We start from the raw sequence: 115343 nt of genomic DNA on the forward strand, positions 1-115343 counted from the left end.
CCCCGGGCGGGGGGGCCCCCCCCCCCCCCCGGCTGCGATCCCCCCCGCGCCCCCCCCCGGACCCCCCCCCGGCGGCCGGGGCGCCCCCCGCGTGCGGGCCCCCCCCCCGGCCCGTCGGGCACGGTGGGGTTCAGCCGCGGATGACGCGCCCGCCGCCGGCGGAGCGCTTCAGTCGCGGGCCGCCTCGGCGACGACCTCGGCGGCGTCCTGGCCGCCGGCCTCCTCGTAGCGCCCGTCGATCTTCGAGACCAGGCCGGTGACCTGGCGGGCGATGTCCGGGGCGGTCAGCCCGATCTCGGCCATGACCTCCTTGCGGGACGCGTGGTCCAGGAACCGCGGGGGGATGCCGAAGTCCCGCAGCGGCAGGTCCACGCCCGCGTCGCGCAGCGCCTGGGCGACGGCCGAGCCGACACCGCCCACGCGGCTGTTGTCCTCGACGGTGACGACGACGCGGTGGCGCGCGGCCAGGGCGGGCAGGGCCTCATCGACCGGCTTGACCCAGCGCGGGTCGACGACGGTCGTCGAGATGCCCTGCTTGTCGAGCAGGCCGGCGATCTCCAGGCACATCGGGGCCAGCGCGCCGACGGAGACCAGGAGGACGTCGGGGCGGGCACCGGCTTCGACGGCCGGCTCACGGAGCACGTCCATGCCGCCGACGCGGCCGACGGCCTCGACCGCGGGGCCGACCGCGCCCTTGGAGTAGCGCACGACGGTCGGGGCGTCCTTGACCTCGACGGCCTCGCGCAGCTGGGCGCGGACCTGGTCGGCGTCGCGGGGGGCGGCGATCCGCAGGGTCGGCACGACCTGGAGGATCGACATGTCCCACATGCCGTTGTGCGAGGCACCGTCGGTGCCGGTGACACCCGCCCGGTCCAGGACGAACGTCACCCCGCACTTGTGCAGCGCCACGTCCATCAGCACCTGGTCGAAGGCCCGGTTCAGGAACGTCGCGTACACCGCGAACACCGGGTGCAGACCACCCGTCGCCAGGCCGGCCGCCGACGTCGCCGCGTGCTGCTCGGCGATCCCGACGTCGTAGACGCGGTCGGGGAACGCCTCGGCGAACTTCTCCAGGCCGACGGGCTGGAGCATGGCGGCGGTGATCGCGACGACGTCCTCGCGCTCGTGGCCGATCTTGAGCATCTCGTCGCCGAAGACGGACGTCCAGTCGGCACCGCCCTCGGAGACCGGCAGCCCGGTGTCGGGGTGGATCACGCCGATGCCGTGGAAGCGGTCGCCCTCGTGCTGCTCGGCGGGCTTGTAGCCGCGGCCCTTCTGGGTGAGGCAGTGCACGATGACGGGGCCGTTGAAGCGCTTGGCGCGCTGGAGCGCGGACTCCAGCGCCTCGATGTCGTGGCCGTCGATGGGACCGATGTACTTCAGGCCCAGGTCCTCGAACATGCCCTGGGGGGCGATGAAGTCCTTGAGGCCCTTCTTCGCGCCGTGCAGCGTCTCGTACAGCGGCTTGCCGAGGACGGGGGTGCGCTCCAGCAGGTCCTTGCCGCGGGCCAGGAACCGCTCGTAGCCGTCGGTGGTGCGCAGGGTGGCCAGGTGGTCGGCGAGGCCGCCGATCGTGGGCGCGTAGCTGCGCTCGTTGTCGTTGACGACGATGACCAGCGGGCGGTCCTTGGCGCCGGCGATGTTGTTCAGCGCCTCCCAGGCCATGCCGCCGGTCAGGGCGCCGTCACCGATGACGGCGGCGACGTGGTCCCCGGCGCCGCGGACCTGATTGGCCTTGGCGAGGCCGTCGGCCCAGCCCAGGACGGTGGAGGCGTGGCTGTTCTCGATGACGTCGTGCTCGGACTCGGCGCGGGAGGGGTAGCCGGAGAGGCCGCCCTTCGACCGCAGGCCGGAGAAGTCCTGGCGCCCGGTGAGCAGCTTGTGCACGTAGCTCTGGTGCCCGGTGTCGAAGAGGATCTTGTCCTTCGGCGACTCGAAGACCCGGTGCAGGGCGATGGTGAGCTCGACCACCCCGAGGTTGGGCCCGAGGTGTCCGCCGGTCTTGGACACGGCGTCGACGAGGAAGGACCGGATCTCCGCGGCCAGCCGGTCGAGCTGCTCCGGGCTCAGCCGGTCCAGATCGCGCGGTCCCTTGATGCGGGATAGCAGCGCCACCCGTGCCTCCTTAGCGGTCGAGCTGTCGAGATTGCCGGTCTGTCGAGTCTAATGTTCCGTCTGCAATGGCGGTGAACGGGTGATGCGATGTATGTCACGCGATCGGCGTAGCACGATCTCACACCTGGCGCGGCCGCGAGGGCCCGGGGCGGGGGGTGCCGCACCGGGCCGGGACCGGCCGTCATTGCCGCCTGCGGCGGTGAGCGCCCTGCGGGCGCGTCCTCAAACGCCGGACGGGCTGACATCGGCTGAGCCCAGCCAAATCCAGCCCGTCCGGGGGCACCTCCCAGCGGTAGCTGGGGGAGTTTGAGGACACGGCCAAGCCGCCCCAAAGGGGCGCGGGGAACTGCGCGACCAGCCACAACGAACCCGCAGGTGGACCCACTACCGCCCCACCCGCACCGGACCAAGCAGACCCGGCCGAGCCACCCCCAAGGGGCGCGAGGAACTGCGCGACCAGCCACACCCCACCCGCAGACGACACACCCGGCTCAGCCCAACGCAACGCAACCCAACGCAGCCCAGCCCAGCGCAGCGCTCAGGCTCGCCCCGCCGTCTTCTGCGTCCTCCGGGACACCGAGTCGATCACCACCGCCGCCAGCAGCACCGCGCCCGTGATCATGTACTGGACGGCGGAGGCGATGCCCAGCAGTGCCATGCCGGAGGCGATCGACTGGATCACCAGCACGCCCAGCAGCGCGGACCACGTCTTGCCCCGGCCACCGAAGAGGCTCGTGCCGCCGATGACCGCCGCGGCGATCGCGTTCATCAGCAGGCTGCCGGCGCCGGAGGACTGGTTCGCGGCGTTGATCTGCGAGGCCAGGAACATGCCGCCGAGCGCCGCCATCGTCCCGGAGAGCGCGAAGACCGAGATCCGGACCGCGGAGACGTTGATGCCCGCCCGCCGGGCCGCCTCGACGCTGCCGCCGAGGGCGAAGACCCGGCGCCCGTACGCGGTGCGCCGCAGCACGAAGTCCAGCGCGACGACGATCCCGAGGAAGATCACCACGGCCAGTGGCAGCCCCTTGTACTGGTTGAACAGCCAGGCCACCACGTAGGCCGGGACCGCCAGCACCGCGGTGCGCAGCACGATCTCGCTCAGCGGGCGGCTGGGGACGCCCGCGGCCGCGCGCCGCCGGCTGTCGAGGAAGGACAGCAGGAAGAACGCCGCCACGCTCAGCGTCGCCAGCCCGTAGGCCGCGGCGACATCGCTGAAGTAGTGGTTCGTCAGGCCGGCGACGAGCCCCTCGTCATCCAGGTTGATGGTGCCGTTGGAGCCCAGCACCTGGAGCATCAGGCCGTTCCAGCCGAGCAGACCGGCCAGGGTCACCACGAACGCCGGTACGCCGATCCGGGCGAAGAAGAAGCCGTGCAGCGCACCGATCACCGCGCCCGACAGGAGCGCGAGGACCAGCGCGAGCCATTCCGGCATGCCCTGGTTGACGTTGAGGACGGCGAAGACGGCAGCCGCGAGGCCGCTCACCGAGCCCACCGACAGATCGATCTCGCCCAGGATGAGGACGAACACGATGCCGACGGCGATCAGGCCCGTGCCGGCGGCGGTGACGAAGAGGTTGGAGAGGTTCTCCGCGCCCAGGAAGGCCGAGTCCCGCAGCTGGAAGACGAGCGCGATGACGATCAGCCCGACCACCACGGGCAGCGAGCCCAGCTCACCGCTGCGCAGCTTGCGCCCGAACTCGCTCCAGTAGCCGGCGAAGCCCTCCTGGCGGACGAGCAGGCGGGGGTCCACGGCCGTGACGGCGCCCTCGGCGGGCGCCTGGCCGTTGCCGTTGCCCGGGGCGGAATCGGCGGGCCCCGGGGTCTTGGACAGGTTCGTGCTCACTTCGGGGCCTCCGCGGTGCGGGCCTTGCGGCGGGTGACAGCGTTGTCGGTCGCACCGGTGATGGCGGAGATGATCTCTTCCTGGGAGGTGGTGCGCACCTCGAAGGTGCCGTTGTTCCGGCCGAGGCGGAGCACCGCTACCCGGTCGGCGACGGCCTTCACATCGGCCATGTTGTGGCTGATGAGGATGACCCCGAGGCCGCGTTCCCGCAGCCGCTCGACGAGGTCGAGGACCTGCGCGGTCTGCTCGACGCCGAGCGCCGCCGTGGGCTCGTCGAGGATGACGACCTTGGGCTCGCCGAGCAGCGAACGGGCGATGGCGACGGTCTGCCGCTGCCCGCCGGAGAGCGAGGCGATGGGGATCCGGACACTGGGGATGCGGATGGAGAGGGTCGAGAGCAGCTCCCGGGCCCGTCGCTCCATCTCGACCTCGTCCAGCACCCCGGCCCGGACGATCTCCCGGCCGAGGAAGAGGTTGCCCACGACGTCGAGGTTGTCGCAGAGCGCGAGGTCCTGGTAGACGGTCGCGATGCCCAGCTCCTGGGCGGTGTGCGGCCGGTCGACGGTGACCGGCCTGCCTTCCCACTCGATGACCCCGTCGTCAGCGGGGCCGACCCCGGCGATGGTCTTGACGAGGGTGGACTTGCCGGCGCCGTTGTCGCCGACCAGGGCGACCACCTCGCCGGGATGGATCTCCAGCTCCACGTCGGTGAGCGCCTGGACGGCACCGAACCGCTTGGAGATCCCGCGCAACGCCAGCACGGGCGTAGCGGACACGTTCATCATCTCCTTCGCCGCCTTTTACGGCAGCACTCGGCTTACTTCAGTCCGGCCTTCTCGCACTGCGACGTGTATTTCGCGGTGCAGATCTCGTCCCGGTTGAAGAAACCCTCCTTGCCGACGTATTGCGCGATGTCGGCCTTGGTGAGGGCGAAGGGGGTGACGATGATGGCGGGGATCTTCTTCTCGGAGCCGCTGTCGACGGTGGACCGGGAGATCCCGTCGAGCTTCTTGCCCTGGGCGAGGGCGACGGCCATCTCGGCCGCGGCGTCCGCCTCGGGCTTGTAGGGCTTGTAGACGCTCATGAACTGCTCGTCCGCGAGAATCCGCTGGACGGCGGAGAGCTCGGCGTCCTGGCCGGTGACCGGGGGGAGCTTGTCAAAGCCGGCGCTCTTGAGGGCGGTGATGATGCCGCCGGCCATGCCGTCGTTGGCCGAGTACACGCCGACGATCTTGTCCTTGCCGAGCGAGGAGATCGCGCCCTTCATGTTCTCGTTGGCGTTCTCCGGCTTCCACTCCTTGGTGTCGTACTCCTTGCCGACCTTGACCTTGCCGTCGAGGACGGAGTGGGCGCCGTCCTTGTACATCTTGGCGTTCGGGTCGGTGACGGAGCCGTTCATCATGACGATCTCGCCCTTGGCGGCGTCGTCGCCCAGCTCCTTCAGCAGCGACTCGCCCTGGATCTTGCCGACGCGCTCGTTGTCGACGGAGGTGTACGCCTTGACCGGGCCCTCGGCGAGGCGGTCGTAGGCGACCACGGGAATGCCCTTGCCGTCGGCCTTCTTCACCGAACTGGCTATCGACTTCGCGTCGACCGCGTCGATGATCAGTGCGTCGACCTTCTTGGTGATCATCGTGTCGACCTGCTGCTGCTGGACCGAGGCGTCCTGCTTGGCGTTGTCATAGAGGATCTTGGTTTCCGGGCCGGCCAATTCCTTGATCTTCTTTTCGATCAGGGGCTTGTCGAAGCGCTCGTAGCGCGCGGTCTGGTTCTCCGGCAGCAGGAGCCCGATGGTCAGCGGGCCCTTCTTGTCCTTTTTCCGGTCCGCGGGCTCGCCCGCTTCCTTGGCGCTGCCACAGGCGGCGAGCCCGGCGGCCATGGAAACGGCCGCCACGGCCACGGCTGCACGACGCAGATGCGTGTTCACTTGCAGATACCTCCCTGACGAGGCCGCGTCGTTGCGGCCGAGGTGGCTGGAAGTCAACTCGGCCCCCAGGGGGTCGTCAAGAAGTAAATCCTTAACGAGATGGCAACGATGCCATTCGTTATCTGCGTGAACTCAAGACGGAATCCTGTGCGAGGGTGACGGCCGTCAGGCGGGCACGGGGGCGTGCGCCGGCCGGGCGTCGTCCAGCAGCGTCGCGTCGCCCATCTCGCTGAGGACGAGGGCGAGCGCGCCCAGCACCTCGGCCCGGCCGCCGAGCGCCCCGGGCACGATCTCCAACTGCCGTGCGGCGCTGGGGATCGCGTACCGCGAGACGGATTCCCGGATGGGGCCGAGCACCAGCTCGCCCGACTCCGCGAGGTCGCCGCCGAGGACGACGCGGCGCGGATTGAGGACGTTGCAGAGGTTGGCGACGCCGCTGCCGATGTGCCGTCCGACGTCCGCGATCACGCGCCGGCAGCCCGGGTCCCCGTCCCGCGCGAGCCGCACCATGCGCGCGACGGTCAGATCGGTTCCATGGGCCGAATGGAGCAACGGCAGCACGTAGCGGGCGGCGGTGAACGTCTCCAGGCAACCGCGGTTCCCGCACCGGCAGACCGGCCCGGACTCGTCCAGCGTGATGTGCCCGATCTCGCCCGCGGTGCCGCCCGGCCCCCGGTAGATCTTCCCGTTGATCACCAGACCGGCGCCCACCCCGCTGGCGACCTTGATGTACGCGAGGTCGGCCGCGCCCCGGCCGGCGCCCCAGACGAGCTCGCCGAGGGCTCCGAGGTTGGCGTCGTTGTCCACGTAGACGGGCACGCTGAGCCGGGCGGCGAGGGCGTCGCGGGGGTTGGTGCCGGCCCAGCCCGGCAGGATCGCGGTCGACCCCAGGGCCCCGGTCTCCACGTCGATGGGCCCCGGTACGCCCAGACCCACCCCGACGATCTTGTCCGGGCTGATCCCCGCCTCCGCGATCAGCCGCTTGACCAGCTGCTCGGCCCGGTCCAGCCCCTGGGCGGCCGAGGCGTCCACGTCCAGGGGCTCGGCCTCCTCGGCGAGCACCCGGTGCGCGAGGTTCCCGACGGCCACCCGCAGGTGGGTGTGGCCGAAGTCGACGCCGACGACGATCCCGGCGTCCCCCGACAGCGAGACGCTGCGGGCCCGCCGCCCACCGGAGGAGGTGGGGGTGACCTCGACGGTCCCGCCGTCCTTCAGCTCCCGCACGATATTGGAGACGGTGGCGGCCGAGAGCCCCGTGGTCCGGGCGATCTCCGCCTGGGTGAGCGACCCCGCCATGCGCACCGCGCGCACGACCCGCTCCAGGTTGGCCCGGTGCAGCGATGACTGCGACCCCGGAGTCTCCACGCCCATCCACTCCCGCCTCGCGGGGCGGCACGACCGCCACCCCTCGACCGGACCACAGCTCTGGAGCCCGGCCATCCGTACAACATGTGAACTCTAAGCTGAGCCGCCGGGGGGAGACGACGTCAAGGGCTTGAACCACATCGGGGGCTCATCGTAGGCCGGGGACCGCAGAGCGGAGGAGGCGGGCAGCGGGGGCGACTCCACGCCCGGCGACCTGGCGGGTGGGTCCGGACTCCGGCGACAAACGCGCGTCCCCGGCCGAAACGGAACCCGGCCGGGGACGACGTGACAGGGGTCACGATGCGACAGCTCGCTCGGGCTTCAGCCCTGCGTCTGCTTGTCCTTTACTTCAACGCCCCCGCAGTCAACCCCGCCTGAACCTGCCGCTGGAAGACGATGTACGCCGCCAGTACCGGAAGCATGGCGATGACCAGGCCCGCGAAGAGGCCCGACCAGTCGCCCTTGTAGCCCTGGCTGACCGCGAGGGCGACCAGCCCCTGGGGGAGCAGTTTCTTGTCGTCGTCGCCGACATTGAGCACGGCCGGCAGCAGGTACTGGTTCCACTGGCCGAGGAAGTTGAAGATGCCGACGCTGATCAGGCCGGGCTTGGCCATGGGAAGCATGACCTGGAAGAAGGTCCGGGTATGCGAAGCCCCGTCGATGACCGCGGCTTCGGCCACCGACGTCGGCAGGGTCCGGAAGAATCCGCTGAGGAAGAAGATCGTGAACGGCAGCGAGTAGGCGATGTAGACCAGGATCAGCCCGTGGTAGGTGTCCAGCAGCTGCATGTTCTTCATGACGAAGAACAGCGGCACCAGCGCGAGGATCACCGGGAAGCTCATCCCGCCCACGAAGAGGTAATAGACGAATCGGTTGCCGGGGAATTCGAAGCGGGCGAGCACATAGGCCGCCATGGAGCCCAGCAGCATCGTCCCGAAGAGTGAGCCGGCGACCACGATGACGGAGTTGAGGAAGTAGTCGCCCATGTGCGCCTGGGACCAGGCGCGGGACCAGTTGTCGAAGTGGATGCTGGTGGGGAGCGACCAGGGCGAGGTGAAGATGGCCTTGTCGTCCTTGAGGGAGCTCATCACCGCCCACAGCAGGGGCAGGGTGACCATCAGCCCCCACAGCACCAGCACGCCATGCGAGAAGACGTTCAGGACCTTGCCTTCGCTGCCCATCCGCTGGGGCGGCCGGCCGGCCGGTGCCGCGGTCGGCGGGTCGGACGGTAGGTCGGCTTGCGCGGCCACGGTGCCACCCCCAGGTCGAACGGACGACATCAGTACTCCAGCCGTTCGCGCCGGCCGAGCTTCATGACGATCCCCGCGAAGATCATGGTGACGATGAGCAGCGCGACCCCCAGTGCGGTCGCGTATCCGGCCTGCCCGTCGCGGAATGCCTTGGTGTAGAGGAAGTAGGCCAGGACCTCGGTGGAGTAGTCCGGCCCGCCCGGGCCCACGGTCATGATCTGGACCACGGCGAAGGCGTCGAGGGCCATGATGCCCATATAGACCCAGCCGGTCTGGACGGTGTCCCAGAGCAGCGGCAGGGTGATCCGGAAGAAGGTCTGGACGCGGCTGGCGCCGTCCAGGAGCGCCGCCTCGTAGAAGTCCCTCGGGATGGAGCTCATGCCGGCGGAGAAGAGCACGACGTAGAAGCCGACGTTGCTCCAGACCATCACCGCCATCACGCACCACAGGGCGAGGCCGGGGTCGCCCAGCCAGTCGGGCTGTACGGAATCCAGGCCGACCGCGTCCAGAAAGGAGTTGAGCGCGCCGCTGTTGGGGTTGTAGGCGAACTGGAACAGCAGGGCGACGATGGCGATGGAGAGGACCTGGGGAAAGAAGTAGATGATTTTGTAGAGGCCGGAGCCGCGGACGCCGGCGACCGCCGCGTTCTTACGGCGGCGGCCCCCGACGTTGAGCATGAAGGCGAAGAACAACCCCAGCCCGAGCGTCACCAGCGGCAGGACGAGAAGCAGCAGGAGGTTGTGCCCCAGGGACGTCCAGAACACGTCGTCATCGAGCATCTTGCGGTAATTGTCGAACCCGACCAGCGTGAAGTCGGAGCTCAGGCCCGTCCAGTCGGTGAACGAGTAGTAGATGGCCTGGACGAACGGCGAGATCACGAAGATGCCGTAGATCGCCAGGGGCAGGGCCAGGAACCCCACGATGAACCGGTACTTACCGTGCTGCATGTCCACCGACCCCGATCTGCCGCCGCGGGTGCCTCCCTTGGTGACGCCGGCTCACGTGTGCTTGTACTTCTTGATGGAGCCGTCCGCGCGGGTCTGGTCCGCGAATTTCTGAATCTTGTCGATCGCCTCGGCGGGGGTCATCCGGCCGGCCATCATCTCGCCGATCGCGGCGACGCCGATCTTCTCCTTCTGCAGGGCGACGTACCAGTCCTGAATGCGGGGGCTGACGACGTTGGGGCCGGCCTTGGTGAAGGCTTCCTGGGCGGAGGTGAGGCCGGGCGGCAGGGTCAGCCCTTCGGTCCCGCCGTTGAGGGCCGTGAGCGAGGCAGCCTGTTTGATGAAGTTCTGCGAGGACTTCTTCCCCAGCATGATGCGCAGCAACTCCATGCCGCCCTCGGGGTTTTTGGCGGCCTTGGGCACGATGAACGGCTCGCCGCCGGAGGCCCAGATGGTGCCGAAGGGCAGCTTGTCCGTCTTCGCGTCGAGGCTGGAGGGGGCTCCGACGGCCATCTTGAAGTCGTCGGGGGTGGTCTTCTTCGTCTCGTTCTCCACCCAGGAGCCGTTGGGGACGAAGAGCGCCTTGCCCTGGTTCCACGCGGTCTGGGACTCGATGTGGGTGAGGCCCGGGCTGCCCTTGAGGATGTACCCCTTGCGGTAGAGCTCGTAGTACGCCTCGAAGGCGGCCTTGACCGCCGGGTCCTTCCACGCGTTGGGCTCGAGGTTGTCGATCCTGTCGAGGACCTGCTTGCCGCCGATCTTCGCGATGAAGGGGTAGAGGCTGAACGGCACGTAGTAGGGGTACTTGCCGGCGTACGTCCAGCCGGCGATGCCCTTCTTCTTCGCCTTCTCGCAGAGCGCGAGCATCTCGTCCCAGGTCTCGGGATACGTGGCGTCGAGCTTTTCCAGATTGGTCCGGGAGTACCAGACGCCGTAGATGGTGTAGGCGTAATAGAGGATCCAGGTTTCCTCACCGTCGAACCGGCCCATCTCCACGACGCCCGGGCGCAGGGTGTCGCGCACTTTCTTGGCCGGGTCGTCGATGGACGGCGCGTCGAGCAGGGCGTTGAGGTCGGTCAGCTGCTTCTTGCCGACCAACGTGCCCATGTCCATTTGCTTCGCACCGGAGTTGTCGATGAGGTCCGGCGGGGTGCCGCCGTTGAAGCGGGGCTGGAGCTGGGTCTGGATCTCCTGGGTGGCCCCGTGCTTGATCTGCGCCTTGGGGTACGCCGCCCGGTATTCGGCCTCGGCGTCCTTGGCGTACTGCTGGCCGAAGCCGCCGTCGAAGATGACGACGTCGAGGGCCGCGGTCTCATTGACGGCCAGGGGGTTTCTGTCGGTCTTCTTTCCCTTGTCGACCTTGCTGTCGCTGCCGCTGTCGCTGCTCGCGCACGCGCTCAGCACGCTCATCGACGGCACCGCGATCAGACCGAGGGCGGCTGCCCGCTTGATCAGGTCGCGCCGGCTGAACTCTGAGGTGGATCCCATGCTCAAGTCCTCGCCTTCTCCAGGACTCAGGCGGTGTACCGGTCTCCCCTTGTGAACTGGCCGTCGATCAAGGGCAGGGCACCGCGGGTCAGTTGAAGCTGGATGTGCTGGGCGTGCGCCGGGCTCGGCGATCTTTCCACGGCGTTCCTGTCCGCCGCTCTCCCCCGGATCCACCGCGGCGGCGCACGGCCGCCCCGGGTGCCGACAGGTATAGTCCACCGCCCATCAACTGGGCAAGATCGAAGCTGCTTTGACCCCCAGTCTTTCCCGAGTTGAGACCTCCCCGGCGCCCGGCGGCCCCGGCGCGACACCAACATCGGGACCCTTGACACCACTGGCGTCTCAGGACCTACTTATCTCTGCGCGACTCACGGTGACAACGTTGTCAGATTCGTTGAGAGGCATGAGATGCGGCAGAGACAGCGGCATAGACCCCGGCCCCGATGGCGTAACCTCACCAGCCCCCTGGCACTCCTGACGGCCGGTCTCATGATGACGGTCACTCAGGCGGCGCAGGGGGCTGCCGCGCTGTCCGCGCCCGCCGCCCCGGCCGGGGCCCCCGCCGAGCGCTTCACCTCCTCCTTCGAGCCGGGCGAACCGCAGCCCGATTGGCGCAATACCGTGGAGCAGGGGCCGGACGGGAGGAAGCGGGCCGCCGGGGTCGACGGCAGCGACACCAGCGGCATCCCCGGCGGCGTCTCCGACAAGGTCACGGCCGTCCGGGCGAGCGGGGAGAACGCCGGCCCGGGAGAGGGCAAGGAGAATCTGGTCGACGGGGAGCACACCACCAAGTGGCTCACCTTCGCCCAGAGCGCCTGGGTGGAGTTCGAGCTGTCCGAGCCGGTCAAGGCCGTGCGGTACGCGCTGACCTCCGCCAATGACGCTCCCGGCCGCGACCCCCGGGACTGGACGCTGCAAGGCTCCCCCGACGGACGGGACTGGACCACGCTGGACGCCCGGAAGGGGGAGGTCTTCGAAAAGCGCTTCCAGACGCGCGAGTTCTCCTTCGCCAACACCACCTCCTTCCGGCACTACCGGCTGGACATAGCCCGCAACGGTGGCGAGGCCATCACCCAGCTGGCCGAGGCGCAGCTCGCGACCGCGGACACCGGCCCGCCCCCGCCCTCCGACATGCGCACCCACATCGACCGCGGCCCCGCCGGGCCCCCGGCGGCCAAGGCCCGCGCGGGCTTCACCGGCGTCCACGCGCTGCGCTACGCGGGGACACACCGGCCCGAGGGCCGCGCCTATTCGTACAACAAGGTTTTCGATGTCAAGATCAAGGTGACCGCCAGGACGCAGCTCGACTACAAGGTCTTCCCCTCGATGCCGGAGGTGGATTCCCGCTATCCCGCCACCCATGTCTCCGTCGATCTCGCCTTCACCGACGGCACCTATCTGAGCGACCTCGGCGCGGTCGACCAGCACGGCGCCCGGCTCACCCCCGGCGGGCAGGCCGCTTCCAAGACGCTCTACGTCAACCAGTGGAACCACAAGGAAGCGCGGATCGGCGCGGTGGCCGAGGGCAGGACCGTGGCCCGGGTGCTCGTCGCCTATGACGCCCCGGCCGGCCCCGCCGCCTTCCGCGGCTGGGTGGACGACATCTCCCTCGCGCCCGCAAGCGCGCAGGACCCGCCGGCTCATCCGGCGGACCACGCCGTCACCACCCGGGGCACGCAGTCCAGCTCGAAGTTCTCGCGGGGCAATACCTTCCCCGCCACCGCCGTTCCCCATGGCTTCAATTTCTGGACCCCCGTGACCAACGCCGGCTCGACGGACTGGCTCTACCAGTACGCGGCCACCAACAACGCCGCCAATCTCCCCACCGTCCAGGCGTTCAGCGCGAGCCACGAGCCGAGCCCCTGGATGGGCGACCGCCAGACCTTCCAGGTGATGCCCACGGCCGCCCCGGGCACCCCGAACGCCGGCCGCACGGCCAGGGGCCTGCCCTTCCACCACTCCGCCGAGACCGCCAGGCCGCACTACTACGGCGTCACCTTCGACAACGGCCTCAAGGCCGAGATCGTGCCCACCGACCATGCCGCGATGATGCGTTTCACCTTTCCGGGTGAGGATGCTGCCGTCATTCTTGACAACGTCCGCAATCAGGGCGGGCTGAGGATCGACGCCCAGCACGGAGTGATCACCGGTTGGTCCGACGTGAAGAGCGGGCTGTCCACGGGTGCCGGGCGCCTCTACGTGCACGGTGTCTTCGACGCCCCCGTCACCGGGAGCGGCAAGCTCACGGGGGACGCCGGCGGCTCGGGCGACGGTGACGAGAACGTCACCGGCTATCTCCGCTTCAAGCCGGGGCAGGGCCGTACGGTCACGCTGCGCCTGGCGACGTCCCTCATCGGCGCCGATCAGGCGAAGGCCAACCTCGACCAGGAGATCCCCGCCGGCACCGTCTTCGATCAGGTGCGGGACCGGGCCCGGGCCGCCTGGGACGCCCTGCTGGGCCGGATCGAGGTCAAGGGCGCGAGCCGGGACCAGCTCACCACGCTCTACTCCAACCTCTACCGCCTCTACCTCTATCCGAACTCCGGCTTCGAGAACACCGGCACGGCCGCGCAGCCGCGCCTGCGCTATGCCAGCCCCTTCTCCCCCGCCGCGGGCGAGACCACCCCGGAGCGCACCGGCGCGAAGATCGTCGACGGTGAGGTCTACGTCAACAACGGCTTCTGGGACACCTACCGCACCACCTGGCCCGCGTACTCCCTCCTGACCCCTGAACACGCGGGGAAACTCGTCGACGGCTTCGTCCAGCAGTACAAGGACGGCGGCTGGATCTCCCGCTGGTCCTCGCCCGGCTACGCCGACCTGATGACCGGCACCAGCTCGGACGTCGCCTTCGCCGACGCCTACGCCAAGGGGGTCGGCTTCGACGCCGAGGCGGCGTACGAGGCCGCGCTCAAGAACGCGACCGTGGCCCCGACCGACCCGGGCGTCGGCCGCAAGGGCATGGAGACCTCCGTCTTCCTGGGCTACACGAGCCTCAAGACGCGCGAGGGGCTGTCCTGGGCACTGGAGGGTTACCTCAACGACTACGGGCTGGCGCGGATGGGCCAGGCGCTCCACGCGAAGACGCACAAGGCCCGCTATCAGGAGGAGTCCCGCTACTTCCTGAACCGGGCCCGCAACTACGTCAAACTCTTCGACCAGCGCGTCGGCTTCTTCCAGGGCAAGGACGCGGACGGCAACTGGCGGCTGCCGCCCCAGCAGTACGATCCGCGCGTCTGGGGCCACGACTACACCGAGTCCAACGGCTGGAACTTCGCCTTCCACGCCCCGCAGGACACCCGCGGCCTGGCCAACGTGTACGGCGGCCGGGCCGGCCTGGCGAAGAAGCTGGACACGTTCTTCGCCACTCCGGAGACCGGGGCCCCGGAGTTCGCCGGGTCCTACGGCGGCGTCATCCACGAGATGACCGAGGCCCGGGACGTCCGGATGGGCATGTACGGCCACAGCAACCAGGTCTCGCACCACATCGCCTACCTCTATGACGCGGCCGGGACACCCTGGAAGACCCAGCAGAAGGTCCGGGAGGTGCTCTCGCGCCTCTACCTCGGCAGCGAGATCGGCCAGGGGTACCCGGGCGACGAGGACAACGGTGAGATGTCGGCCTGGTACCTCTTCAGCGCCCTGGGCTTCTACCCCCTGGTGATGGGCAGCGGGGAGTACGCGATCGGGTCGCCGCTGTTCACCGAGGCGACCGTCCATCTGGAGAACGGCCGGGACCTGGTGGTGAAGGCCCCGGCCAACAGCGCGCGCAACGTGTACGTGCAGGGGCTGAAGGTCAACGGCAAGGCGTGGACGTCCACGGCCCTCCCGCACTCCGTGGTCGCGGAGGGCGGCACCCTGGAGTTCGCCATGGGGCCGCGTCCGTCGGCCTGGGGCAGCGGCAGGGATGCCGGACCCGCCTCCGTCACCCAGGACGACAAGGTGCCCGCCCCCGAGGAGGACCTGGGCGCACCCGCGCCGGGGGCCCCGTCCCTGACCGACAACACCTCGGCGACGGACGCCGCCTTCACCTCGGTCGCCGTGGACGTGCCGTCCGCCGACCGCGTGACCTCCTACACCCTCACCTCCGCCGACCACGGAAAGGCCCCCGGCGGCTGGGTCCTCCAGGCCTCGGTCGACGGCGGGACGTGGACGGAGGTCGACCGGCGCGCGGACGAGTCCTTCGCCTGGGACCGGCAGACCCGGGTCTTCTCGGTCCGCGACCCCGGCCCGTACCGGCACTACCGGCTGGAGGCGGCGGGCGCCGGGGGAACGCTGGCCGAGATCGAGCTCTTGGGCTCCAAATCCGCACGAACGTAGGCCCCCGGTAAAGGAGTTGTGAAACGATCGGCCCGATCCAGTGGCGCGCTCCGGCTGGGCGCGCCACTCTTCACTCCTGACTCACTGGAGACCCACGTGGCTCACCTTCCCGGCCGTTCGCGCGGACGCGCTCTGCGCCGTGCCGCCACAGCTGCGATAACCGCCGTCCTGCTCGGCGCCACCGCCGGCACCGCCCTGGCCGACGGCTCCCCGGCCGCCGCGTCCGCCGCGCAGCGCGCCGCCCGGAAGGCCACCGCCCCGGCGGCCGAGCACCGGGCGCGGGTCCTGCGCGGCGAGGCGGGGCCCGGTGCTCACCTCCAATCCGACGCGCAGGCCGCCCCGCGTCCGAAGGACACCGGCAAGGCGAAGGCCGAGGGGCCGACCGCGGAGGCGCCCTTCCTGTCGCTGGGTGCCGTCGACAACTCCGGTGATCTCTATTACTACTGGCCCGACGGCCAGGGTGGTCTGTCGCCGCGCGAGTACGTGACCGGCGGCTGGGAGAACATCAACGCCGCGACGCAGGTCGACCACGACCGCAACGGCTTCGCCGACGGTCTCTACGTCCGCGATCTCGCCCACAACGTCCTGTTCTCCAGCGGCGCCGACACCCGGCGCGTCGCGGACGACTGGGGTCAGTACGACAATTTCTTCAGCCCCGGCAACCTCGGTGGCGCGGGCGAGTCCGACATCCTGGTCCGTGACCGTGAGGGTGTCCTGTGGCTCTACCTGGCCTATCCCGACGGTACGTTGACGGGCCGCAAAAAGGTGGGCCCGGGCTGGGGCCGGTTCACCGAGATCGCCGGACGCGGCGACCTGACCGGTGACGGCAAGGCCGACGTCGTCGCCCGGGACAAGGACGGCGTGCTGTGGCTCTACAAGGGCACCGGGGACTACACCAAGCCGTTCTTGACGAAGCAGCGGATCGGCGGCGGCTGGAACCAGTTCAACAAACTGGTGTCCTTCGGTGACGTGGACTTCGACGGCCGCACCGACCTGGTCGCCCGTGACCACGGCGGCGCACTGTGGCTCTACAAGGGGACCGGCAAGGCGGCCGCGCCGTACGAGACCCGGGTGAAGATCGGCAACTCCGGCTGGAACCAGTTCCGGATGCTCTACTGACGCGACGTCACGCTTCGGGGGTCCGAGCCGGCACCGCTCCGCGTGAGGTCTCCCGGCCCGGCGCGGGGCGGCGGTGGAAGGCGCGGCGGAGGAGTGCCCGCAAGGGCAGGGCCAGAGCGAGCGTCAGCCCGACGATCGGCAGCGTGAGCAGCACGATCTGCAGGCTTGCCGCGACCGTGCCGAGGACCGGGTAGCCGGAGGTCCCCGCGTTCCGCAGCAACAGCTCGATCGCCTGCCAGTCCGCGCGGATCAGCCGCGGCATGTTGACGAGCACCCAGCCGAGCTGGAGGACCAGCGCCGGCACCAGGAACAGGACCCACACCGCAACGACGATCTGCGGCCGGCGCTTGAGCGCCCTGAGCCGTTCGTCCTCCGGACGCCTCAGCACGACCCGCTTGAGGATGGGGCCGATGTACTTGAACAGATCGGGGATGCCGACCAGGTCCGCGATGATGTAGTAGCCGTCGAACCGCAGGGTGGGCAACAGCTGCTGGATCATTTCCAGGTGGACGGAGAGGATCGCCACCAGGAGCAGCGGGGAGCCGGTCGCCGTGTACAGCGCGAGCAGACCGAGGACGAAGAGCGCGTTGAAGTAGACGCCGCCCAGGTCGGCCCGGACGCGTCCCGCGCGGCCCAGCCGGTAGGAACTGGTGATGTCGGTGTAGAAGGCGGGCCACACCAGGTAGATGCCGCAGCCCATCTCGCCGGGCCGCACACCCCCGTAGCGGCACGCCGCGCCGTGGCCCATTTCGTGGAACACGCAGGAGGCGATGGCCAGCAGGACGATGAGCAGCACGCTGGCCGGGGAGGAGAGCACGTGCTGGAGCGCGGCACCGGTGTCCTGTGTCGTCCACAGCCATACCTCACCGCCGGCGAACGCGCCCAGAGCGGCGATCACCAGCACGGGCCGGAACAGCCAGGCGAACAGGCCGGAGAGCACCCACGTGGCCCGTTCCGGCAGTACCGCCAGCCGGAACCGGAAGGAAAGGAAGGGGTCTTTCCGCTCGGTGGGGGGCGGCGGTGAACCGTCGCTGTAGGTGGTGAGGCCGAGGGGGGCGAGCTTCTTGTCGATGAGGAAGGCGACGTGCTCCGAGGTGAACTGCCGCCCGGTCTCCCGGCTGAGCCGCTCGGCAACCTCCGCCACCACCCCCTCCCGCGCCGGCGGGGCGTTCAGCGCCCGGACGACCTGGTAGAGCAGGGCGGGGAGCCGGACGATCTGCCCGTCGGGGCGGCAGACGAGGTGGGGCGGCTCGCGGTAGCCGGAGTCCTCGTATTCGCCGACCAGTTCCATGCCGGCCGCCAGGGCGGGTTCCGACAGTGCCATGGGTGCTCTCCGTGATGGTGGCTGGCGGCGGACGGCCCGCGAAGGGACGGGGAAGAGCCGGATCGATCCGGCCCTTCCCCGAAGGAGTGCGCGAGCGGCTGTCCGATCAGTGGCTGGAGATCGCCGCGGGGGTGCAGGTCATGCTGGTCGTCGGGTTCGTGGACGGCAGGCCGAGCGAGCCGAGCAGACCCGGGGTGCCCTGGCGGTCCACGGCCTGGCAGGAGGAGAGGGCCGTGGTGCCGTGGTCGCTCGGGGCGTGGGAGACCACGCCGCCGCCCGAGGACGTCGCGGAGCTGCTGCTGGAGGCGCCGGCACCGGCGCCTCCGTCGCCCGGGTCGGCGAAGTTGAGCGGCGTGGCCATGATGCCCATCACGGTCCGCTCGGGCAGCACCTCGCCCGTGACGGCGTCGAGCTCTTCAAAGCTGATGGCGTTTTCCATTTCCGTACCCCTTTTCGTCAAGCGGCGGTCAGCGGCTGGTGATGGCCGCAGGAATACACGTGGTGCTGTAACCGGGGTCGCTGGAAGCCAAGCCCAGCGCGACAAGCAAGGGAGGGCTGCCCGCGTTCTGCCGGAACTGGCAGGCGTAGGCGACCGTCGTGCCGTGGTCCGTCTCCACCCGCGTCTGGTACACGGGCGCTTCCGTGCCGGTCTGACCGGTGCCCGCCGACGGCAGCACGCTCGAAAGCGCGATCCGCCGGGGTAGCTCCTCACCGGTAAGCCGGCCGAGCTCCCCGAAGGTCACGGCGGATCCCATCGTTGCTTAACCCCTTCCCCATCGTCCCGGGCCGGAGCCTAACCAGGACAGGAGACCCCAACACCCCTCCAACCCCCTTATCACCCGGTCGAGTTGGAGGAACACCCCGGAGGGTGCAAAGGGGAACGCACGGCCGAAATCAGCCTGTATCCGACGGGGCGTCAGCTTCAGTGGCCGACCGCCTCCGCGGCTCGATGGTCGGGCGGGAACGCGGAAGGGCCGCACCCCCGCGAAGGGGGTGCGGCCCTGTGAACGCTGAACCGATACCGCTTAGTTGCGGATCAGGGAGCGCAGCACGTACTGCATGATGCCGCCGTTGCGGTAGTAGTCCGCCTCGCCGGGGGTGTCGATGCGGACGACCGCGTCGAACTCGACACCGGTGTCGGTGGTGACCTTGACCGTGCGCGGCGTGGTGCCGTTGTTCAGCTCGGTGACACCGGTGAAGGTGAAGGTCTCCTCGCCGGTCAGGCCCAGGGTCTCCGCCGAGGCGCCCTCGGGGAACTGGAGCGGCAGGACGCCCATGCCGATGAGGTTGGAGCGGTGGATGCGCTCGTAGGACTCGGCGATGACGGCCTTGACGCCGAGGAGCGCGGTGCCCTTGGCGGCCCAGTCGCGGGACGAGCCGGAGCCGTACTCCTTGCCGGCCAGGACGACCAGCGGGATGCCCTGGTCGATGTAGTTGCGCGAGGCGTCGTAGATGAACGACACCGGCGCGTCGGCCTGGGTGAAGTCGCGAGTGAAGCCGCCCTCGGTGCCCGGCGCGATCTGGTTGCGCAGGCGGATGTTGGCGAACGTACCGCGGATCATGACCTCGTGGTTGCCGCGGCGGGAGCCGTAGCTGTTGAAGTCGCGGCGCTCGACACCGTGCTCGGTGAGGTACTTGCCGGCCGGGGTGTCGGCCTTGATGGCGCCGGCCGGGGAGATGTGGTCGGTGGTGACCGAGTCGCCCAGCTTCGCCAGGACGCGGGCGCCGGCGATGTCGGAGACCGGGGTGGTCTCCATCGTCATGCCCTCGAAGTAAGGGGGCTTGCGGACGTAGGTGGACTCGGTGTCCCACTCGAAGGTGTTGCCGGTCGGGATCGGCAGCGCCTGCCACTGGGCGTCGCCCGCGAAGACGTCCTGGTAGGACTTGTTGAACATGTCCTCGCCGATGGCGTTGGCCACGACGTCGTTGACCTCGGCCTCGGACGGCCAGATGTCCTTGAGGAAGACCGGGTTGCCGTCCTGGTCCGTGCCCAGGGCGTCCTTGGTGATGTCCACCTTCATGGAACCCGCGAGGGCGTACGCGACGACCAGCGGCGGGGAGGCCAGGTAGTTCATCTTGACGTCGGGGTTGATCCGGCCCTCGAAGTTGCGGTTGCCGGAGAGCACCGAGGTGACGGCCAGGTCGTGCTCGTTGACGGCCTTGGAGACCTCCTCCGGCAGCGGGCCGGAGTTGCCGATGCACGTGGTGCAGCCGTAGCCGACGAGGTTGAAGCCGACCTTGTCGAGGTAGGGGGTCAGGCCCGCCTTGTCGAAGTAGTCGGTGACGACCTTGGAGCCCGGGGCGAGGGTGGTCTTGACCCACGGCTTGCGGGTCAGGCCCTTCTCGACCGCCTTCTTGGCCACGAGCGCCGCGGCGACCATGACGTAGGGGTTCGAGGTGTTGGTGCAGGAGGTGATCGCGGCGACGGTGACGGCGCCGTGGTCGATCTCGTAGGTCGAGCCGTCGGGGGCGGTCACGGTGACCGGCTTCGACGGGGCGCCCGCGGAGACGGCCGGGGCGTCGGAGGCCGGGAAGGACTCCTTGCCCGCCTCGTCGACGGTGTCGACGTAGTTGCGGACGTCCTGCGCGAACTGCGCGGCGGCGTTCGCCAGGACGATGCGGTCCTGCGGGCGCTTCGGGCCGGCGATGGAGGGGACGACGGTGGAGAGGTCCAGCTCCAGCTTCTCGGAGAAGTCCGGCTCGGCGGCCGGGTCCAGCCAGAGGCCCTGCTCCTTGGCGTACGCCTCGACCAGCGCGACCTGCTGCTCGGAGCGGCCGGTGAGCTTGAGGTACTTCAGCGTCTCGCCGTCGATCGGGAACATCGCGGCGGTGGAGCCGAACTCCGGCGACATGTTGCCGATGGTGGCGCGGTTGGCGAGGCTCGTCGCCGCCACACCCTCGCCGTAGAACTCGACGAACTTGCCGACGACGCCGTGCTTGCGCAGCATCTCGGTGATCGTGAGCACGAGGTCGGTGGCGGTGGTGCCGGCGGGCAGCTCACCGGTCAGCTTGAAGCCGACGACGCGCGGGATGAGCATGGAGACCGGCTGGCCCAGCATCGCGGCCTCGGCCTCGATGCCGCCGACGCCCCAGCCCAGCACGCCGAGGCCGTTGACCATGGTGGTGTGCGAGTCGGTGCCGACGAGGGTGTCGGGGTACGCCTGACCGTTGCGGACCATGACGGTACGGGCCAGGTGCTCGATGTTCACCTGGTGGACGATGCCGGTGCCCGGGGGGACGACCTTGAAGTCGTCGAACGCGGTCTGGCCCCAGCGCAGGAACTGGTAGCGCTCCTTGTTGCGGCCGTACTCCAGCTCGACGTTCTGGCCGAAGGCGTCCTTCGTGCCGAACTTGTCGGCGATGACCGAGTGGTCGATGACCAGCTCGGCCGGGGAGAGCGGGTTGACCTTCGCCGGGTCGCCGCCGAGCTCCTTGACGGCCTCACGCATGGTGGCGAGGTCGACGACACAGGGCACACCGGTGAAGTCCTGCATGATCACGCGGGCCGGCGTGAACTGGATCTCCTGGCTGGGCTGGGCCTGCGAGTCCCAGTTGCCCAGCGCCCGGATGTGGTCGGCGGTGATGTTCGCGCCGTCCTCCGTGCGGAGCAGGTTCTCCAGCAGGACCTTCAGGCTGTAGGGCAGACGGGCGGAGCCCTCGACCTTGTCCAGCTTGAAGATCTCGTACGACTCGTCGCCCACCTGCAGCGTGCTGCGGGCGTCGAAGCTGTTCGCCGACACGACAGTCTCCTTCATGCATGAATTCGCGCGTACCACGGCCATCCTGCCGTCACAGCTCCACGCCGATCCGTTAAGGTGAACCTAAGTTAGGTATGCCTTACTGGCGCGGCAGCGGTACGCCTCTCGGCAGATATCTCGATGTCGAGATAACTCTAGTACATCGCTGTGGCGCGGTCATGCCCTGATAGGCCGTGCGTGGCTGCCCCGGGCAGTGATCTCGCGAACATCAGAGATCGTTCCCCTGTTCGAGTGAATGGTGTGTGAGCAGGTCCCGAGTGGGCGTTGATTGCGATAGTCATGCCGCAGTCACGAGGCCTGCGGGAGGACCGATGAACACGCACCCCCATGTCTACGCGGTCGACGACCCCGAAACCGCGCTGAAGTACGCGATCCAGCACCACCGGGGGGACCGGGTGCACATCGTGGAGGGGCGCATCGAATCGATGCGCCCGAGCTGGGGCCACGAAACCGCGGCCGATCAGATCCGCAACCAGATCGCTCCGAGGGTCGCGGAACTGGGCTGCGTCTCAGGTTCAGGCAATCTGGATCTCCCCGGCAGCAGCAACTGGTACATCCCCGATGTGGCGGTTGTCCCCAAAGCCCTGGCGAAGGACGCCTTGGCCCTGCTCCCCGACCAGACACTGCTCATCATCGAAGTCACGCCGGAGTCCAACGGTGACACCGACCGCATCACGAAGCGCCGCCGCTACGCCGAGTACGGCGCCCCCCTTTACCTCCTGGTCGACCGACAAGAAGAAACCTGCACCCTCTACTCGCACCCCGGCAGGCTCGGCTACACGCAGGTGAACGGGCCTCACCCCTTCGGTACGCCTGTACGGCTCCCCGAACCCTTCGGCCTGGAGCTGGACACCTCGGAGCTCTGAGCACGGCCACCGCCCCGGATCGCCCGTCCCACCGCCCGCGGCCGTGCCGGGGAAGAGACCCCCGCCACGCGCGGAAGCACGCTCCGGCTCGCGGGGGCGCCGACGCATCCGAAACCGGAGAGGTGCGCGGCGTGCAGGCGATAGGTCCGTCTCGCAGGGGAATGAATAGCGTCAGGAAGGCAACACAGCAGGCCAGGCCGCGTGGGACGCCCGGCGGCCCGGTGGCCCCGGCGCACCGGGCAGCGCACCGGCGGCTTCCTCCTGCCGGGACCGGACCGCTCCCCCTTCCGCACCGCACACGAGAACCCCACCCCTATGGGGAGAGGATCTCATATCTGAGATACCGTCTGACTCATGACAGACGCCTACCTCGCCCGTATCGGCAAGCTCATCCGCGACGCCAGGCAGCACCGTGGCTGGACCCAGTCGCAGCTCGCGGACGCACTCGGCACCAGCCAGAGCGCCGTCAACCGCATCGAGCGGGGAAATCAGAACATCAGCCTTGATATGATCGCCCGTATCGGCGAGGCGCTGGACAGCGAGATCGTCTCGCTCGGTTACGCGGGGCCCATGCATCTGAGGGTGGTCGGCGGACGCCGTCTCTCCGGTTCCATCGATGTCAAGACCAGCAAGAACGCCTGTGTGGCCCTGCTCTGCGCCACCCTGCTCAACGCCGGCCGGACGACCCTGCGCCGCGTCGCGCGCATCGAAGAGGTCTACCGGATCCTGGAGGTCCTCGGCAGCATCGGCGTCAAGGCGCGCTGGATCAACGACGGCAACGACCTGGAGATCGTGCCGCCGGCCGAGCTGGACCTGGCCTCGATGAACACCGAGGCCGCCCGCCGCACCCGTAGCGTGATCATGTTCCTCGGTCCCCTGCTGCACCGCATGGACCACTTCAAGATCCCCTACGCCGGCGGCTGCGACCTCGGCACCCGCACCGTCCAGCCGCACATGACCGCCCTGCGCCACTTCGGCCTGGAAGTCACGGCGACCGACGGCACGTACCACGCGCAGGTCGACCGTTCGGTCGCACCCACCCGGGCGATCGTGCTGACCGAGCGCGGTGACACCGTCACCGAGAACGCCCTCCTGGCGGCCGCCCGCCACAACGGCGTGACGGTCATCCGCAACGCCAGCTCCAATTACATGGTCCAGGACCTCTGCTTCTTCCTGGAGGAGCTCGGCGTGCGGGTCGAGGGCATCGGTACCACGACCCTGACCGTCCACGGCGTCGCCACCATCGACCGCGACGTCGACTACGCGCCGTCCGAGGACCCGGTGGAGGCCATGAGCCTGCTCGCCGCCGCGGTGGTCACGGAGTCGGAGCTGACGATCCGCCGGGTGCCGGTGGAGTTCCTGGAGATCGAGCTCGCCGTCCTGGAGGAGATGGGCCTCGACCACGAGCGCAGCCCCGAGTACCCGGCGGACAACGGCCGTACCCGGCTGCTGGATCTGACCGTGCGCCCCTCCAAGCTGCGCGCGCCGATCGACAAGATCCACCCGATGCCGTTCCCCGGTCTCAACATCGACAACGTGCCCTTCTTCGCGGCCATCGCGGCAGCCGCGCAGGGCCAGACCCTGATCCACGACTGGGTCTACGACAACCGCGCCATCTACCTGACCGACCTCAACCGCCTCGGCGCGGACGTCAAGCTCCTCGACCCCCACCGCGTCCTGGTGGAGGGCCCGACCCGCTGGCGCTCGGCGGAGATGATGTGCCCGCCGGCGCTGCGCCCCGCGGTGGTCGTCCTCCTGGCGATGATGGCGGCGGAGGGCACGTCGGTCCTGCGCAACGTGTATGTCATCAACCGGGGTTACGAGGACCTGGCGGAACGCCTCAACTCGATCGGCGCGCAGATCGAGATCTTCCGGGACATCTGAGCCCGCCGGCCGGGCGGCCTCCGGGCCGTCCGGCGGGGCGCCGCCCGGGGCGCCGGCTCAGCGAATGTCGAGCCCCCCGGCGCCGTCCGAGACGCCGCCGACGGTGCCGACGACCCCGGCGAGCGTCGCCGGAATGCCCAGGAAGAGCGTCCGGTGGTTACCGAACAGCACCTACGCGACCGGCACCCGGCCGCGCCCTGACGTGTTTCCCTGCCGCGACGTGTTTCCCTGCCGCATCTCGCCGCGTCTCATTTCCCGTGCACTCGCCCGGGGTCCCTCGGAGCCATGATCTTCGCATCGGGCCGCTCGGAAGCGTGCTGGGCGGGCGTGTAGGAGGAGTCCAGTCCGGTGGCGAGCACACCCGCGGGGAAGCCGAAGACCTTTCCGCCGAGCTTCCCCGCTTGGTTCATCAGCGTGGGCTTGCGGTGCCGTCCGTGCGCGTTCTGCGGCTTCGACGGAATGCCCGGCGGACGGCCTCTGCTGGGACCTCAGGCCGGCAGCCCCCCGGTGGCGGAGCGGCACATCGCCTGGCACACCCGGCAGGTGTTCCGCGGCGAGGCCCGCTCCACCGGTCGGCCGTCGTCCCCGGCCGCTATTACGCTCGTCCCATGAGCGCTCTGTGGGAACCCACCGCCGCCGGTGTGCTGCGGCTGCCGTCCGGGCGGCTCGTGCGCGGGCGGGGGCTGCGGCGGGCTCTGCCGGGCGGGGAGGTGCCTGCCTTCGGCCTGTACCTGCTGGGCAAGGAGCCGCCTGGCGTTTCCTGGGAGGCGCGGTGGCTGCGCTGGCCCGACTTCCGCTTGCCGGCCGACCGGGCGGCGGCCGTCGAGGCGCTGCGTGAGGCATGGGAGCGTGCCGGGGCCGAACGGGTCGAGGTCGCGTGCGGCGGTGGCCGCGGGCGTACCGGGACGGCGCTGGCCTGCCTCGCCGTGCTGGACGGGGTGCCGCGCGGCGAGGCCGTCGGCTTCGTCCGCGAGCACTACGACCGGCGCGCCGTCGAGACGCCCTGGCAGCGCCGCTACGTCGCCCGTTTCCCGGGGCCGTCCGCAGCAGGCTGAAAGAGAGGCACCCCCATGTCCCACCGCGCCGATCTGGTCGTCGCCCTCAAAGAAGGGCGGCTCGCCTTCGAGTTGGGGGAAGGGGTGGCCGACTGCCCCTATCCCGCCGGGGATCCGCGGCGGGCCGCCTGGTTGCGGGGGTTCGCCGCCGCCCGGGACCGGCGTGCCGCCGGGGAGTGAGCCCTCACGGCAGCACCGCGATGCCGTCCAGTTCCACCAGGGCCTCCTCGTCCCACAGGCGCGTCGCACCGATGACCGCCATGGCCGGGTAGTCGCGGCCCGCCAGGCGGCGCCAGACCGCCCCCAGCGCACGGGCGTGCTCGCGGTACGCCGCGACGTCCGTGGTGTAGACCGTGACGCGGGTCAGGTGGTGCGGTGCGCCGCCGGTGGCGCCGAGGGCGGTGAGGAGGTTGGCGAGGGCGCGCTCGAACTGGTCGGAGATGCCGCCCGGCACCAGCCGCCCGTCGGCGTCCAGGGCGGTCTGGCCGGCGAGGAAAACCAGTCGGGTGCCGGTGGTGGTGACCGCGTGGCTGAAGCCCCTGGGGGGCGCGAGTGCGGCGGGGTTGACCCGCTCCGGGCTCACCGGTACAGCTCCCTCGCGATGACCGTGCGCTGCACCTCGGTGGCGCCCTCGTAGATCCGGGGGGCGCGGACTTCCCGGTAGAGGTGTTCCAGCAGGTGGCCGTGGCGGAGGGCGCAGGCGCCGTGGATCTGCACGGCGGCGTCCACGACGAACTGGGCCGTCTCGGTGGCGAAGAGCTTGGCCATCGCCGAGCGGCCCGCGGTGCCGGGTTCTCCCGCGTCGTACGCGGCGGCCGCCGCGTACACCAGGAGGGCCGCGGCCTCGGTGCGGGTGACCATCTCGGCGAGCTGGTGGGAGACGGCCTGGAGGTCCTTCAACGGGCCGCCGAACGCCCGGCGTTCGCCCGCGTGGGCCACGGCCGCGGCCAGGGCCGCCCGCGCCATGCCGACGGCGAAGGCGCCGACGCTCGGCCGGAAGAGGTCGAGGGTGCGCATGGCCACGCCGAAGCCGCCGCCCACCTCGCCGACGACGTCGCCGGGGCCGACGGGGACGGCGTCGAAGGTGAGGGTGCCGACGGGGTGCGGGCCGAGCATGTCGAGCCGGCTGCCGCCGAGGCCCGGGCGGTCGCCGGGGACGAGGAAGGCGGTGACGCCCCGGGCGCCGGGTGCCGGGCCCGTGCGGGCGAAGACCGTGCAGAGGTCCGCTTCGGGGGCGTTGGAGATCCAGCACTTCTCGCCGGTCAGCCGCCAGCCGTGGGCGTCGGGCTCGGCGCGCAGGGCCAGTGCGGCCGCGTCGGAGCCGGCGCCCGGCTCGGTGAGCGCGAACGCGGTCACCGCCCGCCCGGCGACGACCTCGGGGAGCCATCGGGAGCGCTGCTCGGGGGTGCCGTACCGGGCGACCGGCCAGGCGCCCAGGCCCTGGAGGGCGAGGGCCGTCTCGGCGTCCGTGCACTCCCTGGCGAGGGACTCCCGCAGGAGGCACAGGTCCATGGCCCGGACGGTGCCGGTGGCGGGGAGCAGGACGGAGAGCAGGCCCAGTTCGCCGAGGACGCGGACCAGGGGGCGGTTGAGGCGGCCGGGTTCGCCCCTGGCGGCGAGGGGGCGCAAGTGCCGGGCGGTGAGGGTGCGCAGTTCGGTGCACCAGGCGTGCTGGGCCCCATCGAGTGCGAACGGGGTGGTCACCGGCGTCCTCCCTCTGGATCACCTATCGCGCTCAGTTGACTGCCGTCACCGACTCGCTACGCTGACAGTGGATCCGTATCGCTGGCAAGACCCCAGCCCACCCCCGTTTTCCCGGCACGACCGGCACGACCGGCATGAGGGGGCGCATCCGCGATGGAGCTCAAGCCGTCGGCCCACGTCGACACCTTCCCGCGCGACCACCTCCCGCCCGCCGGGCTCTGGCCGGGCCTGCGCTTCGACCTGGCGGGGCCGTCCGCGCTGCGCTACCCCGACCGGCTCAACTGCGGTGCGGAGCTGCTGGACCGGACCGTGCGGCGGCGGGGAGCGGACCGGCCGGCCGTGCGGGACGCCGAGGGCGGCGTGTGGTCGTACGGCGAGCTGAAGGGCCGGGTCGACCGGATCGCGCACACGCTCACCGGCGATCTGGGCGTGGTCCCCGGCAACCGCGTGCTGCTGCGCGGGCCCACCAGCCCGTGGCTGGCGGCCTGTTGGCTGGCCGTGATGAAGGCGGGGGCGGTGGCCGTGACCGTCCTGGCCGCCCAGCGGCCGCACGAGCTCGCGCAGATCTGCGCACTCGCCCGCGTCCGGCACGCCTTGTGCGACGCCCGGGCGCTCGACGACCTCGCGAGGACACCGGCCGGTCCGTTGCGGATCACCGTCTACGGTGGAGACGCCCCGGACGACCTGCTGCGGCTCAGCGCGGACAAACCCTCATCGTACGCACCCGTGGAGACCTCCGCCGACGACGTCGCGCTGATCGCCTTCACCTCCGGCACCACCGGACGGCCCAAGGGCTGCGCGCACTTCCACCGGGACGTGCTCGCCGTGGCCGACACCTTCTCGGAGCGGGTGCTGCGCCCGCGCCCCGACGACGTCTTCGCCGGCAGTCCGCCGCTCGGCTTCACCTTCGGGCTCGGCGGACTGGTGATCTTCCCGTTCCGCGCGGGCGCCTCGACGCTGCTGACGGACTGGGGCGGCCCCGGCCGGCTGCTCGCCGACATCGAACGGCACCGCGTCTCCGTGCTGTTCACCGCGCCCACCGCCTACCGCTCGATGCTTCCCCGGCTCGGCCCGTTCGACCTCTCGTCCCTGCGCCGGTGCGTCTCCGCCGGGGAGCACCTGCCCGCCGCCCTGTGGCACCAGTGGCGGCGGGCCACGGGGCTGCGGGTCATCAACGGCATAGGCGCCACCGAGATGCTGCACATCTTCATCTCCGCCGCCGACGACGCGATCCGGCCGGGCACCACCGGTCTGCCCGTGCCCGGTTACGAGGCGCGGGTCGTGGGCGAGGACGGGCGGCCGGTGCCGGACGGCGAGGCCGGGCTGCTGGCCGTGCGCGGCCCCACCGGGTGCCGCTACCTCGCCGACGAGCGGCAGCGCGCGTACGTGCGGGACGGCTGGAACCTCACCGGCGACACCTATGTCCGCGAGTCCGACGGCTACTTCCGGTTCGTGGCCCGCGCGGACGACATGATCGTCTCGGCCGGGTACAACATCGCCGGCCCCGAGGTCGAGGAGGCCCTGCTGCGCCACCCCGACGTGCTGGAGGCGGCCGTGGTGGGGCGTCCGGACGAGCGGCGGGGCGCGGTCGTCGTCGCGCACGTGGTGCTGCGGGCGGGCGTGCCGCGCACTCGGGAGACCGCCGCGGCGCTGCGGGAGTTCATCACAACGGAGATCGCCCCGTACAAGTGCCCTCGCGAGATCGAGTTCCCGCAGGCCCTGCCGCGCACGCCCACCGGCAAGCTGCAGCGATTCCGGCTACGTCACGGAGCTTTACAGTTTCCCCGTGACTGACCAGCAACCACTTCATACTCCTCGGTCCCTCATCGTCACGTTCTACGGCGCGTACGGGCGCGGGAGAGCCGACCACCCGGCCGGCCGGCCGGTACCGATCGCCGCCCTGATCCGGTTGCTGGGCGCCGTCGGCGTGGACTCGCCGTCGGTGCGGTCGGCCGTCTCCCGGCTCAAACGGCGCGGGCTGCTCGTCGCCGACCGCACCCAGGACGGCGCGGCGGGGTACGGACTCTCCGAAGCCGCCCGGCAGTTGCTGGACGACGGCGACCGGCGGATCTACGGCCGCACGGCCGGGCGGTCGGCCGGCGGCTGGCTGCTGGCGGTCTTCTCGGTGCCCGAGGAGGAGCGGCACAAGCGGCACCTGCTGCGCTCCCGGCTCTCCCGGCTGGGGTTCGGCACGGCGGCACCGGGGGTGTGGATCGCCCCGGCCCATGTGCACGAGGAGACCCGGCACACCCTGGAGCGCCTCGACCTGGCCTCCTACGTCGACCTGTTCCGGGGGTGCCACCTCGGTTTCGAGCCGACTGCCGAGGCGGTGAGCCGGTGGTGGGACCTGGCGGCCCTGGCCCGCCAGCACCGGGCCTTCCTGGCGGCCCACGAGCCCGTCCTGCAGCGCTGGACGCGGCGGCGCGCCGTGCCGCCCGAGGACGCCTACCGGGACTACCTCCTCGCGCTGGACTCCTGGCGGCGGCTGCCCTACGCCGACCCCGGGCTGCCGGCGTCGCTGCTGCCCGCGGACTGGCCGGGCGGCCGGGCGGCGCGGGTGTTCATGGCCCTGCACACCCGGCTGCGGGACGGCGGGGCGCGGTTCGTGGCCTCGGCGCTGCGCTGAGCCGCGGCCGCCGGGCGGGTCAGCCCCGCCCGGTCGGCGGCCGGCGGCTGCCCGCCCGGTACGGGGCCGGCCAGGGCGCGCCCGGCCCGGCGTACCCCTGCTCGGCCGCCGCGTGCAGCGTCCAGTGGGGGTCGTAGAGGTGGGGCCGCGCCAGGGCGCACAGGTCGGCGCGGCCGGCCAGGATCAGGGAATTGACGTCGTCCCAGGAGGAGATGGCGCCGACGGCGATGACGGGCACGTGGGCCTCGTTGCGGATGCGGTCGGCGAAGGGCGTCTGGTACGAGCGGCCGTACGCGGGCGCTTCGCCGGGGACGACCTGGCCGGTGGAGACGTCGAGGGCGTCGGCGCCGTGGGCGGCGAAGGCGCGGGCGATCGCGACGGCGTCGTCGTCGGTGGTGCCGCCGTCGGCCCAGTCGGTGGCGGAGATCCGGACGGTCATGGGCCGGTCGGCGGGCCAGACGGCCCGTACGGCGTCGAAGACCTCCAGGGGGTAGCGCAGCCGGGCGGTGAGGTCGCCGCCGTAGGCGTCGTCGCGCCGGTTGGTGAGCGGGGAGAGGAAGCCGGAGAGCAGGTAGCCGTGCGCGCAGTGCAGTTCGAGGAGGTCGAAGCCGGCCCGGGCGGCTGCCCGGGCCGCGCGCACGAACTCCTGGCGCACGGTGGTCATTCCGGCGGTGGTCAGGGCGCGGGGCGTCTGGTTGACGCCGGGCCGGTAGGGCAGGGGGGAGGCGGCGACGAGGGGCCAGTTGCCGCGGGGCAGCGGCTGGTCGATGCCCTCCCACTGGCGCCGGGTGGAGCCCTTGCGGCCGGAGTGCCCCAGCTGGGCGCCGATGGCCGTGCCGGGGGCCTGTCCGTGGACGAAGTCGGTGATCCGGCGCCAGGCGCTCTCGTGTTCCGTCCGGTAGAGCCCGGCGCAGCCGGGGGTGATGCGGCCGTGGGGGCTGACGCAGATCATCTCGGTCATGACGAGTCCGGGGCCGCCGAGGGCGCGGGCGCCGAGGTGGACGAGGTGGAAGTCGCCGGGGGTGCCGTCGACGGCGGAGTACATGTCCATCGGGGAGACGACGATCCGGTTGCGCAGGGTCAGGCCGCGCAGGGAGAAGGGGGTGAACATCGGGGGTGTGCCGGGGGGTACGCCGGCCTCGGCCTCGACGGAGGCGACGAAGGCGGGGTCGCGCAGGCGGAGGTTGTGGTGGGTGACGCGGCGGCTGCGGGTGAGGAGGTCGAAGGCGAACCGGCGGGGTGGCCGGCGGGCGTGGACGGCGAGGTCCTCGAACCATTCGAGGCTGGCGCGGGCGGCGCGCTGGGTGGACTCCACCTTCGGGCGCCGCTCGCTCTCGTACGCGGCGAGGGCCTCGGGGAGGGTGGGCCGGTCCCGCAGGTGGCCGGCGAGGGCGAGGGCGTCCTCGACGGCGAGCTTGGTGCCGGAGCCGATGGAGAAGTGGGCGGTGTGGGCGGCGTCGCCGAGCAGGACGGTGTTCCGGTGGGACCAGCGGGCGTTGACGACGGTGCGGAAGGCCGTCCAGGCGGAGCGGTTCGAGCGCAGCGGCCGTCCGCCGAGGAAGTCGGCGAAGTACGCGGCGCACTGGGCCAGGGAGGCTTCCGTGTCCCGGCGGTCGAGGCCGGCGCGGCGCCACACGTCTTCGCGCATCTCGACGATGACAGTGCTGGCGCCGGGTGCGAAGGGGTAGCCGTGGAGCTGCATCGGGCCGTGCTCGGTCTCGGCTGTCTCGAAGCGGAAGGCGTCGAGGGCGAAGTCGGTGGCGAGCCAGATATAGCGGCAGCGGTGTGTGGTGAGGGTGGGGCGGAAGTGGTCCCGGAGGGCGTCGCGGGTGCGGCTGTGCAGTCCGTCCGCGGCGACGACCAGGTCGTGAGTGCGGGCCAGGTCGGCGGCGGGGGGCGCCTCGGTGCGGAAGCGGAGGGTGACGCCGAGGTCGCGGCAGCGGGCGTGGAGGAGCTGGAGGAGCCGGCGGCGGCCGAGGGCGGCGAAGCCGTGGCCCCCCGAGCGCAGCACGGTCCCGCGGTGGACGACGTCGATGTCGTCCCAGCGGACGAACTCGCGCCGCAGGGCGCTGTGGACGACGGGGTCGGCGCTCTCGATGCCGCCGAGGGTCTCGTCGGAGAGGACGACGCCGAAGCCGAAGGTGTCGTCGGGGGCGTTGCGTTCCCAGAGGGTGACCTCGCGCTCGGGGGCGTAACGTTTCAGCAGGGCGGCGGCGTAGAGGCCGCCCGGTCCGCCGCCGATGACCGCGACCCGCCGCATCTCACCGGCCCTGCCACGCGGGGGGCCGCTTCTGGGTGAAGGCCGCGTGGAACTCGGCGTAGTCGTCGCTGTTCATCAGGAGGGCCTGGGTGGCGGCGTCGAGTTCGACGGCGGCGGCCAGGGGCATGTCGAGTTCGGCGGTGAGCAGGGCCTTGGTCTGGGCCTGGGCGAGGGCGGGGCCGGCGGCGAGGCGGCGGGCGAGGCCCCGGGCGGCGGTAGCGGCCTCGCCCTCGGCGGCGAGCAGGCTGATCAGGCCCAGGCGTTCGGCCTCGTCGGCGCGGACGGGGTCGCCGAGCATCAGCAGCCGGGTGGCGTGGCCGAGGCCGACGACGCGGGGCAGGAGGTAGGCGGCGCCCATGTCGCCGCCGGAGAGGCCGACCTTGGTGAAGAGGAAGGCGAAGCGGGCGGTGGGGTCGGCGACGCGGAAGTCGGCGGCGAGCGCGAGGACGGCGCCGGCGCCCGCGGCGACGCCGTGGACGGCGGCGATCACGGGGAAGGGGCACTCGCGTAACGCCCGGACGACCTGTCCGGTCATCCGGTTGAAGTCGAGGAGCCGGCGGGTGTCCATGGCCAGGGTGGCGCCGATGATCTCGTCGACGTCGCCGCCCGAGCAGAAGCCGCGCCCTTCGCCGCCGAGCACGAGGGCCCGTACCCCGCCGCCGCGGGCGAGTTCGGGCAGCAGGTCGCGGAGGTCTGCGTAGGCGCCGAAGGTGAGGGCGTTGAGCCGGTCCGGGCGGGCCAGGGTGACGGTGGCGATGCCGGAGTCGAGGGCCAGGCGCAGGTGCCGCCATTCCTCGGTGCGGGGCGCGGAGCCGGTGAACGGGCTCATGGGCACGGCCTCCTTCAGCCGGGGGCTGGTGTCTGCCTGCCCTGTGAAGCTATCACCGGTGTGTGACTGTCGTCACGAGTGCGCGATAAGGGCGGCGGCCGTGCGGCCGCCGCCCCGAGGGCGGAGTCCCTCAGCGGGCCAGCGTCGCCACCAGGACGGCCTTGATCGTGTGCATCCGGTTCTCGGCCTGGTCGAAGACGATGGAGTGCTGCGACTCGAAGACCTCGTCGGTCACCTCCAGGGAGGTGAGGCCGTGGCGCTCGAAGAGCTCCCGGCCGACCGTGGTGCCGAGGTCGTGGAAGGCGGGCAGGCAGTGCAGGAACTTCACCGCGGGGTTGCCCGTCGCCCGCAGCACGTCCATGGTCACGGCGTAGGGGGCCAGCAGTCCGATGCGCGCGTCCCACACCTCCTTGGGTTCGCCCATCGACACCCACACGTCGGTGGCGAGGAAATCCGCGCCGAGCACCCCCTCGGCGACGTCGGCCGTGAGCATGATCCGCGCACCGCTGGCCTGGGCGAGGCGGCGGGCCTCGGTGACGATCTCGGGGGCCGGCCACAGCTCCTCGGGGGCCACGATGCGCACGTCCATGCCGAGCAGGGCGCCGGTGATCAGGTAGGAGTTGCCCATGTTGTAGCGGGCGTCGCCGAGGTAGGCGTAGGCGACGTGCTCGGGGGCCTTGGCGGTGTGCTCGGACATCGTGAGGACGTCGGCGAGCATCTGCGTGGGGTGCCATTCGTCGGTGAGGCCGTTGAAGACGGGCACTCCGGCGAACGCGGCCAGCTCCTCCAGGACGTCCTGGCCGTGCCCCCGGTACTCGATCGCGTCGAACATCCGCCCGAGCACGCGCGCGGTGTCCTTCACCGACTCCTTGTGGCCGATCTGGGAGCCCACGGGGTCGAGGTAGGTCGTCCGGGCGCCCTGGTCGGCGGCGGCGACCTCGAAGGCGCAGCGGGTGCGGGTCGAGGTCTTCTCGAAGACCAGGGCGATGTTCCTGCCGCGGAGCCGCTGCACCTCGACGCCGGTCCGCTTGGCGGCCTTGAGCTCGGCGGCGAGCTCGACGAGACTGTGGAACTCCTCGGCGGTGAAGTCCGTCTCTTTGAGGAAGTGGCGGCCTTTGAGGTCTGTCGCCATGGGGTGGGCTCCTAGCTCACGACTGCGGGAAAACCGGAATTCTATACGATCCTCCGCATTGATATGCAGGAGGGTCGGCTCTCAGCCGTCCGCGACGGCGTCCCGCTCGATCGGACAGCTCATGCAGCGCGGCCCGCCCCGGCCCCGCCCCAGCTCGCTGCCCGGGATGGTGATGACCTCGATGCCGGCCTTGCGCAGGAAAGTGTTGGTCGTGGCGTTGCGCTCGTAGGCCACCACCACGCCCGGCTCGATGGCCAGGACGTTGCAGCCGTCGTCCCACTGCTCCCGCTCCGCCGCGTGCACGTCCTGCGTCGCGGTCAGGACGCGGACGGAGTCGAGGCCCAGGGCCGCGGCGACGGCGCGGTGCATGTGCTCGGGCGGATGGTCGGTGACCTTCAGCTCGCGCTCGCTCACCCCGGGCTCGATGGTGTACGAGCGCAGCATCCCCAGGCCGGCGTACTGCGTGAACGTGTCGCCGTCCACCATCGTCATGACCGTGTCCAGGTGCATGAACGCCCGCCGCTTAGGCATGTCCAGCGCCACGATCGTCCGGGCCGAACCGGCGGCGAAGAGCCGGTGGGCCAGCATCTCCACCGCCTGCGGAGTGGTCCGCTCGCTCATCCCGATCAGCACGGCGCCCTCGCCGATGACGAGCACGTCCCCGCCCTCGATCGTGGACGGGTAGGCGGCCTGCCCCTCGGACCAGACGTGGAAGCCGCCCGGGGAGAACAGGGGGTGGTAGCGGTAGACGGCCTCGTAGTGCACGGTCTCGTGCCAACGCGCCGGCCAGCGCATCGCGTTGACGCACACGCCGTCGTAGATCCAGGCGGAGGTGTCCCGGGTGAAGAGGTGGTTGGGCAGCGGGTTGATCAGGAAGTCGTCCGGTTCCATGACGTGGAAGCGGACGGAGACCGGCTCCGCGTACCGCTCCAGGAACTCCCGCTTCGTCATCCCGCCGACCAGCCAGGTGCCGAGCTCCGGCGCGGCCATGGAATCGAAGGCGGCGCGCAGGTGGCCGGTGGCGAGCGGGCCGTACTCCTTCTCGTCGAAGACCCGGTCCAGGACGAGCGAGCGCGCCTCCGGAATCGCCAGGCTCTCCTCCAGCAGGTCCTGGAAGAAGTGCACCTCGACCCCCCGCTCGCGCAGCACGTCCGCGAACCCGTCGTGCTCGGCCCGCGCGCGGCGCACCCAGAGCACGTCGTCGAAGAGCAGGGCGTCCTTGTTGGACGGGGTGAGCCTCTTCAGCTCCAGGCCGGGGCGGTGCAGTATGACGCGGCGCAGCCGCCCGGCCTCGGAATCGACATGGAATCCCATCCCCCCATCCTGACCTGTGGGGGCCGAGATCACTCGGTACCCGGGCGCGGAGATCGCCGCCGTGGCGCAGCGGCACCGGCCCGGTGGCGCGTTTCGCGCCACCGGGCCGGCCCGCCCTACAGCCGGGGGTCCACCGGCTCGGACTCCAGGGCGAGGACCGCGAAGACCGCCTCGTGGACCCGCCAGAGCGGCTCGCCGGCCGCCAGCCTCTCCAGCGCCTCCAGGCCGAGGGCGTACTCGCGCAGGGCCAGGGAGCGCTTGTGGCCGAGGTGGCGTACGCGCAGCCGGGCGAGGTTGTCCGGACGGGTGTACTCCGGCCCGTAGACGATCCGCAGGTACTCCCGGCCGCGGCACTTGACGCCCGGCTGCACGAGTCGGCCGTCGGGGCGCGCGGTCAGCCCCTGGAGCGGCTTGACGACCATGCCCTCGCCGCCGGCGGCGGTGAGGTCCAGCCACCACCGGGTGCCCTCGGCGACGGACGCCTCGTCGCCGGTGTCGACGACGAGCCGGCGGGTGGAGGCGAGGATCCGGGGCTCGCCCGCCGCCCCGGCGCTCTCCTCCTCGTGCGCGATGAGCCGGTCGACGAGGGCCAGGTGTTCATCGTGCGGCAGGGTGACGAGGGTGCGCCCCCGGGCGGCCAGGATCTGGAAGGGCGCGAGGCGGACGCCGTCGAGCCCGTCCACCGGCCAGCAGTAGCGGCGGTACGCCTCCGTGAACGCCTGCGCGTCCCCGGCCCGGGCGCGCTGCCCGGCGAGCAGCCCGGCGACGTCCACGCCGCGCGCGGCGGCGGACTCCAGGGCGGCGAGGGCGGCGGGGAGGACCGTGCGGGAGGCGGCGCCCACGGCGGCGTACTGGTGGCGCAGCAGGCCCGTGGCCTTCAGCGACCAGGGCATCAGCTCGGCGTCCAGCAGCAGCCAGTCGGTGTCCAGCTCCTCCCACAGCCCGGCGCCGCCCACCACCCGGGCCAGCCGGCCCAGGACGCCTTCGGTCAGGGCCGGGTCGTCGAAGAACGGCCGCCCGGTGCGCGTGTACAGGGCACCGGTCACCCCGCCGGCCGCGCCGAACCGCTCCCGTGCCACGTCCGCGTCCCGGCAGACCAGGACCACCGCGCGCGAGCCCATGTGCTTCTCCTCGCACACCACCCGGCGCACTCCGTCGGCGCGGTAGGAGGCGAACGCCTCCGCCGGGTGCTCCAGGTAGCCATCCTCCTGCGAGGTGGCGCAGGGGGCCATGGTCGGCGGGAGGTAGGGCAGCAGCCGGGGGTCGACGGCGAAGCGGCTCATGACCTCCAGCGCGGCCGCGGCGTTCTCCTCCTTCACCGCGACGCGGCCCAGGTGCCGGGTCTCGACGGCCCGGCGGCCGGTGACGTCGGCGAGGTCGAGGGGGCGGCCGTCCGCTCCCCCGGGGGCCTCGCTCGTCAGCGGCTTCACCGGCGCGTACCAGACGCGTTCGGCCGGGACGTCCACGAGCTCGCGCTCGGGCCAGCGCAGGGCCGTCATCCGGCCGCCGAAGACGGCGCCGGTGTCGAGGCAGATGGTGTTGTTGAGCCAGCCGGCCTTGGGGGTGGGGGTGTGTCCGTAGACGACGGCGGCGCGGCCGCGGTAGTCCTCGGCCCACGGGTAGCGCACGGGCAGGCCGAACTCGTCGGTCTCCCCCGTCGTGTCGCCGTACAGGGCGTGGCTGCGCACCCGGCCGGAGGTGCGGCCGTGGTACTTCTCGGGCAGGCCGGCGTGGCAGACGACGAGGTCGCCGCCGTCGAGCACGTAGTGGCTGACCAGCGACCGGATGAAGTCGCGCACCCGGTCGCGGAAGGCCGGGTCCCGGGCGTCCTCCCGCTCCAGCTGCTCGACGGTCTCCGCGAGCCCGTGGACGAGCTTGACGTCGGCGCCCTTGAGATAGCGGCCGAGCTTGTTCTCGTGGTTGCCCGGGACGCACAGCGCGTGCCCGGCGGCCACCATGCCCATGACCAGGCGCAGCACGCCGGGGCTGTCGGGCCCGCGGTCGACGAGGTCGCCGACGAAGACGGCCGTGCGCCCCTCGGGGTGCGCGGCGTCCACCGGCCGGCCGGTCTCGTCGTGGACCAGCGCGTAGCCCAGCTTCGTCAGCAGGGTCTCCAGCTCGGAGCGGCAGCCGTGGATGTCGCCGACGATGTCGAAGGGGCCGGTGACGTGCCGCAGGTCGTTGAAGCGGCGCTCCAGGACGACCTCGGCCGACTCGGCCTCCGCGACGCCGCGCAGGACGTGCACCTTGCGGAAGCCCTCGCGCTCCAGGTGGCGCAGGGAGCGGCGCAGCTCGCGCTGGTGGCGCTGGATGACGTGGCGGGGCAGGGCGGCCCGGTCGGGGCGGGCGGCGTTGCGCTCGGCGCAGACGCTTTCGGGGATGTCGAGGACGACGGCGACGGGCAGCACGTCGTGCTCCCGAGCCAGGGCGACGAGCTGCTTGCGGCTCTCGGGCTGGACGCTGGTGGCGTCGACGACGGTGAGCCGCCCGGCCGCGAGCCGTTTGCCCGCGATGTGGTGCAGCACGTCGAAGGCGTCGCGGCTGGCGCTCTGGTCGTTCTCGTCGTCGCTGACCAGACCGCGGCAGAAGTCCGAGGAGAGGACCTCGGTGGGCTTGAAGTGCCGGGCGGCGAAGGTGGACTTGCCGGACCCGGTGGCGCCGATGAGCACCACGAGGGACAGGTCGGGGACGGCGAGGGTGCGGGCGGTGCCGGTGGTGCCGGTGGCGTCGGTGGTCATGCCGCGTTCGCCTCCTTCGTGGTGGGGCCGTGCTGCGTGGTGGGGTCGTGCTTCGTGGTGAGGTCGTGCCGGTGGAACGTGGCCATCTGGGTGGGCGGGCCCACCTCGGGGTCGTCGGGCCCCACGGGGGTGAACTCCACGGCGTAGCGGTGCCGTTCGGCGATTTCGGCGGCCCATGCGCGGAACTCTTCGCGGTTCCACTCGAAGCGGTGGTCGGCGTGGCGCACGTGCCCGGCCGGGAGGGTCTCCCAGCGGACGTTGTACTCGGCGTTCGGGGTGGTGACGATGACGGTGGCGGGCCGCGCCGCGCCGAAGACCGCGTACTCCAGGGCGGGCAGCCGCGGCGGGTCGAGGTGCTCGACGACCTCGCTGAGGACGGCCGCGTCGTAGCCGGCCAGCCGGGCGTCGGTGTAGGCGAGCGAGCCCTGGAGCAGCTTCACCCGGGCGGCCTGCCGCTCGGTCATCCGCTCCAGGCCCAGCCGCCGGGCGGCCTCCCGCAGCGCGCGCACCGAGACGTCGACGCCGACGACCTCGGTGAACCGGGGGTCCTTGAGCAGCTCTCCCACCAACTGGCCCTGCCCGCAGCCCAGGTCGAGGACGCGGGCGGCACCGGAGGCGCGGAGCGCGGCGAGGACGGCCGCACGCCGCCGGACGGCCAGCGGGACCGGCTTGTCCGGGGTGTCGCTCTCCTCGTCCACCGCGTTGTCGAGCGCCTCGGGTTCGGTGTCGTCCGCCTCGGCGAGCCGGGCGAGCGCGTCTCGGGTCAGGGACGGGCGGTGCGCGAGGTAGCGGCGGGTGATGAGCCGCTGCTCGGGGTGGTTCTCCAGCCAGCCCTCGCCGGACCGGAGCAGCTTCTCCACTTCGTCGGGGGCCACCCAGTAGTGCTTGGAGTCGTCGAGCACCGGGAGGAGGACGTAGAGGTGGCGCAGGGCCTCGGCGAGGGTCGTCTCGCCCTCCAGCACCAGGCGGACGTACCGGGAGTCGCCCCACTGCGGGAACGTCTCGTCCAGCGGTACGGGTTCGGCGGTCACGGACCAGCCCAGCGGCTCGAAGAGCCGCGCCACCAGCGCCGCGCCGCCGCGGGCGGGCAGGACGGGCACCTCGATGCGCAGCGGCCTCGGCCGGCCGGTGAGCTCGGGCCGGGCGGCGCACTGTCCCTTGACCGCGCTGGAGAAGACGCTGCCGAGCGCGACGGCGAGCAGCGAGGACGCCGCGTAGGGGCGGTCGTTGACGTACTGCGCCAGGGCGGAGTCGGGCGCGCCGCCGCGGCCCTTGCCCTTGGCCCGCCGCACCAGCGCCACCGGATCGACCTCCAGCAGCAGGGCCGCCGTGCAGCGGTCCGCGGTCGCCTCGGGGTAGAGGACGTGCGCGGTGCCGTGGGAGGTCGAGAACCGCTGGGCCTTCTCCGGGTGTTTGTGCAGCAGGAAGCCGAGGTCGGTCGCGGGGGCGTCAGGGGTGCCGGTCGTGCTGATCGTCAGGAACACGCGACCGATTATCGGCGGGACGGATCGGTATGCCCTAATGCTTTTCCGTTCGGCCGGAATCCTTTTCCGGGCGGCTGTCGCGCTTTTCGCGGCCGCCGCCGAACAGTCCGGCCAGCCGGGCACGGGTGAGGACGGCGACGGTGAACGCGCAGGTGATGATCCCAGACGCGACCATCTCCTCGGCCGCCGCCCAGTGCACGGTGAGCGTCCGCCGGATGCCCTCGGCGGTGTCCAGGGCACCGGTACGGCGGATGCGGGCCGCGTACAGCTCGACGTGGTCGCCGATCAGCCCGGTGTCGGGGTGCAGGCTGCCCAGCGGCAGCAGTTCGGTGGCCTCGGTGCCGAGCTCTTCCGCCAGCTCGCGGGCGGCGCTCTCAGCTCCCGTGGCCCCGGCCGCGCCCATGCCCCGGGGGGCCTCCCAGTGCCAGGCCCGGGTGGCGTGCCGGTAGTGCTCGACGAGGACGACGCTGTCGTCCTCCAGGAGGGGGAGGATCACCGCCCCCGGGCTCGCCGCGGTGGACATCATGCGTACGTACAGCCCCAGCGCGCCGCCGGGGAAGCGGACCGCGTCGCGGAGGAGGGTGACGAACCGGTCGGCGTACACGACGCCGACCCGGTCGTCCGCGTCCTCCGTGGTGCCGCGCCGCGCCTGCCGGACGCTGTCCGGGTCGAGGAGGATGTCGATGCCGCCCGGGGTGTTGGCGAACAGCTCGGGGCGGGCGGTGCGCAGTCGGTCGTACAGGGCCGCGGCTTCGTCTCGCACTGCGTCAGTACTCCGGGATCTCCTGGATGGTGGCGGAGCTGGTGGCGGCCGTCGAACCGCCGTCCTCCCGGTATCCGGGCAGCTTGCGCACCATGCTGTGGAACCGTTCCCACTCGCGGGCGCTGTCGAACCGGATCGCGGCCATCTCCCGGGCGAACTTCTGCTCCCGGCGGCCCTCCACCCGGTTGCGCAGGACCAGCTGCACGGACCCGCCGTAGGTGGCGGTCGCGGCTCCCAGGGTTCCGGCGACGCTCCACGCCTCGTCGCCGGTGACCGCCGTGAAGGTGGCCCCGCCGACGGTGACGAGCACCTCGATGACCGGTGACCACCTGCTGGCCCGCGCGTGCTGGTCGGCACGGGCCTCCGCGAGGCGGACGATCTCGGAGTTCAGACCGACGTAGCGGCGGAAGACCTGCTCCACGCTGTCGTGGAAGGTGCTCGGGTCGGCGGTCAGCGCGTCGAAGGCCCGCATGTAGCTCTCCCACGCGCTGCTCTGCCGCAGGCTCCAGATGTCCTCCAGGGCCAGGGTGTCGACGGTGGAGGGGGTGAGGGCGAGCCGGTCCTGAACGGTGGAGAACGCCTGCCGCCGCAGGAAGCGCAGCAGCTCGTCCGGGTCGGTGACCGTGCCGCTCGGGGTCGTCCGCACGTCCCGCCACTCCTGGAGCGCGATCCGCCGGAGGCTGCCGGAGGGGGTCAGCGGGTACATTCCGAGGGCGTCGGCGAGGTTGACGTTGTAGATGAGATCGAGCAATTGCTTGATCTCTCCGGCGAACGGCTTTCTCCTGTCGTACCGCCCGTCGGAAACCGGCACGCCGGGCACGGAGACGAATTCCTCGTACAGCACGCCGCGGGTGACGAGCTGACCGCGAATGCGCCGCTCATTGCTGAACTGCACGACGTCGCCGATCCTTTCGGCGAACCGCGGGATGTTCCGGCTGCTGACCCCCACCTGGGCGGCGAGCAGGGGGATGTCCTTGGCGGTGAGCCCCTGCACCCGGGCGGCGAAGGGGTTGAACAGGGCGCTGCGGGTGGTGTCGCGGTTCTCCTCGTCGTCCCAGGACATCCGCAGGCAGCGGATGCGGTCCCCGGCCGGCATCTGCTCCACGGTGTCCTGCCAGGCGGCGAACCCCTCCTCGTCGACGTCCACGCCCTGCGGGTGGTCCGTCGGCTCCCGTTCGTTGAGGAGGTAGGGCACCAGCGCCCCGGCCGCGAGCAGCTTCTGGTGGGCGCGGCGGGCCGGGCCGCCCTCCAGGAGATCGCGGCTCACCGCGCGGTTGTTGTAGAAGAACACGCGGTTGGCCACGACCTGGCGGGTGTTGATGAGGCTGCGGAAGTACTCCGCGCGCACCTCCTTGCCGCGCACCCCTTCGACCTCACGGAGCGATTTACCCTTCCTGACCATGTTCCGGGTCAGCTCCGCGTTGACCCACTGGTTGTCCAGGGACTGGGCGATCACCGCCCCCGGCTCCAGCTCCAGGGGCTGCACCCTGGTCACCGCGTCTCCCGCGTCACACGTCATGTTTCCCCCGATCGTGCCGACAGCCCGGCCGAGCGCGGCTCAGCTGCCACGAGAAGCGCCCGGAATCCCCGTCGGGCGCACTGCTCACGTCCCTTTCCACGCTAGCGGTGAACTTCTGGCCCGGGGTCGCGGTTGCGCCAACCACCCGGAAATGCAGGGGCGTTGTGCGAGCTGAGCTGAAAGGGGTGTGACGCCGGTGAGTGCGGTGGCGCGTCTGGTCAGAGGGACCGGAGGGTCCGGGCCAGTGCGGTGACGCTGTCCGGGCCCACACGGCAGCAGCCGCCGATGAGACGGGCACCCGCGGACCGCCAGGCCGCGACGCGGGTGGCGTCGAAGGTAGGCAGCCCCCGCCAGCTCCGCGCTTCGGCGTCCCACTCCTCTCCGCTGTTCGGGTAGACCACGACCGGCTTGCCGGTGGCCTCCGAGGCGAGCTCCACGGCCCGGCCGGCGTCGCGCGGATCGCAGCAGTTCACCCCCACGGCGATCACCTGTTCCCGCCCGGCGGCGAGCGCGAACGCCTCCCGCAGGGGCTGCCCCGCCCGGGTGCGTTCCCCCTCGACGCTGTAGCTCAGCCAGACGGGCACCCCGCAGCCCTCCACCGCCTTCAGCAGCGCCTCCGCCTCGTCGATGTCGGGCACCGTCTCCAGGGCCAGCACATCCGGCCCGGCCGCCACCAGCGCCTCGACGCGCGGCCGGTGGAACCGCTCCAGCTCCGCCACGCTCAGGCCGTACCGGCCGCGGTACTCGCTGCCGTCGGCGAGCATCGCCCCGTACGGCCCCACGGAGGCGGCCACCCAGACCTCCTCCGCGCCCGCCCCGGCGGCCCGCCGGGCCACGTCCACGCTGCGCCGCAGCAGCCCGGCGGCTTCCTCGCGCCCGATGCCGCGCCGGGCGAACCCCTCGAACGTGGCCTGATAGCTGGAGGTGATCAGCACCCGGGCGCCCGCCCGCACATAGGCGGTGTGTGCCGCCTCGATCTGCCCCGGGTCGTCGGCGAGCAGCCGGGCCGACCACAGGGCGTCGGACAGATCGCAGCCCTGCGCCGCCAGTTGGTTGGACAGACCGCCGTCCAGGACGAGCGGTCCGCGCGCCAGCGCGGCGGCGAGGGGCGTGGTGGGGGCGGACGTCACGGGGTGCTCCTCCGGGGTGGCCCTGGTGTCCTCAGCCGAGCTGGGACCGGACCTCCGAGGAAATCAGCTCCAGGTGATCGAGGTCGTCGAGGTCCAGGATCTGGAAGTAGATCCGGGACGAGCCGGTCTCCGCGTACTGCCCGATCTTGTCGACCACCTCGGCCGGCGAGCCCGCCAGGCCGTTGGCCTTGAGCTCGGCGACCTCCCGGCCGATGACGGCGGCCCGCCGCGCGACCTCGGCGTCGTCCTTGCCGACGCAGGCGACCAGGGCGTTGGAGTACACCAGCTCATCGCTCTTGCGGCCGATGACCTCGGCGGCCGCCCGGACCCGGCCGAACTGCCGCCGGCTGTCCTCGACGGAGGCGAAGGGGATGTTGAACTCGTCGGCGAACCGCGCGGCGAGCCTGGGCGTGCGGCTCGCGCCGTGCCCGCCGATCAGCACCGGCACCTTCGCCTGGGCGGGCTTGGGCAGCCCCGGGGAGTCGGTGAGCTGGTAGTGGGTGCCGTTGAAGTCGAAGGTCTTGCCGACCTCCGTCGCCCACAGCCCCGTGATGATTTCGAGCTGCTCCTCCAGTCGTCCGAACTTCTCCTTGGGGAAGGGGATGCCGTACGCCTTGTGCTCCTCCTCGAACCAGCCGGCGCCCAGGCCCAGCTCGACGCGGCCACCGGACATCTGGTCGACCTGGGCCACCTGGATGGCGAGGACGCCGGGCAGCCGGAAGGTGCCGGCGGTCATCAGGGTGCCGAGGCGGATGCGCCGGGTCTCCCGGGCGAGGCCCGCCAGGGTGATCCAGGCGTCGGTCGGGCCGGGCAGACCGTCCGCGGAGCCCATGGCCAGGTAGTGGTCGGACCGGAAGAAGGCGTCGAAGCCGAGGTCCTCGGTGGCCTTGGCGACGGTGAGCAAGGTGTCATAGCTCGCCCCCTGCTGGGGCTCGGTGAAGATACGCAGATCCATGCCTCCATCCTGCCTTGCCGCACCGGCGTCAACCGCCCGTGCCCTCCTCCGCCCCGCCCACCCCGGTCGGGTGAAATTCTCCGGTCCGCCCCGGGCGGGAGGGGGCGGGCCAGTGTCCGCCGAGGCTGGTGATCGTTGGCTCGGGCGGAGCCGGACCGCCCGGCCCGCGCACCGGTGTCCGCTGCCGGAGGCGTCGACCGCAACGCCGCCCGCCCGCACCGGGAGGGCCAGGGCCGAGGAGGCCGCGATGACCCAGGAAGCCGCGCCCGAAGAACCCGGAGAAGCAGTGCTCTCCCCTGCCGCTCCCCAGGAGCAGGGCGCACCCAAGGGCCTGTTGCAGCAGATGGAGGAGCTGATGGCAGCGCTGAACGCCGATCTGTCGCAGCTCGACGCCGATCTGCAGTCGCCCGGCGGACGCCCCGCGCCCGGCGGCGGAGGCGGCACCGGCTGACGGCCGGCCGTATCCCGCGCCTCCCGCGCGACCTTCCCGCCCGGCCCGGCCGTACCTCATGCGGCACCGCCTTCCCGCTCGCGCAGCGCCAGGCGTCTTTGTAACCACCGCACCCGGTCAGTCATCTCGTCGGCGGCGTCGATCGCCTCGATGCACTGCCAGTACGAGGCGTCCTCCTCGGAGGAGCAGGCGACGCCCACCAGGGCTATGCCCACCTCTCCGAGCAGCCCGCAGAGACCGGCCAGCGCACTCCAGGGATCCCGGACTTCGGTGAGCTGCGCGGCCCGTATCGCCCCGGCGCGCAGCGTCTGGCGCAGCGCGCCGGAGGCACGGGAGCCCGCCTCGCCCAGATTGCACGCGGCGGCCCGGGCCTCGTAGGGCCCGTGGACCGCCAAGTGGCTGCCGATCGCTCCCGCGAGCGCCTGCGCCTGCCACGCCTCGACGACGATGTCCGCGGCGGCACTGGCCTGCGCCAGGGCCGCCCGGGTGGCTCCGATCAGCCGCATTGCGTCCATGCCCGGTCCCCCACTTCCCGACTGCACCGCTCTCACTACCCAGAGTGATGACTAACCGCCGGAAAAGCCAGGGGAATTCAGAAATCTGTGGATACCAGATGCGCTGTGGATAACTCAATCACTCCATAGAGTGACGATCCGTCGAATCCGAGATGCCCCGCTCCGCTTCTGCTCCCCGAGGCGGGACCGGCCCCGGCGGCACCGGGAACCGCCGCTCGTTCCGGTCGATCTTCGCGGCGAGCGCCGACGCCGCGTCGACCCCGAGCACCTCGCAGAACTGCAGCAGGTACGCCAGGACATCGGCGACCTCGTCCTCCACCCGCCCCGCCGTCTCCTCGTGGTCCATCACCCGTTCGGATTGCTCCGGTGTCAGCCACTGGAAGATCTCGACCAGTTCCGACGCCTCGACGCTGAGCGCCACGGCCAGGTTCTTGGGGGTGTGGAAGGGCTGCCAGTCGCGAGCCGCGGCGAACGCGGCCAGCCGGCGCTGCAGCGCCTTGAGCTCACCGTCGGCCGCGACGCGCTCCGCGTGCTCCTCAGGCGGCGTGGACTCCAGGGGCTCAAGAGGCTCCAGGGGCTCCGTGCGTGCCGCGCTCCCTGTGCGGCCCGTGCGCGCTGCGCTGCCTGTGCGATCTGAGCGGTCTGGGCGGTCCGTGCGGTCTGAGCAGTCCGTGTGTTCTTCGGTCACGTCCCCAGGTCTACCATCGACGCCCGGACGCCTTCCGAGCCCGGCCCCGCGACCCTCGCCGGCCCCTCCGACCCCTCCGGCTCCACCGGCCCCGCCGCTCCGTCGGCCGCCATGCCGCCGCTCACCGTCCCCACCAGCCGCACATGCCCCCGCTCACACATCCGCGCCGCCAGCGTGAGCAGTTCGCGGGACTGGCGCGGGTCCAGGCACCGGTCCAGGCCGTCCACCAGGACCGTGAGCGTCTGCCGCGCGGGCAGCACCTCGGCGGCCGGGTCCATGTCCAGCACGCCGGGGCCCGTCATCAGCACCAGGCACAGGGCGAGGTAGCGCAGTTCCCCGTCGCCGAGCCGGTCCAGCGGTGTCACCGCCCCCGCGCCCCCTGTCAGGACGGCGCGGACGAAACCGCCGTCCAGCCCCTGGGCCGACAGCTCGGTCACCGGGCCGCGGCAGCCCGCGCCCACGGCCGCCACCAGCGCCGCGTGGCGGGTGGCGCACTCGTGCCGGGTGCGGCCGAGCACCGCGGCCAGGTTGTCGCAGGCACTGCGCAGCAGCCCGTCGCGCGCGGCGGCGGGCGCGCGCATCAGCTCCGGCCTCGGGTCACAGGCGAAGACGGAGCGCAGGGCGACCACGGCCTGTTCGGCCGCGCCGAGGACCAGGCGCTGACCGGCGGTCTTGCCCGCGACCCGCAGGGGCAGCAGCGCGGTGCCCAGCAGGTCGTCCGGCAGGGGCGCGCGGGTGACCGGCACGGCTCCGGCGGTGTGCCAGGCCGCCTCGACCGTCCGCAGGCCGGGGTCGCGTAAGGCCGTGGACAGCAGCGTCCGCCCGGAGCCGGTGAGCCGTTCGCCGACGACGCGGAGCTCGGGTTCGGCCTGCACGGCCACGTCGAGCTCGACCCGCCCCGCCGGGCCCTCGACGGTGCAGCCGATCCGGAAGCCGCGCCGCCCCTGGGCGTCCGGTCTGGCCCGGTGCGGCACGCATGCGGCGGGGCCGCCCGCGACCGGGGCGAGGGCTTCGTCGAGCGTGCTGCCGCCCGCCAGCCGGGCGAGGGCCTCGTACGCCTGCAGGGCACTGGACTTCCCGCTGCCGCTCGATCCCCGGAAGAGGGTCAGCGGGCCGAGGGGGAAGACGGCGTTGCGGTGCGACTTGAAGGCGGAGAGCCGGAGTTCGGTCACCACGGGGCGCTGGGGGAGGGCGGCGGCGGCCGGTCGGGCACAGCGTGTGTCCATGCCCGGACCGTATGCGTGGCCCCCTCAGCCAAACCGTTTCAGCTGATCACTCTTCCTACGATCGGGGTATCCCGACGCCACCTCGGTGCCCTCGGGGGCCAGCAGGAAGACGTTGGTGTCGACCCGGTGCATGCCGCTGCCCAGGCCGAAGACGACACCGCTGGAGAAGTCGAGGATGCGCTTGGCGACGTCGGTGTCGGCGCTGGTGAGGTCGAGCAGCACCGGAACACGGGCGATCAGGTGCTCGGCGACCTCACGGGCGTCGGCGAAGATCTGGACGCGGAGGACGACGAGCTGACGCCGGTTCGGCTCGGGCTCCTCCTCGGGCAGGGCCCGGTGGTTGGGCCAGGACGGCCATGCGTGGTGGCCGCGCAGGGGGACGACCTGGGCCAGGCCCTCCCATTGCTCGTCGGTGGCCTCGGACCGGTTCACCGGATCACCCCTCCGGGGAACGTAGTGGCTATGTACATCCCACAATCCTAGGGACAAACGTCACCCGCCAGGCCCAATGACACGCTTCCCGTGGCGCGGCGGGCGTCCTTCACAGCCCTTTCACCCCTTGTCCGGCCGCTGTACGAGACAGGTGGCACGAGCAGGTAGTTTGGCGGTCAACCGAACCACCAGGAGCGTCATGCCGTCCGCCCAGCCCCGCCTTCTGTACGTCACCGACCTGTCCTACCAGGCCCGGGGTCGCCGGTACTGCGACGAGGACATCTTCCTGTCCTCCCGGCTGCGCGAGGACTTCGACACCGCGCTGTGCCACCCGCTGGACGCGGCCGCGCTGATGGACGGCTTCGACCTGGTCCTGGTCCGCAACAGCGGGCCCGTGCTCCACTACGCCGAGCGGTACGCGGCCTTCCGCGAGGCGGCGCTCGCGCGGGGCGTGCGGGTCCACAACCAGCTGTCGGGCAAGGCCGACATGGCCGGCAAGCAGTACCTCGTGGACCTGAGCGCCGCGGGGTACCCGGTCATCCCGACCGTCGACCGCGCGCAGGACGCCGGGCGGCTGCCCGAGGCGGCCGAGTACGTGGTGAAGCCCAAGCTCGGCGCGGACTCCATCGGCCTGCAGTTCGTGCCACGCGACAAGCTGGCGGAGGTGGCCTACGACGGGGTCCTGGTGCAGCCGCGCGTCGACTTCCGGTACGAGGTGTCGTTCGTCTTCGTCGACCGGACCTTCCAGTACGCGCTGTACGCGCCCCGGCCCGATCAGCGGTGGGTCCTGGAGCCGTACGAGCCCACCGCCGCGGACCTGGCGTTCGCCCAGCGCTTCGTCGACTGGAACGACATCGACCGCGGCGTCCAGCGCGTGGACGCCTGCCGGGCCCCCGGGGGCGAGCTCCTCCTCGTCGAGCTGGAGGACCTCAACCCGTACCTGTCCCTGGACCTGCTGACGCCACAGGCCCGCGACGCCTTCGCCGCGAGCCTCACCGCGTCCCTGCGGGGGCTGCTGGCCGACTCCCCCGCCGCCCGGTCCGCCGCCTGACCCTCGCGGGGACCGGGCCGGGGCGGCCGCTACACCGGCGGGTTGCCGTGCTTGCGGGCCGGCAGGGCCGCGTGCTTGGCGCGGAGCATGGCCAGCGACCGGATGAGGACGGCCCGGGTCTCCCCGGGGTCGATGACGTCGTCGACGAGGCCACGCTCGGCGGCGTAGTACGGGTGCATCAGCTCGGCCTTGTACTCCTTGACCATCCGCTCCCGCGTCGCCTCCGGGTCGTCCGACTCCGCGATCTGCTTGCGGAAGATGACGTTGGCCGCGCCCTCGGCCCCCATCACCGCGATCTCGTTGCCGGGCCACGCGTACGTCAGGTCGGCGCCCACGGACTGCGAGTCCATGACGATGTACGCGCCGCCGTACGCCTTGCGCAGGACGACGGAGATGCGCGGCACGGTGGCGTTGCAGTACGCGTACAGCAGCTTCGCGCCGTGGCGGATGATCCCGCCGTGTTCCTGGTCCACCCCGGGCAGGAAGCCGGGGACGTCGATCAGGGTGACGATCGGGATGCTGAACGCATCGCAGAACTGGACGAAACGGGCGGCCTTCTCACTCGCGTGGATGTCCAGGACGCCCGCCAGGGAGATGGGCTGGTTGGCGACGACGCCGGTCACGTGCCCGTCCAGCCGCACCAGGGCGCACACCACGTTGGGCGCCCAGGCGGCGTGGATCTCGAAGAGCTCACCGTCGTCGGCGACCTCCTCGATCACCCGGCGGATGTCGTAGGGGCGGTTGGGGTCGGCGGGCACCAGATCGGCGAGGACGTCGGTGCGCCGGTCGGCGGGGTCCGAGGCGGGTGCCACCGGCGGCAGTTCCCGGTTGTTGGCCGGGAGGAGGGAGAGGAGGTAGCGGACCTCCTCCAGGCACGACTCCTCGTCGTCGTACACGAAGTGGGCCACGCCGGACGTCCCCGCGTGCACGTCCGCGCCGCCGAGGCCGTTCTGGGAGATCTCCTCGCCGGTGACGGCCTTGACGACGTCCGGGCCGGTGATGAACATCTGCGACGTCTCGCGCACCATGAAGACGAAGTCGGTGAGCGCCGGGCTGTAGGCCGCGCCGCCCGCGCACGGGCCGAGCATCACGCTGATCTGCGGGATCACCCCCGAGGCGCGGGTGTTGCGCTGGAAGATGCCGCCGTAGCCGGCCAGCGCCGTGACGCCTTCCTGGATGCGGGCCCCGGCGCCGTCGTTGAGGGACACCAGGGGCGCCCCGGCCTGTTCGGCCAGGTCCATCACCTTGTGGATCTTCTGGGCGTGGGCCTCGCCGAGCGCGCCTCCGAAGATCCGGAAGTCGTGGGCGTAGACGAACACGGTCCGCCCGTACACCGTGCCCCAGCCCGTGACGACGCCGTCGGTGTAGGGCTTGCGGTGCTCCAGGCCGAAGCCGGTCGCCCGGTGCCGGCGCAGTGGCTCGATCTCCTGGAAGGAGTCGGTGTCGAGCAGCAGGGCGATGCGTTCGCGCGCGGTCAGCTTGCCCTTGGCGTGCTGGCGTTCGGTCGCCGCCGGGTCGGGGCCGCGCCGGGCCTCCTCGCGAAGGCGGGCGAGCCGGGCCGCTCCGTCGGCGGGGGCCGCGGCGGGGCGGTGGTGGTCCATCGTGGTCACGGCGCCGTCACCTCCTGGGGGGTCGCCGGGGCGGGGAACCAGCCGGCGTCGACGAAGAAGTCGACGTACTTGGCGAAGAGTTCCTTCGTCAGCTCCGGGCAGACGACCCCGGTGCCTTCGAGTGCCTCCTCCGTCAGGGAGGTGTCGAACGGCGGGTAGAAGGAGCCGCTGTCGGAGACCATGACCTCGAACGCGTCGAGGAGCGGGTTCATCGCGTTCTCCGCGTCCGACCTCACCAGGGCGCTCCAGGTGTTCCAGTCGAGCTCGCCGAGGGCGTAGCCGAAGCTGCGCAGGTGGTCGGCGAATTCCGCGAAGGTCAGGGCGCTCTGGTTGTAGAGGTGGAACGTGCGGCCGACGGCCCGGTCCTGCCGGGCGAGGGCGAGGAGGGCGGCGCTGACGTAGTCCACGGGCACGGCGTGGACGGAGCCCGCGAGGGTGTCGGGGACGGCGCCGGCCTGGAGGAGGCCCTTGAGGCTCAGCCAGACGAAGTCGCGGGTCTGGCAGGCGCCGCTCTCCTGGTCTCCGGAGATGACGTCGACGCGGTAGACGGACACCGGCAGGCCGCGGTCCTGGGCCAGGCGGATGACCTGTTCGGCCACCCACTTGCTCTGCACGTAGCCGGTGGGGAGGATCTCGGCCGGCCCGGTCAGGTCGTCGACCTTCAGGGGCACGCCCTCGGTGACCGCGCCGGCGAACACGCCGACGGTGGACACGTAGTGGACGGGGACGGTGCGGTGGCGGGCGGCCAGCCGCAGGATCTCCTCGGTGCCGCCGACGTTGGCGGCCTTGAGCTCGGTGTACGGGTGGAGCCAGTGGACGGTGGCGCCGGCGTGGTGGATCACGTCGACGGAGCGGGCGAGGGCGTCGAAGGCGTCCTCGGTCAGCCCGAGCCGGGGCCGGCCGAGGTCACCGACGACGACCTTCAGGCGGGCGGGGTCGACGTCGTCCCAGATCCGGTACCACTCCATGTTCTGCCGGAGCCGGTCCCGCGCCTGTTCCTCGTCCGCCCCGCGCACCAGGCAGTGGATGGTGGCGTCGGTCGTCCGCATGAGGTCGCGCAGGAGGAAGGCGCCGAGGAAGCCGGTGGCTCCGGTCAGCAGGACCTCCGCCGGGTTCTCCGCCACGCGCACGACCTCGGCGGCCGGCCGGATGTCGTCGGCGAGCCGGACCTCGGCCCGGAAGTCGACGTCGCCCCGGGGGGAGGCGGCGGCCGGGCCGTCCAGCAGGCCGGCCCGCAGGAAGGCGGCGAGGGCGGCGGGGGTGGGGTGGTCGAAGACGAGGGTGGCGGGCAGCCGGGTGCCGACGGCCTCGCCCAGCCGGTTGCGGAGTTCGACGGACGTCAGCGAGTCGAAGCCCAGGGCGGGGAAGGGCTGGTCGGCGGCGATGGCGCCGCCCGTGGGGTCGGTGTGCCCGAGGACGTGGGCCATCTCGGCCCGGACCAGGTCGAGGACCAGCCGGTGCTGTTCCGCCTCGTCGGCTCCGGCGAGCCGCTGGGCGAGGGAGCCGGGCCCGGTGTCGGTGTTCTGCGCGGTGCGGCGCAGGGGGTTGCGGATCAGGCCGGTGAGGACGAGGGGGGCCTGGGTGCGGTGGGCGCGCAGGGCCGCGACGTCCATGGGGGTGACGACGGCCGCGGCGCGGTCGGCGGTGACGGCGGCGTCCATGAGGGCGGGGCCCCGGTCCTGGGCGATCGGCAGGAGGCCGGAGCGGGCGATGCGCTGGAGGTCCGCCTCTTCCAGGTGTTCGCTCATGCCGCGCTCCTGTTGCCACAGGCCCCAGGCGAGGGAGGTGGCCGGGAGACCGTGGGCGGCGCGGTGCTGGGCGAGGGCGTCGAGGAAGGCGTTGGCCGCCGCGTAGTTGCCCTGGCCGGGGCCGCCGATGACGCCGGCGACGGAGGAGAAGAGGACGAAGTGCGTCAGCTCCAGGCCGCGGGTGAGCTCGTGCAGGTGCCACGCCGCGTCGGCCTTCGGCCGCAGCACGGCGGAGAGCCGCTCGGGTGTCAGCGCGGAGATCAGGCCGTCGTCGAGGACGCCGGCGGCGTGGACGACGCCGGTGAGGGGGTGGTCGGCCGGGACGGTCGCGAGGAGCGCGGCGAGCGCGTCCCGATCGGCGGTGTCGCACGCGGCGACGGTGACGGTGGCACCCAGGCCGGACAGCTCCTGCCGCAGGTCCTCGGCCCCGGGGGCGCCCGGACCCCGGCGGCTCGTCAGCAGCAGGCGGGTCACGCCGTGTTCGGTGATCAGGTGCCGGGCGAAGAGCGCGCCGAGCGAACCGGTACCACCGGTGATCAGCACGGTGCCCTCACGGCTCCACGGTGCCGCCGTGTCCTGGGGTTCCGCCGTGGTCCGGGCGAGGCGCGGGATCAGCACCCTGCCGTCCCGGACCGCGGTCTGCGGCTCGCCCGAGGCGAGGACGGAGCCGAGGAGGCCGGCGGCGTCCAGGTCGGTGAGGACGATGCGGCCGGGGGCCTCGCCCTGGGCCGACCGCAGCAGGCCCCACAGGGCCGCGGCGCCCAGGTCCGTCACGTCCTCGCCGTCCAGGGCGGCCACACCACCGCGGGTGGCCACGACCAGCGGAACGGTCTCCAGCCGCTCCTCCGCCAGCCACTCCTGCACGAGCGCGAGCATGTGGTGGGCGCGGGTGTGCACCGAGGCGGTGAGGTCCCGCGGGTCCGCGGGTTCGGCCCGCAGCAGGACGGCGTCGACGGGGGTGCCCGCGGCGACGGCGTCGCCGACGGCGGCCACGGTGGGGAACCGCTCCCCCGCGACGTCCTCGCCGGAGCCCAGGAGGGCCCAGCGGGTCCCGCTTTCCGGGCGGGGCACGGGGAGGGGGTTCCAGCCGACGTGGAACAGCGAGTCCTGCGGGCGGGTGCGGACGTCGCCGAGCTCGCCGGCGGAGACCGGGCGCAGGGCCAGGGAGTCGACGGAGGCGACTGGCTGGCCGCTGCCGTCGGCCAGCCGTACGGACAGGGTGCCGTCGGCGGCGGGGGTCAGCCGGACGCGCAGGACCGACGCCCCGGTGGCGTACAGGCGCAGTCCGTCCCACTGGGCGGCGAGGCGCGCCGCGGGCTCGGGGGTGGTGCCCGCGGGGTCCGGGAGGGCGGCGTGCAGGGCGGCGTCCAGCAGGGCCGGGTGGAGGCCGAAGGCCGCGGCGTCCGCCTGGGCGGGCTCGGGCAGCCGCACCTCGGCGAAGATCTCGTCGTCGCGCCGCCACACGTGGGTCAGCCCCCGGAACGCCGGGCCGCAGGACAGGCCGGCCCCGGTGAGCCGCTCGTAGGCGTCTTCGGCCGCGGTCTCGACGGCGTCGGCGGGCGGCCACTGGAGCAGGTCGAAGGCGGCGGGGCCGCCGGAGCCGAGCCGTCCCCGGGCGTGCAGGGTCCACGGGCCGGTGGAGTCGTCGGGGCGGGCGTGGACGGTCACGGGGCGCCGGTCCTCGCCGTCGGGGGCGCCGACGGCGACCTGGACGCGGACCGCGCCCCGCTCCGGGAGGACCAGCGGCCTGGTGACGGTGAGGGTCTCCAGGGCGGTGCAGCCGAGCTCGTCGCCCGCGCGGACGGCGAGTTCGACGAGCGCGGCCGCGGGGAGGACGGGGACGCCGTGGACGCGGTGGTCGGCGGTCCAGGGGTGGGTGCGCAGCGAGACGCGGCTGGTGAACAGCGCCTCGTCGGCGCCCGCGAGGGCGATGGCCGCGCCCAGCAGCGGGTGGCCGGCCGACTCCAGGCCGAGGCCGGCGGCGCCGTCCGGGGTCTGCGCGGGGTCGAGCCAGTAGCGCTGCTGCTGGAAGGCGTAGGTGGGCAGGTCCACGCGGCGGGCGCCGGTGGGGGCGAAGAAGGCCCGCCAGTCGACGGGGACGCCGTGGTTGTGCAGCTGCCCGAGCGCGGTGATGAGGGTGTCGACCTCGGGGCGGCCGGCGCGCAGGGCGGGCAGCGCGGTGACGGCGGTCGTGCCGCCGGCGGCCGCCGTGGCTCCGGTGGCCTCGGCGGCGAGGGCGGACAGGACGCCGTCCGGGCCGATTTCCAGCAGGAAGGTGGCGCCTTCGGCCTCCAGGGTGCGGACGGCGTCGGCGAAGCGGACGGTGCCGCGGACCTGGTCGGCCCAGTAGCCGGCGGTGCGCAGGTCCTCGCCCTCGGCCAGGCGGCCGGTCAGGGTGGAGACCACGGGGATCTCCGGCTCCCGGTACGTCAGGGTCGCGGCGACGGCGCGGAATTCCGCCAGCATCGGGTCCATGCGCGGCGAGTGGAAGGCGTGCGAGACGGCGAGGCGCTTGGTCTTGCGGCCCTGGTCGCGCAGCCGGGCGGCCAGTTCCGTGGTGGCGTCCTCGTCGCCGGAGAGGACGACGGAGGTGGGCCCGTTGACCGCGGCGATGCTCACCCGGTCCTCGAACCCGGCCAGCAGCGGCCGGACCTCCTCCTCGGTCGCCTGTACCGCGACCATGGCGCCACCGGTCGGCAGCGCCTCCATCAGCTTCGCCCGCGCGGCCACCAGGGCACAGGCGTCCGCGAGCGACATCACGCCGGCGACGTGGGCGGCGGCGAGTTCGCCGATCGAGTGACCCGCCACATAGTCCGGACGCACCCCCCACGACTCCAGAAGACGGAACAGCGCCACCTCCACCGCGAACAGCGCCGGCTGGGTGAACCCCGTCCGGTCCAGACCCTCACCCGAGGCGATCACCTCGGCCAGCGGCCGCTCCAGCTTCGGGTCCAGCTCCGCGCACACCGCGTCAAAAGCCGCCGCGAACACGGGGAACGCCGCGTACAACTCCCCCGCCATACCCGCCCGCTGCGCACCCTGACCGGTGAACAGGAAACCCGTCCGGCCCGGCCGGGCGGCGTTGCCCAGCGCGACGGACGGTGCCGTCTCCCCGCGGGAGAGGGCCTCCAGCGCCGCGGCCAGGTCGTCGCGGTCGCGGCCGACGGCCACGGCCCGGTGTTCCAGGGCCGTCCGGCTGGTGGCCAGGGAGAAGGCGACGTCCAGGGGGTCCGGGCCGCTCTCCGTCAGCCGGTCCAGCAGCCGGCGCGCCTGGGCGGCGAGGGCCTCGGCGGACTTGGCCGACAGCAGCCACGGAATCGCGGGCAGTGCCACCCGGCCGGCGGTGTCCCTCTCCTCGGGAACGGCCTCGGGGGCCTGTTCGAGGATGACGTGGGCGTTGGTGCCGCTCACGCCGAAGGAGGACACCGCGGCCCGGCGCGGGGCGTCGGTCGACGGCCACCGCGTCGTCTCGGTGAGGAGCTCGACGGCGCCGGAGTCCCAGTCGACGAACGGCGTGGGCTCGTCCAGGTGCAGGGTCCGGGGCAGGACGCCGTGCCGCATGGCCTGGATCATCTTGATGACGCCGCCGACACCGGCCGCGGCGACGGTGTGGCCGATGTTGGACTTCATCGAGCCGAGCAGCAGCGGCCGGTCCTCCGGGCGGCCCTGCCCGTAGGTGGCCAGGAGGGCCTGCGCCTCGATGGGGTCGCCGAGGCGGGTGCCGGTGCCGTGGGCCTCGACGGCGTCGACGTCGGCGGGGGTGAGCCGGGCGTTGGCGAGCGCCTGCCGGATCACCCGCTCCTGCGACGGGCCGTTGGGGGCGGTCAGGCCGTTGGAGGCACCGTCCTGGTTGACGGCCGAGCCGCGGACCACCGCGAGCACGCGGTGGCCGTTGCGCTGTGCGTCGGAGAGCTTCTCGACCAGGACCAGGCCCACGCCCTCGGCCCAGGACGTGCCGTCGGCCGCCGCGGAGAAGGACTTGATCCGCCCGTCGGCGGCGAGGCCGCGCTGGCGGGAGAAGTCCACGAAGCCGCCCGGGTCGCCGTTGACCGTGGCCCCGCCGGCCAGGGCCAGCGTCGACTCGCCCGAGCGCACCGACTGCACCGCGAGGTGCAGCGCCACCAGCGACGAGGAGCAGGCGGTGTCGATCGTCACCGCCGGGCCCTCCAGGCCGAGGCTGTAGGCGATGCGCCCGGAGGCGACGCTGCCGAGCTTGCCGGTCATGAGGTAGCCCTCGAACTCCTCGGGGGCGTTGAGCCCGAGGTAGCTCTCCTCGACGGCGCCGACGAAGACGCCGGTGCGGCTGCCCCTCAGCTCCGCCGCGTCGATGCCCGCCTGTTCGAGGACCTCCCAGGCGGTTTCCAGCAGCACCCGCTGCTGGGGGTCCATCGAGAGCGCCTCGCGCGGGGAGATGCCGAAGAATCCCGCGTCGAACCGGGTCGCGCCGTCGAGGAAGCCGCCCTCGCGGGTGTACGACCGGCCGGGCTTGCCGGGCTCCGGGTCGTACAGGCCGTCGATGTCCCAGCCGCGGTCGGTGGGCCACTCCGAGATCGCGTCGCCCCCGTCCAGGACGAGCTGCCAGAGCTCGTCCGCGGAGGTCACGCCGCCGGGGTAGCGGCAGGCCATGCCCACGATCGCGACCGGCTCCTCGGTGCCCGCCTCCAGCTCGGCGAGCCGCTGACGGGCCTTCTGCAGATCAGCCGTCACCCACTTGAGGTACTCGACCAGCTTCTCTTCATTAGGCATGGAACCCATATCTCCTTGCGGCGTGGAACGGTGGTGGCGATGAAGGGGTGAAGCGGGTCAGTTCGACGCGCGGCCGAGCTGGTTGTCGATGAAGTCGAAGATCTCGTCCGTCGAGGAGGACTCGATCTCGATCATTTCGCGGTCCCCGGCCGTCCCGCCGGCTTCGTTGAGCCGGGACAGGAGGGTCTGCAGGCGTACCGAGACCGCGTTGCGGTCCAGGTCGTCCTCGGGCGCGGAGGCCAGCAGGGCCTCCAGCCGGTCGAGTTCGGCCAGGACGGGCCGGGGCTCGTCCTCGGGCCGCGGTGCCACCTGGAGGAGCAGGTGGTCCGCGAGGGCGGCGGGGGTGGGGTGGTCGAAGACGAGCGTGGCGGGCAGCCGGGTACCGCTGGCGTTGCCGAGCCGGTTGCGCAGGTCCACCGCCGTCAGGGAGTCGAAGCCCAGCTCCTGGAAGGGCTGGTCCTGGCCCACGGCGGCGGGGTCGGCGTGGCCGAGCACCGCCGCGACCACGGTGCGGACGAGGGCGAGCACCACCTGCCGCTGGGCGGCCCGGGGCAGGCCGTCGAGGCGCCGGGCGAGGGAGTCCGCCTGGTCCGCCGGGACCGGTGCGCCGCGCCGGGCCGCTGCCCGGACGAGGCCCCGCAGCAGCGCCGGGAGATCGTCGCGGGCGCGCAGCGCGGCCGGGTCCAGCGGGACGACCGTGAGCGCCGGGCGGCCCAGGGCGAGGGCGGCGTCCATCAGGGCCGGCCCGTCCTGCGCGGTGACCGGCCGGAAGCCCTCGCGGGCGAACCGGTCGCGGTCGGCGCGGTCCAGGCCGGCGGTGATGCCGCTGTCCTGCTCCCACAGGCCCCAGGCGAGGGAGGTGGCCGGGAGGCCGTGGGCGGCGCGGTGCTGGGCGAGGGCGTCCAGGAAGGCGTTGGCCGCCGCGTAATTGGCCTGGCCCGCGCCGCCGATGACGCCGGCGACCGAGGAGAACAGGACGAAGTGCGTCAGCTCCAGGCCGCGGGTGAGCTCGTGCAGGTGCCACGCCGCGTCGGCCTTCGGCCGCAGTACCGCGTCGAGGCGCTCCGGCGTCAGTGCGGCCACCAGGGCGTTGTCCATCACTCCCGCGGCGTGGACGACGCCGGTGAGGGGGTGATCGGCCGGGACGGCCGCGAGGAGCGCGGCGAGCGCGTCCCGGTCGGCGGTGTCGCACGCGGCGACGGTGACGGTGGCACCCAGCCCGGACAGCTCCCGTTCCAGCTCGCGTGCTCCGGGAGCGTCCGGACCCCGGCGGCTCGTCAGCAGGAGGTGCTTCACTCCGTGTTCGGTGACCAGGTGCCGGGCGAAGAGCGCGCCCAGCGAACCGGTACCACCGGTGATCAGCACCGTGCCCTCACGGCTCCACGAAGGCGCCGCACCACCGGACGTGGCCGTGGTCCGCGCGAGGCGCGGGATCAGCACCCGGCCGTCCCGGAGCGCGGCCTGCGGCTCGCCCGAGGCGACGACGCCGGTGAGCGCGGAGAGCGAGACGGGCCCGGCATCGGCATCGTCGCCTGCGTCGGCCAGGACGATCCGGCCGGGCGCCTCCGCCTGGGCCGACCGCAGCAGGCCCCACAGGGCCGCGGCGCCCAGGTCCGTCACGTCCTCGCCGTCCGCGGCGGCCACGCCACCGCGGGTGACGACCACCAGCGGAACGGTCTCCAGCCGCTCCTCCGCCAGCCATTCCCGCACCAGTGCCAGTGCTTCGCGCGCCGTGGTGTGGAGGCCGGCGACCGGGTCGGTGTCGTCCGCGGGCGCCCACAGGAGGGCCACCGCGTCGACGGTCCCGGCGGCCTCGGCCGCGGCGGTCAGGTCGGCGAAGCGCTCCGCGCCGGTGATCTCTCCGGTGCCCAGAGCGCCCCAGCGGGCCGGGCCGCCGGACGGGGCCGCGGGCAGGGGGACCCAGTCGACGCGCAGCAGCGCGTGCTGCCGGGCGCCGGGGGAAGCGGCGAACCGCTCGTGGGCCACCTCGTGGAACTCGACCGCGTCGACCGTGGCGACGGGGCCGCCGGCCGCGTCGGTGAGCTCCACCGCGATGGTGTGCGCGCCGGTCCCGGTCACCCGGGCCCGGACGGACGAGGCGCCGGCCGCGTAGAGGCGCACGCCGTGCCAGCGGGCGGGGACGAGCTCGTGCCCGGCCCGCGCGGTGCCCCGGTGGGCGTGGACGACGGCGTCCAGGAGCGCCGGGTGGAGGCCGTAGTGGGCGCTCTCCTCCTCGCACTCCTCGGGCAGGTGGACCTCGGTGGCCTCCGCGTGTTCCCCGCCGGCGGGCGGCACGGTGGCCGCGGTGCCGGTGCCGAGGAGGCCCTCGGCGAGCAGGGCCCAGGGGCCGGTGGAGGCGTCGGGGCGGGCGTGGACGGTCACGGGGCGCCGGTCCTCGCCGTCGGGGGCACCGACGGCGACCTGGACGCGGACCGCGCCGTCCTCGGGCAGGACCAGGGGGGTGTGCAGGGACAGCTCGTCCAGCTGGGTGCAGCCGAGTTCGTCACCGGCCCGGATCGCCAGTTCCACGAGGGCGGAGGCCGGGAGGACGGCGGAGCCCAGGACGGTGCGGTCGGCCAGCCAGGGGTGGGTGTCCAGGGAGACGCGGCTGGTGAAGAGCATGCCGTCGCCGCCGGCGACGGCGACCGCCGCGCCGAGCAGCGGGTGGCCGGTGGTGCTCATGCCCCACTCGGCGATGTCGGCGGTGGCCCGTCCGGCGTCGAGCCAGTAGCGCTGGTGCTGGAAGGCGTAGGTGGGCAGGTCGACGCGGCGGGCGCCGGTGGGGGCGAAGAACGCCTCCCAGTCGACGGGTACCCCGTGGTTGTGCAGCTGTCCCAGGGCCGCGACGAGCGTCCCGGCCTCGGACTCGGCGCGCCGCAGCAGGGTCGGGACGGCGTTCTCGGTCTCCAGGGTGTCGCGCACCAGGGCGCTCAGGACGCCGTCGGGGCCGAGCTCGACGAAGACCGTCACGCCGTGCTCGGACAGGGTCCGGGTGGCGTCGGCGAAGCGGACGGTGCCGCGGACCTGGTCGGCCCAGTAGCCGGCGGTGCGCAGGTCCTCGCCCTCGGCCAGGCGGCCGGTCAGGGTGGAGACCACGGGGATCTCCGGCTCCCGGTACGTCAGGGTCGCGGCGACGGCGCGGAATTCCGCCAGCATCGGGTCCATGCGCGGGCAGTGGAAGGCGTGCGAGACGGCGAGGCGCTTGGTCTTGCGGCCGAGGGCCTCGACCAGGGCGGCGACCTGGAGGGTGGGTTCCTCGTCGCCGGAGAGGACGAGGGAGGTGGGCCCGTTGACCGCGGCGATGCTCACCCGGTCCTCGAACCCGGCCAGCAGCGGCCGGACGTCGTCCTCCGTCGCTTCCACGGCGACCATGGCGCCGCCGGTCGGCAGCGCTTCCATGAGCTCGGCCCGCGCGGCCACGAGCACGGCGGCGTCGGGCAGGGTCAGCACGCCGGCGACGTGGGCGGCGGCGAGTTCGCCGATCGAGTGGCCCGCCACGTAGTCCGGACGCACCCCCCACGACTCCAGAAGACGGAACAGCGCCACCTCGACCGCGAACAGCGCCGGCTGGGTGAACCCCGTCCGGTCCAGACCCTCACCCGAGGCGATCACCTCGGCCAGCGGCCGCTCCAGCTTCGGGTCCAGCTCCGCGCACACCGCGTCAAAAGCCGCCGCGAACACCGGGAACGCCGCATACAACTCCCCCGCCATACCCGCCCGCTGCGCACCCTGACCGGTGAACAGGAAACCCGTCCGGCCGTCGCCGCGGGTGCCGCGGGAGGTGCCGGCGGCCGGGGTGCCGGTGATCAGTGACCGCAGTCCGGCGAGGAGGCCGTCGCGGTTCGCGGCGACGACCGTCGCCCGGTGGTCGAGTGCCTGGCGGCCGGTGGCCAGCGAGTAGGCGATGTCCACGGGGTGCGGGGCGTCGTCCCCCTCGGCCCGGGCGAGCAGGCGCCGTGCCTGGTCGGCGAGGGCGGCGGGGGACTTGGCGGACAGGGTCCACGGCACCGCGGGCGGTGTCACCGGGCCGTCGGGGCGCGCCGGTTCGGGGGCCTGTTCGAGGATCATGTGGGCGTTGGTGCCGCTGATGCCGAACGAGGAGATGCCCGCGCGGCGGGGCGCTCCCGTCCGCGCCGGCCATTCCCTGGGCTCGGTGAGCAGCTCGACGGCGCCGGACTCCCAGTCGACGTGGGTGGTGGGCTCGTCGACGTGCAGGGTCTTGGGCAGCGTTCCGTGCCGCATGGCCTGGATCATCTTGATGACGCTGCCGACGCCGGCGGCGGCCTGGGTGTGGCCGAGGTTGGACTTCAGGGACCCCAGCCACAGGGGGCGGTCCTCGGGACGGTCCTGGCCGTAGGCGACGAGGAGGGCCTGGGCCTCGATGGGGTCGCCCAGGGTGGTGCCGGTGCCGTGCGCGTCCACGGCGTCGACGTCGGCGGGGCTGAGCCGGGCGTTGGCGAGGGCCTGCCGGATCACCCGTTCCTGCGCGGGGCCGTTGGGGGCGGTCATGCCGTTGGAGGCGCCGTCCTGGTTGATGGCGGAGCCGCGGATCACCGCGAGCACCTGGTGGCCGTGCCTGCGGGCGTCGGAGAGCCGCTCCACCAGGACCAGGCCCACGCCTTCGGACCAGCCGGTGCCGTCGGCGGTGTCGGAGAAGGACCGGCAGCGGCCGTCGGGTGAGAGGCCGCCCTGGCGGGAGAACTCGACGAAGCCGAGCGGGGTGGACATCACCGTCACACCGCCCGCGAGCGCGAAGTCGATCTCGCCGGCGCGCAGCGCGTTCGCCGCCTGGTGGATGGCCACCAGGGACGAGGAGCAGGCCGTGTCGACGCTGACCGCCGGGCCTTCGAGGCCGAAGTTGTAGGAGATGCGGCCGGAGGCCACGCTGCCGGCGTTGCCGCTGAGGAGGTAGCCCTCCAGGTCCTCGGGGATGTCGTGCACCCGCGACCCGTAGTCGTGGTACATCACGCCGGTGAAGACGCCGGTGCGGGTGCCGCGCAGGGCGGCGGCGGGGATGCCGGCGCTCTCCACCGCTTCCCAGGCGGTCTCCAGGAGCAGCCGCTGCTGGGGGTCCGTCGCGAGGGCCTCGCGGGGGGACATCCCGAAGAACTCCGGGTCGAAGTGGTCGGCGTCGTGCAGGAACCCGCCGTTGCGGGTGTAGGACGTGCCGGGCTTGCCGCGGTCGGGCGCGTAGAGGGCCTCGGTGTCCCAGCCGCGGTCGGTCGGCCACTCCGAGACGGCGTCGACTCCGTCGGCGACCAGGCGCCACAGGTCGTCCGGGGAGGACACGCCGCCCGGGTAGCGGCAGGCCATGCCGACGATCACGATGGGGTCGGCGGTGGGCGCGGAGGCGGCCGTGGCGGGCTGCCGCGCGGGCGCCGGGTCCTCGTCGGCGATCAGGGTGCCCAGGTGGGCGGCGAGCGCGCCCGGGTTGGGGTGGTCGAAGACGAGGGTGGTGGGCAGGCGGAGGCCGGTGGCGGCGTTGAGGCGGTTGCGGAGCTCGACCGCGGTCAGCGAGTCGAAGCCCAGCTCCTTGAACGCGCGGTCGGCGTCGACGGTGCCCTGGCCGGAGTGGCCGAGCACCCCGGCGACGTGGGTGCGCACCAGGTCGGTGAGCATCCGGCCGCGCTCGTCGCGGGAGAGGCCCGCGAGCTGCCCTGCCAGGGAGGAGCCGCCGGCCGCGGCGGTGCCGGCGCGGCGGCGGCCGGCGGGCACCAGGCCGCGCAGCAGCGGCAGCGGCTCGCCGCTCTGCTTGCGCAGCGCGGCGAGGTCGAGCCGGGTGGCCGCGAGGACCGCGTCGCCGGCGGGGCCGGTGGTGGCGGAGGCGTCGAAGAGGGCCATGCCGTCGGCGGAGGACAGCGGCAGCAGCCCGGAGCGGGCCATGCGCTGGAGGTCGACGTCGTCGAGGTGGCCGGTGCTGGCGCTGGCCTCCTCCCACAGGCCCCAGGCGAGGGAGGTCGCGGGCAGGCCCTGGGCGGTGCGGTGGGCGGCGAGGGCGTCCAGGAAGGTGTTGCCCGCCGCGTAGTTGGCCTGCCCGGCGTTGCCCAGGAGGCCGGCGAGGGAGGAGAAGAGGACGAAGTGGGAGAGGTCGAGGTCGCGGGTGAGGTCGTGGAGGTGCCAGGCCGCGTCGATCTTCGGGCGCAGGACCGCGTCGAGGCGTTCGGCGGTGAGGCCCGGGAGCAGGCCGTCGTCGACGACGCCCGCGGTGTGCACCACGGCGGTCAGCGGGTGCTCCGCCGGGATGCCGGCGAGGACGGCGGCGAGCGCGTCGCGGTCGGCGGTGTCGCAGGCGGCGAGCGTGACGTGGGCGCCGAGCGCGGTGAGTTCGGCCTCCAGCTCCGCGGCGCCGGGCGCGGCACTGCCACGGCGGCTCAGCAGCAGCAGGTGCCGGGCGCCGTGCCGGGTGACCAGGTGCCGGGCCAGGACCCCGCCCAGCGCGCCCGTGGCGCCGGTGATCAGCACCGTGCCCCGGTCCCAGCCCGGGCCCTCCACCGTCTCCGGGACCGGCTGGAGGCGGGCCAGGCGGGGTGCCAGAACCTCGCCCCGGCGCACGGCGGCCTGGGCGTCGCCCGACGCCGAGGCGGCGGCGACGGCCGCGGGGAGGTGGTCGGCCGCGTGGGCGGCGCCGTCCAGGTCCACGAGCAGGAAGCGGCCCGGGTTCTCGGTGTGGGCGGACCGCAGGAGGCCCCAGATGCCGGCGTGGGTGAGGTCGGTGACGTCCTCACCGGTGCCCGCGGCGACCGCGTTCTCGGTGACGACGACCAGCCGGGAGTCGGCGAGGCGGTCGTCGGCCAGCCACGCCTGGGTCAGCTCCAGGGTCCGCCGGACGGCGGCGCGGGCCCGGTCGGCGAGCGCGCCGGTGCTGTCCGCGGGGGCGGCCGGTGCCAGGACCACGGCCGGGGCCGGCTCGCCGGCGTCCAGGGCCGCGGCCAGGGCGGCGAGGTCGGGGAAGCGGCGGGCCGCCGTGCCCGGCAGGGGGTTCCCGTCGCCCAGCACGGCCCAGTTGTCGGGGTCGGTGCTCGCCTCGGTAAGCGGCAGGGCCGTCCACGCGACGCGGAGCAGGCCGTCGCGGCCCGCGGCGCCGGCGTCGCGCAGGGCGTCCGTGGACAGCGGGCGCAGGGCCAGGGAGGCCACGGTGGCCACCGGGGCGCCCACGCCGTCGGCGACGGTGAGGGCGGCCGACTCGGTGCCGGTCAGCGACAGCTTGACGCGCAGGACGGACGCTCCCGCCGCGTACACGCTGACGCCGGACCAGGAGAACGGCATCAGGGCGGGCCGGTCCTCCGTCACCGCGCCCGGCAGCAGGGGGTGCAGGGCGGCGTCCAGCAGGGCCGGGTGCAGGGTGAACAGGGCGGCGTCGGCGTGCTGGTCCTCGGGGAGCGCCACCTCGGCGAAGATCTCGTTCTCGCCGGTCCAGGCGCGGCGCAGGCCCTGGAAGACCGGCCCGTACTCGTAGCCGCGGGTGGCGACCTTGTCGTAGAGCCCGCTCAGGTCGGCCTCGGCGGCCCCGGCGGGCGGCCATGCGGTGAGCCCGGCGGGGGCCTCGTCGGCGGCCGGGGCGAGCACGCCGTGGGCGTGCGGGACCCACGGCTGGGCGTCCTCGCCGTCGGGGCTGGAGTAGATGTCGAGGGTGCGGCGGCCGGCGGCGTCGGGTTCGCCGACGGCGACCTGGAGGCGGCGGCCGCCGCGCTCGGGGAGCACCAGGGGCGCGGCCAGGGTCAGTTCCTCGACCTGGTCGCAGCCGACCTGCTCGCCGGCGCGGACCGCGAGTTCCAGCAGGCCCGTGCCCGGGAGGAGGACGGTGCCGGAGACGGCGTGGTCGGCCAGCCAGGGGTGGGAGTGCCGGGAGAGCCGTCCGGTGAGGAGGTAGGCGTCGCGGTCGGCGAGCGAGACGGCGGCGCCGAGGAGGGGGTGGCCGGCGGTGGTGAGGCCGAATCCGGCGGCGTCGCTGGGGGCGGCGGTGGCTTCGAGCCAGTACCGCTGCTCTTCGAAGGCGTAGGTCGGCAGGTCGACGCGGCGGGCCCCGGTGCCGGCGAAGACGGTGTCCCAGTCGGGGGTCAGGCCGCGGCAGGCCGCCTGGCCGAGGGAGAGCCAGAAGCGGTCCATGCCGCCCTCGTCGCGGCGGAGCGTGCCGAGGACGGCGGCGTCGCGGCCCGTGTCCTCGATCGTCTCCTGGAGGCCCACGGCGAGCACGGGGTGCGGGCCGGCCTCGACAAAGGTGCCGAAGCCCTGGGCGAGCAGGGTGCGGACGGCCTGCTCCAGCTCCACGGTCTGCCGCAGGTTGCGGTACCAGTAGCCGCCGTCGAGCTCGGGGCCCTCGACCCAGGCGCCGGTCACGGTGGAGAGGAAGGGGACCTCCGCCTTACGGGGCGTCACCGGGGCGAGGAGGGTGGCGAGTTCGTCTTCGAGCAGTTCGACGTAGGCCGAGTGCGAGGCGTAGTCGACGGGGATGCGGCGGGCGCGGACGCCGTCGTCCTTGCAGGCGGCGAGGAGCTCGTCCAGGGCCCCGGTCTCGCCCGAGACGACCACGGACGAGGGGCCGTTGACGGCGGCGACCTGGACGCGGTCCTGCCAGGGGGCGAGGCGCTCGCGGACCTGCGCGGCGGGGAGCGGCACGGACACCATGCCGCCGAGGCCGGCCAGGACGCGGCCGATGGCCTGGCTGCGCAGGGTGACCACGCGGGCGGCGTCCTCCAGGGTGAGGATCCCGGCCACGCAGGCGGCGGCGATCTCGCCCTGGGAGTGGCCGATGACGGCGGCGGGCCGCACGCCATGGGCGCGCCACAGGTCGGCGAGGGCCACCATGACGGCGAAGAGCACCGGCTGGACGACGTCGACGCGTTCGAAGGGCGGGGCGCCCTCGGCGCCGCGCAGCACGTCCTCCAGGGTCCAGTCGGTGAAGGGGCGCAGGGCCGCGGAGATCTCGGCGATGCGGGCGGCGAAGACCGGTGAGGTGTCCATGAGGGCGACGGCCATGCCGGCCCACTGGGAGCCCTGGCCGGGGAAGAGGAACGCCGTCTTGGAGGCGGGCGCGGCCTTGCCGGTGGCGATGCCGGGGGCGGCGGTGCCCTCGGCCAGGGCCCGCAGCCGCTCCAGTGCCTCGTCGCGGCCGGTGGCGACGACGACCGCGCGCTCCTCCAGCAGGGCGCGGGTGCGCACCAGCGAGTGGGCGACGTCCAGGGGGGTGAGGCCGTCGTTCTCCTCCAGGTGGGCGAGGAGGCGGCGGGCCTGGCCGGTGAGGGCGGCGGGGGACTTGGCGGAGAGCAGCCACGGGACCGCCGGGAGGGTCACCGGGTCACCCGCGGGCTCCGCCGCCGGAGCCTCCGGGGTCTCGGCGGCCTCGGCGGCTGCGGCGTCCTCGGGGGCCTGTTCCAGGATGACGTGGGCGTTGGTGCCGCCCATGCCGAACGCGGACACCGCGGCCCGGCGCGGGCGGTCGACGTCCGGCCAGTCCCGGGCCTCGGCGAGGAGCTCCACGGCGCCGGCTTCCCAGTCGACGTGCCGCGTCGGCTCCTCCAGGTGGAGGGTCTTGGGCAGGACCCGGTGCCGCAGCGCCTCGACCATCTTGATGACGCCGCCGACACCGGCGGCGGCCTGGGTGTGGCCGGTGTTGGACTTCAGCGAGCCGAGGTAAAGGGGCTTCTCGGCGGGCCGGTCGCGGCCGTAGGTGGCGAGCAGGGCCTGGGCCTCGATCGGGTCGCCCAGCGGGGTGCCGGTGCCGTGCGCCTCGACGGCGTCCACGTCGGCGGTGGACAGGCCGGCGCCGGCCAGCGCGGCGCGGATGACCCGTTCCTGCGAGGGGCCGTTGGGGGCGGTGAGCCCGTTGGAGGCGCCGTCCTGGTTGACGGCCGAGCCGCGGATGACGGCGAGGACGTGGTGGCCGTTGCGCTCGGCGTCCGAGAGGCGCTCGACGAGCAGCAGGCCGACGCCCTCGGCCCAGGCGGTGCCGTCGGCGGTGGTGGAGAACGGCTTGCAGCGGCCGTCGGGGGCCAGGCCGCGCAGCCGGGAGAACTCGGTGAACCCCACCGGGGTGGACATCACGGCCGCGCCGCCGGCGAGCGCCAGGTCGCACTCGCCCCGGCGCAGCGCGTTGGTCGCGAGGTGGATGGCCACCAGCGACGAGGAGCAGGCGGTGTCGACGCTGACGGCCGGGCCTTCGAGGCCGAAGGTGTAGGCGAGGCGGCCGGCGGCGATGCTGCCGGCGCTGCCGCTGTACAGGTAGCCCTCGAAGCCCTCCGCGGGGAGGTTGGGGCGGGAGCCGTAGTCCTGGTACATCAGGCCGGTGAACACGCCGGTGCGGGTGCCCTTGAGGGTGCCGGGGTCGATGCCGGCGCGTTCGACGGCCTCCCAGGTGGCCTGGAGGAGGAGCCGCTGCTGCGGGTCGGCGGCGAGCGCCTCGCGGGGGGACAGCCCGAAGAACTCCGGGTCGAAGAGGTCCGCGTCGTGCAGGAAGCCGCCCTCGCGGACGTAGCTCTTGCCGCCGGCCTCGGGGTCGGCGTCGAAGAGGTTCTCCAGGTCCCAGCCGCGGTTGGTGGGGAAGGGGGAGACGGCGTCCACACCGTCGGCGACCAGGCGCCAGAGGTCCTCGGGCGAGGCCACCCCGCCGGGGTAGCGGCACGCCATGCCGACGATGGCGATCGGCTCCTGGGCCTTCTCCTCCACCTCGCGCAGCCGCTTGCGGGCGTCACGGGCGTCGGCTATCGCCCGCTTGAGATAGTCGCGGAGTTCCTTTTCGTCAGCCACGTGAAGTTCAGCTCCCCAAGTTCCTGTGCCGTGTTGCCGGTGTGTTCTGTGCGCGCGCTGCCCGGGGCGCGGTCATTCGAGCTCGTTGAACAGGGCGAAGAGTTCCTCGTCGCTGGCGGTCTCCAGGTCGGCGTGGTCGGCGGCGCCGTCCGCGCGTCCGGGGCCGTCCGCGAGTTCCAGCAGCTCCCGCAGCCGGGCGGCGATCTCCCCGGCGGCGCCGTCGGAGGCGAGCGCCCGGATCACCGGCTCCAGTCCGTCGAGGCCGGCCAGGACCGGGGCCGCCGGTGAGGCGTCCTCGGCGACGAGCTGCCCGAGCAGGTAGCCCGCGAGGGCGGTCGGGGTCGGGTAGTCGAAGACGAGGGTGGTGGGGAGGCGGAGGCCGGTGGCGGTGTTGAGGCGGTTGCGGAGCTCGACCGCGGTCAGCGAGTCGAAGCCCAGCTCCTGGAAGGCGTGGCCCGCCTCGATCGCGGTGGGGTCGGTGTGCCCCAGGACCCCGGCGACGTGGGTGCGGACCACGTCGGTGAGGACCTGCTCGCGCTCCGGGGCGGCCAGGTGCGCGAGCCGCTCCGCGAGGGAGGGGCCGCTGTCCGCACCGCCCGGCGCCGCGGCGGCGGCGCGCCGCGGGGCCCGCCGGACCAGGCCGCGCAGCAGCGACGGCGGTTCGCCGTCCTGCTTGCGCAGCGCGGCGGTGTCCAGCCGGGTGACCGCGAGGACCGCCTCGCCGGTGGTGTGCGCGGTGTCGAAGAGGTCCATGGCCTCCTCGGAGCCCAGCGGCAGCAGCCCGGAGCGGGCCAGGCGCCGCAGGTCCGCCTCGGCGAGGTGGCCGGTGATGGCGCTGGTCTCGGCCCACAGGCCCCAGGCGAGGGAGGTCGCTTGCAGACCCTGGGCGGTGCGGTGGGCGGCGAGGGCGTCCAGGAAGGTGTTGCCCGCCGCGTAGTTGGCCTGCCCGGCCGTGCCCAGCAGGCCCGCCACCGAGGAGTACAAGACGAACGCGGAGAGGTTTAGGTCGCGGGTGAGGTCGTGGAGGTTCCACGCCGCGTCGACCTTCGGCCGCAGCACGGTGTCGAGCTGCTGGGGGGTCAGCGCGGACAGGACGCCGTCCTCCAGGACGCCGGCGGTGTGCACCACGGCGGTCAGGGGGCACTCGGCCGGGATGCCGGCGAGGACCTCGTCCAGGGCGTCCCGGTCGGTGACGTCGCAGGCGGCGAGCGTGACGTGGGCGCCGAGCGCGGTGAGTTCGGCCTCCAGCTCCGCGGCGCCGGGCGCGGCGCTGCCGCGGCGGCTCAGCAGCAGCAGGTGCCGGGCGCCGTGCCGGGTGACCAGGTGCCGGGCCAGGACCCCGCCCAGCGCGCCCGTGGCGCCGGTGATCAGCACCGTGCCCCGGTCCCAGCCGGGACCGTCCACCGGCTCGCCCTGCCGGGTGCGGGCCAGGCGCGGCACGCGGACCTCCCCGTCACGGAGCGCGAGTTGGGGTTCCCCGGTGGCCAGGGCGGCCGGGAGGAGCCCGGCCGCGGCGGGCGTGCCGTCGAGGTCGGCGAGGACGATCCGGCCGGGGTTCTCCGTCCGGGCGGCGCGCAGCAGGCCCCAGACTCCGGCGTGGGCGAGGTCGGTGACGTCCTCGCCGGTGCCCGCGGCGACCGCGTTCTCGGTGACGACGACCAGCCGGGAGTCGGCGAGGCGGTCGTCGGCCAGCCACGCCTGGGTCAGCTCCATGGTGTGGCGCAGCGCGGCGCGGGCCGCCGCCGGGAGGTCGCCGTCCGCGGTCACCGGGGCCAGGGGGGCGAGGACGACCGGGGGCACCTGGCCGCCGGCGTCCAGCGACTGCCGCAGGGCCGCGAGGTCGGCGTGGGGCTGTCCGTACCGTGCCAGCGGTCCGGAGGCGTCGGCGGTGAGCACGGCCCATCCGTCCGTCCCGGCCGGGCCGGTGGTCTTCGCGGGGGTCCAGGCGACGCGGAACAGCCCGTCGGGGCCGGTGGTGGCCGCCGCGCGCAGCGCCTCCTCGGACAGGGGGCGCAGCGTCAGCGACTCGACGGTGGCGACCGGGGCGCCGGTGGCGTCGGCCGCGGCCAGGGAGACCAGCAGCGAGTCGGCGTCCGGGTCGGTCAGCGAGAGGCGGACGCGCAGCAGCGGGGCGCCGGTGGCGTGGACGGCCGCGCCGGACCAGGCGAAGGGCAGCCAGGAGCGGCCGTCCTCCGCGGCGACGCCCGGCAGGAGGGTGTGCAGGGCGGCGTCCAGCAGGGCCGGGTGGAGGGAGAACAGCCCCGCCTGGGCGCGCTGTTCCTCGGCGAGCGCCACCTCGGCGTACAGCTCGCCGTCGGCCTTCCAGGCGCGGCGCAGGCCCTGGAAGGCGGGGCCGTAGCCGTAGCCGCGGGCGGCGAGACGCTCGTAGGCGCCGTCGAGCGCGACCTCGACCGCACCGGCCGGCGGCCAGAGGGTCAGGTCGGCGGGCGGGGTGTCGGTGGCGGCTTCGGAGACGGTGCCGCTCGCGTGCAGGGTCCAGGGTTCGCCGTCCTGGGCGCCGCCGTCGGGGCGGGAGTAGATCTCGGTGGTGCGGCGGCCGGAGCCGTCGTCCTCGCCGACGACGACCTGGAGCCGGACGCCGCCGTGCTCGGGCAGGACGAGGGGTGCGGCGAGGGTGAGGTCCTCGACGAGGCCGCAGCCGGCCGCCTCGCCGGCGCGTACGGCCAGTTCGAGCAGGCCGGTGCCCGGGAGGAGGACGGTGCCGGAGACGGCGTGGTCGGCGAGCCACGGGTGAGTGTGCAGGGAGAGCCGTGCGGTGAAGACGTGTGCGTCGCGGTCGGCCAGGGTGACGGCGGCGCCGAGGAGGGGATGGTCGGTGGCGGCGAGGCCGAACCCGGCGGCGTCGCCGACGGTGGCGGGGGCCTGGAGCCAGTAGCGCCGGTGCTGGAAGGCGTAGGTGGGCAGGTCGACGCGGCGGGCGCCGGGGAAGACGGCGTCCCAGTCGGGGGCGGCGCCGCGCAGGGCGAGCCCGGCGAGGGCCGAGGCGAAGGTGAGCGCCTCGGGGCGGCCCTTGCGCAGGGCGGGGGCGAGGAAGGCGGCCTCCTGGGTCAGGCAGTCCTGCGCGAGGGCGGTGAGGACGCCGTCGGGGCCGAGCTCCAGCCAGTCGGTGACGCCGAGCTCCTCCAGGCAGCGCACCCCGTCGAGGAAGCGGACCGCCTCGCGGATGTGCCGGGCCCAGTAGTCGGGCGAGGTCAGCTGCTCGGTGGTGGCGAGGGCGCCGGTGACGTTGGAGACCACGGGGATCCTGGGGGCGTGGAAGGTCAGCGCGGCGGCGACCTCCCGGAACTCGGCGAGCACGTCCTCCATGTGCGGGGAGTGGAACGCGTGGCTCACCGGCAGCCGCTTGGTCTTGCGGCCCGCCAGGCGCCAGGTCTCGGCGATCTCGGCGACGGCGTCCTCGTCGCCGGAGACGACGGTGGAGCCGGGGCCGTTGACGCCGGCGACCGCGACGCGATCGCCGTAGCCGGCCAGGGAGGCGCGGACCTCGTCCTCGGACGCCTGGACGGCCGTCATGGCGCCGCCTTCGCGGGCGGCCTGCATGAGGCGGCCGCGCTCGGCGACGAGCCGGCAGGCGTCCGGGAGGTCCAGGACGCCGGCCAGGTGGGCGGCGGTGACCTCGCCGATCGAGTGGCCGAGCAGGTAGTCCGGGGTCAGGCCGTGGTGCTCGGCGAGGCGGAACAGCGCGGTCTCCACGGCGAACAGGGCGGCCTGGGTGAAGGCCGTCTGGTCCAGCAGCGCCGAGTCGGCGGACCCTTCGGGGGCGAAGAGGACGTCCTTCAGGGGGCGTTCGAGGCGCGGGTCCAGGTGGGCGCACACGGCGTCCAGGGCGGCCGCGAAGACCGGCGAGGACGCGTACAGCTCCCGGCCGGTGCCCAGCCGCTGGGAGCCCTGCCCGGTGAGCAGGAACGCGGTCCTGCCGCGCCGGGCGGCGGTGGCGCGGACGACGGACGGCGCGGATTCGCCGCGGGCCAGGGCGTCGAGGCCGCGCAGGAGTTCGGCGCGGTCGGTGCCCACGACGGCGGCGCGCGTCTCCAGCAGCCCGCGGGTGGTGGCCAGCGACCGGCCGATGTCGGCGGCGCCGGCCTCGGGGTGCTCGGTGGCGTGGCGGTGCAGGCGGGCGGCCTGCTCGCGCAGGGCGGCCTCGTCGCGGGCGGAGAGCAGCCACGGGGTGGCCGGGAGGGCGGGCTCGGCGGGCTCGGGGGCCGCCTCGTCGGCGCCGTCGGGCTGCTCGATGATGACGTGGGCGTTGGTGCCGCTGATGCCGAACGAGGAGATGCCGGCGCGGCGCGGCCGGCCGGTGTCGGGCCAGGGGATCTGCTCGGTGAGCAGCTCGACGGCGCCGGAGGCCCAGTCGACGTGCGGGGAGGGCTCGTCGACGTGCAGGGTCCGGGGCAGGACGCCGTGCCGCATCGCGCCGATCATCTTGATGATCCCGCCGACGCCTGCGGCGGCCTGTGCGTGGCCGATGTTGGACTTCAGCGAGCCCAGGTACAGGGGCCGGTCCTCCGGGCGGTCCTGCCCGTAGGTCGCGAGCAGCGCCTGCGCCTCGATGGGGTCGCCGAGGGTGGTGCCGGTGCCGTGCGCCTCGACGGCGTCGACGTCGGCCGGGGTCAGCCCGGCGTTGGCCAGGGCCTGCTGGATGACGCGTTCCTGGGAGGGGCCGTTGGGGGCGGTCAGCCCGTTGGAGGCACCGTCCTGGTTGACGGCGGAGCCGCGCAGGACGGCCAGGACCCGGTGGCCGTTCTTCCGGGCGTCCGAGAGCCGCTCGACGAGGAGCAGGCCGACGCCCTCGGCCCAGCCGGTGCCGTCGGCCCCGGCGGCGAAGGACTTGGAGCGGCCGTCGGGCGAGAGGCCGCGCTGCCGGGAGAACTCGATGAAGACGTGCGGTCCGGCCATGACGGTGACGCCGCCCGCGAGCGCGAGGTCGCACTCGCCGGTCCGCAGGGCGTTCGCGGCCAGGTGCAGGGCGACAAGCGAGGAGGAGCAGGCGGTGTCGACGGTGACGGCGGGGCCTTCGAGGCCGTAGGTGTAGGAGAGGCGGCCGGAGATGACGCTGGAGAGGTTGCCCGCCAGGAGGAAGCCCTCGAACTCCTCGGGGCTGGCGGCCAGCCGGGAGGCGTAGTCGTCGTACATCGCGCCGGTGAAAACGCCGGTCTGGGTGCCGCGCACGGTGGCGGGGTCGATGCCGGCGCTCTCGAAGGTCTCCCAGGCGGTCTCCAGCAGCAGGCGGTGCTGGGGGTCCGTGGCGGTGGCCTCGCGGGGCGAGATGCCGAAGAACTCCCGGTCGAACAGGTCGGCTTCGTGCAGGAAGCCGCCGTGGCGGACGTAGGAGGTGCCGGGCTTCTCCGGGTCGGGGTCGTAGAGCCCGTCGAGGTCCCAGCCGCGGTTGACGGGGAACTCGCTGACCGCGTCGGTGCCCTCGGCGACCAGGCGCCACAGGTCCTCGGGCGAGGCGACCCCGCCGGGGTACCGGCAGGCCATGCCGACGATCGCGATGGGCTCGTCCGCCGTGCCCGCCGTGCGGACCGCCTTGGCAACGGCGGCCCGCCCGGTGCCGGACACCTTGGTGAGCAGGTAGCCGGCCAGGGCGGCGGGCGAGGGGTGGTCGAAGACGGCCGTGGTGGGCAGCCGGACGCCGGTGGCGGCGTTGAGCCGGTTGCGCAGCTCGACCCCGGCGAGGGAGTCGAAGCCGATGTCCTTGAAGATCCGCTCGGGGTCGATGCCGGAGGCGTCGGCGTGGCCGAGGACGGTGGCGACGGTGGACCGCACCAGGTCGACGACCGCGCCGCGCCGCTCCTCCTCCGGGAGGGCGGCGATGTCCCGGCCCCACGCGGAGCCCGCCGCGTCGGCGGCCTGGGCGGTGCGCCGGGGGCGGGTGCGGACCAGGCCGCGCAGCAGCGGCTGCGGGTCGCCGGCGGCGCGCAGCGCCGCCAGGTTCAGGGCGGCCGGCACCAGGAGGGGGGCGGGCGCGGACAGCGCGGCGTCGAACAGCGCGAGGCCCTGCTCGGGGGTGAGCGGCGCGATCCCCGCGCGGGTCCAGCGGCCCAGGCCCGCCTCGTCGAGGGTGCCGCCCATGCCGTGGGTGCCGTCCCACAGGCCCCAGGCGAGGGAGGTGGCGGGCAGGCCCCGGGCGGCGCGGTGGGCGGCGAGGGCGTCCAGGGAGGTGTTGGCGGCCGCGTAGTTGGCCTGGCCCGCGGTGCCGGTGAGGCCGGAGACGGAGGAGAAGAGGACGAACGCGGCGAGCGGCAGGTCCTTCGTCAGCTCGTGGAGGTGCCGGGCGGCGTCGGCCTTGGGCCGCATGACCGCGTCGAGCCGCTCCGGGGAGAGGGATTCCACGGTCGCGTCGTCGATGACGCCCGCGGTGTGCACCACGGCCGTCAGGGGGTGTTCCGCGGGGACGGCGGCGAGCAGGCCGGCCACGTCACCGGCGTCGGAGGCGTCGGCCGCGGCGATGGTCACCCGGGCGCCGAGCTCGGCGAGCGCGTCGGCGAGCTCGCCGGCGCCGGGGGCGGCGGGGCCGCGGCGGCTGCTGAGCAGCAGGTGCCGCACCCCGTGGTCGGTGACCAGGTGCCGGGCGAGCAGGGCGCCCAGGCCGCCGGTGCCGCCGGTGATCAGGACCGTGCCGTCCGGGTCCAGGGCGGGCGGCGCCGCCTCCGGGCGCGGGGCCCGGGCCAGCCGTGGCACCCGCAGCTCACCGGCGCGCACCGCGACCTGCGGTTCGCCCGAGGCCACGGCGGCGGGCAGCGCTCCGGCCGCGGCGGCGTCGTCGTCGAGGTCGACGAGGACGAGCCGGCCGGGGTGTTCGGACTGCACCGCGCGGATCAGCCCCCACACGGGGGCGGCCGCCAGGCCGTCGACGCCGTCGCCGGGCAGGGCCGCGACCGCGCCGTGGGTGACGAGGACCAGCCGGGAGCCGTCGAACCGCTCCTCGGCCAGGAACCGCTGCGCCAGCCCCAGCGCGCGGCCCGCGGCGGCGCGGGCGGCGTCGGCGTCCCCGGTGTCGCCCGGGAACACCGCGGTGACGATGTCGGCGGCGTCGGAGGGGAGTTCGTCACCGACGGCCTCGGCCCAGGTCGCCTCGCCGGGCGCGGGAGCGGAGACGGCGGGCCACTCCACGGTGTACAGGGAGTCCTGGTGCCCGCCGGCGGCCGGGGCCAGCTTGTCCTTGGCGACCGGGCGCAGGGTGAGGGCGCCGATGGTCGCCACGGGCTCGCCGGTGGTGTCGGCGAGGATGATCGAGACGGTGTCGGTGCCGGCCGGGGAGATCCGGGCCCGCAGGGCGGTCGCCCCGGCGGCGTGCAGGGTCGAGCCGGCCCACGCGAACGGCAGGCGGATCTCCTCGGCCGGGCCGCCCGCCGCGGCGTCGAGGACGAGCGGGTGCAGCACCGCGTCGAGGAGGGCGGGGTGGATGCCGTAGCGCGCGGCGCTGTCGTGCTGCTCCTGGGGCAGGCGCACCTCGGCGTAGACGTCCTCGCCCGCGCGCCAGAGGCCGGTCAGCGCCTGGAAGGCGGGCCCGTAGGCGTAGCCGAGGTCCGCGAGGCGGGCGTAGACGCCGTCCAGGGGCTCGGCCGTGGCGCCGGCGGGCGGCCACTGGCGCAGGTCGCCGCCGGTGGCCGGGGCCGCCTGGGCGAGGGTGCCCGAGGCGTGCCGGGTCCAGGGCTGCGGCCCGAGGTCGCCGGTCTCCGGGCGGGAGTGGACGGCGAACGGCCGGCCGGCCGGGCCGGGGGCGCCGAGGGTCACCTGGACCTGGGCCGCGCCGCGCTCCGGCAGGGCCAGCGGCGCCTCCAGGGTGAGCTCCTCCACCTGGCCCGCCCCGGTGTGGTCGGCCGCGGCGGCGGCCAGCTCCAGGAACGCGGTGGCGGGCACCAGGACGGTGCCGCTGATGACGTGGTCGGCCAGGTAGGGGTGGCCGGCCAGGGAGAGGCGGCCGGTGAGGAGCACCTCATCGCGGTCGGCGAGCTCGACGGCCGTGGACAGCAGCGGGTGGCTCGCCGGGTCCAGGCCGAGGCTGCGGGCGTCGGCGGGGGCCGCGGCCGTCAGCCAGTAGTGCTTGCGCTGGAAGGCGTACGGGGGCAGGTCGGCGCGGCGGGCGGCGGGGAAGAAGGAGGCGGCGTCGAGGGGGGCGCCGGCCACGTGCGCGGCGGCGACGCCCGCGGCGAAGGTCGCCGTCTCGGGGCGGCCCGCGCGCAGCAGGGCGACGGCGGTGGTGTCCGGGCCCTCGGCGGAGCCGGTGGCCATCGCGGTGAGGACGGCGTCGGGGCCGACCTCGACGAGCACGGTGGCGCCCTGCCGCTCCAGGGTGCGGGTGGCGTCCAGGAAGCGGACGGCCTCGCGGATCTGGCGGGTCCAGTAGTCGGGGGAGGTGAGTTCGGCCGTGGTGGCGAGGTCGCCGGTGACGGTGGAGACGATCGGGATGCGGGGCGCGTGGTAGTCCAGTCCGGCGGCCACCTCGCGGAACTCGGCGAGCACGTCGTCCATGTGCGGCGAGTGGAAGGCGTGACTGACCGTCAGGCGCCGTGTCCGGCGGCCCTGCTCGCGCCAGTGGGCGCCGAGCTCCTCGGCGGCGTCCGCGTCGCCGGAGACGACGACGGCGGTGGGCCCGTTGACGGCGGCGACGGCGAGCTTGCCCTCGTAGCCGTTCAGGGACGGTACGACCTCGTCCTCCCGGGCCTCGATCGCGACCATCGCGCCACCGGCGCGCGCCGACTGCATCAGGCGGCCGCGGGCGGCGACGAGCCGCGCCGCGTCCTCCAGCGAGAGGACGCCCGCGACGTGGGCGGCGGCCAGCTCGCCGATCGAGTGGCCGGCGAGGAGGCCGGGGGTCAGGCCGTGGTGCTCCAGGAGGCGGAAGAGGGCCACCTCGACGGCGAACAGCGCGGGCTGGGTGTACGCCGTGCGGTGGACGAGGGCGTCGGCGCCGGCCTCTTCCCCGTCTCCCCCGCCCGTCAGAACGATGTCGCGCAGCGGGCGGTCCAGGTGCGGGTCCAGGGCGGCGAACGCGGCGTCCAGGGCCTCGGCGAAGACCGGGTGCGCCGCGTACAGCTCCCGCCCCATACCGGGGCGCTGGGCGCCCTGGCCGGTGAAGAGGAAGGCGGTCCGTCCGGCGCGGGCGGCACTGCCCGTCACCACGCCGGGGGCGTCGGTGCCGCGGCTCAGCGCGTCGAGCCCGGCGAGGAACTCCTCGGCCGTGGTGCCGAGGACGGCGGCCCGCTGCTCGAAGGAGGTGCGGGCGGCCAGGGAGCGGCCGATGCCGGCGAGGGCGGCGGGGGTCAGCTCCGGCTGCTCCGCGGCGTACGCCCGCAGCCGGGTGGCCTGGGCGCGCAGGGCGGCCGTGTCGCGGGCGGAGACGATCCAGGGCGCGGGGGCGGTGAGCCGGGGGGCGGGCCCGGGGGCGGGGGCCGGCTCGGCGGCCTGCTCGATGACGACGTGGGCGTTGGTGCCGCTGATGCCGAACGAGGAGATGCCGGCGCGGCGCGGCCGGCCGGTGTCGGGCCACGCGCGCTGTTCGGTGAGCAGCTCGACGGCGCCCGCCGTCCAGTCGGCGTGCGGGGTGGGCTCGTCGACGTGCAGGGTCCGGGGCAGCACGCCGTGCCGCATGGCCTGCACCATCTTGATCAGCCCGCCGACGCCGGCGGCCGCCTGGGCGTGGCCGATGTTGGACTTCAGCGAGCCCAGGTAGAGGGGCGCCCGTTCGCCCCGGTCCTGCCCGTAGGTGGCCAGGAGCGCCTCGGCCTCGATGGGGTCGCCGAGGCGGGTGCCGGTGCCGTGGGCCTCGACGGCGTCGACGTCGGCGGGGGTCAGCCGGGCGTCGGCCAGGGCCTGGCGGATGACGCGCTGCTGGGAGGGGCCGTTGGGAGCGGTGAGGCCGTTGGAGGCGCCGTCCTGGTTGACGGCGGTGCCGCGGATGACGGCGAGGACCTGGTGGCCGTTGCGCTCGGCGTCCGAGAGGCGCTCGACGAGGAGGAGGCCGACGCCCTCGGCCCAGGAAGTGCCGTCGGCGTCGGAGGAGAAGGACTTGGAGCGGCCGTCGGCGGCGAGGCCGCGCTGCCGGGAGAACTCCACGAACATCCCGGGGGTGGACATCACGGTCGCACCGCCGGCGATGGCCAGCGTGGACTCGCCCTGGCGCAGCGACCGCACGGCCATGTGGAGGGCCACGAGCGAGGAGGAGCAGGCGGTGTCGACGGTGACGGCGGGGCCGATGAGGCCCAGCTGGTAGGCGATGCGGCCGGACATCACGCTGGGGGTGGTGCCGGTGAGCAGGTGGCCTTCGACGCCCTCGGCGCCGTCGTGCATGCGCGGGCCGTAGTCGAGGGCGGTCGCGCCGACGAAGACGCCGGTGCGGCTGCCCTGGAGCCCCCGGGGGTCCAGGCCGGCCCGCTCGACGGCCTCCCAGGCGGTCTCCAGCAGCAGGCGCTGCTGCGGGTCCATGCCGAGGGCCTCGCGCGGGGAGATGCCGAAGAAGTCCGCGTCGAAGAGGCCCGCGTCGTGGAGGAAGCCGCCCTCGCGGACGGAGATCTTGCCGCTGCGGTCCGGGTCGGGGTCGAAGAGGTCCGCGTCCCAGCCGCGGTCGAGCGGCAGACCGGAGACCGCGTCGCCGCCCTCGGCGACGAGCTTCCACAGCTCCTCGGGGGAGCCGACGCCACCGGGGTAGCGGCAGGCCATGCCGACGATCGCGATGGGCTCGTCGGTGCCGGCCGGGGCCGTGAAGAGGTCGTCGGCGCCGGGCGCGGCCAGGCCGGTCAGCTCGGCGGTGAGGTGCGTGGTGAGCGCGGCGGGCGTCGGGTGGTCGAAGAGCAGCCCGCCGGGCAGCCGCAGCCCGGTGGCGGCGGCCAGGCCGTCGCGGAGCTCCACCGACATGAGGGAGTCGAAGCCCAGTTCCTTGAAGGAGGCGCGGGGTTCGACCTGCTGTCCGCCGCCGTACTCCAGCACGGCGGCGATGTGCGCGGTCACCAGCTCGGCCACCGCGCGCTCGCGCTCGGCCTCGCCCAGGGCAGCGCGCCGCTCGCCGAGCTCGCCGCGCGGCGCGGCGGGGGCGTCCGGGCTGGGTGCGGCGGGGAGGGCCGTGGTGCGGGGGGCGCCGTCGATCCAGTGGCGCTCGCGCTGGAAGGCGTAGGTGGGCAGGGGGACCGCGCGGGCACCGGTGCCCTCCTGGACCGCCGCCCAGTCCACGTGGCCGCCGCGGACGAACACGGTGGCGAGGGCGGTCAGCAGGGCCTGGGGCTCGGGCCGGTCCTTGCGCAGGACGGCGACGGCCGCCGCGGCGTCCCGGTCCAGGACGGAGTCGGCGGCCATCGCCGAGCACACGCCGTCGGGGCCGAGTTCGAGGTAGGTGGTGACGCCGGCGGCCTCCAGGGAGCGCACCGCGTCGAGGAACAGCACCGGGCGGCGGACCTGGTCCACCCAGTACTCGGGGTCGGACCACTGGCCTTCGGTGACGGGCTCGCCGGTCACGGTGGACACGACGGGGATCCGCGGCTCGTGGAAGGCGAGACCGCCGACGACCCGGCGGAAGTCCGCGAGCATCGGTTCCATGCGCGGCGAGTGGAAGGCGTGGGAGACGGTGAGCCGCTTGGTCTTGCGGCCCTGCTCCCGCAGCAGGGCGGCGACCTCCAGGGCGGCGTCCTCGTCCCCGGCGAGCACGACGGCGCGGGGACCGTTGACGGCGGCGAGCGCGAGGCGGTCCTCCCGGCCGGCGAGCAGCGGGCGGACCTCGTCGGGGGCGGCCTGCACGGCGATCATCGCGCCGCCGGCCGGGAGAGCCTGCATGAGACGGCCGCGGGCGGCCACCAGCGCGGCCGCGTCCGCCAGGGAGAGGACACCGGCGACGTGCGCGGCGGCGATCTCGCCGATGGAGTGCCCGGCGAGCCGGTCGGGACGGACCCCCCAGTGCTCCACCAGCCGGAAGAGGGCCACTTCGAGCGCGAACAGGGCCGGCTGGGTGAAGCCGGTGAGGTCGAGGCCGTCGCCGGAGTCGATCACCTGGGCCAGCGGCCGGTCCAGCAGGGGGTCCAGGTGGGCGCACACCTCGTCGAACGCCCGGGCGTAGACGGGGTGCTCGGCGTACAGCTCCCGTCCCATGGCGGCGCGCTGGGCGCCCTGCCCGGTGAACAGGACGGCCAGCCCGCCGTCTTCGGCGGAGCCGGTGACCACGCCGCGGGCGGGGGTTCCCGCGGCGAGGGAGGCGAGCCCGTCGAGCAGGGCGCCGCGGTCGCCGCCCAGGACCACCGCGCGGTGCGGGAAGACGGTCCTGGTCGTGGCGAGGGACCAGGCGGTGTCCGCGGGGTCCGGGGCGCCGTCCGCGGCGGCGGCGTCGCGCAGGCGCCCGGCCTGGGCGCGCAGGGCGGCACGGTCACGGCCGGAGACGACCCAGGGCAGGACGGCGGGGGCGGTCCGCGCCTCGACGGGCTCGGCGCCGGACTCGGCGTCGGGCGCGGGGCCTTCGGTCAGGACGATGTGGCAGTTGGTGCCGCCCATGCCGAACGAGCTGACGCCCGCCACCAGCGGGACGTCCGGCCGGGGCCACGCGGTGAGCTCGCGCTGCACGGACAGGCCCAGGTCGGCCAGCGGGATCCGGGGGTTGGGGGTCGCGAAGTTGAGGCTGGCGGGCAGCTCGCGGTGGCGGAGGCTGAGCAGCACCTTCAACAGGCCGGCGATGCCCGCGGCGCCTTCGAGGTGGCCGATGTTGGTCTTGACCGAGCCGACGCGCAGCGGCTCCTCGGGGCTGCGGCCGGTGCCGAGCGCCGCGCCGAGGGCGGCGGCCTCGACGGGGTCGCCGACCGGGGTGCCGGTGCCGTGCAGCTCGACGTACTGGACGTCGGCGGCGGCCACTCCGGCCCGCCCGTAGGACTCCCGCAGCACCCGCTCCTGCGCGTCGGCGCTGGGCACGGTGAGCCCTTGGGTGGCGCCGTCGTTGTTGACCGCGCTGCCGCGGATCACGCCGTGGATCCGGTCGCCGTCGGCGAGCGCCCGGGCGAGCGGCTTGAGGACGACGACCCCGCCGCCCTCGCCGGGGACGAAGCCGTTGGCGCGGGCGTCGAAGGTGTAGCTCAGCCCGTCCGGGGACACCCCGCCGAACCGCTCCTCGGTCACCGCGTTCTCGGCGAGCAGGTTGAGGTTCACGCCGGCGGCGATCGCCATGGCGGACTCCCCGGTCCGCAGGCTCTCGCAGGCCAGGTGGACGGCGACGAGGGAGGAGGACTGGGCGGCGTCGACGGTGAGGCTGGGGCCGTGCAGGCCCAGGTGGTAGGAGACCCGGTTGGCGATGACGCCGCGGTTGACCCCGGCCATGGTGTGCTGGGTGATGGCCGAAGTGCCGTACTGGTACAGCAGATTGGTGTAGTCATCGCGCAGGGTGCCGACGAACACGGCCGTGCGGGAGCCCTTCAGGGTCGCGGGGACGATGCCCGCGTCCTCCAGGGCCTCCCAGGCCAGTTCGAGGACGAGCCGCTGCTGCGGGTCCATGGCGGCGGCTTCGCGCGGCGAGACCGAGAAGAACCCGGCGTCGAAGTCCGCGACGGCGTCGAGGAATCCACCCGGACGGGCGCCCTCTCCCCCGTCCGGCCCCCTGCCCGATTCCCCGTCAGGCCCCCCGTCCACCGCACCGGGCATCCGGCGGTCCTCGGGTGTTGCGGTGATGGCGCTCGTGCCGCTGCGCAGCAGCTGCCAGTAGGCGTCGGGGTCGGGTGCCATCGGCAGCCGGCAGGACATGCCGACGACGGCGATCGCCTCGTCCTGTCCGTCCTGCGGCTTCGCTCCCACAGGACCGTGCTCAGTCGACTTCACCTTCGGCTGCCCTTTCATAGCTGTCCCACTGGACCGGAGACTTCAACGTCAACGCCTGGTCCTGGTCTGCCGCATAAAGCACCGCATGCACGCTGCATGCATTAACCGGAATCACGCTAGCAAGCACGCGGGCGACCCCACCCAGCCCGCAGTCACGGCGTGGCAATCGGCAGTCGCGGGCCGCTGATGGGCCGGTCATTACCCGGCAATGGGCAGGAGTTGCGAAGTGGCTGGATACGGTGCTCTCCCGGACTTCGGATGAACGATGCCCAGCCACCCGTTCGGCGAATTCCGGTCACATCGGCGCAGTACCTCGAAGAACTCTGGGGGATTTCCACATGACGGACAACACCGCGGTCACGCAGCACGAAGGCGGAGTCGAGGAGCACCTGGCGCACTACACGCGCGTCTTCAATTCGGGTGACGCGGACGCGATCAACCGGCTGTACTCGGACGACGCGGTTTCCGAGTGGGAGCTCGGCAAGCCGCTGACGGGGCAGGCCCGCAAGGACGCCCTCGCGGAGTTCCTCACCCTGAAGCCCAGGCTGACGACGAAAATCCGTCAGTCGCACGTGACCGCGACGACGGCGTTCCTGGTCGTGGACTGGACCATGGAGACGACGAACCCCGACGGGACGAAGGAGCTGGTCAAGGGCATCGGCACGGATGTCATGCACCGCGGGGAGGAGGGGGAGTGGCGCTACGTCATCGACGTCCCGCTGGGCGACCCGCGCAACGCCGAGGAGCCGGCGCCCATATCCGAGTAATTCGCCGCTCACCGGACGGTCACGCCCCACAGTGACCCCGACGTGTCCAGCCCCGCGCGAGCGGGGCTGGACACGCTGCTTCACCCGGCAAACGGAACGGCCGACGGACGGGCAGGCAGCCGGGCAGGCCGTCAGACCGGCAGCCGGCAGATGGCAGCCGGCAGACAAGGAGGCGGGCCCTCACCGATGCGAGGGCCCGCCTCCTTTGGGGAGTGGCGCTTGGGGGAAGTGGCGCTTTCGGGGTGTGGCGCTTGGGGGAAGCGGCGTCAGCGGACGCGTGCCGCACCCTCGTGGAACGCGCCGTCGAAGAACAGCAGGCCCTTCGAGCCCGGCCCGCGGCTCGACCCCAGCACGGTGCCGATGAAGATCGAGTGGTCCCCGGACACGTGGGACGCGGTGACCTCGCACTCCAGCCACGCCAGCGCGCCCGACAGCAGCGGCGCCCCGGTCCGCGGCCCCGGCGCCCAGGCGACCTCCTCGAACTGGGCAGGGCCCAGCGGCCGCTTCTTGTCGGCGAAGTACCGCGCCAGCCCCTCCTGGCCCGACTCCATGATGGAGACGGCGAAGTGCCCGGCGGCCACGATGGAATCGTGCATCACCGCGCTGTGGTCCACGCAGCACAGCACCGACGACGAGGCGAGCGAGACCGAACTGAACGCGTTGGCGGTCATGCCGTGGAGGTGCTCACCACCCACGGTCAGGACCGTGACACCGGTCGCGAACTGGGACATCACATAGCGGAGCGTCGACGGCTCCATGGCGTGGGGCCCGTCCGGCGCCGCCGCCGGGGGCCGGACCGTCACGAGGTCGGATACCTGTCCGCCCTGGGTCATATCAGCCTCCCCTCCTGTGCAGATGCAGAATTCATGCCGCTCTCTTCGAAAGTCAATGGAGAGTTCCTGGCCGGTTCGCACCGAACTCCATGAGGGCGATCGGCAGCTGCAAAATTACCCCACCGTACCCAATCACCTGCTCATTCGCCGGTAATGCCCCACACACCACCGGGCCCGGCCGTGAATTGCCGGGGCATGACTGGGCAATTGGCCGCAGGGCCCGGCGGCGCGGGTAGGGTCGCGGCCGTACGCCGATGTCACGAGTGCGGAGAAAGGCACCAGATGAGTCCTGTAGCCAACGAACTTGAGCTCGCCGAACCCCATCTGGGCGGGGTGCTGTCCGCCGCCGGCCTCGATGCCGAGTACGTGCGCGCGGCGGGAAACACTCTTTACCTGCGCGGCGCGGACGGCCAGGAAATCCCGGTGCTCGACTTCGCCGGGGGCTTCGGGTCACTGATGCTCGGGCACAACAATCCGGAGATCACGGCGTATACGAAATCCCTGCTGGACGCGCAGGTCCCGGTGCATTCGCAGTTCTCCCGGCACCCCTGCGCCAACCGGGTCGCCCAGCAGCTGAACGCGATCCTCCAGCGGGAACTGGACGACGACGAGCCGTACTTCGCCATTTTCGCCAACAGCGGTGCCGAGGCGATCGAGGTCGCCGTCAAGCACGCCGAGTTCGAGCGCTCGGGCCGGCTGGCGGCACTGGCCGAGGAGGTCGCCGCCCATGTGGAGAGCGCCCGCGCCGCCGTGCGCGAGGGGGCGGCCCTCGCGCCGACGGAAGCCGGGGCGAGGCTGGAGGCCGCCCGGCGCGCGGGCGACGCCGAGGGGTTCGAGGGCCTGCTGGCGGCCCTGGCCCGGGAGAACGCGGAGCGGCTGGCGAGGTCGCCGCTGTTCCTCACGCTCGAAGGATCCTTCCACGGCAAGCTGGCGAGCAGCGTCCAGCTCACCCATAACGAGTCGTTCCGGCTGCCGTTCAAGGCGCTGGCCGCGCAGGCCCGCTTCGTCCCCCGCGACCGGCCGGAGGCCGTCAAGGAGATCATCGAGGAGGAGCGGGCCACCGTCTTCGACCTGAGCGTCGAGGGTGACACCGTGACCGTCACCGAGCGGGACTTCCCGATCTTCGGCGCGTTCCTGCTCGAACCCGTCCAGGGCGAGGGCGGCGTCCGGGTCATCACCGAGGAGTTCGCGCGCGCCATCCAGGACGCCTGCGCGGCCATCGACTGCCCGATCGTCGTGGACGAGATCCAGAGCGGCATGGGCCGGACCGGCGCCTTCCTCGCCAGCTCGCTCATCGGCCTGCGGGGCGACTATTACACCCTGGCGAAGAGCCTCGGCGGCGGCCTGGCCAAGGTGTCCGTGACCCTCGTCCGCAGGCCGCGCTACCGCCAGGACTTCGAGCTGGTCCACAGCTCGACGTTCGCCAAGGACAGCTTCTCCAGCCACATCGCGCTGAAGGTGCTGGAGATCATGGAGGCGGAGGACGGCCGGATCTACCGCATGGCCCGCGAGCGCGGCACGAAGCTCGTCACGACCCTGGAGGCGCTCCGCGCCGACTTCCCCGACGTGATCAAGGACGTACGCGGCAAGGGCCTGATGCTGGGGCTGGAGTTCCACGACCAGTCCACGAGCGAGTCCCCGGCCATCCAGGGCGTCTCACAGGCGGGCTTCCTGGGCTACACCGTGGCGGGCTTCGCCCTGCGGGAGCACCGGATCCGCCTCTTCCCGACGGGCAGCGCGTTCAACACGCTGCGTTTGCAGCCGTCGGTATACCTGAGCGACGAGGAAATCGCCCGCCTCGACGCGGCGCTGCGGGACGTGTGCGGTGTGCTGCGCGAGCAGGACGGCGAGCGGCTTACGGGGGGACGGGGGGAGTAGCAACGGGGGGGGCGGGAGAGGGCCCAGGCCCGCGCCCCCCTGCTCACCCAGCAGGCAGCGGCGGCGTGATCAGGCCAAGCCGAGACGGACGCGTCGGCGGGAGCCGGCCTGCCCGCTCGACCCATGTACGCCGCATGGCCCTGGACGCGCTCACGCGAGGTCCGCGAGGAGCAGGTCCAGGGCCGTCTCCTCCTCGGCACGCACGCCGAGCTCGGCGAGGGCCGGCGCCAGCGCCAGGTCCCAGGGGGCCTCGGCCGGTGTGCCCGTCAGGGGCCGCGAGGACGGGGTGGCGGCTACCAGGGCACGGCAGTCGCTGGCCGTGTACCGCCAGGGGTGCCAGGGCACAGTGCGCAGCAGCACGCCCGCGATCCGCAGCCCGCCCCAGTCGAAGTCGCCGTGGTAGAGCAACCTCGCGCCACCGGCGGGGAGGTGGCGCAACAGGGTGTGGGCAGCGGCCTGGCCCCGGGTAGCGAGCGGAAGCCGGACGCGATCCGGATCACGGCGACTGAGGCAGGAATCCTCCAGTCCTTCCCCGCCACCTACCCGTGGCAGGGCACGAAATCGCGGCAGTTCGAGCAGATCGGCAACGCGGTACCCCCGCTGCTGGCCGCACAGCTCCTTGCCCCGCACCTGGGCACCCGGGTATGCCAAAGCGACTTCGGGCTGGCCGCATGAGCACCGGACTCCAGGGCCTGCCCGGCCGGGAGGTCATCGTCATGGCCGAGCAGGCCCTCCTCGGCGCCCTCCTCATCCAGCCCCGCACTCTCACGGCGGTCTCGGAATGGCTGGAGCCGGAGCACTTCTACCTCCCGCACCACACCGCTCTGTACTCCGCGATGCACCACATCGCCAAGGCCGGCCACCCGGCTGTCACCGAAGATCGTCCAACCGCCGAGCAGGGACTGGAGTGGGTTCAACAGACCACCGCACGCGGCGCAGAAGAGGCGCCCGCGCTCACGCCCTCCTACGCCCACGCCTTGATCAATGCGTGCCCACAACCCCTGCACGCCGCTGCCTACGGGCGCATGGTCCTGGCCGGCCACGTCCGCCGGACCGTCGCCGAGCACGCCGCCCGTCTCGGACAGGCCGTACGGGAATCCCGAGGATCCGACACAGGAATAGATCTGGTCTGTGCACGGGCCGACGAGCTGGCTGACGTCCTCGAGCAGCTCACACGTCGGTGGCGGCCCCACCCCGGTTCCCTCCCCCGCACCGAAACGACCACCCCATCCGCGCAGAACGAGGACATCGACGGCCGAGTGCTGGACGAGCGGGTCTTCCTCTCGGCTGTCACGAATCGGCCCGCCGCGCTAACAGAGGTGCGTACCTATCTCAGGGCGGAGGACTTCGCTGACCCGGTCCACCAGCAGATCTTCCGCGCGCTGGCTGCCCTGGACCACCGCGGCGACCCAATCGACCCGGTCGTTGTTGTCTGGGAGGTCCAGCAGCGCGGTGTCTTCGCAAGTACTCCGGCCACGCCCGACGACGTCCTCGCTATCTGTGAGCGGTCCGGCGCGGACCCCGCCTACTGGGCGGCCCGCGTCATACGCCACGCGCTGCTCTCCACCGCCACCGACACTGCCGCCCATACTGGGCGTCTCGCCGCCGATACAACGCTCACACCCCATCAGCTGATCAGTGCGTCCTGCCGCACTCTCGCAAACCTCACCGCCATCCGCCTTCGAACACGCCGCGCCCAAGGCCAGGTTGCGCCCCGGCAGTCGACGGAACCACGACGCAGGCCGCCGCCAGTCACAAGCAGACGCACGGCCTCGCCACCATCAGTGCAGATTAAACCGTTCCGGGTTCGGTAGAGACTCGGTTGGTGATCTCAAGGGAGTCGCTGCAACGGTTGACACGAGTCAATCAACGGGGCTTTGGTACCGGAGGGTCTTGCGGGGGCGGGTGTTGAGGCGGAACGCGACGGCGTCGAGGTCTTCCTGGGTGTAGCCGGACAGGTCGGTGCCCTTGGGGAAGTACTACCGCAGCAGGCCGTTCGTGTTCTCGTTCGAGCCATGCTGCCATGGGCTTCTCGGGTCGCAGAAGTACACCTTGACGTCGGCGGCAACGGTGAACCACTTTAGCTCGGCGCCGCGGTCCTAGGTCAGGAACTTCATCATCTGGTCCGGGAGAGGGCGCACGTGCTCGGTGAGTGCGTTGACGACACTAGCGGCTCGCGGCCAAGTCCGAACGCTCCTGCCGTAGGAACCCAACCGCCTTCATTCAGGCGCATTCGCACCGTCTGGTGGAATACCACGGCGTGGAAGCTCCCGGCATCGCTTCCCCTCTCCCCTGGGCGTCTGCAGCCGGCTGTTTCGCGGAGCGTGATTATTTCACCTCGGCAGATCACCGCTCGCGTCTCGCCAGCGAGTGCGGGGGCGGCCAGCGCCGGGTTCCCGCTGTCACCTCAGCGCCTCTGGGTCGGCTGTCACTTGCTCCTGGGGGGGGAGTCTTGCTCCGGCTCTCGGGTCTACTCGAGTTCGGCGACAGACCGGGGCATCCGGGGGTTGCGGTTCCTTTCCTTCATCTGCTGCATAAGCTCGAAGCCCTCCTGTGCCGTGATGAGATCTCCCTTAACGGCGAGCCGCACCATATCAATGGTCTCTGCCGTGAAGATGCCCTGCTCGGCTGCGTAGCTCAGGGAATGCTTGTCATCCGATATCCACCAGGAGCTGGCGAACCGGTCCCAATTCACGATGACATGGCAGGTCTCGGCCTCGCCGAGATGCTGGAAGATGCGGTCGGCGCGGCCACCGAACACGGCAGTGCGGATACGGAGGATGGCGTCTCTGTCCGCTTGTTCCGTAACTCGAATCGCTTCGCCGAGCCAGCCCTGCTGCCGGAGCTCGTTCAGAGCGGGGAGCCATTTAGCCGAGTTTCGGGCTTCGCGCGCCACGGCCTGGGTCCATCTACCGCGCCCGTCGAGGACCATACGGAGAAGGTCAAGTCGTTCGACAGCGGCAAAGTTGCACAGGACGGTGTTGTCGGGAAACAGGAACTCGCTCATGCAGCACCACCGTTGTCCCGCCTCCGCTCATCGAGCTCGTTCTTGAGCTCGTCGGCATCAACGCCGAGCAACGTGGCGTAGGGACGCACCGTCGACTTGCCGGCCTCATAGGCGGCGCGCGTGTCGCGTACAAGCAACCCGGGCAGTCGAGGCTTCTGCGAGAGCACAGCCCGCTGTTCGAACTCCTCGCTCCGACCTGCAAGCTGCGCGGCCTCGCTGGCCGTCATGCGCTTGTAGCGGTCGCATGTGCCAGCGTCGATCAGCCGCAAATAGAGCAGTCGGTAGGCCAGGGCCTCGGGGCTCACCATCAAGTCACAAGCCAGGGCTGCATAGCTTGCGCGGGTCAGGCCGACAGAGGTTATGGCTTCTCGCAGAATTTCCTCAGGCATGAGGAAGGCCGATGCAAAGGCGTTGGCGCGCTGCTCGCTCGGATCTTTCTTCTGGGCTGGGCTGAAGATGTCACGGTCGAGGTGGACCTCCTGGTTGTCACCAGCCAGGAGGTGTCCAAGTTCGTGGGCGAGAGTGAAGCGCTGACGTGCCGGGTTGGACGTGGCAGCCAGCAGGATGAGCTTAGTGCCGCGGGCCGTGGCCGCGAGGCCATCGAAGCCGTCGCCGAGCTGGACGACGGCCACATCGGCGCCGAAGGTCTCTTCGATCAGCTCCCCCAGGTTTCCTGCAATGGCCGAGCGGCCTTGGCGCGCTGTCTCCTTAAGGGCTGCTCGTGCCAGTGCTTCTCCCCGGGCCGCGTAGCTGGCGCCTGGGCGTGCCGTCGCGGTGACGGGCCGCCAAGGCTGCGGGTAGCCGAGCGTGTCCAAGTCCGTGCGCCGCGACGTGTATTCGCGCGCCGCTTCCAGGGCTTCGGCGGCATCCCCCGTGGTCGTCCTGGCCGCCACGGCCAGCGGGGTTTCGGATCCAGTGAGCAGCCAGTCCATGGAGATCTCGCACGCATCGGCAATGCACGCGAGGTCGACGACGGAGAAGGCGCTCGCGCCACTGAGTGATGCTGAGAGCTGCGCGGCGTCGAGATCAACGTGTTCGGCGAAGTCGTGAAGGCTCAGGCCCGACTTCGCCATCAGGCTTCGGACACGATCGGGAATGCTGGACACCAGTGGACAGTAGCCCGCCACCTGCACAGTTCACAAGACGGGTCAGAGGTACTGCACAGGCCGGAGTGGCCAAAAGCTAACGGGGCATCTGATGTGACAAGAGACGATGGGACCGTGTTTCCGCCAGAACGGCCGTCGCCCCGTCAGGCGGTCGTCCAGGAAGGGCGGTCAGAGAGGCCAGTTCCTGGACGTCGCCGGGCTCGTCCTCATCGAGGCACATTTCGTGACCAAGTGGTCTATCGGCAGGAAACCCGCTCGTACAGTGTTTCTTCCGCTTCGCTCATCTCGCGTTCAACGGTCTCGGTGAGATTCGGGTTGTCGATGAGGACGCCGAACTCGACGTTGTTGTTCTCTGCGCTCCAGGAGAAGTTCGCACTGGTCACCAGGAGCAGATGGTGGTCGATGGCGAGGAACTTGGCGTGATTGCGGACGTATGCGCCGTCGAATGTCTTTGTTCGCCATACCTCGGCGGGCTTCAGATGCTCGGCGACCTCGGTGGTGGTCGGCGCCGGGAAGGGGCCACGGTCGTCTGCGGCACGGGTGTCGAGATAGACCCGTACGGCGACCTCGGCACGTTGGGACGCTCTTTGCAGGGCAGTCCACAGGCCGGATGTGCGCTGGAAGTTGAAGGTGGAGCAGGTCACCGTATGGCGTGCGTTGTCGACAAGGTAGGGCACGGATGTGGTAAGCGGCCCGCTCTGGGCCAGGTGCCCGGGCATGGTCCACAGCGGGGTGAGCGTGGTGGGCACCGCCCGAGCCCCTTCCACGGCGCGCAGGAGGGCGATGTGCTGGTTCGCTGCTCCGGGTCCGCTGGCGATCGCCTCCAGGAGCCTCTTCGCCTCCTCGCGTTGGCCGGGGGCGACAGCCTTGAGCGCGGCGGTAAGGGTGTCGCCGTCAGCGAGCCGGTCGGCGACACCCTTGGCCTCACTCCGGGTGAGGAGTCGGCCCAGGCGCAGGGCGGCCTGGGCGTCACTCATGGGCCGAGAAGTACCCGAGGCCGCTTCCGGGCAGGTCGATCAGGAAACGGCGGTCGAGGAAACGGTTGGCCCGCTCGCAGGAGGTTTCCGAGGCCATGACGCAGCAGTGGCAGGCAGCGCCGTGCAGGAAGTCCTCGGGAGTCTTAGGGGTGCGCATGGAACAGATGGGGTCCGAGGAACAACGCCGTGCCTTGCGGAGAGCGCTCGCGACGACGCGCTGAAGCCGACTGGGTTCGCTGAGCTGGACCAGGCCGCCGAGGGTGCCGTCGCTGTCGGATGCGGTGGTACAGATGAGCAGGCCCGCCGCGGGCTCTCGTCCCTCGGCAGCGGGCCAGGCGTAGAGGCGTTCGCTGAGGCTGGCCGCCGAGTATCCGCAGGTGAGAGCGAGCTCACGGATCAGGATGTGGGCGAAGGTGTGGATCATCCAGTAGCGCGGCGGCTTGAGCCGGCTGTCGGGGTCGACCTTGCCGGCCGTCTCGGAGAACCGCCGCTCGAAGTTCCTGCGGTGCGCCGCGCGGTGGGCCTGCCACAGGTCGGTGTCCAGTATGTGCTTCTCCCAGGCCGCGACGGAGTCCTCGTCGAGCTGGAGGAAGATGCCTTCCCCGCGGTCCTCGGTCGCCACGGTCCAGGCCGGTCGAGGGGTGCGTGTGAGGGGGACCAAGCGGCGCGGCAGGTCTCCGACGCGGTCCATGTCATCGATCCGGGTGAATCCGACGAGCGCGTTGACCTTGCGGAGCTTTTCTACAGCCAGGACTCTGGTGATCTCGGGCTGGAGCTGCTCGCCGCGTTGGCGTGTGGCCAGGGAGAGCCCGCTCTTGGGGTCTTCGACGCGTGTGCCGAGGATGTCGAGCAGCAGGTAGCGCCATTCGGGCACCAGCAGGTCGACGGGGTCCCAGTCGCGCATCTTCTCTGCCTGCTCCTCCGGCGTGGCCGGCGGAACGCAGGCGGCTTCAACGGCCGCCTCCAGCTCGTGGTCGGACAGGCCGGTGACGTCGACCCGGCCATCCAACAGGTCCCGGATCATGTCGAGATGCTGTCGGTACTTGCTCAGCTTGTCGCCGAGCGTGGTGCGGATCCGGTCGGCGAGGTCGCTGGCCTTCTCCTGCTGGGACTCCGGCATGACGATGATCGACTGAGTGGCGGGGAACCACAGGTTGGAGGCGCCGACCAGCATCAGCCGCGTCTCGTTCTTGCAGCCCCGCGGTTCGAAGGCGTCCAGGTGGGGGTGACGTCCCCGGCACTTCGGCAGCTTGGCCCTGCCGGCCTCGCCCTGGGCCTCGTTCATCGGCCGCTGCATTTCGCAGGCTGCGCAGTGGATGATGGCCGACGCACCCTTACCAACGGTGCGGTCGACCATCTTCAGCGGCGGGACCTCGGCCTTGCTGCACCGCTGGCCTCGGTGGACCCACAGCTCGTACGGGAACTCGTCCAGGTGCCCGTCAACGCACGCCAACAGGTACCGGGCGGGCACAGCGGGGCGCCGCATCGGCTTGCGACTGCGATTGCCGGACCGCCCGGTGCATTTGGCGTGCTCGAAGGTCGCCAGGTCCGTCCGGAAGGGGTGGGTGTTCTTGTAATCGAACTGCGAGAGCATCCCGAGCATGTCGCAGCCGGTGCAGCGCAGCCACTGGGGGAACACGCGCGCCGGGACGCCGAGGTCGTTGCCTTCGGCGGAGCGGCTGTTCTTCTTCGGCTGCCAGGGGTGCGGCCGCAGTTGCGCGTCGGGCGAGTACAGCATCGTCCGGACGACATCCCGCAGCCGCGGCGCGTGGATGGTCGGGGGCAGCGAGTCGCGTCGCCTCCAGATGGGTTCCCAGTCGTCCAGGCCCGTGGGCATGATCGTGAACTGCGGCAGGTCCATGATCGAGCCAGGGCCGTAGGTGTAGAGCAGGGAAGAGGGGCGGGCCGAACCGACCCTGGCACGGTTGTGCTTGACCGCCTTCTCCGCCTCTTCCTGCAAGTCGCCGAGCGGGTCGACGGCTTTGGTCGCGTCGTAGACGAAGCGCGTCTGGTCGGTCATGCGTTCTCCTCCGGCATCACCCACTGGGGCGCGGTGACGGGTGCCACGTATACGAGTCGTTCCTTGATCGGGCTCACCAGGAGGTTGATCTCCGGCTGCACCTCACGCATCGAGTTGGCCACGATGAACGGCGGCGCGTCTCGGGTGTCGATGCCGGCCTTGGCGTTCTCCGCGCTCATCATGAGCGCGTCGTGGCGACTGTCGTCGACGATCTTCTCGTACACCAGCGATTTACGCAGCTCTTCGAGGTGCTTGCGGCGCTTGCCCCACTGGTCCAGCCGGTTTTCCAGCCGGTTCCGGGCACGCTCGGCCGCGTCCTCGTCCCCGGCCTGAGCAACCCGGCGCACCAGCGCCTCGATGAGCTCCACGGCGAAGTGCCGCTCGGCCTCGATCCGGGCCGCTCCGTCCTCCGGCGACAGGCCCTGGGGGCGTACGGCCTGCAGCACCCGGGCCGCGCTGACAAGTACGCCATCGAGACCGCGCTCCAGCGAGGTCACCGAGAACGGCGTCACCGACAGCGCCTCGACCTGTGCGTAGAACGTTTCGTGATAGTGCCGGAACTGCTCGAAGTGGGCGAGGTCGCGGGGCCGCGCCCAGTTGCCGAGCGCGACGACCAGGCCGGGCCGGGCCGCTTCACGGCCCACGCGCGAAGACGCCTGGATGTACTCGGCGGTGTTCTTCGGCTGGCCGACCACCAGCATCAGACCAAGCCGGGTCACGTCGACGCCCACCTGAAGCATGGAGGTCGCCAGTACCACGTCGTACGGGTTCACCTCCCGCTCCGCGGAGCGTGCCTTCGCCTCACGCAAGGTGCGCCGGTTTCGCTTGCCGGCGGTCGAGTCGAAGCCGGGGTCGAACGGCACCGCCATCTGATCGAGAGTGGCGGTGATGTCCGCACTGGCCACGCGGGAGGTGAGCTCGGCCACATGCAGTGCGCCGAAGTTGGTGCCGCTCCGGCTGGGCAGCTTGGACCAGGGGCGGCGCTTGGCCAGCGCGGTCTGGATGTCGTCGCCCATGTATCGGGCCATACCGGCCAGTTCACGGGTCGCGCTGAAGTAGCCGACCAGCGTCATGTACGGGTCGGCCGCCTTCCCCGAGCGGTCGAGCAACAGCTGACCGCCCGCCATGAGGACCTCGGCCACACGGATCTCCGCCGTGGTCAGACGCACCCCGGTCGTGTTGATCCCGAGGTAGCGCCGGCCCGGCGCCTTCTCGGAGACCTCGACTTCCTTGGAGAAGAAGGTGTTGCCCGCATCCAACACCTGCGGCGGGAAGATCGTCACGTACCGCCCGTACAGGGCCTTCACCTGATCCGCCGCATTACGAGCGGTCGCCGTCGAGGCGACCAACAGCGGGCGCACTGGGTGTCCGTCCTTGGTTCGCCAGCCGGTCATGACATCGACGGCCACCTCGAACAGGCCGACCGTTGTGCCGAGAGCACCAGTGATCAGGTGCAGCTCGTCCTGGATGATCAGGTCCGGGGGCCGCAGCCGGGTCGCGGGGTGCACGGCAGCGGCCGGCAGGCCGTCCTTCCGCGGGTGCTTGCTGCCGTCCTTGATGTCGCAGTGCGGGTAATCGCGATGCACCAGGCCGTGCCGCTCGCAGCGCCGCGAGACATACCCGAACAGCGACGCCGCCTCCCCTTCCCGCGCGAGCCGGGCGAACTTGTCCACCGTCGCGATCACGAAGGCGGGAGCAAGCCGGTAGATCTCTTCGTCGACGGTCAGAACCGGCAGCCCTTCGGCGACATCGCCCCCATCGGCGAAGGGACATTCAGCCAGCTCGTCACCGCAGTAGACATAGACTCGGCGCAGTGTCTTGTCCGCCCGCACGTCCCGCGCCTCGATACGGGCGCCGCACCACGGGCAGCGCTGGATCTGCAGCACCGTCAGTCGGTAGCCGCGCCCCTGGTTCGCCTTCTGAAGCTGCGCCTCGGCCTCGTCGTACCGCTTCGGACTCACATCGGTACCGACCCACAGCCCGATCCGGAACGGCTCATCCCCCCACGTCGCCGGATCTTCCATGCGTGCCCGCTCCGCCGCACACACCAAGGTCGTGGCTCGCTGGAACTGCTGGGCAGTCAGCAGACGCAGTGTGTACCGCATCAGCACGGCCACGCCGGACCGGCCATCCAGCGGTCCGTCGAACGCCTCCACCACACCCTGGCGACGCCTGATGGCGAATGTGTACGCGGCCAGACCCAGGTACGCCTCCGTCTTGCCACCACCGGTCGGGAAGAACAGCAGCTGCGCCTTGGCCAGATCACCCGATCGCTTCTCAGCCACCGGATCCGACAGCAACGGCAGCTGCATCAGCACGAAGGCAAGCTGGAACGTACGCCACGAGTGCGCCCCGGCCCCCTTCTCCTCCAGGATCGCGTCGCGGGCGTGATCGAGACTTTCGCGGTTGTCCTCACTCTGGTTGGCGCGCCGCTGCGCGACCTGGGACTGGACACGCTGGTCCGCCATCACCCGGTTCATGAACCGGAAGCAACGCAACGCCTCCTCGTCAGCCAGCAGGAACTCCAGGCCCTCCGCGAGCTGGCGCTGCACCCGCCGCGCATCGGCGACCGCGTCAAGCCCCTCCGAGCGAAGATGCTCAGGCAGCTCACGGGCCCGCTCCTCCTCCGCATCCAGCCAGGCAGCGTAGCTCTCGACGATGGGCTCAAGGCCGGCGCGCAGCTCGGCGGCGTCGGCCGTCTCCAGCTTGCGCATGTCGAGCAGAGCTGTGCCGATCTCCTCGGCCGCGGTCTGCGGCGTCTCGCAGACCGGCAGCCAGGCCGTCCACACCTCGCTGGCCCGGCGCGCGCCTTCGGCCACCTGCCAGTCCACCGAACAGGTCCGCCCGACCGCGAACTCCAACCGGTTGCGGTACTGCAGCCGCAGGCGACGCAGCTCGTCGTCCGGCTCCTCACGCGTGTCAAGCAGCGCGTCGTTCACCGGCAGGAACACGGCCGCACCGTCGGCCGCCGAGACCGACAGCTTGGTCTGGTACAGCCACGCCTCAACCGGGATCTTCCGGGGGGTCTCCTTGTCATTGCACAACGCGATCTCGATCAGGCGGCAGCCGCGCTCGACGTCGTCATAGCGGTCCACCCGGAGCACGACCTTGTCCTCCAGCACGAGCGTCGCCGTGTGGGAAGGCACCAGCTCGGAGACCTTGATCGACACGCTGTACTCATGAGGCTTACGCTGGTAACGGCGAAGGCGCGAGACGGGCTCTCCGCCCTCGCCCTGCTTCTCCTTCACCGGCTCGTACGTGCCCCACGAGGCAGTCACGGTGAACTCGTCGAGGTCGTCAGGTACCTGGCACCGCAGCCCCATCGACGCCGGGATTACCAGCCCGCGCTTCTGCGGCTGATCCTCGACCTCGTCCTCATCCGCTCCCGCGCTGCTCTCGTCCACCGCAGTCACGGGCACGCCCCGGCTCTCGGCGGCGTCCACGGCGTCACCGACGTCGGTCGCAGCATCGTCGGAGTCCGCTTGCGTGGGGTCGTCCCGGCCGTCCATGAGCCGGACAGGGGCGACACGGCCGACCAGATACGCCGCGTCCGGAGCACCGTCGAGGATCTCCTCGGGACCATCCGCCGGCCCGAGGAGTTCACGCTCCAGGACGTCGACGAGATTCTCGCGCACCGTCCAGGAACGCTCGTCCGGGTCGAGAGCGAGGCGGTACGCCTGATCCTGCCGGGCAGCGAGCTGCTGCGGCTTGGGTGCGGTGGTCACTCGTCGCTCTCTTCCTCGTCACCTTCAATGTCGCTGTCCGGTAGTACAACATCCCTCTGGGCAGCGGCGCGACGGTGATTCTCCTCCAGCAACCGGTCCAGGATCTCCACACGGGCGGAGGGGCTCACTGTCCAACGCTCCATTTGGCGGTAGGTGTGGAATCCATGATCGAGAGGCACGTCGTCCCAGCCATAGGCTGACATCACAACGCGATCCAACTTGGCGTGGATTTCGCGGATGTGGGCGACATCGCCGTCAGCAGAGTTTGCGACATCCGGATCGTTGACCAGGTTGTAGAGCTTTGTCAGGCCAATATTCCGGCGGAGCATGATCTCACGACGCCCAGTATCAAGCGCGTGACCAATCTCAGCGAGCCGCTCGTTTACTTCCGGGCGTGGAAAAGTCTCAAAGACAGTAGACGGCGTGTACGTCGGGTCAATCCGCATCGTGGTGCCGTACTTAATCGTCCACATTTGGTGAGGTGCGGATGACAAAATCGCCTGGTCCGCGAACGATTCCAACCCAAATACGACTAGCTTCTCGTGAAAAACCTGCTTGGTCGACACACGAACAGGCATTATCGTCTTGCTGACTCGCGCGATGACCAGCACCTCGCTCAGATCGGCGATCGCATCCCGCATCGCTGGGCCAGCTCTCCAGAAAAGCCACCAGGGAGCCTCACGAGCAGCCTTACCTTTCTTCGCCCGTTCCGGCTTCACGCGCTCGAGAACCCGCTGGTACGGCAGCTCGTACTTACTAGCCTCTTCCTGCGTTTGGTCATTGAAGTCGATGATCCACCGCGACGGTGAGCCATCTGGGCGCGTGTTGAGATCCTCCCCGTTGATATATGGGTAGAGCACGTCTCTGTTACGCGGATTGGCTTCTATCCATGCCGTGGCCTCGCCCGGCTCCAGCACGAAGCCCATGCCCAATACCGTGCAACCTTGGAATGCGATCCTGGCATTCTCAGCAAGACGGACCGGATCCCCTTCTACCCGCCCGCCCGGCTCCAGCAGCGTGGAGATCCTCTTCGCCTTGATCTCCCCGTCGATGCCGTCCGCGATCCGGGGAACCACGGCAGCAACAGCGCCACGGCTTCCCCACACCGCGGCGTACTCCAGGTTGGCGCTTGCCGCCGGCCAAGGCCTACTCTGGATCGCCCTGGTGATCGTGAAGCCCTTCGCGACAACCTGGTCGAGGCCGACGGCTCGGGTGTCGCCTTGGGCAACCGTGTTAGTCGCGATCAGGCCGAGTCCACCCCGTTTCGACAACAACTCACAAGCGCGCAGGAAGAAATACGCTACGAGGTCCGCGCTGCCCTTGCGACCTCCGGCGAGCACATTGACGAACCAGTCGCGAACGTTCGTCCCCATCGAGCCGGTGAGCTTCTGCCCACCTAGGAACGGCGGATTGCCGATGATCGCGTCGAATCCGCCACGTTCCATGACATCTGGCACGGCAAGAATCCAGTGCAGTGGCTTCCACCGTGCGTAGTCCGTCACCACCGTCGGCCTGAGCCCTGCTTCCAAGATGCCGTCAAGCATCACCCGGTTCGGCTCTCCTCCCCCGGCTGAGTGAGCGAGGTCGACAGCGATGCGCAGGTTCTCGTATGCCTCACGCAGCTTCTTGCCCGGCTTGCCGCCCAGCTTCAGCCCGGCGGCAATCACGCTGTCAGCGATATCGGTGAGCTGGGCGACGTGCTCCTGGTAGGCACGCCACTGGCGGCGCTTGGTGGCGGCCGAGCGCTGCGGATCCTTGTTGTCGACCTCAGTAGCGAGATGACGGCGCAGGCTGGCAGCCTTTTTCAGGGTGCCATCTATGTCGAGGTCGAGAATGCTGATCTGAGAGCTTGCTGCCGCTGGGTCGATATGGAGCTCACTCAGTTGCCGTGCGTCGGTCAGGCCGAGGAGCGAGTTGCCGTGTAGGACCTTGTCGTCGACGAACGAAAACGGCAGTTTGGGGTCGAGGGAGACCAACCACAGCGACAACTTGCACATCTCCACGGCCATGCCGTTGATGTCCGCGCCGTAAAGGCAAGTGGCTACGACCGTCCTTATGGCGTGGACGTGGAGGTCGTGCGGAGTCTGGCCGTACACGACGCCTTCACGCTGCCATGCCTCAACCAGCCGGTTAGCGAGGTATCGGGCCGCGGCGACGAGGAAGGCGCCCGACCCGCATGCGATGTCGGCAATCTTCAGGTCGAGGATCTCGTCGGAGGAGACCGGTCGCCAGGCGTCCTGATCGGCCGTCTGGTGAGGACCGGGTGAGTAGACGAGCGGTTCGAGGGCATAGCGGACGACTTCTTCGGCAAGATCGCGCGGCGTGTAGTGGGCGCCTGCCGAGGCTCGTGAGGGGGTTTCCACCAGGAGGACGCCGCCGGGTTCGACGACGAGGGGGCGGTTGCGCAGGTCGCGGCGAATGATGCCGATGAAGGGGCGCAGTCTCTCGCGCAGGTCTGCGTCGTCGGTGAGGTCGCGCAGGGCGATCTCGGTGTCGTCGAGGGTGTCACCGACCTTGAGGGCCTTGGCGAGGGCGGCTTTGGTGGGCGGCTTGGCAGCCGGCTGGTGCTGCTTGACCCAGGCGAGGATCGCGTCAGCCAGCGCGGTCTCGGTGCGCTTGGACTCGGCGAGGTTTTCGAGCGTGGCCAGGGGGATCTCGGGTTCGGAGCCGGCGCTGCCGGTGAGGCCGACGGTGACCTCGTCCACGTTCTCGCAGGAATAGCCGAGCAGGCCCTCGTAGATGTAGCCGATCTGTTCGACGTCGATGTCGCGGAAGGAGATTCGGCGTGCGCCGCCGGTCAGCTGGGCGATCTGGACGGCGCGCAGGACTTCGAGCATGACGCGGTCGCTGACCGCAGTGGCCAGGATGCCCTGGGAGTCGCAGGCAGTGAGGAAGGGGAAACGGGCGGGGTCGAAGAGGGATCCGCCGTACTCGGGCAGGCGCAGGTCCTCGAAGGTGGCGCCCTGGTAGAGGGCCTGGGAGGTGGCCAGGAGGCGGTGCCAGGTGAGAGAGGTGGCGTCGAGTGCCTGGTCGCCTTCTTCGTTCTGCCGGGCGTCGAGCTGGTCGAGTTCGTCGCTGACGCCGTAGCCCATCGCGAACAGCTGGTTTTCGGGGAGCAGGCCGCGTTCCTCGGCGAAGAGGAGGAAGACTACGCGCATCATGACGGTGACCGCGGCCTCGTAGACCTCGCCGCGCCGGGCCGGGAGGGGGTCGGGCTCACCGCGCCGTACTGCGTCCAGGCCACCCTCTGACAGGGCTTGGACGATGAGTTCGACGGCGCGGCGCACCTGGGTGCCCAGCGCTTCGGTGATCTTCTCGGCGGCGGTGACGGACTCGCCGAACAGTTCGGTGAGCCGATCCGCGGCCTTGCCGCCGATCAGCCGGCGGCGCTGGAGGAGTTCGATGAAGGCGTTGCGGGTGGCGGGTTCTTCGATCCAGGTCTGGGCGTCCAAGATGCCCGAGGCGATCATCGTCTGCGGGCGGGCGCTGACGATCGCCCACCAGCGGCCGTCGGTGACGACGCCGATGGGGACGCCGGAGGCGCGCAGCAATTCCTCCATGCGGTCGATGGGGCTGGCGGACCAGCCGTCGGTGAGCGGGTCGCGCAGGGAGTCGGCCGGCTCGGCGACGAGGACGAGCGCGCCCGTCTTCTCGCCGTGGACGAGAGCGCCGTCGGCGCGGACGGTGACGGTGTAGTCGGGTGAGTGCACCTCGGCGACGACAGGGGTGGGGACGGTGTAGTCGGTGCCCCAGCGCAGGCCCTGTCGCAGGACGAGGTCTACCCAGCTGTCACGGGCCTCGCGATAGAGGTCGAGGGCGGCCTCGTCGTCCCGGTGGGTGTCCCAGTGCTCCCACGCCTTCTCGAAGGAGGGTTTGGCGTCCTTGATCGTGGCGAGCGCGCGGGCGTCGGGCTGCGGGATGCCTTGGGGCCAGACCCGTTCGAGGGCGGGGACGGCGAGGAACGGGCCGTCGGCGTCTACCAGTTCGAGCCAGGCGCGGTGCAGGTCGACAGCCGTCGGGGCGTACGTGCGGCTCATGCCTCAACCTTTCCGTTCTTCGCGTCTTCCGGGGTCAGGGCGAACACGACGGCGGCGGCCGACACGTAGGGCCGGATGTCGCTGTAGCGTTCCCGGATCGAGGCGATCTCGCGCTGCTCCTCGTCGTCCAGGCTCTCCAGACGGTCGTTCATGTGCTGCAGGTCCCGGCGGCGCTGCTTTTGCTGCTCGTCCGTGAACAGGAAGTTCTCCTCCTGGTCCCGGATTGCCTGCTCCAGCCGGTCGCGGGACTCACCCAGGTTGACCCGGAACGCGCCGAAGATCTCGCGGGCACGGGTGATGTCGGTCTCCTGGCGCCGTTGGAGTGCTTCGGTGACCTTCTCCTGGCGGCTTTCGCTCTTGCGTTCCATTGCCTTCAGCAGCCGGGTGCGCAGCCTGCCGCCGTCGTCGTTCCACAGGGCAGCGAGGTGGGTGCGTACTTGCTCGTCGGCGAGGATCAGGTTCTCGGAGTCCAAGGTCTCGTCCAGGACCTGCTCGACCTTGGACTCGGCGAGAGCCTGGCCACGCAGCCGGACGCCGGTGAGGAAGACCTCTTCGTGCAGCCGCAGACCGCCGCGGCCGACCAGGACGAGCCGGGAGACGGCGGCGACGCAGGACTCCTGAAGGCCGGGAGTGACGACGGCGGTGACCCGGTTGACGGGTGCGTCCACGCTGAACAGGGCGCTGCGCAGGGTGCGGGTGGCGCGCTGCATGAGGGCGTGGCCGAGGTGGATGTGTACGAGGTCGGTGCGTCCTCGCGCTGCCTTGTCGTCGAAGGTGATCGGCCGCAGGACGCCCGGCTCCAGGCGTGTGTCCAGGCCACGCAGGGCCATCTGCCAGGAGCGGCCCAGGTTCGGAACTTCGAAGACCTGGGCGTCGGTCCGATCGTCACCGAGCATGGCCAGCGGTGGCTGGGCGTCCAGGGCGAGGGCGGTGTCCACGGCCCGGCGGGCGTTGGCGGGTGTGAGGTGCATCGCCGCCTTGTGCGCGTCATAGGTCTGGGTCAGCTCGGTGAGCTGGCGGTTCAGTTCGATGCTGCCGGCCAGTGCCCCGTTCATGATCTCGTCGCCATCGTCCGGCGCGGTCGGTCGCGGTTTGCGTGCTGGACCGGCTGGGCTGAAATGCTCTTGTACATCGGCGTCGATGATCGGGTTGATCTTGCCCAGGTCCTGGGTGGCCGTGCCGACCTTCTTGGCGATGATCCCCATGAACGCCAGGTCCGCCCCGTAGGTCGAGGAGGTGGCTTCGGGCATGAAGTGGTAGATCTCGGGGTTCTTCGTCTGCCCGTACCGGTCGATCCGGCCGATACGCTGCTCCAGGCGGGAGGGGTTGAACGGGATATCGAAGTTCACCAAACGGTGACAGTGCACCTGCAAGTCGATACCCTCCCCCGCGGAGTCCGTGGCGAGCAGTACCCGCACCGGGTGCTTGTCGGGGCTCTCGGTGAACCGGGCGCGGATCCTCTCGCGCTGCTCCACCGGGGTCGAGCCCTGGATCGTCTCCAGCACGTCCCCATAGCCCCGCTGCCGCAGAACGCCGGCGATCCAGTCGAGCGTGGCCGCGTACTCGGTGAACACCACGACCCGCTCATTCGTCCAGTGCAGGCCATCCGACGTCCGGCAGTGGGTGTTGAGGAAGGAGACCAACGCCTCCAGCCGGGAGTCCGGCTTGTGCTCGTAGCCCAGGCCCCACCCGACCAGTGCGGCGATCTCGTTGTCGGTGGCCGCGACCAGCGGGTCCGAGCCCTTGGAATGCCGCAGCGCAGTGAACTCGGGGTGCTCGGCCTCGCCCTCCTCTTCATCGGACTGTCCGCTGCCCATGACCTCGGTGTAGTACTCGGCCTCGTCCTCCATCTCCAGCTGACGATCGCCGGCCGCCGCACCGTCGTACAGCTCCAGGGTCCGGGCAAACGACCACGGGCTGGACAAAAAACGCTTCTTCAGGAGCATCGAGACGATGTCGCCGCCCTTGCCCTTGCCATTCGCGCGGGCGCTCTCCGCGAGCAGCCCCACCAGCCGCTCGAACTGCTCCTGTTCGTCCGCGGAGGGCTTGAAGGGAATCGTCAACAGCTTGCGCGGCTTGAAGCCCTTGTCCGGCAGCTCGCTCTTCAGCCGCCGCACCCGCACCTCGTCCAGCGCCTTCCTGTCGATGCTGGCGCCACGGGTGAACCGGCGGCTGTCGATCATCTCCAGAAGGGCAGTGAACGACTCCGAGTAGCCGTTGTGCGGCGTCGCGCTCAAGAACAGCCGGTGCTCGCACGCCTCCGCCAACCTCTTCGTGGCCGTCGTACGGTTGCTGTCCACCGCGTACCCACGCTGTCCTGGAGCCGTCGTCGGGCTGGCCGGAGCCACATGGTGCGCCTCGTCGACCACCAGTACGTCGAAGGCGAAACGCCGAGCGGTGGAGGCGTGACGCACATCGGCCAGGACATCACGCAGCAGACGCTGCGCCCGCAGCGACGGCAGCCAGGCCATACTTACGATCACCCGCGGGAACAGCCGGAACGGGTTCGCGCTCAGCCCGTGACTGCGCCGCACCTTCGCCATCAGCTCGCTGTTGACGATGACGAAGTCGAGGCCGAATTTCTCCCGCATCTCGTCCTGCCACTTCAGCGACAGGCTCGGCGGGCAGACGATCACGGCGGTCCGCGCCCGGTGACGCAGCAGCAGCTCCTGTATGACCAGGCCGGCCTCGATGGTCTTGCCCAGACCGACGTCGTCGGCGAGCAGCAGGTTCGTGCGGGAGGACTGCAGCGCCCGGCGCAACGGCTCCAGCTGATACGCCTCGACGTTCGCACCACTCCGGAAAGGGGCCTGGTACGAGTTCGCGTCCGCCGACGTCACCGCACCCCACCGCACCGCGTCCACGAACGCGGCCAGCGTGTTCGGATCGTCGAACGCCTCCGGCCGCACGGTCTCCGGCAGCCCCTGGTCCGGGGCAACGGTGTGCCCGACCTCCAGCTCCCAGACCACCGTCAGCTCCTGGCCGAGCCGGTCCTCGTCCAGCGACTGCAGGCTCACCACGTGTGCCAGGCCCGGCTTCCCCTCGTCGGCAGGGCTTCGCGGCAGACCCTGCCGACGGACATCCGACACAGCCCAGGTGGAGCCCCGGACCTTCACCACCTGCCCAGGATCCGGAACCGGCGGCAGCGCTACCGTCCGCCTGGCGCCGCTCCCCACCCCCTGCGGATACTCCGTAGCGGTCGCCACTTGACGAGACTCCTTCATCGACGCGTCACACCCAGCCCCAGGGCCATCCCACCGGTACACTGCGCAACCACGAGGTCACAGGGATGGCCGACGCACCAGTATCCCCGATAGCGGGCACAACCCGCTCGAAGTCTCCACGATCAAGCCAATCCGCTTCCCGAAGCGGTCGACCAGGCCGAAGGCGGCCCGCTTGGTCCTCTCGGGGACACTGCCCTATGGGGGTCGCTGCTGACCCGCGTGACGGAGGCAGCACCGCCGCCACTCACTGGACACGGTGGGCAAGGAACCGCAGAAGGCGTTCCCTGCCTCTGAGGCGTGGTCTCACCGATATCTGAAGAGCCGATGAACGATCTAGCGGATTGACGAAAGGGCATTCGAGGCCGATGCCTTCACGTGATCCGCGTGCGGCTGGTGTGGGCAACGCGCCCCACATCAGCTACACGCACCAGACAAACCCGCAGCCGATGTCACCGACGGAACCGACCCCTAATCTGCGCGATTTATACCCCAGGGCCGCCGGTTAGCCAAACCGGCGGCCAGTCGCACCATGGAAGTCCACCGCCATCCATATCGACCACGCCGAAAGGACTCCGTCACGACGCGTCCACAACCTCATACAGACACACCCGTCTCGGCAATACCTGTGGCGAGGAATCACGCAGCCGCGTATCCGAGATGGAAGAACGGAACAGCACGCTCGAGGTCCGTCTCCGTACGGAGACGAACTTCCAGCGGGCCCGTGCCATGGTGCCCGATATTCGTCACGTCCCGAGTGAATCCGGGAACGAGGTCGACCTCCTGCGGATCCGTATTCAGATAGACCAGCACATGCTGCTTGTGAGTACGGCTCACACATGCGAAGTTCCGCAGCCGCCGATATGCCCGGTACTGCTTGCGCTCCACCTGCGTCACGTCGTCGCCGAGCGACACCAGGACGTCGTCCAGAGCCTCTCGCAGCTCGGCCAGCGGTCCGCCGGCGGCACAGGGCTGCGCGCTCGACGTGGCGGCGCGATCCCGCTTGCGCATGGCACGCCGCTCCTTGGCCGGCGACGTTACGGAGACGACTGTCTCCAGGGCGAGCAGCTCGTGGCCGAAGTAGCGGTAGCGGACGAGGTCGATGTTGCGCTGGATCTCACGGACGGCGTGGACGTCGTACCGGGTGAAGCTCTCCGCGACGCAGATCAGCCTGGGCGCGCTCCACAGCACTTGAGCCGCCGCCGCTGCCCCGAGGCGTTCGCGGGCCAGGAGCTGGAACTCGGCCCGGTGATCGGTCAGCCAGGAAAGGTAGAAAAGACCCTGCGGGAGCACACCCGCGCTCTGGCCACGCTTGTACTCCACGATGACGGGCGCGCCGTTCTCGTCCAGGCCCAGCGAGTCGATCCGACCGCCGTGCCGGGGACCGGTGCTGTACTCGCTCGCGAGGAAGCGCACGCCCAGCAGCGCCTCCATGTTCCTCTCGACCAGCTCCTGCAGATGCCGCTCACGCACCGCCGTGGCCGGCACCACCTCCGCCGCGCCGCCACCCGCGACGTTGAACAACCTCAGACTCGACACCCGTCCCCCTCGCCCTCGCGGATCCCAACGATCCGCGGGGACAGGATTGTTTCCGGAGGCGTGAGCGCACGTCAAAGGACTTCGCGGGTCGTGCAGCGCTGCCTGTGCAGGCCCCTCGTCCTACCCAAACGCAGCCGCCCGTCGACCGGACTCAAAGCCCAGTCGACGGGCGGTTTTGTGCTCGCCAGCCACCCTCCCGACGAGCGTCAAACGAGCGTCAGGAGAGCGTCACGAGCGTCATTTCAGCGTCAGAAATTCGCCCCTACCGCCCATAGTGCACATAATGCACATCGGGTAAAACCGCAGGTCAGGCGAGGTTTCCCGTGGGCTTAAGGATGGCGACGCACTCCACATGATGCGTCATCGGAAAGAAGTCGAACGCCCGCAGTTTCACCGGCTTGTAGCCCTCTTCCGCGAAGTACGCCAGGTCGCGGGCCAGCGCCGCCGGGTCGCAGGCCACGTACGCGATGCGGCGGGCGCCCAGCGACGCCAGGTGGCGGACCGTCTGCTTGCCGGCGCCCGCGCGCGGGGGGTCCAGGACGATGATGTCCGCCTCGTCGATCCGCGTGCGCGGCAGGACCTGCTCGACCTTGCCCTGTTCGATGCGGACCCGCTCCAGGTCCTTCAGGTTGTGGCGGGCGTCCTCCACCGCGCGCTTGCCCGACTCGATGCCGAGGACCGCGCCCTTGTCGCCGATGCGCTCGGCCAGCGCGCCCGCGAAGAGGCCGACGCCGCAGTACAGGTCGAGGGCCATGTCGCCCTTGCGCGGCATCAGGCCCTGCATGACGGCCTTCACCAGGGTGTCGGCGGCCTGCGGGTGGACCTGCCAGAAGCCGCCCTCGCCGACGCGGTAGGTGCGGCCGTCCGCGCGCTCGCGCACGAAGGCGCGGCCGTGCACCGGGTGGACCTGCTTGTCCTTCTCCCCTACGCGCAGGACCGAGACCGGCTTGTCCAGCTCCACGATCGGCAGGCGGCCGCCCGGCCGCGGCGTGAGGACGACCTGGCGGTCGCCCGAGCCGGAGGCCGCGATCGCCTCGACGGCGGCCATCTGCGGCCACTCGCGCTTCTCGATGCCCAGCTCCGTGACGCCGGGGGCGGCGATCAGGCAGCGGTCGATGACCTGGACCTCGTGCGAGCGGTGCTTGCGCAGGCCCGCGTGGCCCTCGGCGTCCACCGCGTACTGGACGCGGGTGCGCCAGGCGGGGACCTCGCCGGGCGGGAGCTTGTCGCCCTCGGCCGGCATCACCGTGCCGTCCCAGCCGGCCTCCTCGGGCGTCAGGCCCGCCAGGCGCATCAGCTGCTCGGCGATGACCTCGCCCTTGAAGCGGCGCTGAGCGCCCGGCTTGGCGTGCTGCCAGTCGCAGCCACCGCACTTGCCGGGGCCGGAGAAGGGGCAGGGGGCCTCGACGCGGTCCTTGGACGGTTCGAGGATCTCCACGGCGTCGGCGCGCAGGAAGCGGGAGGTCTCCTCGCCGTCGGTGATGCGGGCGACGACCCGCTCACCGGGGAGCGCGTGGCGGACGAAGAGGACGCGGCCCGCCTCGGTGCGGGCGACGCAGTGGCCGCCGTGGGCGACCGGGCCGACCTCGACCTCGTACTCCTGGCCGACCAGCGATTCCTGCGGTTCGGTCTGCATGGCGGGTCGGCTCCAGAGGTTCAAGGGTGCGGCGGGACAACAGCCGTCCAGTCTACGTCCCGCCGCGGGTCCCCCGTGACCTCTGTTGATCTCTACTTCTTCGTGGCGGTCTTTTCCTTGCGGGGCTGGACGACCGGGCCGCGGCGCACCGACCCCGGGGCGTCCCACTCGGCGCGCTTGCGGGCCCGCTTCTTGGCGGCCTCGGAGGAGTCGAGCTGCCAGGGCACCGAGGTGACCATCACCCCGGGGGTGAAGAGCAGCCGGCCCTTGAGCCGCAGCGCGCTCTGGTTGTGCAGCAGGTGCTCGTACCAGTGGCCGACCACGTACTCGGGGATGTAGACGCTGACGACGTCGCGCGGGCTCTCCCGGCGCAGGCGCTTGACGTACTCGATGATCGGCCGGGTGATCTCGCGGTAGGGCGAGTCGAGGACCTTCAGCGGGACGTCGATGCCGCGCCGCGCCCACTCCTCGTGCAGTGCCTTGGTCTCGCCGTGGTCGACGCTGATCGTCAGCGCCTCCAGGGTGTCCGAGCGCATCAGCTTGGCGTAGGCGAGGGCGCGCAGGGTCGGCTTGTGGATCTTGGAGACGAGGACGATGGAGTGCACGCGGGAGGGGCGTACGGCCTCGTCACCGGGCTCGTCGGCGACGGCGATCTCCTCGGCGACCCGGTCGTAGTGCTTCCGGATCGCGGTCATCGTGGCGTAGAAGATCACCATGCCGAGCAGGGCGACCCAGGCGCCGTGGGTGAACTTCGTCAGCAGGACGACGACGAGGACCAGGCCGGTGAAGAAGGCGCCGAAGGTGTTGATCGCGCGGGAGCGGACCATGTGGCGGCGCTTGGCGGGGTCGCTCTCGCCGAGCAGGTGGCGGTTCCAGTGCCGGACCATGCCGATCTGGCTGAGCGTGAAGGACACGAACACGCCGACGATGTAGAGCTGGATCAGGCGCGTGGAGTCGGCGCCGTAGATGAAGACCAGTATCGCGGCGGCCCCGGCGAGCAGCACGATGCCGTTGGAGAACGCGAGGCGGTCGCCGCGGGTGTGCAGCTGGCGCGGCAGGTAGCGGTCCTGGGCGAGGATCGAGCCGAGCAGCGGGAAGCCGTTGTAGGCGGTGTTGGCGGCCAGGAAGAGGACGAGGGCGGTGGCGGCGGCGAGCACGATGAAGAGGAACGAGCCGTTGCCGAAGACCGCCTCGGCGACCTGGGAGATCACCGGGTTCTGGGTGTAGTCGTCGCCGACCGGGGTGCCGTCCTTGAGCAGGTCGGTGGCCGGGTGCTCGGCCATGCGCACCTTGGTGGCCATGGCGAGGCCGATGATGCCGCAGAACATAGTGACGGCGAGGCCGCCCATGAGGGCCAGCGTGGTGGCGGCGTTCTTGCTCTTGGGCTTGCGGAAGGCCGGGACGCCGTTGCTGATCGCCTCGACGCCGGTGAGCGCGGCACAGCCGGAGGAGAAGGCGCGCAGCAGCAGGAAGACGAGCGCGAAGCCCGCGAGGCCCTGGTGCTCGGCGTGGATGGTGTAGTCGGCGGTGGGGGCCTTCATGGTCTCGCCCATGAGCAGGCCGCGGATGGCGCCCCAGAAGATCATCACGAAGACGCCGCCGACGAAGACGTACGTCGGGATCGCGAAGAGCTTGCCGGACTCCTTCACGCCGCGCAGGTTCATCAGCGTCAGCAGCACGATGACGCCGACGGCGCAGGCCGTCTTGTGCTCGACGACGAAGGGGATGGCGGAGCCGAGGTTCTCCACGCCGGAGGAGATGGAGACCGCGACGGTCAGGACGTAGTCGACGAGCAGGGCGCTGGCGACGGTGAGGCCCGCCTTGGGGCCGAGGTTGGTGTTGGCCACCTCGTAGTCGCCGCCGCCGCTGGGGTAGGCGTGCACGTTCTGGCGGTACGAGGCGACCACCGTGAACATCAGCACCACGACCGCGACGGCGATCCACGGGCTGAAGTGGTAGGCCGACACGCCTGCCACGGAGAGGACGAGCAGGACCTCGCCCGGCGCGTACGCCACCGAGGACAGCGGGTCGGACGCGAAGACGGGGAGGGCGACGCGCTTGGGGAGGAGGGTCTCCCCCAGCTTATTGCTGTGCAGCGCCCGGCCGATAAGGATCCGTTTGGGCAGGTCGGTCAGTTTGGACACGCAGAGGATCGTAAACGTTCGGTAACGCGCGCGCCCACCCGCCACCCGCCGGAAGGCGAATACGGCCCGCGCCGCACCCGGTCCCGGCGGCGCGCGGCGGGCCCGCGCGCCGCCGCCCGTCAGCCGTGGAGCAGGACGGGAAGGGCTCGGTGGCCGTTGGAGATGAAGGACTCCACGGGCCGCAGCTCCCCGGGGACGGTGGCGAGTCTCATACGGGGGAAGCGGGCGAAGAGGGCCGGCAGGGCCACGGCGGCCTCCAGCTTGGCGAGCGGCGCGCCGAGGCAGTAGTGGACGCCGTGGCCGAAGGCGAGGTGCTCCTTGGTGGCCCGGGTGATGTCGAAGCGGTCGGCGTCGGCGCCGTGCAGCTGCGGGTCCCGGCCCGCGGCGGCGTAGGCGGCGAGGATGGCGTCGCCCTTGGCGATGGTGACGCCGTCGAGGGCGATGTCCTCGGTGGCGTAGCGCAGCGGCAGGTTGGCGACGGGCGCCTGGACGCGCAGGGTCTCCTCGATCACCGCGTCCCAGTCGGCCGCGCCGGTGCGGACGAGCTCCAGCTGCTCGGGGTGGGTGAGCAGGGCGTGGATGGCGTTGTCGAGGAGGTTGACGGTGGTCTCGTGACCGGCGCTGATGACGAGGAGCAGGGTGTCGATGAGCTCCTGCTCGCTGAGCCGGGAGCCGTCCTCCTCGCGGGCGGAGATCAGGACGCTGGTCATGTCGTCGCCGGGGGTCTCGCGCTTGGCGGCGATGAGCGAGCCGAGGAGCTCGTAGATGCGGGCGTAGGTGGCGGTGACCTCCTCCGGGTCGGCGGAGGTGTGGAAGATGCTGTCGACGCAGACCCGCAGGCCCTCGCGGGTGGCCTCGTCGGTGACGCCGAACAGTTCGCAGATCACCTGGATCGGGATGGGGTAGGCGTAGCCCTCCCGCAGGTCGACCGGCGCCCCGGGCGCGGTGGCGGCGAGGCCGTCGAGGAGGTCCGCGGTGAGCTGCTCGATGCGGGGGCGCAGGGCGGCGGTGCGGCGGGCGGTGAACGCCTTGGCGACGAGGGCGCGCAGCCGCTTGTGGTCACCTCCGTAGGCGGTGAACATGTTCTGCACCGCGACCCAGGTGAACAGGGGCCACTCCGGGGAGACCTCGCCGTTGGCCCAGGCGGGCCAGTGCCGGCGGGCGTCCTTGGAGACGCGGGGGTCGGTGAGGAGCTCCTTCAGGAGCGGCTGGGTGGTTATTGCCCACGCCACCACGCCGCCAGGGAGCTCCACGGGCGTCGCCGCTCCCCGGGCGCGGATGAGGGCTGCCTCGGCGTGGATGTCGCTGCCGGTGGGGTCGATCGCGACGGGGCGGAGCTGGCTGTCCATCGGCGCTCTCCAAGGGTGTCGGCCGGCTGGTGGCGGTGGTCGTTCGGTGCGGCGGGCTGCGCGGTGGGGTCCACGGTGGCGGGCCGGGGGCGGGGCGCGGGGCCGCCGGCCGAGGCCGCGAGGTTGTGGACGGGCGGGGCGGGCCGGGCGGGGTGGACCGGCGGGAAGCGCACGGGCAGGGCTGTCAGGGCGCGGTGGAAGGGCCCGGGCCGCCACACCAGGCGGTCGGCGGGGACGGCCAGCTCCAGATCGGGGAGGCGGTCGAGGAGCTTTTCGACGGCGACGGCCGCGATGAGCCGGGCGGCGTCCTTGGCGGGGCAGGTGTGCGGGCCGGCGGACCAGGCGAGGTGGGCGCGGTTGCCGGTGCGCTCGTCGGACAGCAGGGCGGGGTCGGTGTTGGCGGCGGCGAAGCTGACGACGACGGGTTCGCCCGCCGGCAGCGGCACTCCGCCGAAGTCCACGTCGTGCAGGGGGTAGTGGACACCGTAGTTGGCCATCGGCGGGTCGAGCCAGAGGACCTCGTCGAGGGCGTCCTCGACGGGCATGCTGCCGCCGGCCAGGTCGCCCGCGAAGCGGTCGTCGGAGAGCAGCAGCCGCAGGGCGTTGGCGATGAGGTTCTGCTGGGGCTCGGTGCCGGCGCCGATGAGGACGACGAGCTGGTGGATCATCTCCTCGTCGGTGAGCCGGGCGTGGTGCGCCATCAGCCAGGACGTCATGTCGGCCCCGGGCGTGAGGTGCTTGAGGCCGATCAGTTCGACGAGGCTCTGGGTGATCAGGGCGTCGGCGCGTTCGGCGTCCACGCCGTCGAAGATGCCGGAGAACCCCTCGACGAGGCGGTCGCCGAGCTCGGGGGTGCAGCCGAAGAGCTGCTGGAAGACCAGGAGCGGCAGGACCTTGGCGTAAGCGCCCAGCAGGTCGGCCTCGCCGAGGCCGGCGAACCGGTCGATGAGGGTGTCGGCGCTGCGCTCGACGTAGCCGCGCAGGGCGTTGGGGTCGATCCGGGCGAGGCTGTCGGTGACGGCCTCGCGGAGCCGGCGGTGGGCCTCGCCGTCGGCGAAGAGGCAGTTGGGCCGGTAGGCCATCATCGGCACGACGGGGTTGTCGGGCGCGACCCGGCCGTCGGCGAGGGAGCGCCAGCGGCGGGCGTCCTTGCCGAAGATCTCGGGGGTGCGGAGCACTTCGAGGGCGGCCCGGTAGTCGGTGACGAGGGTGGCGCGGGCGCCGGGGGCCAGCTCCACCGGGGCGGCCGGGCCCAGGGTGCGCAGCCGGGCGTAGACGGCGTGCGGGTCGGCGGCGAAGTCGGGCCCGTACATGGGGGTGGGCGGGCCCTGGTGAGCGGGGCAGCCCGGTGGCGGCGACGGCGGCGCGTGGCCGGCGTCGGGGCGGTGGGTCACACGGGCTCCTGGGCGGGGTGGAGGGGGTGGTGCGGCGCGGTGGCCTGCCGGGTCTGGAGGTACTCCACGAGGGAGATCAGCGCGCGGGTGGAGGAGACCCGGTCCCGGGCGTCGCAGGTGATCAGCGGGGTCTCGGGGAGCAGGTCGAGGGCCTCGCGGATCTCCTCGTCGGGGTGCGTGGGGGCGCCGTCGAAGTGGTTGACGGCGACCGCGTAGGGCAGCCCGTGGTCCTCCAGCAGGCCCATGACCTCGAAGGACTGCTCCAGGCGCCGGGTGTCGGCGAGGACGAGCGCGCCGAGGGCGCCGCGGGTCATGTCCTGCCAGAGCCGGGTGAAGCGCTGCTGGCCGGGGGCGCCGAAGAGGTACAGGACGAGGCTCTCGCTGAGGGTGAGCCGGCCGAAGTCCATGGCGACCGTGGTGGTGGTCTTGCCCTCGATGCCGGCCAGGTCGTCGACGAGCGCCCCCGCCTGCGTCATGGTCTCCTCGGTCCGCAGCGGCCGGATTTCCGACAGGGAGCCGACGAAGGTGGTCTTGCCGACGGCGAAGTGGCCCACGACGAGGAGTTTCGCGGCGGTCCGTACGGACCGCCGCAGGTAGAACGCGTCGTGGGCGGGGTCAGAGGCGGGCGCGGAGTCCATCGAGCACCTCCTGGAGGATCTGGGCCTCGGGGAGTTCCGCCGAGGGGATGGGGGCCCGGGTGATGAGGTGACCGCTGTCCACGAGATCGCCGAGCAGCACCTTGGTGACGCTGACGGGCAGCACCAGGTGGCCGGCGATCTCGGCGACCGACAGCGGACCGCCGAGGCAGAGTTCCATGAGCCGGCGCTTCTCGGGGCTGAGCCCGGCGAGCGGCCGGTCGTGCTGCGCGATGACCAAGGTGACCAGGTCGAAGGTGTTACGGGTCGGGTACGCGCGGCCTTCGGTGACGACGTACGGGCGTACTAATCCTTGGCCGCGCCTCGGCGTCGGCGGGGTCATGCCGGATTGCCCGCGCCCTGCCAGGTGCCCTGCTGCCGGGGCGGGCTGGTGAGCTCCTTGCCGAGCCGGTCGACGAGCTTCTGCATCCGGTAGGTGACGGCTTCCATGTCGACGTGCTCGGAGGCGGACACGGCGAGGTAGGCGCCGGGGCCGGCGGCTATGAGGAAGACGTAGCCGTGGGCGAACTCCACGAGCGTCTGCCGCCAGGGGCTCTCCTGTCCCTGGCGGGTGCAGAACTCCGCGGTGGAGCGGCTGATCGACTGGAGCCCGGAGAGGGCGGCGGCCTGCCGCTCGGCCTCGTCGCGGTCGATGCCGCCGGAGCGGGCGCGCAGCATGCCGTCGGAGGAGAGGAGGATCGCGTGCCGGGCCTCCGGCATCTTCACGACATCGTCGAGCATCCAGCCGAGCTCGTTGTTGAGGTGGTCGTTCACGCGGGGGGTGTCCCTTCGTCTTCGGGGGTGATGGCGGCTTGGGGTGCGGGGTCGCCCGACCGTCCGGAGCGGGTGCCGCGGGCGAAGGCGCCCATGCGGCGGGCGGTCTCCTCGGCGCTGCGCTCGGGCGGCGGGCCGGCCGGAGGCGGCCCGGACGGGCCGGGCCGGCCGGTGGGCGCCCCGGCCGGCATCGCGCCGGGGGTGTCCGCGGGCGGCGGGGCGTAGGCCCGCTGGTGCTCGGCGGCGGGCTGGGCGGCCCGGCGGCGGCGTTTGGGCAGGCCGCCGGCGGTGGAGCCGGTGACCTCGGCGGCGGGCGGGAGCCCCTCGGGGGCGGCGGGCTGCTGCGGGACGCGCGCCGGGGGCGGCGCGGGGGCCGGGGCCGGGGGCCGCGCGGGGGTGCGCGGGGTCCGGTCGGGCCGCGGGGCGCGGTCCGGGGGCGTCAGCGGGGTGGTGTCGGGCCCGTCGATGTCGAGGTGGGTCAGCAGCGCGCTGGGCAGGAACAGCACGGCCCGGACGCCGCCGTAGGGCGAGCGGGTGTCGACGGAGACGCTGAAGCCGTAGCGGGCGGCGAGCACGCCGATGACGGGGAAGCCGAACTGGGGCGGGTCGCCGAGGCGGGAGACGTCGACGGTCCGCTGGCCGGACAGCAGCTCGGCGGCGCGCCGGGTCTCCTGGCCGTCCATGCCGACGCCCGCGTCGTCGATGACGACGCAGGCGCCGTTGTGCACGGGCTGGAGGCCGACCTCGACGCTGGTGTTGGGCTGGGAGTGGCGGGCGGCGTTGTCGAGCAGCTCGGCGACGGCGAGCACCACGGGCTCCACGGCCCGGCTGACGACGGCGATGTCGGCCTGGCTGTGCACCTGGACGCGCCGGTAGTCGCGGATGCGGGAAGTGGCGCCGCGGACGACGTCGGTGAGCGGGGAGGCGGCGCGCTGCCGGCCGGGCCAGGAGCCGCAGAGGACGGCGATGGCCTGGGCGCGGCGGCCGAACTGGGAGTTGGCGTGGTCGATCTGCAGGAGGTCACGCAGGACATCGGGGTTGTCGTGCCGGTCCTGCATGTCGGAGATGGCCAGCTGCTGTTCGTGGGCCAGTCCCTGGAGGGCGCGCATGGACGCCTTGAGCGCCGCTTTCGCGGATTGGTCGGCGCGGGCCTGCGCCTTGTCGACGGCCTGGGTGAACAGGTCCATCACGGACTGCAGGCCCCGGGCGAAGACGGTGCCGGCGAGCCGCTCGTCCAGCAGCCCGGGCAGGGGCACGGGCTGGCTCATGGAGGCCGACACGGCGGGCAGTCGCACGGTGACGAGGTGTCGGATCTCGGTGTCACGCGCCTCCAGGCTGTCCTCCAGCGCGGCGACGCGCCGGCGCACGGCGGCGGTGATGCCTCGCTGGCGCACCAGCAGCACCGCCACGGCGACCAGCGCGACGGCCAGACACCAGCTCACCACGTCCGGTATGTGATGTGACATCAATTCCTCGTGGGCGCAGGGGGCATGTGGTCAGCGGGGCAGGTCGGGCGTTCTGACATCCGGCCAAAGCGGAATACGCCGATCATCCTAACCACGCCGCCCGACGGGTGGCCGATCTTCGTCCACGCTTTACCGAACAGACATCCGCTTGCCTGTACCGCCTGTGGAGAACGGTACGGAAGGCCGGCAGGGCCGTGGTGTGAGGGGTTGTCAAGCCGCTGGCTGACAGGGGCCGCGGCGCCGCCCATTTCGCCCGCTGACCTGACAAAGCCGGGCCGCGGGACGGCGGTGCGGCGGCCCCGTGGTCCTCCGCTCGGCTCACCGGTACCGCCACGGCCGGCTCCGCCGCGCGGGGCGCGGCACGAGGCCGCGCCGGGCCGAGGGGACGGGGGCCGACATGCTGAAGGTGGTACTGATCTCGGGCAGCCTGCGCCGCGGATCGGTGAATTCCGCGGCGCTGCGGGCGGTGCGGCGCATCATCGTGCGGATGCCCCGGCCCGCCGAGGCCGTGACGCTCCCCATCGGCCGCGTCCCCTTCTACGACGAGGACGCCGAGCGCGCCGGCTCTGCGCCCGCGGCGCAGGCCGCCCGCACCCTGGTGGCGGCCGCGGACGCGCTGGTCATCAGCACCCCTTCGTACAACGCGGCCCTGCCCGGGGTACTGAAGAACACCCTGGACCGGCTGTCCGCCCGGCGGGGTCGAGCCCCCTCAACGGGCAAGGTCGTGGCCGTGCTGAGCGCGTCGCCTCCCGGCGCGGGCCGGCCGGTCCGCACCACGGGCCCAGCCGTCACCTCCGCCGCAGCGGCGGCCGGCCCGTCGCACCTCCCGGCCCGGCGCGGCGTCACCCGCGCGGCACCGGAAAGCGTGGGCGCGGGACCCGGGCGGCGGGCCGATCGGCCCGGGCCGCGGCCCGCCGGGGGCACCGGTCCGGGCACCGGGGTGTGCCCGGACCACCTGGGGCGGGCGGCGGCGAGCGGGAAGGCCGCGGGAGGGGGAAGCCGCCGGGGCCAGTCGGCGGACCGGGGCTCATCCGAGGTGCGGCATAACGGATACGGTGGTGTCATGCGCCGGGTCGGACCATGGTCCACCGGGCGCGTCGCGTCGCAGCCGCGGAGCAGCCGTCACACGCTCCCGCGGGCCCGTGAGCCGTCGTTGAGAACAACAAAGGAAGATGTGAGCAGGTTGTTGGTGCAGGTCAGCGCGGTAGTCCGGAGCACGGGGTAATCGTCATGCACATTGTGATCATGGGCTGCGGGCGAGTGGGCTCGGCCCTCGCGCAGACCCTTGAACAGCAGGGTCATACGGTCGCCGTGGTCGACCAGGACCCGACGGCCTTCCGGCGCCTGGGCTCCGGGTTCGGCGGGCGGCGGGTGACCGGCGTCGGCTTCGACCAGGACACCCTCCGCGAGGCGGGCATCGAGGAGGCGGGCGCCTTCGCCGCGGTCAGCAGCGGTGACAACTCCAACATCATCGCGGCCCGGGTGGCCCGGGAGATGTTCGGCGTGGAGAACGTCGCGGCCCGCATCTACGACCCGCGGCGCGCCGAGGTCTACCAGCGGCTCGGCATCCCGACGGTGGCCACCGTGCGGTGGACGGCCGACCAGATGCTGCGGCGGCTGCTGCCGTCCGGCGCGGAGCCGCTGTGGCGCGACCCGAGCGGTGGTGTGCAGCTCGCGGAGGTGCCCATCGCGGACGCGTGGATCGGCCAGAAGGTCAGCCGGCTCCAGGACGAGACCGGGGTCCGGGTGGCGTTCCTCACCCGGCTGGGCGAGGCGGTCCTGCCGGCGTCCACGACGGTGCTGCAGGAGGGCGACCTGGTGCACGTGATGATGCGCACGGACGAGATCGAGAAGGTCGAGGCGGCGTTCTCCGAAGGCCCCGAGGAGGATGCGCGATGAGGGTCGCTATTGCCGGTGCCGGCGCGGTGGGCCGTTCCATCGCGGGCGAACTGCTGGAGAACGGGCACGAGGTCCTGCTCATCGACAAGGCCCCGACGGCCATCTCGGTGGAGCGGGTGCCGCTGGCGGAGTGGCTGCTGGCCGACGCGTGCGAGATCACCTCGCTCGACGAGGCGGCGCTCCAGCGCTGCAACGTCGTGATCGCGGC

General features: G+C 72.1%; 67 protein-coding genes and 2 pseudogenes (1 of these 69 running past the window's edge). 17 read left to right on the forward strand and 52 right to left on the reverse strand.

Features of this window, described 5'->3' with window-relative positions:
- Nucleotides 1-168 precede the first annotated feature (168 nt).
- From dxs to ngcE, 8 genes are all read right to left on the reverse strand, one after another.
- On the reverse strand, nt 169-2115 hold the full coding sequence (dxs, locus tag ABZ951_RS07780; protein WP_344090989.1) for a 1-deoxy-D-xylulose-5-phosphate synthase: 1947 nt from the start codon (nt 2113-2115) through the stop codon (nt 169-171).
- A gap of 538 nt (nt 2116-2653) precedes the next feature.
- The gene (locus ABZ951_RS07785) at nt 2654-3958 is read right to left on the reverse strand and encodes a sugar ABC transporter permease (protein WP_344090992.1); all 1305 of its coding nucleotides are present in this window, start codon (nt 3956-3958) and stop codon (nt 2654-2656) included.
- Nucleotides 3955-4743, reverse strand: a complete 789-nt coding sequence (locus ABZ951_RS07790; protein WP_344090994.1) for an ATP-binding cassette domain-containing protein — start codon at nt 4741-4743, stop codon at nt 3955-3957. The genes ABZ951_RS07785 and ABZ951_RS07790 overlap by 4 nt, the downstream gene beginning before the upstream one ends.
- Nucleotides 4744-4775: 32 nt before the next feature.
- Entirely contained in the window at nt 4776-5885 is a 1110-nt protein-coding gene (locus tag ABZ951_RS07795) for a substrate-binding domain-containing protein (RefSeq protein ID WP_344090996.1), read from the reverse strand.
- Nucleotides 5886-6050: 165 nt separating this feature from the next.
- Nucleotides 6051-7250, reverse strand: a complete 1200-nt coding sequence (locus ABZ951_RS07800; protein ID WP_344090998.1) for an ROK family transcriptional regulator — start codon at nt 7248-7250, stop codon at nt 6051-6053.
- Between the two features lie 344 nt (nt 7251-7594).
- Nucleotides 7595-8530 carry a carbohydrate ABC transporter permease gene (locus tag ABZ951_RS07805; RefSeq protein ID WP_344091000.1) on the reverse strand — a complete coding sequence of 312 codons (936 nt, stop codon included), beginning with the start codon at nt 8528-8530 and terminating at the stop codon, nt 7595-7597.
- A complete protein-coding gene (locus ABZ951_RS07810) occupies nt 8530-9447 on the reverse strand; it encodes a sugar ABC transporter permease (protein ID WP_344091002.1) in 918 nt (305 codons plus the stop codon). The genes ABZ951_RS07805 and ABZ951_RS07810 overlap by 1 nt, the downstream gene beginning before the upstream one ends.
- 51 nt (nt 9448-9498) lie before the next feature.
- Nucleotides 9499-10932: an N-acetylglucosamine/diacetylchitobiose ABC transporter substrate-binding protein gene (gene ngcE, locus ABZ951_RS07815; RefSeq protein ID WP_344091004.1), complete on the reverse strand. Its 1434-nt coding sequence runs from the start codon at nt 10930-10932 to the stop codon at nt 9499-9501.
- Between the two features lie 489 nt (nt 10933-11421).
- Here ngcE and ABZ951_RS07820 point away from each other — a divergent pair, with 489 nt between their 5' ends.
- The gene (locus tag ABZ951_RS07820; RefSeq protein ID WP_344091006.1) at nt 11422-15252 is read left to right on the forward strand and encodes a GH92 family glycosyl hydrolase; all 3831 of its coding nucleotides are present in this window, start codon (nt 11422-11424) and stop codon (nt 15250-15252) included.
- A gap of 96 nt (nt 15253-15348) precedes the next feature.
- Nucleotides 15349-16371, forward strand: coding sequence for a VCBS repeat-containing protein (locus ABZ951_RS07825; RefSeq protein WP_344091008.1), 1023 nt, complete (start codon nt 15349-15351; stop codon nt 16369-16371).
- A gap of 7 nt (nt 16372-16378) precedes the next feature.
- Here the strand turns inward: ABZ951_RS07825 and ABZ951_RS07830 are convergent, their stop codons facing one another.
- The 4 genes from ABZ951_RS07830 to acnA all read right to left on the reverse strand — a co-directional run bounded on the left by ABZ951_RS07830 (nt 16379) and on the right by acnA (nt 21435).
- Nucleotides 16379-17695, reverse strand: a complete 1317-nt coding sequence (locus ABZ951_RS07830; RefSeq protein WP_344091010.1) for a hypothetical protein — start codon at nt 17693-17695, stop codon at nt 16379-16381.
- Between the two features lie 106 nt (nt 17696-17801).
- Entirely contained in the window at nt 17802-18134 is a 333-nt protein-coding gene (locus ABZ951_RS07835) for a hypothetical protein (RefSeq protein ID WP_344091012.1), read from the reverse strand.
- A 28-nt stretch (nt 18135-18162) separates the two neighbouring features.
- Complete coding sequence (locus ABZ951_RS07840) at nt 18163-18450, reverse strand: hypothetical protein (RefSeq protein ID WP_344091016.1); 288 nt, start codon at nt 18448-18450, stop codon at nt 18163-18165.
- A 270-nt stretch (nt 18451-18720) separates the two neighbouring features.
- The gene (gene acnA, locus ABZ951_RS07845; protein WP_344091018.1) at nt 18721-21435 is read right to left on the reverse strand and encodes an aconitate hydratase AcnA; all 2715 of its coding nucleotides are present in this window, start codon (nt 21433-21435) and stop codon (nt 18721-18723) included.
- Between the two features lie 329 nt (nt 21436-21764).
- Here acnA and ABZ951_RS07850 point away from each other — a divergent pair, with 329 nt between their 5' ends.
- Both ABZ951_RS07850 and ABZ951_RS07855 read left to right on the forward strand, forming a co-directional pair.
- Nucleotides 21765-22319: a Uma2 family endonuclease gene (locus ABZ951_RS07850; protein ID WP_344091020.1), complete on the forward strand. Its 555-nt coding sequence runs from the start codon at nt 21765-21767 to the stop codon at nt 22317-22319.
- Nucleotides 22320-22673: 354 nt separating this feature from the next.
- Nucleotides 22674-24203 (forward strand): UDP-N-acetylglucosamine 1-carboxyvinyltransferase, encoded by a 1530-nt coding sequence (locus ABZ951_RS07855; protein WP_344091022.1) that lies wholly within the window; start codon nt 22674-22676, stop codon nt 24201-24203.
- Between the two features lie 248 nt (nt 24204-24451).
- Here the strand turns inward: ABZ951_RS07855 and ABZ951_RS07860 are convergent, their stop codons facing one another.
- Entirely contained in the window at nt 24452-24613 is a 162-nt protein-coding gene (locus ABZ951_RS07860) for a hypothetical protein (protein ID WP_344091037.1), read from the reverse strand.
- Between the two features lie 198 nt (nt 24614-24811).
- On the opposite strand from ABZ951_RS07860, the gene ABZ951_RS07865 reads away from it, so the two are divergent.
- Both ABZ951_RS07865 and ABZ951_RS07870 read left to right on the forward strand, forming a co-directional pair.
- Nucleotides 24812-25258, forward strand: coding sequence for a protein-tyrosine phosphatase family protein (locus tag ABZ951_RS07865; protein WP_344091024.1), 447 nt, complete (start codon nt 24812-24814; stop codon nt 25256-25258).
- A 15-nt stretch (nt 25259-25273) separates the two neighbouring features.
- The gene (locus tag ABZ951_RS07870; RefSeq protein ID WP_344091026.1) at nt 25274-25438 is read left to right on the forward strand and encodes an Rmf/CrpP fold protein; all 165 of its coding nucleotides are present in this window, start codon (nt 25274-25276) and stop codon (nt 25436-25438) included.
- 4 nt (nt 25439-25442) lie between these two features.
- On the opposite strand, the gene ABZ951_RS07875 is transcribed toward ABZ951_RS07870, so the two are convergent.
- Nucleotides 25443-25841 carry a RidA family protein gene (locus ABZ951_RS07875; protein WP_344091028.1) on the reverse strand — a complete coding sequence of 133 codons (399 nt, stop codon included), beginning with the start codon at nt 25839-25841 and terminating at the stop codon, nt 25443-25445.
- Complete coding sequence (locus ABZ951_RS07880) at nt 25838-26962, reverse strand: acyl-CoA dehydrogenase family protein (RefSeq protein ID WP_361279412.1); 1125 nt, start codon at nt 26960-26962, stop codon at nt 25838-25840. The genes ABZ951_RS07875 and ABZ951_RS07880 overlap by 4 nt, the downstream gene beginning before the upstream one ends.
- A 153-nt stretch (nt 26963-27115) precedes the next feature.
- On the opposite strand from ABZ951_RS07880, the gene ABZ951_RS07885 reads away from it, so the two are divergent.
- Both ABZ951_RS07885 and ABZ951_RS07890 read left to right on the forward strand, forming a co-directional pair.
- Nucleotides 27116-28756 carry an AMP-binding protein gene (locus ABZ951_RS07885; protein WP_344091032.1) on the forward strand — a complete coding sequence of 547 codons (1641 nt, stop codon included), beginning with the start codon at nt 27116-27118 and terminating at the stop codon, nt 28754-28756.
- Nucleotides 28749-29588, forward strand: a complete 840-nt coding sequence (locus ABZ951_RS07890) for a PaaX family transcriptional regulator C-terminal domain-containing protein (protein WP_344091034.1) — start codon at nt 28749-28751, stop codon at nt 29586-29588. The genes ABZ951_RS07885 and ABZ951_RS07890 overlap by 8 nt, the downstream gene beginning before the upstream one ends.
- Before the next feature lie 19 nt (nt 29589-29607).
- Here ABZ951_RS07890 and ABZ951_RS07895 read toward each other — a convergent pair whose 3' ends face one another.
- The 10 genes from ABZ951_RS07895 to ABZ951_RS07940 all read right to left on the reverse strand — a co-directional run bounded on the left by ABZ951_RS07895 (nt 29608) and on the right by ABZ951_RS07940 (nt 43712).
- Complete coding sequence (locus ABZ951_RS07895; protein ID WP_361279417.1) at nt 29608-31848, reverse strand: bifunctional salicylyl-CoA 5-hydroxylase/oxidoreductase; 2241 nt, start codon at nt 31846-31848, stop codon at nt 29608-29610.
- A 1-nt stretch (nt 31849) separates the two neighbouring features.
- A complete protein-coding gene (locus tag ABZ951_RS07900) occupies nt 31850-32677 on the reverse strand; it encodes an enoyl-CoA hydratase family protein (RefSeq protein WP_344089577.1) in 828 nt (275 codons plus the stop codon).
- A gap of 130 nt (nt 32678-32807) precedes the next feature.
- A complete protein-coding gene (gene argF, locus ABZ951_RS07905; RefSeq protein ID WP_344089576.1) occupies nt 32808-33809 on the reverse strand; it encodes an ornithine carbamoyltransferase in 1002 nt (333 codons plus the stop codon).
- 81 nt (nt 33810-33890) lie between these two features.
- Nucleotides 33891-35123 (reverse strand): arginine deiminase, encoded by a 1233-nt coding sequence (locus ABZ951_RS07910; RefSeq protein WP_344089575.1) that lies wholly within the window; start codon nt 35121-35123, stop codon nt 33891-33893.
- Between the two features lie 116 nt (nt 35124-35239).
- Nucleotides 35240-37861 carry a polynucleotide kinase-phosphatase gene (locus tag ABZ951_RS07915; protein ID WP_344089574.1) on the reverse strand — a complete coding sequence of 874 codons (2622 nt, stop codon included), beginning with the start codon at nt 37859-37861 and terminating at the stop codon, nt 35240-35242.
- The gene (locus tag ABZ951_RS07920) at nt 37858-39345 is read right to left on the reverse strand and encodes a 3' terminal RNA ribose 2'-O-methyltransferase Hen1 (protein WP_344089573.1); all 1488 of its coding nucleotides are present in this window, start codon (nt 39343-39345) and stop codon (nt 37858-37860) included. The genes ABZ951_RS07915 and ABZ951_RS07920 overlap by 4 nt, the downstream gene beginning before the upstream one ends.
- A gap of 34 nt (nt 39346-39379) precedes the next feature.
- Nucleotides 39380-40108, reverse strand: a complete 729-nt coding sequence (locus ABZ951_RS07925) for an NUDIX hydrolase (protein ID WP_344089572.1) — start codon at nt 40106-40108, stop codon at nt 39380-39382.
- A gap of 4 nt (nt 40109-40112) precedes the next feature.
- On the reverse strand, nt 40113-41603 hold the full coding sequence (locus tag ABZ951_RS07930; protein ID WP_344089571.1) for a hypothetical protein: 1491 nt from the start codon (nt 41601-41603) through the stop codon (nt 40113-40115).
- Nucleotides 41604-41845: 242 nt separating this feature from the next.
- Entirely contained in the window at nt 41846-42757 is a 912-nt protein-coding gene (gene mmuM, locus ABZ951_RS07935; protein ID WP_344089570.1) for a homocysteine S-methyltransferase, read from the reverse strand.
- Nucleotides 42758-42788: 31 nt separating this feature from the next.
- A complete protein-coding gene (locus ABZ951_RS07940) occupies nt 42789-43712 on the reverse strand; it encodes an LLM class F420-dependent oxidoreductase (protein WP_344089569.1) in 924 nt (307 codons plus the stop codon).
- A 247-nt stretch (nt 43713-43959) separates the two neighbouring features.
- Between ABZ951_RS07940 and ABZ951_RS07945 the strand changes: the two genes are divergently transcribed.
- On the forward strand, nt 43960-44163 hold the full coding sequence (locus tag ABZ951_RS07945; RefSeq protein ID WP_344089568.1) for a hypothetical protein: 204 nt from the start codon (nt 43960-43962) through the stop codon (nt 44161-44163).
- A 56-nt stretch (nt 44164-44219) separates the two neighbouring features.
- Here the strand turns inward: ABZ951_RS07945 and ABZ951_RS07950 are convergent, their stop codons facing one another.
- From ABZ951_RS07950 to ABZ951_RS07965, 4 genes are all read right to left on the reverse strand, one after another.
- Nucleotides 44220-44678, reverse strand: coding sequence for a DUF6099 family protein (locus ABZ951_RS07950; RefSeq protein WP_344089567.1), 459 nt, complete (start codon nt 44676-44678; stop codon nt 44220-44222).
- A gap of 118 nt (nt 44679-44796) precedes the next feature.
- Nucleotides 44797-45171 carry a nucleotide pyrophosphohydrolase gene (locus tag ABZ951_RS07955; protein WP_344089582.1) on the reverse strand — a complete coding sequence of 125 codons (375 nt, stop codon included), beginning with the start codon at nt 45169-45171 and terminating at the stop codon, nt 44797-44799.
- Nucleotides 45172-45362: 191 nt separating this feature from the next.
- A complete protein-coding gene (locus ABZ951_RS07960; protein ID WP_344089566.1) occupies nt 45363-46592 on the reverse strand; it encodes an ATP-binding protein in 1230 nt (409 codons plus the stop codon).
- 24 nt (nt 46593-46616) lie between these two features.
- Nucleotides 46617-47024, reverse strand: a complete 408-nt coding sequence (locus tag ABZ951_RS07965; RefSeq protein ID WP_344089565.1) for a cell division protein SepF — start codon at nt 47022-47024, stop codon at nt 46617-46619.
- 199 nt (nt 47025-47223) lie between these two features.
- Here ABZ951_RS07965 and ABZ951_RS07970 point away from each other — a divergent pair, with 199 nt between their 5' ends.
- On the forward strand, nt 47224-48075 hold the full coding sequence (locus ABZ951_RS07970; RefSeq protein ID WP_344089564.1) for a hypothetical protein: 852 nt from the start codon (nt 47224-47226) through the stop codon (nt 48073-48075).
- A gap of 29 nt (nt 48076-48104) precedes the next feature.
- Here ABZ951_RS07970 and ABZ951_RS07975 read toward each other — a convergent pair whose 3' ends face one another.
- From ABZ951_RS07975 to ABZ951_RS07990, 4 genes are all read right to left on the reverse strand, one after another.
- A complete protein-coding gene (locus ABZ951_RS07975) occupies nt 48105-49676 on the reverse strand; it encodes an acyl-CoA carboxylase subunit beta (protein WP_344089581.1) in 1572 nt (523 codons plus the stop codon).
- A gap of 5 nt (nt 49677-49681) precedes the next feature.
- Nucleotides 49682-56179 (reverse strand): thioester reductase domain-containing protein, encoded by a 6498-nt coding sequence (locus ABZ951_RS07980; RefSeq protein WP_344089563.1) that lies wholly within the window; start codon nt 56177-56179, stop codon nt 49682-49684.
- A gap of 57 nt (nt 56180-56236) precedes the next feature.
- Nucleotides 56237-66922: a type I polyketide synthase gene (locus ABZ951_RS07985; RefSeq protein ID WP_361279431.1), complete on the reverse strand. Its 10686-nt coding sequence runs from the start codon at nt 66920-66922 to the stop codon at nt 56237-56239.
- A gap of 72 nt (nt 66923-66994) precedes the next feature.
- Nucleotides 66995-80704 carry a type I polyketide synthase gene (locus ABZ951_RS07990; protein WP_361279434.1) on the reverse strand — a complete coding sequence of 4570 codons (13710 nt, stop codon included), beginning with the start codon at nt 80702-80704 and terminating at the stop codon, nt 66995-66997.
- A 362-nt stretch (nt 80705-81066) separates the two neighbouring features.
- On the opposite strand from ABZ951_RS07990, the gene ABZ951_RS07995 reads away from it, so the two are divergent.
- Nucleotides 81067-81495: a nuclear transport factor 2 family protein gene (locus tag ABZ951_RS07995; RefSeq protein WP_344089560.1), complete on the forward strand. Its 429-nt coding sequence runs from the start codon at nt 81067-81069 to the stop codon at nt 81493-81495.
- A gap of 266 nt (nt 81496-81761) precedes the next feature.
- Here ABZ951_RS07995 and ABZ951_RS08000 read toward each other — a convergent pair whose 3' ends face one another.
- A complete protein-coding gene (locus tag ABZ951_RS08000) occupies nt 81762-82328 on the reverse strand; it encodes a flavin reductase family protein (protein ID WP_344089559.1) in 567 nt (188 codons plus the stop codon).
- 282 nt (nt 82329-82610) lie between these two features.
- Between ABZ951_RS08000 and ABZ951_RS08005 the strand changes: the two genes are divergently transcribed.
- Nucleotides 82611-84206 carry an aminotransferase class III-fold pyridoxal phosphate-dependent enzyme gene (locus ABZ951_RS08005; protein ID WP_344089558.1) on the forward strand — a complete coding sequence of 532 codons (1596 nt, stop codon included), beginning with the start codon at nt 82611-82613 and terminating at the stop codon, nt 84204-84206.
- Nucleotides 84207-84356: 150 nt separating this feature from the next.
- Here ABZ951_RS08005 and ABZ951_RS08010 read toward each other — a convergent pair whose 3' ends face one another.
- Nucleotides 84357-84644: a DUF2399 domain-containing protein gene (locus ABZ951_RS08010; protein WP_344089557.1), complete on the reverse strand. Its 288-nt coding sequence runs from the start codon at nt 84642-84644 to the stop codon at nt 84357-84359.
- Nucleotides 84645-84686: 42 nt separating this feature from the next.
- Between ABZ951_RS08010 and ABZ951_RS08015 the strand changes: the two are divergent.
- Both ABZ951_RS08015 and ABZ951_RS08020 read left to right on the forward strand, forming a co-directional pair.
- Nucleotides 84687-84881 (forward strand): annotated as a pseudogene (locus tag ABZ951_RS08015) (DNA cytosine methyltransferase); the annotation flags it as partial.
- Complete coding sequence (locus ABZ951_RS08020; protein ID WP_344089556.1) at nt 84878-86020, forward strand: DnaB-like helicase N-terminal domain-containing protein; 1143 nt, start codon at nt 84878-84880, stop codon at nt 86018-86020. The pseudogene ABZ951_RS08015 and the gene ABZ951_RS08020, both read left to right, overlap by 4 nt.
- Nucleotides 86021-86068: 48 nt before the next feature.
- Here ABZ951_RS08020 and ABZ951_RS08025 read toward each other — a convergent pair.
- The 17 genes and pseudogenes from ABZ951_RS08025 to ABZ951_RS08105 form a co-directional block, all read right to left on the reverse strand.
- A pseudogene (locus tag ABZ951_RS08025) lies at nt 86069-86374 on the reverse strand (IS30 family transposase); the annotation flags it as partial.
- 302 nt (nt 86375-86676) lie between these two features.
- A complete protein-coding gene (locus tag ABZ951_RS08030) occupies nt 86677-87213 on the reverse strand; it encodes a hypothetical protein (RefSeq protein WP_344089555.1) in 537 nt (178 codons plus the stop codon).
- Nucleotides 87210-88319, reverse strand: a complete 1110-nt coding sequence (locus tag ABZ951_RS08035) for an XRE family transcriptional regulator (protein WP_344089554.1) — start codon at nt 88317-88319, stop codon at nt 87210-87212. The genes ABZ951_RS08030 and ABZ951_RS08035 overlap by 4 nt, the downstream gene beginning before the upstream one ends.
- A 236-nt stretch (nt 88320-88555) precedes the next feature.
- Nucleotides 88556-89296 carry a DISARM system phospholipase D-like protein DrmC gene (drmC, locus tag ABZ951_RS08040; protein ID WP_344089553.1) on the reverse strand — a complete coding sequence of 247 codons (741 nt, stop codon included), beginning with the start codon at nt 89294-89296 and terminating at the stop codon, nt 88556-88558.
- Entirely contained in the window at nt 89289-91316 is a 2028-nt protein-coding gene (locus tag ABZ951_RS08045; protein ID WP_344089552.1) for a DUF1998 domain-containing protein, read from the reverse strand. The genes drmC and ABZ951_RS08045 overlap by 8 nt, the downstream gene beginning before the upstream one ends.
- Entirely contained in the window at nt 91313-95041 is a 3729-nt protein-coding gene (gene drmA, locus ABZ951_RS08050) for a DISARM system helicase DrmA (RefSeq protein WP_344089551.1), read from the reverse strand. Before drmA ends, ABZ951_RS08045 begins: the two co-directional genes overlap by 4 nt.
- Nucleotides 95038-99078, reverse strand: a complete 4041-nt coding sequence (locus tag ABZ951_RS08055; protein WP_344089550.1) for a DNA methyltransferase — start codon at nt 99076-99078, stop codon at nt 95038-95040. The genes drmA and ABZ951_RS08055 overlap by 4 nt, the downstream gene beginning before the upstream one ends.
- Nucleotides 99075-102302 carry a DISARM system SNF2-like helicase DrmD gene (drmD, locus tag ABZ951_RS08060; RefSeq protein ID WP_344089549.1) on the reverse strand — a complete coding sequence of 1076 codons (3228 nt, stop codon included), beginning with the start codon at nt 102300-102302 and terminating at the stop codon, nt 99075-99077. Before drmD ends, ABZ951_RS08055 begins: the two co-directional genes overlap by 4 nt.
- 636 nt (nt 102303-102938) lie before the next feature.
- The gene (locus ABZ951_RS08065) at nt 102939-103838 is read right to left on the reverse strand and encodes a DUF5655 domain-containing protein (RefSeq protein ID WP_344089548.1); all 900 of its coding nucleotides are present in this window, start codon (nt 103836-103838) and stop codon (nt 102939-102941) included.
- Between the two features lie 307 nt (nt 103839-104145).
- Nucleotides 104146-105474: a TRAM domain-containing protein gene (locus tag ABZ951_RS08070; protein WP_344089547.1), complete on the reverse strand. Its 1329-nt coding sequence runs from the start codon at nt 105472-105474 to the stop codon at nt 104146-104148.
- Between the two features lie 92 nt (nt 105475-105566).
- Entirely contained in the window at nt 105567-107618 is a 2052-nt protein-coding gene (locus ABZ951_RS08075; RefSeq protein ID WP_344089546.1) for an APC family permease, read from the reverse strand.
- Between the two features lie 119 nt (nt 107619-107737).
- Nucleotides 107738-108853, reverse strand: a complete 1116-nt coding sequence (locus tag ABZ951_RS08080; protein WP_344089580.1) for a cytochrome P450 — start codon at nt 108851-108853, stop codon at nt 107738-107740.
- Nucleotides 108835-110280 carry a cytochrome P450 gene (locus ABZ951_RS08085; RefSeq protein ID WP_344089579.1) on the reverse strand — a complete coding sequence of 482 codons (1446 nt, stop codon included), beginning with the start codon at nt 110278-110280 and terminating at the stop codon, nt 108835-108837. The genes ABZ951_RS08080 and ABZ951_RS08085 overlap by 19 nt, the downstream gene beginning before the upstream one ends.
- Nucleotides 110281-110357: 77 nt before the next feature.
- Nucleotides 110358-110999 (reverse strand): ATP/GTP-binding protein, encoded by a 642-nt coding sequence (locus ABZ951_RS08090; RefSeq protein ID WP_344089545.1) that lies wholly within the window; start codon nt 110997-110999, stop codon nt 110358-110360.
- Nucleotides 110977-111339: a DUF742 domain-containing protein gene (locus ABZ951_RS08095; protein ID WP_344089544.1), complete on the reverse strand. Its 363-nt coding sequence runs from the start codon at nt 111337-111339 to the stop codon at nt 110977-110979. Before ABZ951_RS08095 ends, ABZ951_RS08090 begins: the two co-directional genes overlap by 23 nt.
- Complete coding sequence (locus tag ABZ951_RS08100; protein ID WP_344089543.1) at nt 111336-111770, reverse strand: roadblock/LC7 domain-containing protein; 435 nt, start codon at nt 111768-111770, stop codon at nt 111336-111338. The genes ABZ951_RS08095 and ABZ951_RS08100 overlap by 4 nt, the downstream gene beginning before the upstream one ends.
- The gene (locus ABZ951_RS08105; RefSeq protein WP_361279443.1) at nt 111767-113236 is read right to left on the reverse strand and encodes an ATP-binding protein; all 1470 of its coding nucleotides are present in this window, start codon (nt 113234-113236) and stop codon (nt 111767-111769) included. The genes ABZ951_RS08100 and ABZ951_RS08105 overlap by 4 nt, the downstream gene beginning before the upstream one ends.
- Nucleotides 113237-113633: 397 nt before the next feature.
- Between ABZ951_RS08105 and ABZ951_RS08110 the strand changes: the two genes are divergently transcribed.
- The 3 genes in view from ABZ951_RS08110 to ABZ951_RS08120 are tightly spaced (at most 5 nt apart) and all read left to right on the forward strand, a layout consistent with a single transcriptional unit that may run on beyond the window.
- Entirely contained in the window at nt 113634-114461 is an 828-nt protein-coding gene (locus ABZ951_RS08110; protein WP_361279445.1) for an NADPH-dependent FMN reductase, read from the forward strand.
- A 5-nt stretch (nt 114462-114466) separates the two neighbouring features.
- On the forward strand, nt 114467-115135 hold the full coding sequence (locus ABZ951_RS08115) for a TrkA family potassium uptake protein (protein WP_344094517.1): 669 nt from the start codon (nt 114467-114469) through the stop codon (nt 115133-115135).
- On the forward strand, nt 115132-115343 hold the 5' end (the start) of the coding sequence (locus ABZ951_RS08120; RefSeq protein WP_344094519.1) for a TrkA family potassium uptake protein. Its footprint extends 466 nt past the window's final position; the window shows 212 of its 678 coding nt (coding positions 1-212); its start codon is at nt 115132-115134; the stop codon falls past the right edge of the window. The genes ABZ951_RS08115 and ABZ951_RS08120 overlap by 4 nt, the downstream gene beginning before the upstream one ends.

The sequence above is a fragment of the Streptomyces sp. NPDC046215 genome (assembly GCF_040646215.1).
GTDB classification, from domain to species: domain Bacteria; phylum Actinomycetota; class Actinomycetes; order Streptomycetales; family Streptomycetaceae; genus Streptomyces; species Streptomyces stramineus.

Bases quoted from the DNA above. Each gene is read 5' to 3' on its own strand.
- ngcE (WP_344091004.1), bottom strand. From the start codon at position 10,932: ATGGGATCCACCTCAGAGTTCAGCCGGCGCGACCTGATCAAGCGGGCA.
- ABZ951_RS07900 (WP_344089577.1), bottom strand. From the start codon at position 32,677: ATGAGCCCGTTCACCGGCTCCGCGCCCCGCACCGAGGAATGGCGGCAC.
- ABZ951_RS07790 (WP_344090994.1), bottom strand. From the start codon at position 4,743: ATGATGAACGTGTCCGCTACGCCCGTGCTGGCGTTGCGCGGGATCTCC.
- ABZ951_RS08030 (WP_344089555.1), bottom strand. From the start codon at position 87,213: ATGAGCGAGTTCCTGTTTCCCGACAACACCGTCCTGTGCAACTTTGCC.
- ABZ951_RS08020 (WP_344089556.1), top strand. From the start codon at position 84,878: ATGAGCACCGGACTCCAGGGCCTGCCCGGCCGGGAGGTCATCGTCATG.
- ABZ951_RS08000 (WP_344089559.1), bottom strand. From the start codon at position 82,328: ATGACCCAGGGCGGACAGGTATCCGACCTCGTGACGGTCCGGCCCCCG.
- ABZ951_RS07950 (WP_344089567.1), bottom strand. From the start codon at position 44,678: ATGGACGCAATGCGGCTGATCGGAGCCACCCGGGCGGCCCTGGCGCAG.
- ABZ951_RS07960 (WP_344089566.1), bottom strand. From the start codon at position 46,592: ATGGACACACGCTGTGCCCGACCGGCCGCCGCCGCCCTCCCCCAGCGC.
- ABZ951_RS07885 (WP_344091032.1), top strand. From the start codon at position 27,116: ATGGAGCTCAAGCCGTCGGCCCACGTCGACACCTTCCCGCGCGACCAC.
- ABZ951_RS07915 (WP_344089574.1), bottom strand. From the start codon at position 37,861: ATGACCACCGACGCCACCGGCACCACCGGCACCGCCCGCACCCTCGCC.
- ABZ951_RS08105 (WP_361279443.1), bottom strand. From the start codon at position 113,236: ATGTCACATCACATACCGGACGTGGTGAGCTGGTGTCTGGCCGTCGCG.
- ABZ951_RS07830 (WP_344091010.1), bottom strand. From the start codon at position 17,695: ATGGCACTGTCGGAACCCGCCCTGGCGGCCGGCATGGAACTGGTCGGC.
- ABZ951_RS07895 (WP_361279417.1), bottom strand. From the start codon at position 31,848: ATGCGGCGGGTCGCGGTCATCGGCGGCGGACCGGGCGGCCTCTACGCC.
- ABZ951_RS07980 (WP_344089563.1), bottom strand. From the start codon at position 56,179: ATGCCTAATGAAGAGAAGCTGGTCGAGTACCTCAAGTGGGTGACGGCT.
- ABZ951_RS07870 (WP_344091026.1), top strand. From the start codon at position 25,274: ATGTCCCACCGCGCCGATCTGGTCGTCGCCCTCAAAGAAGGGCGGCTC.
- ABZ951_RS08095 (WP_344089544.1), bottom strand. From the start codon at position 111,339: ATGACCCCGCCGACGCCGAGGCGCGGCCAAGGATTAGTACGCCCGTAC.
- ABZ951_RS08045 (WP_344089552.1), bottom strand. From the start codon at position 91,316: ATGACCGACCAGACGCGCTTCGTCTACGACGCGACCAAAGCCGTCGAC.
- ABZ951_RS08090 (WP_344089545.1), bottom strand. From the start codon at position 110,999: ATGGACTCCGCGCCCGCCTCTGACCCCGCCCACGACGCGTTCTACCTG.
- ABZ951_RS07865 (WP_344091024.1), top strand. From the start codon at position 24,812: ATGAGCGCTCTGTGGGAACCCACCGCCGCCGGTGTGCTGCGGCTGCCG.
- ABZ951_RS07850 (WP_344091020.1), top strand. From the start codon at position 21,765: ATGAACACGCACCCCCATGTCTACGCGGTCGACGACCCCGAAACCGCG.
- ABZ951_RS07805 (WP_344091000.1), bottom strand. From the start codon at position 8,530: ATGTCGTCCGTTCGACCTGGGGGTGGCACCGTGGCCGCGCAAGCCGAC.
- ABZ951_RS07855 (WP_344091022.1), top strand. From the start codon at position 22,674: ATGACAGACGCCTACCTCGCCCGTATCGGCAAGCTCATCCGCGACGCC.
- argF (WP_344089576.1), bottom strand. From the start codon at position 33,809: ATGGCGACAGACCTCAAAGGCCGCCACTTCCTCAAAGAGACGGACTTC.
- ABZ951_RS08055 (WP_344089550.1), bottom strand. From the start codon at position 99,078: ATGAGCCGCACGTACGCCCCGACGGCTGTCGACCTGCACCGCGCCTGG.
- drmD (WP_344089549.1), bottom strand. From the start codon at position 102,302: ATGAAGGAGTCTCGTCAAGTGGCGACCGCTACGGAGTATCCGCAGGGG.
- ABZ951_RS07940 (WP_344089569.1), bottom strand. From the start codon at position 43,712: ATGGATCTGCGTATCTTCACCGAGCCCCAGCAGGGGGCGAGCTATGAC.
- ABZ951_RS07860 (WP_344091037.1), bottom strand. From the start codon at position 24,613: ATGAACCAAGCGGGGAAGCTCGGCGGAAAGGTCTTCGGCTTCCCCGCG.
- ABZ951_RS08110 (WP_361279445.1), top strand. From the start codon at position 113,634: ATGCTGAAGGTGGTACTGATCTCGGGCAGCCTGCGCCGCGGATCGGTG.
- ABZ951_RS07840 (WP_344091016.1), bottom strand. From the start codon at position 18,450: ATGGGATCCGCCGTGACCTTCGGGGAGCTCGGCCGGCTTACCGGTGAG.
- drmC (WP_344089553.1), bottom strand. From the start codon at position 89,296: ATGAGTGACGCCCAGGCCGCCCTGCGCCTGGGCCGACTCCTCACCCGG.
- ABZ951_RS08115 (WP_344094517.1), top strand. From the start codon at position 114,467: ATGCACATTGTGATCATGGGCTGCGGGCGAGTGGGCTCGGCCCTCGCG.
- ABZ951_RS08085 (WP_344089579.1), bottom strand. From the start codon at position 110,280: ATGTACGGGCCCGACTTCGCCGCCGACCCGCACGCCGTCTACGCCCGG.
- ABZ951_RS07945 (WP_344089568.1), top strand. From the start codon at position 43,960: ATGACCCAGGAAGCCGCGCCCGAAGAACCCGGAGAAGCAGTGCTCTCC.
- ABZ951_RS07995 (WP_344089560.1), top strand. From the start codon at position 81,067: ATGACGGACAACACCGCGGTCACGCAGCACGAAGGCGGAGTCGAGGAG.
- ABZ951_RS08070 (WP_344089547.1), bottom strand. From the start codon at position 105,474: ATGCAGACCGAACCGCAGGAATCGCTGGTCGGCCAGGAGTACGAGGTC.
- ABZ951_RS07975 (WP_344089581.1), bottom strand. From the start codon at position 49,676: ATGGACCACCACCGCCCCGCCGCGGCCCCCGCCGACGGAGCGGCCCGG.
- ABZ951_RS07910 (WP_344089575.1), bottom strand. From the start codon at position 35,123: ATGGGATTCCATGTCGATTCCGAGGCCGGGCGGCTGCGCCGCGTCATA.
- ABZ951_RS07820 (WP_344091006.1), top strand. From the start codon at position 11,422: ATGATGACGGTCACTCAGGCGGCGCAGGGGGCTGCCGCGCTGTCCGCG.
- ABZ951_RS08005 (WP_344089558.1), top strand. From the start codon at position 82,611: ATGAGTCCTGTAGCCAACGAACTTGAGCTCGCCGAACCCCATCTGGGC.
- ABZ951_RS07970 (WP_344089564.1), top strand. From the start codon at position 47,224: ATGCCGTCCGCCCAGCCCCGCCTTCTGTACGTCACCGACCTGTCCTAC.
- ABZ951_RS07810 (WP_344091002.1), bottom strand. From the start codon at position 9,447: ATGCAGCACGGTAAGTACCGGTTCATCGTGGGGTTCCTGGCCCTGCCC.
- ABZ951_RS07835 (WP_344091012.1), bottom strand. From the start codon at position 18,134: ATGGAAAACGCCATCAGCTTTGAAGAGCTCGACGCCGTCACGGGCGAG.